Source organism: Drouetiella sp. (assembly GCF_059504425.1).
The window spans coordinates 57,672-169,898 of sequence record NZ_JCACIN010000088.1 but is presented as its reverse complement, the minus strand read 5'-3'; the positions used below and the strand labels follow the sequence as shown (position 1 = coordinate 169,898).

General features: G+C 50.6%; 95 protein-coding genes. 53 read left to right on the top strand and 42 right to left on the bottom strand.

All coding sequences use genetic code 11. From position 1 onward, the window contains the following. Nucleotides 1-128: 128 nt before the first annotated feature. On the bottom strand, nucleotides 129-833 hold the full coding sequence (locus AC5JMP_RS20610) for a 5'-methylthioadenosine/S-adenosylhomocysteine nucleosidase family protein (protein WP_495853360.1): 705 nt from the start codon (nucleotides 831-833) through the stop codon (nucleotides 129-131). 1,101 nt (nucleotides 834-1,934) lie between these two features. Here AC5JMP_RS20610 and AC5JMP_RS20605 point away from each other — a divergent pair. From AC5JMP_RS20605 to nblB, 8 genes are all read left to right on the top strand, one after another. Beyond that, on the top strand, nucleotides 1,935-2,294 hold the full coding sequence (locus AC5JMP_RS20605) for an SH3 domain-containing protein (RefSeq protein WP_495853359.1): 360 nt from the start codon (nucleotides 1,935-1,937) through the stop codon (nucleotides 2,292-2,294). Between the two features lie 125 nt (nucleotides 2,295-2,419). Beyond that, the gene (locus AC5JMP_RS20600; RefSeq protein WP_495853358.1) at nucleotides 2,420-3,049 is read left to right on the top strand and encodes a hypothetical protein; all 630 of its coding nucleotides are present in this window, start codon (nucleotides 2,420-2,422) and stop codon (nucleotides 3,047-3,049) included. A 240-nt stretch (nucleotides 3,050-3,289) separates the two neighbouring features. Then, on the top strand, nucleotides 3,290-5,068 hold the full coding sequence (locus tag AC5JMP_RS20595; RefSeq protein WP_495853357.1) for a mechanosensitive ion channel family protein: 1,779 nt from the start codon (nucleotides 3,290-3,292) through the stop codon (nucleotides 5,066-5,068). 103 nt (nucleotides 5,069-5,171) lie between these two features. Beyond that, a complete protein-coding gene (locus AC5JMP_RS20590; protein ID WP_495853356.1) occupies nucleotides 5,172-6,683 on the top strand; it encodes an alpha/beta hydrolase in 1,512 nt (503 codons plus the stop codon). 33 nt (nucleotides 6,684-6,716) lie between these two features. Then, on the top strand, nucleotides 6,717-8,486 hold the full coding sequence (locus AC5JMP_RS20585; RefSeq protein ID WP_495853355.1) for an amidase family protein: 1,770 nt from the start codon (nucleotides 6,717-6,719) through the stop codon (nucleotides 8,484-8,486). A gap of 84 nt (nucleotides 8,487-8,570) precedes the next feature. Continuing rightward, nucleotides 8,571-10,547, top strand: coding sequence for an alpha/beta hydrolase (locus AC5JMP_RS20580; RefSeq protein ID WP_495853354.1), 1,977 nt, complete (start codon nucleotides 8,571-8,573; stop codon nucleotides 10,545-10,547). A gap of 242 nt (nucleotides 10,548-10,789) precedes the next feature. Beyond that, nucleotides 10,790-11,254, top strand: a complete 465-nt coding sequence (locus tag AC5JMP_RS20575) for a CBS domain-containing protein (RefSeq protein WP_495853353.1) — start codon at nucleotides 10,790-10,792, stop codon at nucleotides 11,252-11,254. 75 nt (nucleotides 11,255-11,329) lie between these two features. Beyond that, a complete protein-coding gene (gene nblB, locus AC5JMP_RS20570) occupies nucleotides 11,330-11,992 on the top strand; it encodes a phycobilisome degradation protein NblB (RefSeq protein ID WP_495853352.1) in 663 nt (220 codons plus the stop codon). Nucleotides 11,993-12,344: 352 nt separating this feature from the next. Here nblB and glsA read toward each other — a convergent pair whose 3' ends face one another. The 4 genes from glsA to AC5JMP_RS20550 all read right to left on the bottom strand — a co-directional run bounded on the left by glsA (nucleotide 12,345) and on the right by AC5JMP_RS20550 (nucleotide 17,761). Beyond that, on the bottom strand, nucleotides 12,345-13,364 hold the full coding sequence (gene glsA / locus AC5JMP_RS20565) for a glutaminase A (RefSeq protein WP_495853351.1): 1,020 nt from the start codon (nucleotides 13,362-13,364) through the stop codon (nucleotides 12,345-12,347). A 241-nt stretch (nucleotides 13,365-13,605) separates the two neighbouring features. Continuing rightward, a complete protein-coding gene (locus tag AC5JMP_RS20560; protein WP_495853350.1) occupies nucleotides 13,606-15,540 on the bottom strand; it encodes a LysM peptidoglycan-binding domain-containing protein in 1,935 nt (644 codons plus the stop codon). Between the two features lie 971 nt (nucleotides 15,541-16,511). Next, nucleotides 16,512-16,979 carry a tRNA (cytidine(34)-2'-O)-methyltransferase gene (locus AC5JMP_RS20555; protein ID WP_495853369.1) on the bottom strand — a complete coding sequence of 156 codons (468 nt, stop codon included), beginning with the start codon at nucleotides 16,977-16,979 and terminating at the stop codon, nucleotides 16,512-16,514. 452 nt (nucleotides 16,980-17,431) lie between these two features. Next, nucleotides 17,432-17,761, bottom strand: a complete 330-nt coding sequence (locus AC5JMP_RS20550) for a DUF1830 domain-containing protein (RefSeq protein ID WP_495853349.1) — start codon at nucleotides 17,759-17,761, stop codon at nucleotides 17,432-17,434. Between the two features lie 370 nt (nucleotides 17,762-18,131). Here AC5JMP_RS20550 and AC5JMP_RS20545 point away from each other — a divergent pair, with 370 nt between their 5' ends. The 6 genes from AC5JMP_RS20545 (at nucleotide 18,132) to AC5JMP_RS20520 (ending at nucleotide 25,278) form a co-directional block, all read left to right on the top strand. Next, nucleotides 18,132-19,787: a photosystem II high light acclimation radical SAM protein gene (locus AC5JMP_RS20545; RefSeq protein WP_495853348.1), complete on the top strand. Its 1,656-nt coding sequence runs from the start codon at nucleotides 18,132-18,134 to the stop codon at nucleotides 19,785-19,787. Nucleotides 19,788-19,852: 65 nt separating this feature from the next. Beyond that, nucleotides 19,853-21,298: a DICT sensory domain-containing protein gene (locus AC5JMP_RS20540; RefSeq protein WP_495853347.1), complete on the top strand. Its 1,446-nt coding sequence runs from the start codon at nucleotides 19,853-19,855 to the stop codon at nucleotides 21,296-21,298. Beyond that, the gene (locus AC5JMP_RS20535; RefSeq protein WP_495853346.1) at nucleotides 21,288-21,917 is read left to right on the top strand and encodes a pentapeptide repeat-containing protein; all 630 of its coding nucleotides are present in this window, start codon (nucleotides 21,288-21,290) and stop codon (nucleotides 21,915-21,917) included. The genes AC5JMP_RS20540 and AC5JMP_RS20535 overlap by 11 nt, the downstream gene beginning before the upstream one ends. Nucleotides 21,918-22,067: 150 nt before the next feature. Then, the gene (locus AC5JMP_RS20530) at nucleotides 22,068-22,919 is read left to right on the top strand and encodes a heme-dependent oxidative N-demethylase family protein (RefSeq protein ID WP_495853345.1); all 852 of its coding nucleotides are present in this window, start codon (nucleotides 22,068-22,070) and stop codon (nucleotides 22,917-22,919) included. Between the two features lie 81 nt (nucleotides 22,920-23,000). Then, complete coding sequence (locus tag AC5JMP_RS20525) at nucleotides 23,001-23,744, top strand: cytochrome c biogenesis protein CcdA (RefSeq protein ID WP_495853368.1); 744 nt, start codon at nucleotides 23,001-23,003, stop codon at nucleotides 23,742-23,744. Between the two features lie 154 nt (nucleotides 23,745-23,898). Continuing rightward, nucleotides 23,899-25,278 carry a cytochrome c biogenesis protein gene (locus tag AC5JMP_RS20520; RefSeq protein ID WP_495853344.1) on the top strand — a complete coding sequence of 460 codons (1,380 nt, stop codon included), beginning with the start codon at nucleotides 23,899-23,901 and terminating at the stop codon, nucleotides 25,276-25,278. A gap of 122 nt (nucleotides 25,279-25,400) precedes the next feature. Here AC5JMP_RS20520 and AC5JMP_RS20515 read toward each other — a convergent pair whose 3' ends face one another. The 6 genes from AC5JMP_RS20515 to AC5JMP_RS20490 all read right to left on the bottom strand — a co-directional run bounded on the left by AC5JMP_RS20515 (nucleotide 25,401) and on the right by AC5JMP_RS20490 (nucleotide 27,700). Then, complete coding sequence (locus tag AC5JMP_RS20515) at nucleotides 25,401-25,832, bottom strand: cupin domain-containing protein (protein WP_495853343.1); 432 nt, start codon at nucleotides 25,830-25,832, stop codon at nucleotides 25,401-25,403. A 210-nt stretch (nucleotides 25,833-26,042) separates the two neighbouring features. After that, nucleotides 26,043-26,525 carry a hypothetical protein gene (locus AC5JMP_RS20510; RefSeq protein WP_495853342.1) on the bottom strand — a complete coding sequence of 161 codons (483 nt, stop codon included), beginning with the start codon at nucleotides 26,523-26,525 and terminating at the stop codon, nucleotides 26,043-26,045. 128 nt (nucleotides 26,526-26,653) lie between these two features. Beyond that, nucleotides 26,654-26,899 carry a type II toxin-antitoxin system HicA family toxin gene (locus AC5JMP_RS20505; RefSeq protein WP_495853341.1) on the bottom strand — a complete coding sequence of 82 codons (246 nt, stop codon included), beginning with the start codon at nucleotides 26,897-26,899 and terminating at the stop codon, nucleotides 26,654-26,656. After that, on the bottom strand, nucleotides 26,892-27,158 hold the full coding sequence (locus AC5JMP_RS20500) for a type II toxin-antitoxin system HicB family antitoxin (RefSeq protein ID WP_495853367.1): 267 nt from the start codon (nucleotides 27,156-27,158) through the stop codon (nucleotides 26,892-26,894). Before AC5JMP_RS20500 ends, AC5JMP_RS20505 begins: the two co-directional genes overlap by 8 nt. 74 nt (nucleotides 27,159-27,232) lie before the next feature. Continuing rightward, the gene (locus tag AC5JMP_RS20495; RefSeq protein WP_495853340.1) at nucleotides 27,233-27,445 is read right to left on the bottom strand and encodes a helix-turn-helix domain-containing protein; all 213 of its coding nucleotides are present in this window, start codon (nucleotides 27,443-27,445) and stop codon (nucleotides 27,233-27,235) included. Between the two features lie 36 nt (nucleotides 27,446-27,481). Next, nucleotides 27,482-27,700 carry a helix-turn-helix domain-containing protein gene (locus AC5JMP_RS20490; RefSeq protein ID WP_495853339.1) on the bottom strand — a complete coding sequence of 73 codons (219 nt, stop codon included), beginning with the start codon at nucleotides 27,698-27,700 and terminating at the stop codon, nucleotides 27,482-27,484. A 153-nt stretch (nucleotides 27,701-27,853) separates the two neighbouring features. Between AC5JMP_RS20490 and AC5JMP_RS20485 the strand changes: the two genes are divergently transcribed. After that, a complete protein-coding gene (locus AC5JMP_RS20485; protein ID WP_495853338.1) occupies nucleotides 27,854-28,105 on the top strand; it encodes a hypothetical protein in 252 nt (83 codons plus the stop codon). A gap of 61 nt (nucleotides 28,106-28,166) precedes the next feature. On the opposite strand, the gene AC5JMP_RS20480 is transcribed toward AC5JMP_RS20485, so the two are convergent. Further along, entirely contained in the window at nucleotides 28,167-29,069 is a 903-nt protein-coding gene (locus AC5JMP_RS20480; RefSeq protein WP_495853337.1) for a carbohydrate ABC transporter permease, read from the bottom strand. Nucleotides 29,070-29,121: 52 nt separating this feature from the next. Here AC5JMP_RS20480 and purN point away from each other — a divergent pair, with 52 nt between their 5' ends. Further along, nucleotides 29,122-29,814: a phosphoribosylglycinamide formyltransferase gene (gene purN, locus AC5JMP_RS20475; RefSeq protein WP_495853336.1), complete on the top strand. Its 693-nt coding sequence runs from the start codon at nucleotides 29,122-29,124 to the stop codon at nucleotides 29,812-29,814. Between the two features lie 223 nt (nucleotides 29,815-30,037). On the opposite strand, the gene AC5JMP_RS20470 is transcribed toward purN, so the two are convergent. Next, the gene (locus AC5JMP_RS20470; RefSeq protein WP_495853335.1) at nucleotides 30,038-30,361 is read right to left on the bottom strand and encodes a WGxxGxxG family protein; all 324 of its coding nucleotides are present in this window, start codon (nucleotides 30,359-30,361) and stop codon (nucleotides 30,038-30,040) included. Between the two features lie 639 nt (nucleotides 30,362-31,000). Here AC5JMP_RS20470 and AC5JMP_RS20465 point away from each other — a divergent pair. Beyond that, a complete protein-coding gene (locus tag AC5JMP_RS20465) occupies nucleotides 31,001-31,225 on the top strand; it encodes a Calvin cycle protein CP12 (protein ID WP_495853334.1) in 225 nt (74 codons plus the stop codon). Nucleotides 31,226-31,419: 194 nt separating this feature from the next. Further along, nucleotides 31,420-31,905 (top strand): tRNA (adenosine(37)-N6)-threonylcarbamoyltransferase complex ATPase subunit type 1 TsaE, encoded by a 486-nt coding sequence (tsaE, locus tag AC5JMP_RS20460; protein ID WP_495853366.1) that lies wholly within the window; start codon nucleotides 31,420-31,422, stop codon nucleotides 31,903-31,905. An 11-nt stretch (nucleotides 31,906-31,916) separates the two neighbouring features. Here tsaE and leuD read toward each other — a convergent pair whose 3' ends face one another. Continuing rightward, nucleotides 31,917-32,522, bottom strand: a complete 606-nt coding sequence (leuD, locus tag AC5JMP_RS20455) for a 3-isopropylmalate dehydratase small subunit (protein WP_495853333.1) — start codon at nucleotides 32,520-32,522, stop codon at nucleotides 31,917-31,919. A 48-nt stretch (nucleotides 32,523-32,570) separates the two neighbouring features. Next, a complete protein-coding gene (leuC, locus tag AC5JMP_RS20450) occupies nucleotides 32,571-33,974 on the bottom strand; it encodes a 3-isopropylmalate dehydratase large subunit (RefSeq protein WP_495853332.1) in 1,404 nt (467 codons plus the stop codon). 376 nt (nucleotides 33,975-34,350) lie between these two features. Between leuC and AC5JMP_RS20445 the strand changes: the two genes are divergently transcribed. From AC5JMP_RS20445 to nfi, 3 genes are all read left to right on the top strand, one after another. Continuing rightward, nucleotides 34,351-35,304 carry a UDP-glucuronic acid decarboxylase family protein gene (locus AC5JMP_RS20445; protein WP_495853331.1) on the top strand — a complete coding sequence of 318 codons (954 nt, stop codon included), beginning with the start codon at nucleotides 34,351-34,353 and terminating at the stop codon, nucleotides 35,302-35,304. Between the two features lie 248 nt (nucleotides 35,305-35,552). After that, nucleotides 35,553-36,944 carry a UDP-glucose dehydrogenase family protein gene (locus tag AC5JMP_RS20440; RefSeq protein ID WP_495853330.1) on the top strand — a complete coding sequence of 464 codons (1,392 nt, stop codon included), beginning with the start codon at nucleotides 35,553-35,555 and terminating at the stop codon, nucleotides 36,942-36,944. Nucleotides 36,945-37,183: 239 nt separating this feature from the next. Further along, nucleotides 37,184-37,909: a deoxyribonuclease V gene (gene nfi, locus AC5JMP_RS20435; RefSeq protein ID WP_495853329.1), complete on the top strand. Its 726-nt coding sequence runs from the start codon at nucleotides 37,184-37,186 to the stop codon at nucleotides 37,907-37,909. Between the two features lie 85 nt (nucleotides 37,910-37,994). Here nfi and AC5JMP_RS20430 read toward each other — a convergent pair whose 3' ends face one another. Further along, entirely contained in the window at nucleotides 37,995-38,336 is a 342-nt protein-coding gene (locus AC5JMP_RS20430) for a DUF760 domain-containing protein (protein ID WP_495853328.1), read from the bottom strand. A gap of 214 nt (nucleotides 38,337-38,550) precedes the next feature. Between AC5JMP_RS20430 and AC5JMP_RS20425 the strand changes: the two genes are divergently transcribed. The 3 genes from AC5JMP_RS20425 (at nucleotide 38,551) to AC5JMP_RS20415 (ending at nucleotide 40,124) form a co-directional block, all read left to right on the top strand. Continuing rightward, nucleotides 38,551-38,859 (top strand): hypothetical protein, encoded by a 309-nt coding sequence (locus AC5JMP_RS20425; RefSeq protein ID WP_495853327.1) that lies wholly within the window; start codon nucleotides 38,551-38,553, stop codon nucleotides 38,857-38,859. Nucleotides 38,860-38,965: 106 nt separating this feature from the next. Further along, the gene (locus AC5JMP_RS20420) at nucleotides 38,966-39,229 is read left to right on the top strand and encodes a DUF3146 family protein (RefSeq protein WP_495853326.1); all 264 of its coding nucleotides are present in this window, start codon (nucleotides 38,966-38,968) and stop codon (nucleotides 39,227-39,229) included. A gap of 571 nt (nucleotides 39,230-39,800) precedes the next feature. Next, nucleotides 39,801-40,124, top strand: a complete 324-nt coding sequence (locus AC5JMP_RS20415; protein ID WP_495853325.1) for a septal ring lytic transglycosylase RlpA family protein — start codon at nucleotides 39,801-39,803, stop codon at nucleotides 40,122-40,124. A gap of 421 nt (nucleotides 40,125-40,545) precedes the next feature. On the opposite strand, the gene AC5JMP_RS20410 is transcribed toward AC5JMP_RS20415, so the two are convergent. From AC5JMP_RS20410 to AC5JMP_RS20390, 5 genes are all read right to left on the bottom strand, one after another. Then, nucleotides 40,546-40,998, bottom strand: coding sequence for a pre-16S rRNA-processing nuclease YqgF (locus AC5JMP_RS20410; RefSeq protein ID WP_495853324.1), 453 nt, complete (start codon nucleotides 40,996-40,998; stop codon nucleotides 40,546-40,548). A gap of 159 nt (nucleotides 40,999-41,157) precedes the next feature. Then, on the bottom strand, nucleotides 41,158-42,471 hold the full coding sequence (locus AC5JMP_RS20405; protein ID WP_495853323.1) for an ABC transporter substrate-binding protein: 1,314 nt from the start codon (nucleotides 42,469-42,471) through the stop codon (nucleotides 41,158-41,160). A gap of 109 nt (nucleotides 42,472-42,580) precedes the next feature. Beyond that, nucleotides 42,581-43,552: a DnaJ C-terminal domain-containing protein gene (locus AC5JMP_RS20400; RefSeq protein WP_495853322.1), complete on the bottom strand. Its 972-nt coding sequence runs from the start codon at nucleotides 43,550-43,552 to the stop codon at nucleotides 42,581-42,583. Between the two features lie 328 nt (nucleotides 43,553-43,880). After that, nucleotides 43,881-44,390 (bottom strand): AAA family ATPase, encoded by a 510-nt coding sequence (locus tag AC5JMP_RS20395; RefSeq protein ID WP_495853321.1) that lies wholly within the window; start codon nucleotides 44,388-44,390, stop codon nucleotides 43,881-43,883. A 72-nt stretch (nucleotides 44,391-44,462) separates the two neighbouring features. Next, on the bottom strand, nucleotides 44,463-45,752 hold the full coding sequence (locus tag AC5JMP_RS20390; protein ID WP_495853320.1) for a glucose-1-phosphate adenylyltransferase: 1,290 nt from the start codon (nucleotides 45,750-45,752) through the stop codon (nucleotides 44,463-44,465). Between the two features lie 192 nt (nucleotides 45,753-45,944). Here AC5JMP_RS20390 and AC5JMP_RS20385 point away from each other — a divergent pair, with 192 nt between their 5' ends. Next, nucleotides 45,945-46,139, top strand: a complete 195-nt coding sequence (locus AC5JMP_RS20385; protein WP_495853319.1) for a hypothetical protein — start codon at nucleotides 45,945-45,947, stop codon at nucleotides 46,137-46,139. Between the two features lie 100 nt (nucleotides 46,140-46,239). Continuing rightward, a complete protein-coding gene (locus tag AC5JMP_RS20380) occupies nucleotides 46,240-46,755 on the top strand; it encodes a pentapeptide repeat-containing protein (RefSeq protein WP_495853318.1) in 516 nt (171 codons plus the stop codon). Between the two features lie 115 nt (nucleotides 46,756-46,870). Here AC5JMP_RS20380 and AC5JMP_RS20375 read toward each other — a convergent pair whose 3' ends face one another. The 4 genes from AC5JMP_RS20375 to AC5JMP_RS20360 form a co-directional block, all read right to left on the bottom strand. After that, complete coding sequence (locus tag AC5JMP_RS20375) at nucleotides 46,871-47,551, bottom strand: fasciclin domain-containing protein (RefSeq protein WP_495853317.1); 681 nt, start codon at nucleotides 47,549-47,551, stop codon at nucleotides 46,871-46,873. A gap of 479 nt (nucleotides 47,552-48,030) precedes the next feature. Next, nucleotides 48,031-51,963 (bottom strand): phytase, encoded by a 3,933-nt coding sequence (locus AC5JMP_RS20370; protein WP_495853316.1) that lies wholly within the window; start codon nucleotides 51,961-51,963, stop codon nucleotides 48,031-48,033. 139 nt (nucleotides 51,964-52,102) lie between these two features. Beyond that, complete coding sequence (locus tag AC5JMP_RS20365; RefSeq protein WP_495853315.1) at nucleotides 52,103-57,031, bottom strand: choice-of-anchor I family protein; 4,929 nt, start codon at nucleotides 57,029-57,031, stop codon at nucleotides 52,103-52,105. 725 nt (nucleotides 57,032-57,756) lie between these two features. Next, the gene (locus tag AC5JMP_RS20360) at nucleotides 57,757-59,451 is read right to left on the bottom strand and encodes a peptidoglycan DD-metalloendopeptidase family protein (protein ID WP_495853314.1); all 1,695 of its coding nucleotides are present in this window, start codon (nucleotides 59,449-59,451) and stop codon (nucleotides 57,757-57,759) included. A 180-nt stretch (nucleotides 59,452-59,631) separates the two neighbouring features. Between AC5JMP_RS20360 and AC5JMP_RS20355 the strand changes: the two genes are divergently transcribed. After that, complete coding sequence (locus tag AC5JMP_RS20355) at nucleotides 59,632-60,702, top strand: DUF389 domain-containing protein (RefSeq protein ID WP_495853313.1); 1,071 nt, start codon at nucleotides 59,632-59,634, stop codon at nucleotides 60,700-60,702. Nucleotides 60,703-60,817: 115 nt separating this feature from the next. Here AC5JMP_RS20355 and AC5JMP_RS20350 read toward each other — a convergent pair whose 3' ends face one another. Then, on the bottom strand, nucleotides 60,818-62,092 hold the full coding sequence (locus AC5JMP_RS20350; protein ID WP_495853312.1) for a glycoside hydrolase family 10-like protein: 1,275 nt from the start codon (nucleotides 62,090-62,092) through the stop codon (nucleotides 60,818-60,820). Nucleotides 62,093-62,281: 189 nt separating this feature from the next. Further along, complete coding sequence (locus AC5JMP_RS20345) at nucleotides 62,282-62,476, bottom strand: hypothetical protein (protein ID WP_495853311.1); 195 nt, start codon at nucleotides 62,474-62,476, stop codon at nucleotides 62,282-62,284. Between the two features lie 132 nt (nucleotides 62,477-62,608). On the opposite strand from AC5JMP_RS20345, the gene AC5JMP_RS20340 reads away from it, so the two are divergent. The 3 genes from AC5JMP_RS20340 (at nucleotide 62,609) to AC5JMP_RS20330 (ending at nucleotide 65,279) form a co-directional block, all read left to right on the top strand. Continuing rightward, complete coding sequence (locus tag AC5JMP_RS20340; RefSeq protein WP_495853310.1) at nucleotides 62,609-62,782, top strand: hypothetical protein; 174 nt, start codon at nucleotides 62,609-62,611, stop codon at nucleotides 62,780-62,782. Nucleotides 62,783-63,162: 380 nt separating this feature from the next. After that, on the top strand, nucleotides 63,163-63,732 hold the full coding sequence (locus tag AC5JMP_RS20335; protein ID WP_495853309.1) for a hypothetical protein: 570 nt from the start codon (nucleotides 63,163-63,165) through the stop codon (nucleotides 63,730-63,732). Between the two features lie 185 nt (nucleotides 63,733-63,917). Continuing rightward, a complete protein-coding gene (locus tag AC5JMP_RS20330) occupies nucleotides 63,918-65,279 on the top strand; it encodes a cytochrome P450 (RefSeq protein ID WP_495853308.1) in 1,362 nt (453 codons plus the stop codon). Between the two features lie 229 nt (nucleotides 65,280-65,508). Here AC5JMP_RS20330 and AC5JMP_RS20325 read toward each other — a convergent pair whose 3' ends face one another. The 4 genes from AC5JMP_RS20325 to AC5JMP_RS20310 all read right to left on the bottom strand — a co-directional run bounded on the left by AC5JMP_RS20325 (nucleotide 65,509) and on the right by AC5JMP_RS20310 (nucleotide 69,152). Continuing rightward, entirely contained in the window at nucleotides 65,509-67,263 is a 1,755-nt protein-coding gene (locus AC5JMP_RS20325; protein ID WP_495853307.1) for a transglutaminase-like domain-containing protein, read from the bottom strand. A 118-nt stretch (nucleotides 67,264-67,381) separates the two neighbouring features. Then, nucleotides 67,382-68,038: a class I SAM-dependent methyltransferase gene (locus AC5JMP_RS20320; protein WP_495853306.1), complete on the bottom strand. Its 657-nt coding sequence runs from the start codon at nucleotides 68,036-68,038 to the stop codon at nucleotides 67,382-67,384. A 208-nt stretch (nucleotides 68,039-68,246) separates the two neighbouring features. Beyond that, nucleotides 68,247-68,930: an HAS-barrel domain-containing protein gene (locus tag AC5JMP_RS20315; RefSeq protein ID WP_495853305.1), complete on the bottom strand. Its 684-nt coding sequence runs from the start codon at nucleotides 68,928-68,930 to the stop codon at nucleotides 68,247-68,249. A gap of 27 nt (nucleotides 68,931-68,957) precedes the next feature. After that, nucleotides 68,958-69,152 (bottom strand): NAD(P)H dehydrogenase subunit NdhS, encoded by a 195-nt coding sequence (locus AC5JMP_RS20310; RefSeq protein ID WP_495853365.1) that lies wholly within the window; start codon nucleotides 69,150-69,152, stop codon nucleotides 68,958-68,960. Between the two features lie 303 nt (nucleotides 69,153-69,455). On the opposite strand from AC5JMP_RS20310, the gene AC5JMP_RS20305 reads away from it, so the two are divergent. From AC5JMP_RS20305 to AC5JMP_RS20290, 4 genes are all read left to right on the top strand, one after another. Then, nucleotides 69,456-70,316 carry a M28 family peptidase gene (locus AC5JMP_RS20305; RefSeq protein WP_495853304.1) on the top strand — a complete coding sequence of 287 codons (861 nt, stop codon included), beginning with the start codon at nucleotides 69,456-69,458 and terminating at the stop codon, nucleotides 70,314-70,316. A gap of 1,043 nt (nucleotides 70,317-71,359) precedes the next feature. Beyond that, nucleotides 71,360-71,893, top strand: coding sequence for a GNAT family N-acetyltransferase (locus AC5JMP_RS20300; RefSeq protein WP_495853303.1), 534 nt, complete (start codon nucleotides 71,360-71,362; stop codon nucleotides 71,891-71,893). Between the two features lie 222 nt (nucleotides 71,894-72,115). Next, nucleotides 72,116-72,589: a GNAT family N-acetyltransferase gene (locus AC5JMP_RS20295; RefSeq protein ID WP_495853302.1), complete on the top strand. Its 474-nt coding sequence runs from the start codon at nucleotides 72,116-72,118 to the stop codon at nucleotides 72,587-72,589. A 54-nt stretch (nucleotides 72,590-72,643) separates the two neighbouring features. Then, on the top strand, nucleotides 72,644-73,123 hold the full coding sequence (locus AC5JMP_RS20290; RefSeq protein ID WP_495853301.1) for an AAC(3)-I family aminoglycoside N-acetyltransferase: 480 nt from the start codon (nucleotides 72,644-72,646) through the stop codon (nucleotides 73,121-73,123). Between the two features lie 271 nt (nucleotides 73,124-73,394). Here AC5JMP_RS20290 and AC5JMP_RS20285 read toward each other — a convergent pair whose 3' ends face one another. The 3 genes from AC5JMP_RS20285 to AC5JMP_RS20275 form a co-directional block, all read right to left on the bottom strand. Next, the gene (locus AC5JMP_RS20285; protein WP_495853300.1) at nucleotides 73,395-74,741 is read right to left on the bottom strand and encodes a TIGR03279 family radical SAM protein; all 1,347 of its coding nucleotides are present in this window, start codon (nucleotides 74,739-74,741) and stop codon (nucleotides 73,395-73,397) included. A gap of 273 nt (nucleotides 74,742-75,014) precedes the next feature. After that, entirely contained in the window at nucleotides 75,015-77,471 is a 2,457-nt protein-coding gene (locus AC5JMP_RS20280) for a DUF4347 domain-containing protein (protein WP_495853299.1), read from the bottom strand. 550 nt (nucleotides 77,472-78,021) lie between these two features. After that, a complete protein-coding gene (locus AC5JMP_RS20275) occupies nucleotides 78,022-78,576 on the bottom strand; it encodes a cysteine hydrolase family protein (RefSeq protein WP_495853298.1) in 555 nt (184 codons plus the stop codon). A 75-nt stretch (nucleotides 78,577-78,651) separates the two neighbouring features. Between AC5JMP_RS20275 and AC5JMP_RS20270 the strand changes: the two genes are divergently transcribed. After that, a complete protein-coding gene (locus tag AC5JMP_RS20270) occupies nucleotides 78,652-80,904 on the top strand; it encodes a DEAD/DEAH box helicase (protein ID WP_495853297.1) in 2,253 nt (750 codons plus the stop codon). A gap of 33 nt (nucleotides 80,905-80,937) precedes the next feature. On the opposite strand, the gene AC5JMP_RS20265 is transcribed toward AC5JMP_RS20270, so the two are convergent. From AC5JMP_RS20265 to AC5JMP_RS20255, 3 genes are all read right to left on the bottom strand, one after another. Further along, nucleotides 80,938-82,449 carry a GumC domain-containing protein gene (locus AC5JMP_RS20265; RefSeq protein ID WP_495853296.1) on the bottom strand — a complete coding sequence of 504 codons (1,512 nt, stop codon included), beginning with the start codon at nucleotides 82,447-82,449 and terminating at the stop codon, nucleotides 80,938-80,940. Between the two features lie 269 nt (nucleotides 82,450-82,718). Beyond that, the gene (locus tag AC5JMP_RS20260) at nucleotides 82,719-84,881 is read right to left on the bottom strand and encodes a GumC family protein (protein ID WP_495853295.1); all 2,163 of its coding nucleotides are present in this window, start codon (nucleotides 84,879-84,881) and stop codon (nucleotides 82,719-82,721) included. Between the two features lie 65 nt (nucleotides 84,882-84,946). Further along, nucleotides 84,947-86,380: a polysaccharide biosynthesis/export family protein gene (locus AC5JMP_RS20255; protein WP_495853294.1), complete on the bottom strand. Its 1,434-nt coding sequence runs from the start codon at nucleotides 86,378-86,380 to the stop codon at nucleotides 84,947-84,949. 625 nt (nucleotides 86,381-87,005) lie between these two features. On the opposite strand from AC5JMP_RS20255, the gene AC5JMP_RS20250 reads away from it, so the two are divergent. The 10 genes from AC5JMP_RS20250 (at nucleotide 87,006) to AC5JMP_RS20205 (ending at nucleotide 99,288) form a co-directional block, all read left to right on the top strand. Further along, nucleotides 87,006-88,328 carry an O-antigen ligase family protein gene (locus AC5JMP_RS20250; protein ID WP_495853293.1) on the top strand — a complete coding sequence of 441 codons (1,323 nt, stop codon included), beginning with the start codon at nucleotides 87,006-87,008 and terminating at the stop codon, nucleotides 88,326-88,328. 552 nt (nucleotides 88,329-88,880) lie between these two features. Beyond that, nucleotides 88,881-90,167, top strand: a complete 1,287-nt coding sequence (locus AC5JMP_RS20245; protein ID WP_495853292.1) for an ABC transporter ATP-binding protein — start codon at nucleotides 88,881-88,883, stop codon at nucleotides 90,165-90,167. A gap of 103 nt (nucleotides 90,168-90,270) precedes the next feature. Next, entirely contained in the window at nucleotides 90,271-91,155 is an 885-nt protein-coding gene (locus tag AC5JMP_RS20240) for a glycosyltransferase family 2 protein (RefSeq protein ID WP_495853291.1), read from the top strand. Between the two features lie 83 nt (nucleotides 91,156-91,238). Beyond that, nucleotides 91,239-92,165 carry a glycosyltransferase family 2 protein gene (locus AC5JMP_RS20235; RefSeq protein WP_495853290.1) on the top strand — a complete coding sequence of 309 codons (927 nt, stop codon included), beginning with the start codon at nucleotides 91,239-91,241 and terminating at the stop codon, nucleotides 92,163-92,165. A 74-nt stretch (nucleotides 92,166-92,239) separates the two neighbouring features. Beyond that, the gene (locus AC5JMP_RS20230; RefSeq protein WP_495853289.1) at nucleotides 92,240-93,472 is read left to right on the top strand and encodes a glycosyltransferase family 4 protein; all 1,233 of its coding nucleotides are present in this window, start codon (nucleotides 92,240-92,242) and stop codon (nucleotides 93,470-93,472) included. Between the two features lie 112 nt (nucleotides 93,473-93,584). Next, nucleotides 93,585-94,823 carry a glycosyltransferase family 4 protein gene (locus AC5JMP_RS20225; protein ID WP_495853288.1) on the top strand — a complete coding sequence of 413 codons (1,239 nt, stop codon included), beginning with the start codon at nucleotides 93,585-93,587 and terminating at the stop codon, nucleotides 94,821-94,823. 20 nt (nucleotides 94,824-94,843) lie between these two features. Beyond that, the gene (locus AC5JMP_RS20220) at nucleotides 94,844-96,007 is read left to right on the top strand and encodes a glycosyltransferase family 4 protein (protein WP_495853287.1); all 1,164 of its coding nucleotides are present in this window, start codon (nucleotides 94,844-94,846) and stop codon (nucleotides 96,005-96,007) included. 103 nt (nucleotides 96,008-96,110) lie between these two features. Beyond that, nucleotides 96,111-97,337, top strand: coding sequence for a glycosyltransferase family 4 protein (locus AC5JMP_RS20215; protein WP_495853286.1), 1,227 nt, complete (start codon nucleotides 96,111-96,113; stop codon nucleotides 97,335-97,337). Nucleotides 97,338-97,508: 171 nt separating this feature from the next. After that, the gene (locus AC5JMP_RS20210; protein ID WP_495853285.1) at nucleotides 97,509-98,423 is read left to right on the top strand and encodes a class I SAM-dependent methyltransferase; all 915 of its coding nucleotides are present in this window, start codon (nucleotides 97,509-97,511) and stop codon (nucleotides 98,421-98,423) included. A gap of 115 nt (nucleotides 98,424-98,538) precedes the next feature. Next, a complete protein-coding gene (locus tag AC5JMP_RS20205) occupies nucleotides 98,539-99,288 on the top strand; it encodes a cobalt-precorrin-6A reductase (protein ID WP_495853364.1) in 750 nt (249 codons plus the stop codon). Between the two features lies 1 nt (nucleotide 99,289). On the opposite strand, the gene cbiE is transcribed toward AC5JMP_RS20205, so the two are convergent. After that, a complete protein-coding gene (gene cbiE / locus AC5JMP_RS20200) occupies nucleotides 99,290-100,486 on the bottom strand; it encodes a precorrin-6y C5,15-methyltransferase (decarboxylating) subunit CbiE (RefSeq protein ID WP_495853363.1) in 1,197 nt (398 codons plus the stop codon). A 268-nt stretch (nucleotides 100,487-100,754) separates the two neighbouring features. Here cbiE and cobG point away from each other — a divergent pair, with 268 nt between their 5' ends. From cobG to AC5JMP_RS20175, 5 genes are all read left to right on the top strand, one after another. Next, a complete protein-coding gene (gene cobG / locus AC5JMP_RS20195; RefSeq protein ID WP_495853284.1) occupies nucleotides 100,755-102,347 on the top strand; it encodes a precorrin-3B synthase in 1,593 nt (530 codons plus the stop codon). A 44-nt stretch (nucleotides 102,348-102,391) separates the two neighbouring features. Next, the gene (locus tag AC5JMP_RS20190) at nucleotides 102,392-103,018 is read left to right on the top strand and encodes a precorrin-8X methylmutase (RefSeq protein ID WP_495853362.1); all 627 of its coding nucleotides are present in this window, start codon (nucleotides 102,392-102,394) and stop codon (nucleotides 103,016-103,018) included. Continuing rightward, on the top strand, nucleotides 103,018-103,719 hold the full coding sequence (locus AC5JMP_RS20185) for a precorrin-2 C(20)-methyltransferase (RefSeq protein ID WP_495853283.1): 702 nt from the start codon (nucleotides 103,018-103,020) through the stop codon (nucleotides 103,717-103,719). The genes AC5JMP_RS20190 and AC5JMP_RS20185 overlap by 1 nt, the downstream gene beginning before the upstream one ends. Next, nucleotides 103,716-105,512 (top strand): precorrin-3B C(17)-methyltransferase, encoded by a 1,797-nt coding sequence (gene cobJ, locus AC5JMP_RS20180; RefSeq protein WP_495853282.1) that lies wholly within the window; start codon nucleotides 103,716-103,718, stop codon nucleotides 105,510-105,512. The genes AC5JMP_RS20185 and cobJ overlap by 4 nt, the downstream gene beginning before the upstream one ends. A 107-nt stretch (nucleotides 105,513-105,619) precedes the next feature. Beyond that, nucleotides 105,620-106,345 carry a hypothetical protein gene (locus AC5JMP_RS20175; protein WP_495853281.1) on the top strand — a complete coding sequence of 242 codons (726 nt, stop codon included), beginning with the start codon at nucleotides 105,620-105,622 and terminating at the stop codon, nucleotides 106,343-106,345. A gap of 116 nt (nucleotides 106,346-106,461) precedes the next feature. Here the strand turns inward: AC5JMP_RS20175 and AC5JMP_RS20170 are convergent, their stop codons facing one another. Genes AC5JMP_RS20170 through AC5JMP_RS20160 form a run of 3 tightly spaced genes read right to left on the bottom strand, consistent with a single transcriptional unit; the run spans nucleotide 106,462 to nucleotide 107,790 of the window. Then, on the bottom strand, nucleotides 106,462-106,845 hold the full coding sequence (locus AC5JMP_RS20170; protein WP_495853280.1) for a nuclear transport factor 2 family protein: 384 nt from the start codon (nucleotides 106,843-106,845) through the stop codon (nucleotides 106,462-106,464). A gap of 43 nt (nucleotides 106,846-106,888) precedes the next feature. Next, on the bottom strand, nucleotides 106,889-107,389 hold the full coding sequence (locus AC5JMP_RS20165; RefSeq protein WP_495853279.1) for a hypothetical protein: 501 nt from the start codon (nucleotides 107,387-107,389) through the stop codon (nucleotides 106,889-106,891). Between the two features lie 35 nt (nucleotides 107,390-107,424). Then, nucleotides 107,425-107,790: a single-stranded DNA-binding protein gene (locus tag AC5JMP_RS20160; RefSeq protein WP_495853278.1), complete on the bottom strand. Its 366-nt coding sequence runs from the start codon at nucleotides 107,788-107,790 to the stop codon at nucleotides 107,425-107,427. Nucleotides 107,791-108,665: 875 nt separating this feature from the next. Here AC5JMP_RS20160 and AC5JMP_RS20155 point away from each other — a divergent pair. The 3 genes from AC5JMP_RS20155 (at nucleotide 108,666) to mreD (ending at nucleotide 111,202) form a co-directional block, all read left to right on the top strand. Next, nucleotides 108,666-109,673, top strand: coding sequence for a rod shape-determining protein (locus tag AC5JMP_RS20155; protein ID WP_495853277.1), 1,008 nt, complete (start codon nucleotides 108,666-108,668; stop codon nucleotides 109,671-109,673). A 108-nt stretch (nucleotides 109,674-109,781) separates the two neighbouring features. Next, on the top strand, nucleotides 109,782-110,636 hold the full coding sequence (gene mreC / locus AC5JMP_RS20150; protein ID WP_495853276.1) for a rod shape-determining protein MreC: 855 nt from the start codon (nucleotides 109,782-109,784) through the stop codon (nucleotides 110,634-110,636). After that, nucleotides 110,633-111,202, top strand: coding sequence for a rod shape-determining protein MreD (gene mreD / locus AC5JMP_RS20145; protein WP_495853275.1), 570 nt, complete (start codon nucleotides 110,633-110,635; stop codon nucleotides 111,200-111,202). The genes mreC and mreD overlap by 4 nt, the downstream gene beginning before the upstream one ends. Before the next feature lie 39 nt (nucleotides 111,203-111,241). Here mreD and AC5JMP_RS20140 read toward each other — a convergent pair whose 3' ends face one another. Next, on the bottom strand, nucleotides 111,242-112,069 hold the full coding sequence (locus AC5JMP_RS20140) for an HAD family hydrolase (RefSeq protein ID WP_495853274.1): 828 nt from the start codon (nucleotides 112,067-112,069) through the stop codon (nucleotides 111,242-111,244). Nucleotides 112,070-112,227: the final 158 nt, after the last annotated feature.

The following is a 112,227-nucleotide window of genomic DNA, read 5'->3' as shown; positions in this document are numbered from 1 at the left end:
CTCCACCCACCCAAACGGCTAACTCCTCCTAGCGTTTTTGAATTTGGAATTGCTGCTCTGTCTAGGAGGGACGCTCTATATCCCCTCTAGATAAAAACTTATCTCCAAAATCATTAGCGTCTGGTTATTTAAGGAAACAGAGTCGTTGTCACAGATTGCAAATGGCTTAACCCTCGCATCGCACCTTGAATTAGCCGAGTGGCAGCGATCGGCTTTTTGAGAAACTGTGCTGCTAGCGCCCAGGAGTCAAGCGAACCATCCGCTCGAAGAGCAGAATTTAAGTCAGGAATATCGTGATGATGGCTGTCACTCACGACCCGCAGCATTGCCACAGAAATACCTGCTTGGCGAAGAGACTCAATCACGATCGCCCCTTCCATATCAACGACATCTGCATGAAACTCTTGTCTTAGGCTGTGTTTTTCGGCGGCTGTACAGATGACGCGATCGGTTGTTAAAGCGGTGACTTGATTGATTGCCAGAATTTGTTCCAGACTGCGGGTTAGCTGCTCATCACAGAGATGTAGCGCATCCGATTTTTCCTGAAGACAGCTTTGGTAAAGAACAATATCTCCAACTTGATAGTGAGGGGATAAACTGCCACAAAGTCCCATGAGCAAAACCCGCGGCTGAGGAACATCGAACTGGTTTCGTTTGAGTTGTTCTAGCGATCGTCTCAAAGGCTGCCAACCTACTGACACCGGGAAAACAGGCGGCTTGTCGCCATTCAATCCTTGGCAAACGGCTTTATGCTCCGCGCCTTGAGGCACGATAATTGCATCAATCAGCGGGTTAGGCATAGTGGGCAAAAGTGCCGCATCGAAATCACGCATTGAGGCTGTTATTAACTCGAAAAACTATTAACTTGAAAAGCTATTAACTTGAAAAGTTATTAACTCGAAAAATTTGTTCGTACATTGTTTGGAATTGTATCAAGACGACGTCAGTTCTGCTTCGACTGTCTGAATTGACTGTTTCCCGATCTTGGCTAGACCCGTCAAAGTGTCAATTTATTTAGATTTCACTGAGATTGACAAAACTGGTGCAATTATTATTCAGGCTTTTTAGTCTTCAAAGCCGACTGATTTCAAGCTTTGGCTGTAGTCAGATGACTCGCTAACAGAGCAAATATTAAGCCATTCTGGAAAAGCATTGTAGCTCCTCTAAAAGGCTGATATGCTGCTCACCAGATTGACCTCAGAGCCTTCTAAACCATTGTTGAGTTCTTCTTGTGAACATCTGTTTTTTAATGTGGCTTTGGTCAGAAAATAGGAGATTCATAATCTTATGTGATGTTTTCTTCGGCATTTTTTAAGAATTTTCTGCGCTGCTGAGTGCAACAAACCCTGAGTAATCTGGCAGCCCCTGCCGCTGGAGTTCAAAAACGATCGCCTGTGCCCTACCGCTTTGCAGTGAAAGACACTCTGAGCATGTTGGGGGATTGGTAGCCTACTGTTTTGCCTGTCTACTAACAGTACACACTACTAACAGTACACACTACTAACAGTACACACTACTAACAGTACGCAAACCCACCGACCCATGGGTTGGGGGACGGCAACAGATCGGAGTTTTGGTGGGTGGTGTCCACCCTACAGAGCCATCTACCTCGTTTAAGTTACGCCTGTATTTACTGGAAATCTATTGGGAATATGAAAATTCAAACGGTTTTACTGTCTGCTGTCACCTCGTTTGCTGCCCTGGGTTTTGGGACTGTGGCTAAGGCCGACACGGTGCCTGCCCACTGCGACCTCTAAGGCCCCCGCGACGACTACGCCTACCTGTCGAGCAACTGTACCTTCTCTCAGCGGCAGGGGCATATCGGCATTCAGTTACAAACCAACGGCACGCGCTACGAGTTTGACCCGGCAGCCAACGCTGCTTCAGGCAACTTTAGGGATCAGCACGGTCAGGCAGTCTACCGCCAGAGCGGATTGGGCGACGCGGGCACCATTTTTGAATTTGTGGATGGCTCTCGCCTCTACGTTTACTGGGACAGCAGCACCTCCTATGGCACGGGGCCAGTGAGCCAAGGTCAGGGCGGTAGTCGCGTTGCCACGCTGGTTGCCCACGATCGCGGTTCTCAGATCAACCTGCGTAATGAAGCGACTAGCCGCTCTCGCGCCGTGGGCTACGGGCTGGCGGGCGACCAGGTCAACATTCTGGAGTGTGTACAAGACCGCGACACCGCTGGCAGCGACCTGAACTGGTGCAAGGTGCAGTTTTTAGGATCTGGGGCGATCGGTTGGGTGCGTAGCGACTTCATCATCTTCCCCACTGACGGTGCGCTGTAGTCGATCGAGCAGCTTCGATGGTTCGTAGGGTGGGCACCGCTTACTCATGATGCAGCTTACTCATGATGCAGCGGCTTGCCACCTTCACCCCTTATTCCGACATTCATTCCTTTGTGAGATTGACCATGAAACCTCAAGCTATTTTTCTGGCGACAGCTTTGCTTTTGGGCGCAACGGGGATTGGCCTGCCCGTTGCTGCTGCCCCTGCCCCAACGGCTCCGCTACTGCTGGCGCAGTCTAAAACGCCCCAGCGCACCTACATGACTCCCCAGCGCGACCCCAACCAAATTGCCGTAGACATCACCGATGGCGAATTTCGCGTCTACGGCATCATGCAGCGCAGCTATGGCAACTTCTATCTCCTGACTACCAGCGGCGTGCAGATCACCTACAACCGCGACACGGGCAACGTGCTGGTGGTCAATTCCGTCACGGGCACCGAGTTCTATAACTACACCTTCACCGAAGCAGGCAGAGCGGGAACCCCGGCGCGGAGTTCCAGTGCCCCCTCAGCAACGCCCCGCACCAACCTGTCGCAAATTGCCAACAACCAGATCGCTGCCTACATTACCGAGGGTGAGTTCGCCTTCGATGGCATGCTCTACCGCACCTCAGGCAATACCTTTGTGGGCGAAGATGGCCGTGTGCGGGTGATGTATGACCGGGGCGCTAGTCGCATTGTGATTATCAATGTGGTCACGGGCACAGAGTTCTACAACTATGTCTACAGCGCCACCAATGAAGGTGCGCTGTAGCGATCGCCCCTCTGAATGTAAAAAATTCCTTCCTCTCTAAGATCTTCCTCTCTGAGATCTTCCCATCTGAGAAGGGATACCGAGAGCGGGTCGGGTCGGGGCAACTCTGAAGCCTGCCTCGCTCTCCGCAAAGGGGATTTGCCTGACTCAGCTCTCAATGGCAAAGGAATTTTAGGAGGGAGATGCTTTTCAGCGCTCTCTTCAAACGACTTGACCGCGATCAAAACGCCTTTAAATCTGATGCCTACTCAGTTCAGACGATGCCTCACCATAGCACTAGCCTTTGCTATCGCCTTGGGCTGCAGTTTGGCGGTGAGCCAACCCAGTCAGGCTCAGTTTTCGCTGCCTGATGGTTTTGGTGTCAAAGGGTCAGTGGGGCCACCCCAAGGGGTCGTGCGCTACGGCAATCTGGAGGCGATCGCCGTCGAATCGCCCCTCAGCGCCACCACGCTGTTTACTATCGCCTCGCCCACGGTGTATGACCGATCGCCGGATGCGGTGGGCGATCGCCAGACCGTCGAACAGCGAGCCGAAGAGATTCAGGCCAAGCTGCTGCTGCTGCTAAAACGACCCATGAATGCTGAAACCTTGGTGTTTGAGGTGTCGCAGCTCAACAATGTCACCGTGGTGGATGTCCGGGATAACCAGTTTCCCCGCCCCTTGGTGCTGCTGTCGGTGACGGCGTTTGATGCCGACTTTAACGGCCAGCCCATTGACCAGCTAGCCGCTCAGTGGCGCAACATTCTAGAAGGCGAACTCCGCAATGGCTTAGCAAAACTGCCCGATGACCAGCGCCGGGTGAATCACATTTTGCTGGGGCTGCTGCTGCTGACCGTTGGGCTGGTGGCGCTCAAGTATGGGTTGTGGAGACGGCAAAAGCAACTGCGGCGGCAGAAGAAAGCGCTGCGGGCGGCGGTCTCTGAGGCAGCGGCACCCGCCGATCTGCCAAATGCACCCGTAGCCCAGGCACGTACTGCCTTTTTGCAGCGGCTTCCGCAGGTTTTTACCCTCGATCGCCAGCTTTCGGCGCTGGATTTTCTCCAGTGGCTTTTGTTTTGGCTGATGATTTCGGCCTGGTACATCGGCTTTGGCTGGGTCGCAGTCGTTTCGGCCTACCTGATTCGCAATCAGTTTAGTTATTTGAATGTGCCGCTGCGGCTGCTGCTGATCTGGTTTTTTGCTGGGCTGGCTATTCGCGTCAGCCGCCGCCTGATCGACATTGTTCTCAATCGGTGGAAACCCTTCGATCGCGTGGATTTTTTCGATTTTGGCGATGCCCAGCGCCGCCAGCTCCGTAGCTCGACGATCGCCGGGGCAGCCAAGGGACTGGTGACGATCGCGATCGCCCTCTCTAGCTTGCTCTCGGCGTTGGGAGCCTTGGGGCTACCCACGGCTTCTGTGGTGGCGATCGGCAGTTTGGCAGGTCTGGCCATTACCTTTGGCTCCCAAAACCTGATCAAAGACCTGGTGAATGGCTTCTTTATTTTGGCCGAAGATCAGTATGCGATCGGCGATGTCATTGACCTGGGAGCGGCCAAGGGGCTGGTGGAAAACCTCACCATGCGGGTCACACAGCTACGGAGCGGCAACGGCGAACTGGTGACGGTGCCCAATAGCAGCATCACCCAGGTCAAAAACCTGACCCGCAACTGGTCGCGAGTGGAATGGGCGATCGATGTTGCCTACCACACCGACCCTGACCAGGCGCTGGCGGTGCTTCGAGAGGTCGCCCAAACCCTCTACACCGATCCCAACTGGCGCGACAAAATATTGGCCGAGCCGACGGTGCTGGGCATCGACAATGTCTCCCACAGTGGACTGACCCTTACTACCTCGATTCAGACCAAGCCAGCAGAACAGTGGGCGGTGGGTCGGGAATTTCGGCTGCGGGTGCGGCGAGCCTTGGCAGAGCAAGACATCGAGATCGGCATTCCCCAAACCTACTCGCTGGGTTCGTCGGGGAAGTTGGGCGATCGCCCCGCACCTGAAGGAATTAACTCCGCGAACAAACCCTGCTAATGGCGCTAGCCCCAGTTCAAGCCCCAGTCCAAGCCATAAACCTGCGCCACCGTCAGATGTTCTCCTGCTCTCACTTTTTTCTACCCCTCCCTAAAACTCCACTATGACTCACCCCTTGACTCGGTTTATCGGACTTACTGCCCTGAGCGTTGCTGTCGCCACCGCCACGCCAGCTCTGGGCAGTGCCCCCACCAGCCCCGCCTGGGAACCCGCCGACTGCGGCACCTTTGGACTGATGCCCCTCGTATCAGCCCTGTCGGACTGCGGCTACGTGACGGTACCCGAACGCCACAGCCAGCCCGATGGGCCGACTATTCAGGTGGCGGTGGTCAGAACCCGTAGCATTGGTGACGCCCCCAGCCCAGACCCCTTGTTTATCGAGCAGGGCGGCCCCGGCGATACCACCATTGGCATCTTTGCCACCAAGGGGTTGCCCCTGCTGCCGATTTTGCCCAGGATTTTGCAAGGGCGGGACTTGGTGTTTGTCGAAGAGCGGGGGACTGAGCTGTCGCGCCCCTTCTTTGCCTGCCCTGAGCAAACCGACCACAACCTGGCTGTAGCCCGTGACGAAATCGCCCCGACCGATACCCAATGGATGGTGGCCTGTCGCGAACGCAGCCTGACGGAAGGCATTAACCCCAACGCCTTCAACACCATCGAAAATGCCGCCGATATCTATGCGGTGGCCGAAGCCCTGGGCTACGACCAGTTTAATTACTACGGGGTTTCCTACGGGACGCTGCTGGGACAGTACGTAATCGAACAAGCCGAATCGCACCAGGCGCAACTACGCAGTGTGATTCTAGATGGGGTGGTGACCACCGATGTTGACTTTAACCTAGCCAGTACTTACACCTTGAGCGGGGCACTGCGTAACCTGTTTGCCGCCTGCGCCGCCGATGCCCAGTGCAATGCAGCCTATCCCAACCTAGAAAGCACCTTCCTGGCGTTGCTCGATCGCCTGCACCAGAACCCCGTTCCCTTGACGCTGACCGCTCCCACCGCCGAGGTGGAAACCACGATTGATCGCGACGAATTTTTGTTGACCTTTGAGCCATACATTGCCAGGAGCGGCAACGCCCCCACGCTGCCCAAAAATATCTATCAAGCCGCAGCAGGCGACTTTAGCTGGCTGATGGAAGATCTGGTTGGCAGCCTGGAAGCATCAGGTGCAAAGGGCATGTATCACACCGTACTCTGCGCTCGGTCGAACTCAGTGCAGACGGAGGCTGCAACGCTGTTCCCTGCCCCCTATGAGCAGCTCATTCCAATAGGGCTGAGCGAGAGCGCCAGCGTCGATCGCTTCTGCGAGATTCTTCAGGTCGAGCCAGAGGCACCCTTTGCCTACGACAACACCAATATCCCCGTGCTGGTGCTGAACGGCAGCTACGACCCCGTCACCCCCCAAACCTATGGTGAGAAGGTGGCCAGAAATTTTGAAACGGCCTATGTGTACACCTTTCCGGGGGTTGGGCATGGGTCGTTCTTTGCCCCTGCCGATACGCCAGCAGGGCAATGTGTGGCGGCGATCGCCACCGATTTTCTCACCGATCCCCAGCAGACCCCCGATAGCCGTTGTCTGACCGAGGTGAAACCCATCTTTGTCTACGAGTAGACCCGTCTTACCCTTGACGTTCATCTAGCCCCTATGAAACTCCTTCGACGCATCTTACCGCTGGCTTTGGCGGCGATCGCCCTCACCCTAGCCACTCACGCCGCCGCCATCCCCCCGCCCCCCGAAGGCTCTGCCCGCGCCTACCCTACGGAGTTTCCTGTGTCAGAACCCGACTACACCAGCAAGCGCCTGCGCGACTTCAGCCCCTTTGAGCCAGCGCTGGCGAACCTCTCCGCTGAACGGCGCAGCGCATTAGATGCCCTGGTGCTGGAAGCGACGATTCCCCAATTGCAGCGGCTCATGGCCAGCGGCGACCTCACTGCCGAAGAACTGGTGGTCTACTACCTCGATCGCATCCAGCGCTACGACGTGAATCAGCTCAACTCGGTGATGGAGCTGAATCCAGACGCGCTAGACATTGCCCGCAACCTGGATGCTGAACGAGCCGAGGGCAACCTGTGGGGGGCGTTGCACGGCATCCCGGTGTTGGTCAAAGACAACATCACCACGGGCGACCAGATGCACACTACTGCCGGAGCCTACGCCCTGAAAGATTGGCGGGGCGATCGCGATGCCCAACTGGTCAAAAATCTGCGCAACGCTGGAGCCGTCATTCTCGGCAAGGCCAACCTGTCGGAATGGGCGAACTATGTAGACCCCGCCATGCCCAGCGGCTTTAGTGCATTGGGCGGCCAAACCCGCCATCCCTACGGCTCTTTTGACCCCCTCGGCTCTAGCTCCGGTTCGGCGGTGTCGGTGGCCGCAAACCTCGCTGCCGTCAGCGTCGGCAGCGAAACCCAGGGTTCCATCATCCGACCCGCCGCCACTAACGGCATCGCGGCTCTGAAACCCACCCACGGACTGGTCAGCGGCGACTACGTCATCCCCCTGGTGGACTGGATGGATGTGCCAGGGCCAATGGGTCGCACCGTTACAGATGTAGCCACTCTGCTCGGTGCCCTCACCCACACTGACGAAGGGGCAGAGGAAAATCCTGACCCTGCCGTGGCGGAGTTGCAAAGCGAAGACTTTACCCGGTTTCTCGACCTGGAGCGAGCCAAGCAGCGGCGGGTGGGCGTGGCCGTGATTCCGGAAAGGACGATCGCGCAGCTAGAAGCCTTTCTCGCCAACCCGCCCGATGACCTGTCAGCGGAAGTGCGGGCGGCCTTGCCCAATGCCATCAAACTATTGCAGGCGAACAATCAAGTGGCCAAAGCGGCGATCGCCGCCCTCACCCAGCAGGGCATTGCCGTCGTCGAGCTGGAGAACGACACCGTACCCCAAGCCCCGGATGCCAACGCCGCCCTGCCCCCCGGCTTCAAAGCCTCCCTCAATGCCTTTTTGCCCACCCTGCCCAACCCGCCCGTTACCGCCCTAATCGATGTGGTGTCCTTTAACTACGCCGATCCCGCCAACCGCATTCCCTACGGGCAAGACCATCTCTCCACCGCCCAGCGCAGCGATAGCCCCTCTGCCGCCTACACCAGCCTGCGCGAAACCCACCAAACCACCGCCCGCGCCGCCCTCGACCAGTTCTTTGCCGACACAGGCATTGACCTGCTGATCGCCAGCACCCAAGCCTACGCCGCCGCTGGCTACCCCGCCCTCACCGTCCCCATCGGCTACGCCGAGACGGGCGAACCTCTGGGCGCTTACCTAATTGGCAAAGCCCTCAGCGAACCCGATCTGCTGGCCGTGGGCTATGCGATCGAGCAAGCCACCCAAGTCCGCCAGCCCCCCGATCTGGACAAGACCCTAGCCACCTTCACCAACCTCCACCACGCCGTACCCAGCCCCCAATAACCCGCCCCCAATTCTAAAACTCAAAACTCCTCACCCCTCCCCACCCACCCCACCACCCCATCACCCCATCACCCCACCACCCCCATGAAACCCATCCACCGCACCCTCCCCCTCCTCACCCTCGCCGCCGCCCTCGCCACCCAGATCCCCGCGATCGCCCAAACCCCGCGCTACCCCCTTACCGTCATCCCCTGCCCCACGGTGCTGCCCCCTAACGAAGTGGAAGGCGAAACCATCACCTGCGGCTTGTTCACCGTGCCCGAAAACTACGCTGAACCCAACGGTCGCCAAATCGACCTCACCTACGCCGTGCTGCACAGCCGCAGCCTCTCCCCTGCCCCCGACCCGATCATGGATCTGCGCGGTGGGCCGGGAGGCAGCACCCTGGCATCGAGTGCGTTGGAAACGCGGGCGAAAATCTATGAACCCCAGCGCCAAACCCGCGACATCATTGTGCTGGATCAGCGGGGTACCCAATTCTCCAATCGGCTGGGCTGTGCCCCGGTGGTGCTGGTCACCACCAAGGTGCTTTTAGATCCCGATAGCCAGTACGCGGGCACTCTCGATCCGCTGCGAGAGCAAATGCGATCGCGATTTCCCAATGCCGAGGACGACGCACTTGAAGCCTATGCCGCCTTCGATCTCTGTGCCCGCATTTTAGAAAACCAGGGCAACGACCTCAGCAACTACAACACCCCCAATAGCGCCCAGGATGTGGTGAACCTGACCGCCGCCCTGGGCTACGGCCCGATCAACCTCTACGGCATTTCCTACGGCACCTACCTGGCCCAGCGGATTATGGCCAACCACCCCGATCGGGTGCGCAGCGCGGTACTCGACTCCACCGTGCCCGTGCAGGCCAACAAGTATGAAGCGATTGTCCGCGACATAGAGGTCAGCTTCCTCAACCTGGTGGAAGACTGCGAGGCCGATGCCGCCTGCGGTGCTGGTTACCCCAACCTCAGCGATCGCACCGTCGCTCTGCTCAACCAGCTAGACCAAGCTCCCCTCCCCCTGGCCGAACCCATCACCCCCCTGAGGCCACTAACCACCCCCATCGATCGCGTCTCCGCCGCCGAGTTTGTCACGCTGATTACACTGATGAACAACTACCCCGGCCAGATAGCCCCCTACATGCCGCTAATTGTCCAAGAGCTGGAGCAGGGCATCACCACCACCTTTGCCGGGGTGATTACCGGGGCGCTGTTCAGCACCGCAGCCAACCCACCAACCTTTGAAGCTTCGCCAGAGGCCTACCGCCTGCAAGCGCGCGATTTCGAGGCCAAGGCGGAGGATGTGTTGCGGGCTAGGGCAGCCGCCGCCGAAACCAGCCGCCCCGCCAGCCGCTGGGTACAGCAAATCCGAGCCGTTGCTGACACTCTGCCCGAATCAGAGGGGGTGCTGCTGTTGATCAACTTCTTTGGGGTGGGCTATACCGAGACGCCCCGCAACCGGGAGACCCTGCTTGCCTTTGTGGCAGAAGAATTGGAGGGCGACACCGCCGCCACCCTCACTGCCGCCGTCCAGGCCATGTCTGAGGTCGAAGTGCGCCACGTGTACGATGTGGTGTCGGCTCTCACCGACTCCTTCTCCCCGGTCGATGCCGACATCACTACGGGCATGTTTCGCAGTTTAGACTGCCGCGAACTGGTGCCCTTTAGCGACCCGGCCCAAACCCAAACCCACTACGAAACCATGCTGATGCCTCAGCTCGGTGCAGGTCGGGTAAATGCCGCCCAGCAAGCCTACAACCTCTGTTCCTTCTGGCCCGTAGAGGCGGCCCCGGCGGGTGAACACGCCCCGATCAACAGCAGCATCCCCACCCTGGTGCTGCAAGGCCGCTACGACGTGCAAACCAACACCGAAATGGGCGTCGGGGTGATGGAGGGGCTGCGCAACGGCACCTTTGTGGAGCTTTCCAGCACGGGTCACGGGGCGATCGTATCCTCCCAATGCGCCAAAGATATTGGCGTGGCGTTCGTGAACGATCCCGATCGCACCCTCGATACGAGCTGCACCGCCGACCTGTTCCCAGAGTTTGTGCTGCCCCCCACTGAGTAAATCGGTGGTGCGCCGCGTCACCCGTGGCGCACCCAACGTCTTGCCGACCCTAAACTTAGTGTTGATAGCTCGATCAGATGATCGAGTCATCCCAGAGATCATCGGCGTTTACCATAGGCAGGGTAAACGCCGATGATCTACCGCAGCAGGCAAACCGATCGCAACAAACATTAACCTCAGCTCGGTTGATCCCCTAACTCCCTAAAATGAAAGGAACCTGATCCCGAAACTAAGAATTCTTTATGTCCGTAACCGTTGCCGATATCATGACTGCCGATCCGATCGTCGTGCAGCCTGAAACGCCCCTTAGTCAAGCCATTCAAATCTTGGCAGAGCGCCGCATTAGCGGGTTGCCCGTTGTCGATCAAAGCGGCAAGCTGGTTGGAGTCATCTCCGAAACCGATTTGATGTGGCAAGAGACGGGCGTTAGATCACCCGCATTTATCACGATTCTGGATAGCGTGATTTTTCTAGAAAACCCTGCCAAACATGAAGAGGAGCTACATAAGGCATTGGGGCAGACCGTGGGCGAAGTCATGACCAAAAAAGGCATCATCACTATTGCCGCCGATCGCTCCCTTCAAGAAGCGGCTCAGTTAATGCGCGATCGCAATGTTCGTCGGCTTCCAGTTGTTGATGCGGCAGACCAGGTGGTGGGCATCGTGACGCGAGGAGACATCATTCGTCATATGGCAGCAAATCTGTAGGTCAATTCACCCTAAGCCCGCAAAGTCATAGCAGCTTAAAGTTTTTAATCCCTTTGAAAAATCGAGATTTATGATATGAGCGTTAATCCTGAGTCCGTGCAAGAGCTTTTGAGTTCAGAAGATTTTGGCAAACGGCTGAGCGGAGTCAATCAGCTCCGACAGCTTGACCCGGCGATCGCTTTCGAGATGATTCAGCAGTCTGTGAATGACGGCAACGTGCGGGTGCGCTATGCGGCAGTCAGCCAACTCTCCAGCCTAGGATTGCAAAACCCGACTCTGGCGCTAGAAATCTTGCGCCGCTGCTTGCTAGAAGACCCCGAAGCCGACGTGCAGGCAGCCGCCGCTGACTCAATCGGCGCACTCAAACTTACCGACGCCTATGAAGACTTAGAGCAGCTCTATCACAAAACTCCAGAATGGCTGGTGCAGTTCAGTATTATTGCGGCATTGGGCGAATTGGGCGATCGCCGCGCCTTTACTTTACTCAATAGCGCCCTCACCTCCAGCGTCGAGCTAGTACGGACGGCGGCGATCGGCTCTTTAGGAGAATTGGAGGACGATCGCGCAGTTCCCCTGCTGCTAGAGTTTGTTGCCGACCCTGATTGGCAGGTTCGCTACCGAGTCACGCAAGCCCTGAGCCACTTCAAGAGTCCTGAAATTCGCGCGGCACTGGAAACCCTGAGCCACGATGAAATGCCGCCCGTAGCCCAGGAAGCTAAGGCGTATCTAAATGTGTGAATAGCCTGACTTCACAAATACTTTCTACTTCTGAGCTAAAACGTAAAGCTTGAGTGAAGTGAACCTCTGAGGGCATAGCAATCTACGTGATTTCCGGGTAAATTAAGTGACATGGAACACAAACCCAAGCGGATTTACTGAAGTCAGAGGAGATTTTAAGCCATTGCGTTAGGGGCAGCGTTTCATATCTACAAGTTTTAGCGGGAGTCTTTCCCCTTCGAGCTTTGCAAAGCCCGAAGGGGAATTTTTTAGGGGAGATGATTTTTGAGAGGGAGCGCGGAACGCCCCACCCAAAATGTCCCCGTCCTAACCGCCTTGGCGGCTGCCACAAATCATCAATGCTCTAAAAAATTTAGCGAATGGAATGAGACAACCGCTGTAAGAACGTCCGACAGCCCATCGAAGAATCAAACAAATGCAGATCAAAATGTTCAGATAGATCCTCACACACCTTGACCCCCCGGACGCTGTTGCCGCGACTGTCCAAAAGCGGTGAGAAGATGGCGATACCGATCTGGTCAGGCACTACCACGATAATGCCGCCCGAAACGCCACTCTTGGCAGGCAGCCCGATCTTATAAGCCCACTCTCCCGCAAAATTGTACATGCCGCAGGTGTACATGACGCTGAGAATATCGCGAATGTAGTTAGGCGCAACAGCGCGATCTCCAGTGATGGGGTTCACGCCGCGATTGGCAAGCGTTGCCGCCATTACCGCCAGGTCGCGGCAGTTCACCATAATCGAGCATTGCTGAAAGTAAAGATCGAGCGCTTCCTCAATCCGGGCATCAATCATGCCGAAGTTGTACATCAGGTACGCCATGGCGCGGTTGCGATTACCTGTTGTTCTCTCGCTAGTGAAGGTTGAAATATCCACAAAAATATCGTGCCCGATGTAGCGCCGAAACATATCCAACATGCGGTTAAGGCGATCGGTTGGGCTAGTTCCTTTGATCAGGCTAGTGGTGGCGATCGCCCCTGCATTCACCATTGGGTTATAGGGACGCTTTGACTGCTCATCTAGGACAATGGAATTAAAGGCATCCCCGGTTGGCTCTACTCCGACACGGGTTAAAAAGTAATCGCGCCCATGGTCTTCTAACGCCAGCCCCTGCACAAATACCTTAGAAATGGACTGAATCGTAAAGAGCTGCTCGGCATCGCCCGTGGTAAAAACCTGTCCGTCCACAGTCGCCACACAAATGCTAAACCAGTCAGGGTTTGCTTTCGCCAACTCTGGAATGTAATCGGCAACTTTCCCGATCGTCAGAGATTGGTGCTGACGATGCAAATCTTCTAGATAGGCCTGAAATTCTGCTGCATCGTTCTCAAAAATGGAGTCGTGGATTGAAGGGGAATCTTGGGTCGCCATCCCGTTATTTTAGCGGCTCTGCTGCAACTGGCTACGATGAATCACAGCTAGGGTGAATATAGCCCGTTTTGCCACTTAGAGCGATCGCCCATCTTTAAGCCACAGCTACTCTCCAGCAGCTTACCCATAGCCCCATCCACATTTGGACTTTACCCAAAAAACAAAATTGGAGAGCGGCTGCCCTCCAACGCTAAAGACTCTCTAAGCCTTTAATCTCTCAAGACTTATAAGCTGGTATCTTCTACTGCACTGACTGCTGAGGCAGGTAGGCGATCGGATTGACCGCACCCGCATTTTTCGGATGCACCTCAAAATGCAGGTGAGGCCCTGTGCTGTATCCCGTACTGCCCATCTCGGCGATCTGCTCACCCTGCTGCACACGCTGACCCTCACGAACCATACTTCTGTTCAGGTGAGCATAGCGAGTAAAGCTACCATCTGGATGAACAACTTCCACCATATTGCCGTAGCCACCAGAGTTCCAGTCAGAATACTGCACTACACCACTGGCAGCAGCATAGATTGGAGTACCTGTATCGGCAGCGATGTCAATTCCCGCGTGCATTCTACCCCAACGCCAGCCGTAGCCAGAGGTGAGTAGACCTCGCGTTGGCCAGATGTAGCCGTTAGAACGCGATCCTTCAGGCAGAAAAGCTTCCGCACCAGGGAGAGGCGGTAGCTCTGGCGAAACGGTGCGACCTGTCACAGGTTGACGCAGCGGTGCATAGCTCTCTGAACTGATGGAAGCTGCTGCCACAAGGTCAGGCTCAGCGGCAGCCAAGGGAGCGACAGGTGATGGAACAGAGGAGGGTAAAGCAGCAGACTGCGGAGCAACCGTGTCGATAGACTCACTACGTGCTGTCACCATGACAGGCTGCTGCGCAGGTCTTGTAGCAATGCCACCTTGATGCTTTGCCCGCAAAGCTCTTACCTCTGCCAAGAGGTTCTCAACATACCGAGGAGCCGCCTGAATAGCATCCGGCGAACCCAAAACTTCGCGCTGCACTGCCGAACCAGGTTCAGCAGATTGGACGGCAGGAGTGGCAGCGCGAGGGGCGATCGCCACAGCCTGGGGTTTAACTGCAACTGGCTGAACAGGAGCTGTTGGCACATTAGGAAGCCGCAGAACTTGACCCACGAAAATTACATTCGGGTCAGACAAGCGGTTAGCATCGACCAAGGCAGACAGTGGCACATTGTGCGCCTTGGCAATTCGCGCCACAGTGTCGCCCAGACCTACCCGGTAGTCTTGCGTCTGTGGTGCAACCGCAACTTGCTGCACGGAGGGCTGAACGACAGAAGGTTGAGCTGTAGCAGACGGCACCTCAGCCGCATTTGCTGGTTGGATAGCATCGGAGGCGATCGACTGAGGAGCAGGCACGTTCAACGAGTCGCTCACTCGAATCCAGTCTGGATCAGACAAATTATTCGTCGCCGCCAAAATGCGCTCAGAAACACCGTGCGCTCTGGCAATTGCCGCGACAGTATCTCCAGGCTGAACCCGATACTCTTCAGTTTTTTCAGATACCTGGGAAGCCAATGCGATCGGAACTTCTACTTCGCTAGTCGCAGCCGCCGAACCTTTCACATCCTCAGACCGCAACTCCGCCAGACTATCTTTTAACTTGTCTCTCTGTTCTCGCAGACGAGTCAAAGCATCTGGTCTGACTGGCGCTTGGCTCAGATCAGCAGAAGCAACTAGCTCCGGTGAAGATGCTTTCAATGCTCCATCAGCACGATTCACAGGAATCTTAAGCACTTGCCCTGGCTTAAGTAGTGCATCAGCAGCTAAAAGATTGGTAGCGCTAATGTCTTGAACATTGACTCGATAGCTGCGGGCAATCTGAGAAAGCGTTTGCCCTTCTCGCACCACATGTTCAACAGTGACTGTTGAGGGAAGAACTACAATCGAACCTGGTTCAGAAACGGGCAGGGCTGCAATTTGCGAAAGCGATTGCGCTGTAACTTCCGTACCTTTGGGTTCGGCTGCATTTGCCCCATCATCTCGATGAGGCAGAACCAGACTAGATGCTCCCACTGATAGAGCTAGACCGAACATGGCAGCAGAGGTGCGTGCCCGACGGCTGACTCCCGCAGAAATCTGTTCGGGTTGCTCTGCCGTTTCACGGGGGGAGCAAGAAACAGGCTTGACCTTCCGCAGAAATTCTCGCTTCAAGAATGACCTCCTAATGAGCAGCGTTTAACTATTCCCAACCGATCTAATCTATGAATCTCTATGACGGGAATCACATAGAGCAGCGATCGAGATCACAGACGTTGCCGTATGACTAGGTAACATTACCTTTGCTCTTTTTGACTTAAACAAGCTTACACCAGTTAATGAAAAATTCAAGACTTGCTTATTTAGGCAGGTTGAATCTTTTAAAACATTGATCTGGGATTGCGCCTGAGCAGAACAGTAATCTGGGTTTATTAATCTTCAAGGGCACAGTGTACACCACTTAATTAATGTCCGGCATCTGATGATACCAACATGAATAGAGTTGAGAATCAGCGTATCAAGGCATTTTGCAACTGCTAATCCTGATTCCTAGAACCTTTAGCCGCAAGCAGTTCTAGCGGCTAAAAAGGGCTGATATTCAAGATTTCAGGGGGTGAAAAACCCGTCTGGAAGGCAATTTTTTATTTCCTATCAATCACGGCTTGATAGCCATAGAAGACGGTTGATTCTACGGTTGACGATGTTACTTAAGGCTGTATTGGCTACATAGAATTCAAGAATCCCGATCGCTGAGGAAGCCTTGAAGTAGAGCGGGATTACGCGCTAGTACCGCCCTTTCAGCGCCAGTGATTTCACGCAAGCTTCGATAGAAATTTCTTATGGTATTTCAGTAGATTTTGTAGTGCAGATGACTGAAGCGCTTTTACACCCCTACAACCGTCTAACTTAAATATCTTGTTTTAAAGAATTACCCAACAGTTTGTTCGGTCTTGATTGAGTAATTCTAGAAAGCATTCGCGAATGCATATATATAGATATAGAAGTCGGCAGATTTCTCCGAACAAAGTTTTAGTGATTAAAAATAAACTATTCGACTCAATTTCTTGTGGCTACAGCAGCGCGATCGCCTTTTACGGAAATCTAGAATTTTTTTTGAGATGATGATGCTCTGTGTTTTAGAAAACCTAGCTTAATTCTAGAAAACCCAGCTGACGACGCGCTTCAAATAAGCCGATCGCTACGCTAACCGAGAGATTGAGGCTGCGAACGCCCGTCTGAGCCATAGGAATCCGGACTACGGCATCGCAATCGGCTAAAACATCGGGTGGCAGCCCGGTCGTTTCACAACCAAACAGTAGCCAATCGGTATTTTGATAGTCAAACTTTGTATAGCTATATGTTCCTGAAGTGCTAAATCCAACTTGGCGACCTGCCTGCTGCTGCTGGTAAGCCTGAAAATCGGCTAGGGTCGGGTGATAGCGCAGATCGACATACTGCCAGTAGTCCAAACCCGCCCTTTTTAGATAGCGATCGCTAATCTCGAATCCTAGAGGCCCAACCAAATGGAGAGCGGTTCCTGTTGCAGCGCAGGTTCGGGCGATATTTCCTGTATTCGGAGGGATTTGAGGATTAACTAAAACAATCTGCGGCATAGGATAGGTCGATTTAATCTGATTATGAATAATAGACAAAATATTGACGCTGATTGGGTTTCAGACATCAATCTACAGAGTCTCTGGGTAATTATGCTTGAGAAAGCCGGATAAATTGAGGAGAAATTTGTCCGAGCTAGCGCTGAAACTTAGCTAATATGAAGTTTCCATGAAGGAATTGAGCGATCGCCTGATATTTTCTATTGAGCCACACTGATAGCTATCCTGACGCGTTAAAGATAGCTGTCGCCAGTTTACTCAAGACATTTAAGGTGGGGCGCGAAGCGCCCCACCTTAAATGTCCCCGTCCTAACCGCCAAGGCGGTTGCCATATTCCTAATACAATTCCCCCGTGCCTCTCATCAAAGCACAGGGGATATAGGGAATATATAGAGAGAGCCTCAAGTTTTTTTGACTAATAATTGTCTAGGGGTGCGTCTGCATGGCCGCGGCTAATCTGCTGTGGCTGTCAAAGATTCTGCGGTAGAAGCAACGCCATCGATCGCCAAATCCGCTTCCAGCTCTGTTTCGATCCGCAGACGATCGCAGGGAATGGTATCAGCCAAAATAGCGGTTGCCATCATGCCGCAGTGAATCTCTACCTGAGCCTGAGGCAACGCTTCAAAAACTAGGCGCTGACCTGGAAAAACCACCCGTTCAAAGTACCAGTTAGGAATATTGGTGATGCGAGCAATCTGAATCTTGCTAGTCGCATTGACATAGCAGCAAAGAACCAGGTCACTTGAAGAGTCGCTTGGCAGAGGATCAAAGACTTGGGACATAACGATGCAGGAGCCTTAGCTTTGTGAGCTTGTTATATCTAGACCCTAGCATTCCCCGATCCCCAGTAGTTGTAAAAGCGACTACCAACGTTCGGCTTCAATTTTGAACTCATCAGAGCAAAATGAATAGATTTTTACGTGCCGACTTCTCAATCTGTATTGCAATCCCTAGTTTGTGCAGCCCGCTAAAGAATCTTTCATGCAGGTCAAGAAACTCAGTGGTATCGTGAAGTTATATGAATCTAAATTTCATAATTCTCTAAATACACGGCAGTAGGTTTTCAAGTTCAACTAGCATCAAAATCTGGCTAACGGGCAGACCGCTGCGATCGTTAGCGCTCTCCAGCTTCTCTATCCACAAACTTGTCCTATGAGCTTGCAAGCCAATCAGAGTCAATTGAGTCGTCTATCCAGAATTGACCCACTGGAAAAAACCTCGCTGGGAAATGTCTCGTTGGGAAAGGCAGGCGATCGCATTCTCTACGTTCGCTTGCCTTGCAACCCCATTTTCCCGATCGGGGTCGTTTATTTGGCGGATCATGTCCACAAGCTATTTCCGGCGATTGAGCAGCAGATTCTCGATCTGGGCACAGTTCCGCCGTTAGATTTTAATGCGGCGCTCGATCGCTCCATCGATCAGTTTCGCCCGACGCTGCTAGTGTTTTCCTGGCGAGATATTCAAATTTATGCGCCTGTGGGTGGACGAGGCGGCAACCCGCTACAAAACGCCTTTGAGCTTTTCTATGCCCGCGATCCGCTGCTGAAGCTGCGCGGCGCACTGGGCGGCTTGCGGATGGCAATATCTTATTACGACGAGCTATGGCGAAATTTGGGCTTAATTCGTCGAGGTCTAAAGCGCGCCCGACGCTATCGTCCAGAGGCTCGACTCATTGTAGGCGGCGGCGCGGTTAGCGTCTTCTATGAGCAGATGGGTAAAATTTTACCCAAAGGATCGATCGTCTCAGTCGGCGAGGGCGAAACGCTGCTGGAGAAGCTGCTGCGCGGCGAGGATGTTTCGGGTGAGCGCTGCTATGTGGTAGGTGAAGATCAGCCCCGCGATCGCCTCATCCATGAGCAGCCCACGCCCCTAGAAAAATCGGCTTGCAACTATGACTACATTGCCCAAATCTGGTCAGATTTTGAGTATTACTTGCAGGGGGGTGACTTTTATATAGGGGTACAAACCAAGCGCGGCTGTCCCCACAACTGCTGCTACTGCGTCTACACGGTGGTAGAGGGCAAGCAAGTTCGCATTAATCCGGCAGAGGAAGTCGTTAAGGAGATGCAGCAGCTCTACGATCGCGGCATGAGAAACTTCTGGTTTACTGATGCTCAGTTCATCCCGGCACGGCGGTTCATGGAGGATGCGATCGAGCTGCTGAAGAAAATTCTAGAGACAGGCATGAATGATATCCACTGGGCGGCTTACATCCGGGCAGACAATCTGACTCCAGAGCTGTGCGACCTGATGGTGAAAACAGGCATGAACTACTTTGAGATCGGCATTACCAGCGGATCGCAGGAGCTGATTCGCAAGATGCGCATGGGCTACAACTTGCGAACCGTCTTGCAAAACTGTCGCGATTTGAAGGCGGCGGGATTCAACGATATAGTGTCTGTCAACTACTCGTTTAATGTCATCGACGAAACCTTTACTACCATTCGCCAGACGATCGCCTACCACCGAGAGCTAGAGAGGATTTTTGGAGCCGACAAGGTGGAACCCGCCATTTTCTTCATCGGCTTGCAGCCCCACACGCACTTAGAAGACTATGCGTTTGGCAAGAAAATCATTAAGCCGGGATACAATCCCATGAGCGTCATGCCCTGGACGGCGAAAAAGCTGCTGTGGAATCCGGAGCCGCTCGGCTCTTTCTTTGGCGAGGTTTGTCTGCAAGCCTGGGAGCAAAACCCCAACGATTTTGGGCGCGAGGTGATGCGAATCCTGGAGCAAAAACTGGGCGTAGCTCCGCTGGAAGAGGCTCTGAGTGCGCCCGTTTCACCTAAAGCCCTAGTTTCAGTCTAGAACCTGTTTTCGCTGTACCTGCTTTAACGAATCTCTTTTAATTCCCTTTTACTCCCTAACGTTCCATGCTAGAAGGCTCTATTCTCGACAAGCTGCGATCGGCCCACCTGACCCATCATCCTGATAAACCGCCTCTGAATTTTGGGGTGTATTACAAAAATACGCTGGTGGCTCTCTGTCATGCCCTGGAAGACGCGATTCTGGATGCAGACTATTCGCCGCTGATGATTACCGCCTTTCAGCGGGGCAAATGGTATCTAGAAGAAGCCGATCGCTATGGCGAAATTGCGGGGCGATCGCGTCAGATCGTGATTTTGGCGGCACCAGACGGCGGCTTTGGCGATCACCCGACCAGCCAGCGATCGAATGTGGCGTTGGTGAGTTTGGAAGAAGCTGATCCGGTGGCACAGGAATGGCACTTGGTCATCTTATCGCCCAACTACACGGCAATGGTGCTGTGTCAGGAGCTATCTGAAGCCGACTATGGAGTTGCGGGTTTTCCAACAGAAGATTTGGAGCGGAAATTTTACGGACTCTGGACGTTTGAACCTGCCCTAGTTTTAGAAACAGTTGAGCTGTTGGTGGAGCATGTAGGGCGCTACAATCCGGCTTTGCAGCAGCGCTTAAAAACTCAGGTCGAGGAGATGGCGCCTCTGGTTCAAGGCGCGTTTTGCAGTGTCCCGACCGTCGAACATATGGGAGACATCGTCTCTCGTGTGGTGGATTATTTGCAAACCCGTGAGACGACTTCGCCGCTGGCGCAGCTCTTGCCCACTTCCTCACTGGACAACAACCTGACCTCAAACGAACTGCAAGCTTTTCTGCGAGTAGCACAGCTCATCGATCAGACGGATATTAGCAACCCCATGGTGGCGGCAGAGGTGGCGGCATTGTCTGAGGCAATGGGGCAGTTGCTGGATTTACCTTCCTGGCAACTCCATCGGTTGCGGCTAGCAGGTTTGCTGCATCGTATCGCGCTCCTACAGTCCTACGATCGCGTTTTGAGTTCTGTCACTTCGGTCAGCGACTCGGCAGAATCGCCCGACCAAGCTCCCTACTGTCCTCTCGTTCCTGGCATTCAGGTTTTGCGTCGGATGCAGCGGCTGAGCGCGATCGCCACCATTCTCACCCACCAGTCGGAATGGTGGAACGGTGCGGGGCTGCCCGCCAGATTAGCCGGAGATGGCATCCCGATCGAGTCTCGAATTTTGGGGCTGGTGGCAGAATTTCAGCGGCGAGTGGTCGAGCATCGCGACCTGCCCCTAGAGGAAGCTTTGGTGGCAGCGCTGGCGGACTGCCAGGTGCAGCAGGGCGATCGCTGGGATCCCAAGCTAGTGGAGGCTCTGGGCTTGCTGGTAACAGCGCTTCAGCAGGGGTTAAGTTTGCCAGTTGCCATGCCCAAAATTGCTTCGGGTCTGTGGCTGCTGGATTCCTACTCTCAGGAAAATATCCAGATTGCGTATGGCGGCAATTCAATCACAAGCACAGTAGAGAAAACCCATGGACATTGAGGCAATTCGAGCGGGTAGACTCAAGCATCTAGCAGGAGCCAATCTGGAAGACGAAGATCTCTCGCAGTGCAATCTCAGCCGCGTCAATTTAGCGGGTGCCATGCTAAACGGCGCGATGTTGAATGGCGCAAATTTGAACGGTGCAAATTTGGATGGCTCCAGTCTGCTAGGCTGTCAGCTGCGGCAGGCTGACCTGCGCGCCAATTTCTTGGGAGCAACTCTGATGCAGGCAGATTTGCGGGAATCGGATCTGCGAGGCGCAAATTTGCGGGGGGCGAACTTGATGCAGTCTCGGCTGGCTCACACGACGCTGGCAGGGGCATTTTTGAGTGGTGCAAATTTGATGGGCGTAAACTTGCAGCGGGTGGATCTGCGGGGGGCTGATTTGCGGGGGGCAAATCTGAATGGCGCCAATTTGGCGGGGGCAAATCTGGCGCAAGCCGATCTCCAAGGGGCAATTTTGAGTGAAGCTAATTTAGAAGAGGCGGACTTGCGAGGAGCAAATCTAGCAGGGGCAAATCTGACGGGGGCAAATCTTTTGTGCGCTGAGCTAGAAGGGGCGATCGTCACTGGTGCAAACTGTGTCGGGGCTTGCCTAAAGGGGACGCTGCTGGAGTAGCTTTTCTTTAACCTGCTCGATCGAGGGATGAATTAGCTGACCTGACGCACCTATGAAGACAATGGGGAAATCGTGAGGGTTGATTCTGAAATAATCAGCTGTGAAGCAAGCAAGCTTATTTATCTTCCCTTTAGCGAAGGGCAATGGCGCTTGAGCCTGGGATTAAAAGTACTGCATTTAGAAGATTGGATACAAATTGATGAAGAGTTTGTACCCTATTTGCAGCGTAAGGCGGAGCTACGGACAGAATGCCCCAGTGACGTGTTTGCCAGTATCCCAGGAAGTGAGGCAGCCCAACAGGAGGTGCTGGATTTACTGCTGGAACATTTAACTCAGCATTTTCCAACCTACTTTCAGCGAGTAGCAGGAACCGTGATTAATCGACTGACCCAAGAAACCTGGCATCCGACAGATTTCGTCGGCGCACCTCTTGACTTGGCGGGGCGATTGGTGCAAGAAGATCTATGTCTAATGCTGTCCGGTGAGGACGGCTATATTTTAGGCGCAGCTTCCCTGAGTTTTCCATCCCACTGGCGACTCCATGACAAGTTGGGGCGATCGCTCACCCCTATTCATGAGCCAGTTCCTGGGTATTCCCCAAAACTACAGCATCCAGTCAGCGTTTATTTCGATCGCCTTCGACCTGAAAATCCCGGCTATCGGATGAATTGGAGTATCACTAACACTCCAGAATTGTTTTTAGGAAATCATATCCATCGAATCGACCCTGCTGGAGTGACAGCCGACACAGCCGGAGAGAATCTGTGGATTCGAGTAGAACGACAAACCCTGCGGCGACTTCCTAGAACTCAGGCAATCTTGTTTACAATTCGCACGTATGTTTATCCTCTATCGCTGCTCAAACAACACCCTACTGCCGCTGTGGGTCTGAATGCGACGCTCGACCAGATTCCTCCTAATATGCAGATTTATAAAAGCCTAGCGCCTATTCGAGATGTGCTGAAGGAGTATTTGGAAGGACTACAGGACAAGACCCATTGAAGGCATCAGTAGAGGGCGATCGACTGCAATAGAATAGAGGAGGGTATGTCTTGTACTCTCTTCTATTCTGTTCAAGGGATCATGCTCGAAGCCATTCAATTTCAACTCTACAAGCTGGGGCATTTTGCTGATGCGCTAGTCGCCACACAGCTTACCCATCTCACCCCTGCCAGTGTGGGCATTATCTTTTTGGCAGGGTTGCTGACCAGCCTTACCCCCTGTATGCTCTCCATGCTGCCGATCACGATCGGCTATATCGGCGGCTATGAGGCAAAAACTCGGCTCCAGGCAGCGGCGCAGTCCACCTGGTTTTCGCTAGGACTAGCGACAACTTTGGCGGCATTGGGAATTCTGGCAGCGATCGCAGGAAAAATCTACGGTCAGGTGGGCATTGGTTTGCCCATTGTGGTGAGTGCGATCGCCATCCTCATGGGGCTAAATCTCCTGGATGCCCTGCCCCTGAGACTGCCAAGCTGGGGCGGCATGGACTGGATCTCCAAAGATTTACCGGAGGGAGTGCGATCGTATTTGATTGGGCTAACGTTTGGTTTGGTTGCGTCGCCATGCAGCACGCCCGTTTTGGCAACGCTGCTGGCATGGACATCCACGACCCAAGATCCCATCCTGGGCGGAGTGCTGCTGATTTCCTACACGGCGGGCTATGTGGCTCCGCTGATCTTGGCAGGAACTTTTACCGCTTCCATTAAAAAATTGCTGGAGCTACGGCGCTGGTCTAGCTGGATCACCCCCGCTAGCGGTGCGCTGCTGGTGGGTTTCGGCGTGTTTACCCTGCTGATTCGCCTGTTTCCCTCTGGCGCTGTTTAGGTACGATAATTTCTAGACTATGGATGTAGATAGATGTAGATGTCGCCAGTTTGCTTAGGACATTTTGGGTGGGGCGCTGCGCGCCCCACCCAAAATGTCCCCGCCCTAACCGCCCTAGCGGTTGCTACAAAACCTGTACGAGTTGTCTGAATTCATGACCTTTAAGCCTGTCTCCGAGCCATCGTTTAGCCTCTCTCGATCGCTTCAGTACTACTTCAAACGAGAGCTAGTGCCCCTGCTGGCGGATTTGCGCCTAGCTATCTTTCTGCTGCTGGCGATCGCGGTTTTCAGCATCTCAGGCACGGTGATTGAACAAGGACAGACTCAGGAGTTTTATCAGACCAACTATCCCGAAAATCCGGCTCTGTTTGGATTCTTGACCTGGAAAGTAGTCCTGACCATTGGGCTAGATCATGTCTATCGCACCTGGTGGTTTTTGGCGATTCTGATCCTGTTTGGAGCAAGTCTCACGACCTGCACCTTTAAGCGACAGCTCACGGCTCTGCGCTGGTTTTCGCGCACCTGGAATTTCTACAGCCAGCCGCGTCAATTTCAAAAAATGGCGCTGAGCGCAGAATTGCCCCAAGGCTCGCTGGATGCTCTGATTCCTCTCTTGCAAAAGCGCCGCTACAGGATTTTCCAGGAAGGTGATAAGCTGTACGCCCACAAAGGTCTAGTGGGGCGAATTGGGCCGATCGTCGTTCATGCGGCAATGCTGATTACATTGGTGGGAGCGATCGTCGGCTCCATGACAGGCTTTTTTGCTCAGGAGATGGTTCCCAGCGGCGAAACCTTTCAGATTCGCAATATTTTCGATGCAGGGCCATTTGCCGCTTCGCAAATTCCCAAAGACTGGTCGGTGAAGGTGAATCGCTTCTGGATTGACTACACGCCTAAGGGTACGATCGATCAGTTCTATTCCGATCTGTCGGTGCTGGATCAGGCAGGGGAAGAGGTTGACCGCCAGACGATTCATGTCAACAAGCCGTTACGCCACAAGGGTGTGACGCTGTACCAAGCAGATTGGGCGATCGCTGCCGTTCGGTTTCGCATCAACAATAGCCCTACTCTAGAGCTGCCCATGGCGGAGCTGAAGACAGGCGGCGGTCGGCTCTGGGGCACCTGGGTACCCACCAAACCCGATCTGAGCGACGGCATTTCGGTGGTTGCCAAAGATCTGCAAGGGATTTTGCTGATCTACGACAAAGCGGGTAAGCTGGTTTCCACCGTGCGGCAGGGTATGTCTACCGAGGTAAATGGGGTGACGTTGGCGATCGCGGAAGTGGTCGGCAGTACGGGCTTGCAAATCAAAGCCGATCCCGGTATTCCGCTGGTCTATGGCGGCTTTGGGCTAATGATGCTGGGGGTGTTGATGAGCTATGTTTCCCACTCGCAGATTTGGGCATTGCAAACCTCGGAGGGCTTCTATATCGGCGGCAAAACCAATCGCGCCCAGGTCACTTTTGAGCGCGAAATGATTGCCCTGCTGGATCAATTTACAGATGCGCCGGGTGGTGTGCCAATAATTAACTGACGGGTGGATGGGTGAATGGGTGAATGGGTAGATGGGTGAATGGGTAGATGGGAAACTCTCATCCACTCATCCACTCATCCACTCATCTACTCGCCAACTCTTACTTGACTCATCACTATGCCTCAAGCGGTCTCATCGACTAGCGGATCGTAGGGCACCACGTTCTCCTGCTCATTCGCGTCATTTCGAGCCACGATCGCTTCCGCTGCTTCGGTGTCACTGAGGTTATGGGGCTGATGCGGTACGCCTGCCGGGATGAAGAGAAAATCCCCGGCGGTGTGGATGATCGATCGCCGTAGTCCTTTGCCGTAGCGCGTTTCTACCCGACCCTTGAGAATATAAATTGCTGTCTCATAGTCTCTATGAAAATGCGGTTCTGCCGAGGCTCCCGGCGGAATCACCACAAGATTCATCGAAATTCCAGTTGTGCCTGCCGTCGTGCCTGAGATGCCAAAGAAGTAGGGCAATTTCTGGCGCGTCATCACTTCTTGAGTCGGATGAACAGTCACAATTTCGCCATCTTGCGCTAGTTCGATATTTTCAACAACATCCATATATCACCGTACCGTTCTGATTAATAAACCCCCGATCGCATGCATGGCATCATAGCCAATCCGTTCCGCCCAAAATCTCTGCATCACTCAACTTTGGATAAAGCGTGAGTATTTTTGAACTTTCTACCAGTATATTTCCTTTATCTGCCCTAATGAAAAGCTATGTAGCTTCTCTTCTAACAGCTTCAGCTATACCTAAATGTGTTACGGCTACACAATAGAATGGCTCTGGGCGCGTGTTTTAATGAACGCAACGTCTTCTAAAAATTCTGTCCACCATGGCTCAGCAGCAATCTTAGGATAGTGCTGCTCAACAAAGGGAGTAACCACTGTGAAATAGCGGCTCATCAGCCGATCGAATGCTTCAGGGCTAATCTCGATCCCACTAAAAGATGCTCTGAAGTAATAGCCAATTCGGACTCCCTCAAACGGTTCTTCCTCTGGTTTAAGATAACGACCAAAGTCACACTCAGCCATATCGTGACCAAATCCAAATCGGTCACGAGTTCCCTTTGCGCAAACATCTAAATCATCTGGACTAACGAATTCTAAGAGGCTTCTGATATGTAATGATTTACCTTCCGCATCAACTTCAACATAACTGCTGCGCAAATTAGGCGAAGCAGGACTGATTGTAATAGCATCGACAATTGAATCGGGAATGGATGATATGAGCGGTTTCTGCGGCAGCACATTTCTGAAGGAACGTTTATTATGCCATTTGACAGTCAGCAGTATTTGAATTTAGCAAGTTGAGATTAGATAGGGCGATCGCCTTAACAAAAATAGATTCATTTGAGGCTCAGAAGATTTTACTAAATCTAACGGTTATTCAGCAAAAGCTCAATTTCTTCATCTGTAAAACCAAATTGCCTGAAAATTCTCAAGACATAAGCGGGTGACATTTCTCTTGCCCCCATGTCGATCGGGACAATCCATCTCTTCTCTTCAATCTGACGGCTATAGAGACTATGATCTCCCTTGCCTTGCCGATGAAACTGACATCCGCCCTGCTCCAAAATCCTAATCAATGCCTTGGGTTTAAGAGCAGGAATATTTTTAGGCATAAACCGCCCGAAACTCGTAGTTTTCTAAAGCTGGCTCTTTTGCTTCAAGGGTTAGGAACTCATGCAGTTCCTTAATGGAAACAAAAGCTTGATGAACGTTCTGCTCAGTCTCCACGATCGCTTGCCATGAGTCGATCGCTTCTTTAAGTTTTGCGATCGCCTGATCTTGACTATTTCCCTGTCCAACAATGCCATTTTCTAAGCAAAGGGCAACCCAGTAGACTGAACTTTGTCTCAGTACGACGGTGTAAAAGTCCATAAGTTTTGAACCTTTCATTTGAGAATATCTCAGTATAGCTTTTGAGTTTTGAAAGGAAGCCTCAGTTTCTCCCACTAATCCGGAATGTACTCAATCAAATCGGCGGGTGTACAGTTGAGCGCATCACACAACTTAGCCAACGTTGCGCCCCCAATTCCAGGCAATTCATCCGTATTTTTGAGTTTGGAAATACTCACGGGATGCATCCCAAGTTGTTGAGCCAGCGCTTGATTCGTGATCTTGCGATCTGCCATTACAACTCTCAAACGCCAACGAATCTTTCCCACTGCCCATCACATCTAGTTTACAAAAATCTTTTATCCTCAAGTTCCACTTTCAACTATGGACTCTCTGACTGCTTGCTCTAATTCTTCCCTAGTACATTGGTAGACTTCGAGCAATCGAAAAACTTGCCAGACTTCCATTTTTGGCGTGGTTCTTCCTTTTTCCCAATTACGGACTGAGGATTCGGAACACTTAAGCTCATAGGCAACATCTATTGTCCTAAGCCCTGTGCGTTCTCTTAACGCTTTCAAGTCCATATTTAACTGAACCTTTCAGTAAGTCTTGCCGCTAAGTCTTGCGTTAAGTATTGACAGCTTCAAGAGTTTGACGTTTAATCATATGGAAGGGTACTAGCATATTCTCCACAGAGACCCGCTAGCGCCTCAAAACCCTTGCGATTAGAACATATCATGCCACACAACACGAACCCTGACGGGTGCGGGTCAGATTTTGATGCGTTAGAACAGCTAGCCGATCGGATTGGCTACCGCGATCGCCTCAATCATTGGGCGGTGATTCGTCTGTTGCCTAATATGCAGCGAGTCGTCGTGGGGCGGTTTAGGAGTCGATCGGATGCCGATGGACATCAGCGATTTTTGCAGCAGCATGTTCCTGAAGGGGAATTTATTGTGCTGTTTGATAGTCAGCAGTATTTAGATTAAGCATGTAGATTCTATAAGATTGTTCGCTCATGCCCAGATTAGAAGCAAACCCTGCCATTCCTTATCGAGAAACCCGAAGCTGCACATAGACCAAAGCCAATGTCACCCCCAATAGCAGCGTCGTGGCGGCAGCGGCGTACCCCAAATCAAACTGCGCAAACGCTTGATTATAAATATAAAACACCAACAAATTCGTCGTATTCAACGGCCCGCCCCCTGTCATTACATAGGGCTGCTCAAAGCTCCGCAGCGTGAAAATAGTCGTTGTCACTGTTGCAAAAATCAGAGTCGATCGCAACCCCGGTAAAGTAATGTGCCAAAACTGCTGCCACTCATTCGCTCCATCCAGCTCCGCCGCCTCATAAAGATTTGCCGAAATCGCCTGTAGCCCCGCCAAAAACACCACCAGATTAAACCCAATCTGCTTCCAAAAACTCATCAAAATCAGCACAGGCATCGCCCAAGTTGGGCTACCCAACCAGGGAATCGACTCTAGCCCCAACCCATTCAGCAATCCATTTACGGGACCATCGGTTTGAAACAGCCATCGAAACCCCAGACCCGCCGCCACTAGGGAAGTAATTGAAGGAATAAAGTAGGCAGTCCGTAGCAAATCTCGAAAGCCGATCGCCCGATCCAGCAGTACCGCTAGACCCAACGGCACAATCAGACTCGGAATCACGGTCGCGATCGTGAAATATGCCGTATTTCCCAACACCTGCCAAAAATCTGGATCGACCAACAGCCGCCAGTAATTTCTCAGCCCCACCCCATGCACCCCTGCCCGCGTGAAGCTACCCGCCGTAAAGCTGAGGTACACCAAATAGGCGATCGGGTAGATCACAAAAATGCCCAGCAAAACCAGCGCCGGAGCCAGAAGCAGCCAAGCCTCTAGGGTTTCTTTTTGAAAGACCTCTCGCCGAATGGTTGCTTGAGGAGAGGAAGGAAGCGATCGCGGATTCATTATGGTAAGGTACTTAGCTGCAACCCGTAATTTCTTTCTCTCATGATCTCCGATGCCGTACCCGAAAGTCATGCCAGAAAATTATAAATCTGTCGATGCCAGCTTAGTTTCTCCAGATGTATTGCTTCAGGAGACTAACACTTCTCTTATGAAGCTTGGTATTTTAGCGTCCGGTAGCGGCAGCAATGTGGAGGCGATCGCCCAAGCCATTGCCCATCAACAGCTCAACGCCCAAATTCAGGTCTTGATCTACAATCAGCCCACCGCCAAAGTCGCCGATCGTGCCGATCGCCTAGAGATTCCCAAAGTGCTGCTCAATCACCGTGAGTATTCCAGCCGAGAAGCGCTCGATCAAGCCATCATTGAAACTATGCACCAGCATCAGGTGGAATGGGTGATCATGGCAGGCTGGATGCGCGTCGTTACTCAGGTGCTAATTGACGCATTCCCTCGACGTATCATCAACATTCATCCCAGCCTCCTCCCTAGCTTTCCGGGTGCCCATGCTATCGAACAGGCGATCGCTGCTCAAGTGAAAATTACAGGCTGCACGGTGCATTTTGTAGAACTCATCGTAGATAGTGGCCCAATTATCATGCAAGCTGCCGTACCTGTTTTACCCGACGATACGCCTGCCACACTACATCAACGAATTCAAGTACAAGAGCACAGAATTTTTCCCCAAGCAATTGCGATCGCGTCAGGCTTAATGGCTCCTCAATTAAATAATATGCCTACTCATTGAGAAACCCTAAATGACTCTTTAGAGAGATCATTTAGGGTTTCGTCATGGCTTTATTAGAGCGATTGCTTTCGCCTTAATTTTCACTTCGGTTATGTCTTGACGATCGCTAATTACAATTTCTGTCTTAACTTACAGCTCTAGAGAACTTGTAAATGCAGAGAGTCACTATAGAGATCATTCACTTGAACCTCTGCACCATCGGTTGCCCTATCATTTTGCTCTATTATCTATTGTAATCAGAGCGAGTTGTGGTAGAAGTTGACGGGTCAACGTATGTATCAGAGCGCCGTTGCTCTTGTGGTCTGCGCAAGCCCGCTAAGCCCGCTAGACCCAATAAACCTAGCCATCCCAAATCAAATCCATCATCTGAATCTGTTTCATCCGTCGCTACCCCAGAAGTACCGCTATCAGGAACCGTGGTGCCAGGGGCTATTGTTCCATCAGCAGGACTATTGGTTTGAGCGGAAACAGGCATTGCCAAACATAGACCAGCCATGCTCAAGGCAATTGCAAAAGCTTTTGTATTCAGGTTAGGACGATTCATCATATTGGTCATCTCCTTAAATCACAAGTGAGTTATAGAATTCAAACAATAAAGACAAAGCTTTTACTCAACTTCATCTTTTTAGAGTCGTCTATTTCTATATTCAAGAAGATATCTAAAGTTCAACTATTTTTCATCCAACTAAAGTTGGAAGTGTCAAGTAAACATTTGGAAAACAATAGCTCTAATTTGAAATGTTTACTATTCCTCAAGATTTAAGAGAACGAGATAGAGAGTTTTTAAACCCATAGGATTACTTAAAGAGATGCCTAATATCAAAAATCTTTCAAGAAGCTAGGGCTGTACTCCCCTGGTTAACTGACAAAACTCAAAGAAAAACTCAAACTGCCCTCTCCCCAACCCCTCTTCTGTTCTGGGAGAGATGTTTTCGAGGAGAACGTTATCCATAGTGAGCGCAGCTCTAGCATTATTGCTTTGCCACATAATATTCGAGCGAAAAGCTAAATCTTAAGAAATGAGGCTTAATTTGTTGTCAGCGCTGCTTTTCAGCCATCACTAGAGAGGTAAAGTAAGTGTAAGTGAATCACCCGACGGGGTGAACCAACGGCTTAATCGAGATGGGTTATCCTAGAATATAGAAATCCAAAGGATGAGTTAAGGTCAAATAAGGCAATAAAATCTATGAGCACAATTCAAGATCAAATTGAGCAAGAGCGGGCAGAGGCACGGGAAGTTTGCGAAATTAAGGGCGATGGCTCATCCGACTGTGCTGCTGCATGGGATGTCGTTGAGGAGCTTCAGGCTGAAGCTGCCCATCAGCGCGAGAAGGCACCCGAAAAGAACTCGCTGCAACAGTATTGCGACGACAACCCCGACGCTCTAGAGTGTCGCGTTTACGACAACTAGATTTTCTCTGAAGTCCCTACTGAAGCAATACTGAATAATCTAAGCTGACTCTATAAGAGGGCACTTGTAGGTTGAAAATTGCACGGTAGTCGATGAGAAAATTTTAGGAGGGTAGGGCGATCGTCCTATCCTCTTATTTTTGGACAGCATTTTCTCCCCAAATCTATGGGACTCGCCCCAGGACGATGCAAGACCTGAATATCACGTTACCTGATCCATCAGCTACTCATTCTCTGGGTCTAGCGTTAGGTCAGGGTCTGCCAGCAGGAAGTATTTTGCTTCTCAAAGGAGAGTTAGGCAGCGGCAAGACATCCTTGGTGCAGGGAATCGGTCAAGGTTTAGGCATCGCTGAGCTGATCAATAGCCCAACTTTTATTTTGCTAAACGAGTATTTGGAAGGACGTGTACCGCTCTATCATCTGGACTTGTATCGGCTTCAGCCTCAGGAGGTTGACGCGCTTTACTTGGAAACCTACTGGGATGGGCTAGAAGTGCCGCTAGGAATTGTGGCGATCGAATGGGCAGAGCGATTGCACACCCTGCCCGAAAGCCATCTTGAGGTTTGTCTACGTACGCCAGAAACAGGCGGACGGCAGGTTGAGATCCGACCGAAGGGCGATCGCGCTGCAGCGTGGCTAGCGGCTCTGACCCATCAGATCCAAGGCATTGCAGCAACGTAAGCCTACGTCACCTATACAGAAGCCGTCCGACCCCATGACACATAGGGCAAGCGATCGGCAGTTTGCCGTACCTGCTCTGCCTGTGCCACAAGTTGCCCGCACGCATCCCAGGTGCCGCCCAAGAACATATTTCTGGCTCCCTCACCCATGAAGACGGGGACTGCAATATGTCCGAAACGAACTTCCAATGCCTCCAAATCCAGCTTGATCGGATTTTGCGGAAATTCTGTTAACCAACTTTGCAGCCGCTCCACGTCAGCAGGGGCTGCCGTAACGCAGGGAATGCCCATTGCCACGCAGTTTCCAAAGAAAATCTCGGCAAAGCTTTCGCCGATCAACGCCTTAATGCCCCACTTGGCGATCGCTTGGGGCGCATGTTCTCGTGAAGACCCACAGCCGAAGTTGCGGTTGACGACTAGCAGCGTTGCCCCCTGATACTGAGGCTGATCAAAAGCGTGCTGACCCTGAACTTGGGTGCGATCGTCTGCAAACACCTGTGCGCCCAGCCCGTCAAACGTGACGCACCGCAGAAACCGCGCCGGGATAATCCGATCGGTATCAATATCGTTGCCCGTCAGCGGAATTCCCCGTCCGGCGATCGATTTAACTTGACTCATTGCCTGAAACTCCTGATTTTTTTAGAAGACCCGCCTGAGAACCTGCCTTTAGAGCAACTCCCGCACATCCGTGACAGTGCCCTGAACCGCCGCCGCCGTCACCATTGCCGGACTCATTAGCAACGTCCGACCAGACGAAGAACCCTGCCGTCCTTTGAAGTTGCGGTTGGAAGAAGAAGCGCTGATTTGCCGCCCTTGAAGCTTGTCGGGGTTCATCGCCAGACACATCGAGCAGCCCGCTTCCCGCCATTCAAACCCTGCTGCCTGAAAGATTTTGTCTAGTCCTTCAGCTTCAGCCTGCTGTTTCACGCGCTCAGAGCCAGGAACCACAAAGGCTTTTACGCCCGCGGCAACCTGCCGCCCCGCGGCAACCTTTGCCGCCTCCCGTAGATCGCTGATCCGCCCATTAGTGCAGCTGCCGATAAAGCACACGTCAATCTTGGTACCCGCGATCGCCTGACCCGGAGCCAAATCCATGTAGCGGTAAGCCTCTTCAGCCAGGACGCGATCGCCCTCTGGCATGGAGTCGGTTGTGGGCACCTGCTGGTTCACGCCAATCCCTTGACCCGGCGTAATACCCCAGGTAACGGTAGGCGAAATCTCTGCCGCATCGAAAACTACTCTGTCGTCATATTGGGCATCTGCGTCGCTGCGCAAATTCTGCCACCAAGCGATTGCCTTGTCCCAATCTGCGCCTTTCGGAGCAAAGTCTCGTCCTTTGAGGTACTCAAACGTCACGGCATCAGGGTTAACGTAGCCGCACCGCGCGCCCCCTTCGATCGCCATATTGCAGACGGTCATCCGTTCTTCCATGCTCATCTGCTCAAAGGTAGTGCCTGCAAACTCATAGGCATAGCCTACGCCGCCCGTTACGCCCAGCGTGCGAATCACATGCAGGATCACGTCTTTGGCGTAAACTCCCGGAGGCAGCGTCCCGTTCACCTCAATTTTGCGAACCTTCAGCTTTGAGAGCGCCAGGGTTTGGGAGGCGAGGATATCCCGTACTTGACTGGTGCCGATACCAAACGCGATCGCTCCAAAGGCACCATGGGTCGAGGTATGGCTATCTCCACAGGCGATCGTCATTCCCGGCTGCGTCAAGCCTTGCTCAGGCGCAATCACATGCACCACGCCCTGATTACCAGAGCCGATGTTATGAAACGTGATGCCGTTATCTTTGCAGTTTTTCTCGATCGCCTGCATCATTTCTTCGGCTAAAACATCCGCAAACGGACGCGCCTGGTTTTCAGTCGGCACAATGTGATCGGCGGTGGCAACAGTCCGCTCTGGAAACATCACCTTTAGCCCGCGATCGCGCAGCATGGCAAAAGCCTGAGGGCTGGTTACTTCGTGAATTAGATGAAGTCCAATAAAAAGCTGGGTCTGTCCCGAAGGCAGGGTGCCGACGGTATGCAAATCCCAAACTTTATCAAATAAGGTGCCTTGACTCATGGCTTATGACCCTCAAAAAATGCGGTTAAATTCAGCAGAATGTCTGTATCGTCCTCACTTCTACAGTAGAAAACGTGGTTGTGAATGTCCAATATATTTTTAGTGGGTGATTAATACTTTTTAAGTCTTAAAAGACGGGCATGGGGCGATTGCTGAGCTTATTCATCCATAAATTTTGCGTGAGGGGGGCAGCACATTTTCGGACGTTTAGGCATATTCACCGTAAAAATAGGCAAAAATGTATCATAGTGGAACCAAATCTAAAATTTCGCCAGCAGGTTTTATTTCATTTGTATAGAACTAAAAACTTGCCGGGAACTTTAAGTCTGGTTCTGCTGTAGCTCAAGCCTCTGTCAACCCCCTAAAGCAATAAAATATGCGCATTCTAGTCACAGGCGGTGCGGGATTCATCGGCTCCCATTTAATCGATCGCCTGATGGAGCAAGGCAATGACATCATCTGTTTGGACAATTTTTACACCGGACACAAGCGGAATATCCTCAAATGGATTGACAATCCCTACTTTGAGCTGATCCGTCACGATATCACCGAACCCATTCGCCTGGAAGTCGATCAAATCTATCACTTAGCCTGTCCGGCTTCCCCGGTTCACTATCAGTACAACCCGGTGAAAACCATCAAAACGAATGTGATGGGCACATTGAATATGCTGGGTTTGGCAAAACGAGTCAAAGCAAGATTTTTCTTAGCCTCCACTTCAGAAGTGTATGGCGATCCGGAAGTGCATCCCCAAACTGAAGACTACCGAGGTAGTGTGAATCCGATCGGCATTCGGAGCTGCTATGACGAAGGCAAGCGTGTGGCCGAAACCTTGGCGTTTGACTACCATCGCCAAAACGATGTTGATATTCGGGTGGTGCGGATTTTTAACACCTACGGCCCCCGGATGCTAGAAAATGATGGGCGCGTCGTTAGCAATTTTATTGTACAGGCGCTCCGAGGTCAGCCGCTGACGGTCTACGGCGATGGCTCCCAAACCCGCAGCTTTTGCTATGTGTCGGATCTAGTCGATGGGTTTATTCGCATGATGAATGGCGACTATATTGGTCCGGTCAATTTAGGAAACCCAGGCGAGTACACGATCCTCCAGCTTGCCCAAGCCGTGCAGCAGATGATCAATCCCGATGTCGCCATCAAGTTTGAGCCGCTGCCTCAAGATGATCCGCGTCGTCGCAAGCCAGATATCACCCGCGCGCAAACCCGTCTAGGATGGGAGCCAACTGTGCCGCTGCAATCGGGCTTGCAATTAACGATCGAGGATTTCCGCGATCGTCTAGAAGCGGCCCCTATCCCTGTGGCGGTGGGCTAGAAAATTTCAGAGGTAGAGCAACCGCCTTAGCGGTTAGGATGGGGACATTTTGGGTGGGGCGCGAAGCGCCCCACCCAAAATGTCCGAAGCAAACTGGCGAAAGCTATAACCAGGGTCTTGCTTTAGCGGCTGTTTAGTTATTGAAAGCTTTGCACAGCAGAAATTTCAATAACTAAATAGCTCTTCTGACCCAGAAGTGTCGAGTTCACCATAAGGTCTGTTGACTATTCGCGATCGAGGAGCAACCTATGCAGGTTTGTGTGATTGGTACGGGATACGTGGGCTTGGTTACGGGCGTTTGTTTGGCACACATTGGGCATCGCGTCATTTGTGTCGATAACAACGAGGCAAAAGTAGCGTTGATGCAGTCGGGGCAGTCGCCAATTTTTGAACCAGGATTGTCCGAGCTGATGCAGGATGCTATTCAATCCGGCAAGATTGAGTTTACCACTGACCTGAATGCAGGGGTCAGCCATGGCGAGGTGCTGTTTATCGCGGTAGGTACTCCGCCTTTACCCACAGGCGAAAGCGACACGCGCTATGTAGAAGCCGTAGCGCGCGGCATTGGCGCTCACCTGAACGGCGGCTACAAAGTAATTGTCAACAAATCTACTGTCCCGATCGGCTCTGGCGACTGGGTGCGGATGCTGGTGCTAGATGGTGTTGCAGAACGGCAGCAAACCTTGGTGTCTTCAGGCAATAGCCCGGTGGCAACGGAAGCAGCAGTCGATTTTGATGTCGTCAGCAACCCTGAGTTTCTACGCGAAGGGTGCGCCATTTTTGACACGCTGAACCCCGATCGCATTGTGCTAGGCAGCAACAGCCAGCGAGCGATCGGGATGATGCGAGAGCTATATGCGCCGATCGTTTCTCGTGAGTTTGCTGAGAATAAACTCTTGCCGACCGTGCCTGTAGTCGTTACTGACCTGAGTTCAGCAGAGATGGTTAAATACGCCTCTAACGCCTTCCTGGCAACCAAGATTAGCTTCATTAATGAGATTGCTAACATCTGCGATCGCGTTGGGGCAGATGTCACTCAGGTCGCCAAAGGCATTGGTCTAGATTCTCGCATTGGGGCTAAGTTTTTGCAGGCAGGCATCGGTTGGGGCGGCTCTTGCTTCCCTAAAGATGTGGCGGCACTCATCCACACGGCGGAAGACTATGGCTATGAAGCCCAGTTGCTCAAGTCTGCCGTCAGCGTTAACCAACGCCAGCGAATGATTGCAGTCGAGAAACTTCAGCAGGTGTTGAAGATTCTTAAAGGCAAAACGATCGGTCTGCTGGGGCTGACCTTCAAGCCCGACACAGACGACCTACGAGATGCTCCTTCACTAGATCTGATCGAGCAGCTACATCGTCTGGGGGCAAGAGTGAAGGCATACGATCCGCTAGTGGCTCAGAGCGGTATGCGACATGGTCTGTCCAACGTGCAGGTGGAGACCGATCCTGAGCGGTTAGCCGATGGCTGCGATGCGCTGGTTCTAGTGACAGATTGGAAGCAGTTTCTCACTCTAGACTACGAAAAGATGGCAAAGCTGATGAGTCAACCCCTCATGATCGACGGTCGCAATTTCCTGGATCAATCGGTTCTAGAAACGGCTGGATTCCGCTATTTAGGAGTTGGACGACAGGGCTATTGAACCGCTTGTATGGCAATCGCCTTGGCGGTTAGGACAGGGACATTTAGGGTGGGGCGCGCTCCACCTTAAATGTCCTAAGCAAACTGGCGACAGCCATGAATCAGATTGGGCAGAGACGCAGTCCCTGCCCAATCTGATTTCAAAATCCTAATCCGTAAGAGGTCAGCAATCCCTTAAGAAGGACTTAGATTTTTTGCGCATAACGTAATGTGGAAGAATCATTGCCTTCCGCCTTGAATATGCAAATTCCTCGATCTCACGACTGGAACCTGACTGCCGAAGCCGCGATCGCCCTTCAGCAGTCTTTGCGAACCCAAATCGTCACGACCGATCGACTTGGAAAAGTCCAAAAGGTTGCCGGGGTAGATGTCGCCTTTGAAGACGGGGGCGAGATTACTCGATCGGCAGTCGTGGTGCTGAGCTTTCCAGAACTGCAAGTGTTGGAACAGACGATCGCCCGTCGCCCGACAACGTTTCCCTACATTCCAGGGCTGCTGTCTTTCCGGGAAGTTCCAGCCGTTCTAGATGCCCTAGAGAACCTAAAGACTACACCCGATCTGCTGCTGTGCGACGGCATGGGAATCGCCCATCCGCGACGGTTTGGCATCGCTTGCCATATTGGCTGGCTAACGGATCTACCTGCGATCGGCGTGGGCAAGTCTCGGCTAGTGGGCAAGCATCCGGAGGTGCCCGATAAAAAATCTGCCTGGGTGCCATTACAGGACAAGGGCGAAACTATCGGTGCAGTTCTGCGTACCCGTGTCGGCACTCATCCGCTGTACATTTCCCCAGGGCATCGCGTTAGCCTAGAAACGGCGATCGCCTATGTTATGGGCTGTACTACTCGGTATCGCTTGCCAGAAACCACGCGTCACGCCGATAAGCTCTCCAAGCTCCCTGCCTCTCAGGTGGACAGCAAGTTAAAGATTGAACCAAATCCTCAACAGCTCTCTCTAGGGCTGTAGTTCAGGAGCGTTGGAGGATTGAACTCCTCCAACTAGACTCCTCCAACTAGCAAGCGCCATTGTGCGTACCCAAGCACTCTAGACTCTATTCTGGATCAGCAGCACCCATTTCTAGCGATCGCACTGACTGTTCAAAGCTCAAGCGCTGCTCAGCATTGCGTAAAAAGTAGCCGCTAATCATGGCCGAAGCCATCATCCGCCCCAAGTTCTCACGGCTGGTAGTAATGGTGACTCCGAACTGCTCAGAGGGCAATCCGCCTAACATACCAATAATATTTCGTTCAATCACCTGAAGCACCTCTACAGACTCAGGCTTAGAGAGCTGAGCCGCCGTTTCAGGACTCATAGACTGCACGTACTGCCACAGGGTATTGGGTGTGTCGCTGCCGCCAAAGAACCCAGAGATGCGATCGGTTGCGTCGTTCATAGATCGAAAACCTCATTAAGATAACGATGCTGAGTGCGAAATCCCACTTGGTTAAACGCACTATCCATTCGATTAAGCTCAATGTAACAATTCATTGAACCCGTCTGAAGTGAGCAGAACCGAACTTCAAGAGTCGGTTTAGCGCACTTCATCTAAAAACTGGGAATAATGGGCTTGAAAGGGTGTTGCCCAAACGCTTCTGTAGGAGATCGTTATGTTGAGCGATTCTAGTTCGCAAAATTCTGCTTTGCCCATTCCTATCTTTACGCAGAAAGCAGTGAAGCGGTGCCATATTATGCTGCCAGATACACCTGAGCCAACAAGCGCCATTTGCTACAACGGGCAGTATTACGCCTATGTCAAATTTTTTTCGACGGTAGAAGTAGCCCGTCACAAAGCTACTTTGATGGCTCAGCGCGGCAGCACGGTGCTATTAACACGCATTCCCAAGGGTCTAGTGCTATGGGTTCTAGAAACCGATGCTCAATCTGTCACAAAATTGCCGCCTTTGAAAAAACTCTAGATCAGCTCTAGGAAGTCAGCTTTTAGACTGAAGACAAGGAACTGAAAGCTACAGACCATAAACTACATATAAACTACGTAAAGTCGTCGTTTTTTGCCGAGAGTTTGTGAGTCCTAAGCGTTTGCCCCAAACCACTGCCCATGTGCGAGTTACCTACCAGTCTTGGCAGCAAGGCGCGATCGCTGGTGAGGTGAGAGCAGGCGCGTATGAATGGCAGTTTCAATGGCAGTTTCGCTACGGTCAGCTTTCTGTAGAACCTTCTTTGGGTCGAGCGTTGATTAAAGAGCCTTTGAGCCGCTTTTTAGAGCAAAGTGACTATCAGCTTGAGGCAGGTGGCGATTATTGCTTCACAATTCGGGCAGATATTTAGAGAAATAAGCGAGGAACAGGCAGAAAAGTATAGCTTTGTACTAAACAGCTCAATTTGGCGAAAAGAACGCAAATTAGCGAAATACTGAAGCCTTCCAACATACTCGATCAATCAGCCAAATGGCTGTGAATTTGACCCGATTAAGGAAAAATCTCAGCAGAGGATAAAGTTTTGGGAGCTACTTTCTCTAAACAGCGGAAAAAGCTCTAGCTTGAGCCAGTATTTGAGGTGAAGTCGCTTCGAGTTCAGTCCATCTTACGTTCAGTCCATCTTACGAAGTAAGACCGAACCTAGCGTCAACAAATCTAGCATCAATAGTTTCTGACACTTTTCGGCTAATTTAGTTTCCCATTTCCCTAGCCACAGCAATTTCAATCAGGGGTATTCGCTAGCAACGTTCATGACGAGGCTCGAAATTTCATGCTCAGTTGTGTCTAAGCAGCAATGGGAAGTCAAAGGGTTGCGCATCTACCACCGAAAACTGTTGAAATGCCCCCTGCTGTTTAGCTACTTCAAGCCTCAACTTATGAACATATCTTCATCAACCCTGAAATTTTCAGTGGCTCTTGCGATGGCTAGCCTAAGCATTGCTGAGCCTGCAAAAGCCCAAACGGAATGCGGTACGGCAGCTTATTACGATAGCGGTTCTGTAACCGCCAATGGCGAAGCGTTTGACCCAGGTGAGTTGGCTGCGGCTCATCCCTGGATACCGATGGGTTCCTGGGTGACTGTCGTCGATCAGGATAATGGTAGGGAAGTGAGTGTGCGAATCAACGATCGCGGCCCCTGGTCAGGAGGATTTATTGTGGATCTAACACCTGCTGCCATTAACGCGCTCGATCCTCATCAGACTTCTGATGTCCGCAATGTTTGCCTCTACTGGTCAGGGAGCTGAGATCGCTCTGGGTTTTAGATTGTATGGCGTTTGTGTGTTCACGCTTTGATAAGGCTGTATCCAATTTTTCCAGGGCATTTAGGGTGGCGCGGAGCGTACCACCTTAAATGTCACTGTCCTCACCCCAGTCGATCGCCAATTAGAGTTTTGTGGCGCGCGCCACAAAACCCTAAAAGCTGGATTCCAAAAGCGCGGAGCGCCTTTGGAATCTAGCTTTTAGGAAAAATAGGAAGACTTTGCGATCTACTGAACCCAGGTGAATGCAGCCATAGCACTCCGCATCTGTCATAGCACTCCGCATCTGTGATTAAGTCCAATTATGGTTTAGAAGTCGTGCAGAGTGTAGCTTCTAAATAATCATCATTGGGCTAATTTACAAGCTGGGCTAATTCACAAGCTGGGCTAATTCACAATCAGCCTGCTACTCGTACTGCATTTCGCGGGTGAGCTGTCCGAGATAGCGCTCGATTAGTAGAATTGCCACAATGTCGTCGATCGGGCGAGGTATTCCTCTCATTCCCTCTGGGATAAGGCGGGATAGACCTTTAGGAGGATACATCTGCCAGTAGCGATCGCGTGCCTCTAGTGTGCTGTGCCGCTCATCAACCAAAATAATGCGCGGCGGCTGAGGTAAATCACTGCTCAGCTTTTGCTTCCATTCTTTGGCGCTAGTTTGATCGCCAACAACGAGGGTAGAAATTGGAAATTTTTGACGCAGCGATTGAATCGTGGCGATCGCTTCATGAGCTGCAATAACTTCGTGGTAGTAAAGATTGCGATCAACTCCCATAACAGCCAATCCGCACTTTTGCCGACCTGGATCGAAGCCTAGAATCATAGGCTGCGTAGAAGTGTCGAAAAGTGAGAATGCCATGTAGGGAATAAATAGACTCTGACCTTAATGTACAAGAAATTTAATATGGCGATCGTATTTAAGCTCTGAGCCTATGTAATGGTTACATCTTGTCCATGACCGAACGCCACGGAACAAAGCCTCAGAAGACATGAAATCAGCAGTGCTCAAGATTCCTCATTACGGGCTTGGCTCAACCTGCCCAATGTCTCGAATCTTGCCCTGCATATCTACCGTCCAAACCTGATAAAGGCTGCTGACATCACCATTCTCATCTAGATCAACTTCGCCACTTGCTCCCTGATAGTTAATCTCTTTGCCCTCTCGTAAGCTCTGCAAAGCTTCGCAAATATCTGTTACTTCTACTCCTGGAGCATTTGCTACTTCCTGGAGCTTGTTGCTAATTGCTATTGCCTGATTCGATTTCGCTGCTTCTGCTGCCAGCATTAGTAGAGCTGCGGCATCCCAGGTTTGAGACGCATAAAGACCTGGAGGGGAATCCTGGCTCTGTTGCCAATTTTTCAGGAAACTGCTGTCTGAACCTCCTCTAGGGTGGGTCGCTATGCCGATCGCACCTTCAGGCAAAACCAGTTTGGTGCCAGTCAAGCTGAGGCTGGTGGGGTTACGAATGCGATCGCTCAATAGCAGCTGCACTCCTGTCACTAAACCTTGCGCTTCGGCAGATTGTAGTAGCAGGTTACCTGTGTCCGGATTCAGATCAGCTATCACTGCGTCAGGCGTTTCATCATTAGGACGGAAAGCTGAAAGGGCATCATTATCGAAACTAGCGCCCTGAGGGTCATAGCGTGTAGGGTTGGATTTATTGAGAACAGTGCCGCCTAATTTCTCAAACGCAGCAATGAAGGCTTTTTCAAACCGAATGCCGCCGCTGTTGTTGACTACGACAGTAGAAGCCGTTCTGAAGCCTCTATTTTTCGCTAGCTTAGCCAGGGCGATCGCCTGCTGGGTATCGGTCGGAACCGTTCTACTCCAAAGCCCTTGGAGGTCGCCTTTTTGCGATCGCTCTGTAAACGCTGAAGCCGTATTAGTAGAAGAGATTAGCGGAATCTTGTAGGGCACGAGCGTCTCCAGCACCGCCATTGTAGAGGCTTCAGTACCCAAAACACTAATTACAGCATCGACTTGGTCTTCGGTTGCCAGCTTTTTGATCAGCCCCGCTTCTGCCTTGGGGTTCAACGGGTCTTCCTCAACAACCAAGCTTACGGGAGCATTGTTGACTCCTCCACAGGCGTTAACCGTGCTAGCAATCAACGGCAGCACCTCTAAGCTAGACTGGCTCGCTGCTCCCAGAGCGCCCGTTGTGGGCACTAACACCCCCAGCTTTAGCCCTGGAGGAGGGTTAGTAATAGCTGGATTGGGTGAGGGCGATCGCTGACATGCTCCCAAACCGCCAAGCAGGGCGAGAACTGCTGTGAAGAACCCTAGCTTTGCTGCATGGGGAACGCTATTCTTAAAACTATTGCTTTTAGCCAAGCGTAAAACTGCTCCTTGCTATTCGAGCCAATGTTCTAGACGGCTCATGTTTTGAAAGGTTCGCGATTCCCTCAAAATGAGCGGTCAAGCCACTGTCTCTGAGGCGAGGCTATAGTTTGATTTGCTGCAAATGGCTACGAGGGTCTGAGCTACGGTTTGCCCGGATTTTTTCGTAGTATTCGCGCTCAAGCTCGCTAGGGTTGGCGGGAGGCACGATCGCCACTCGCACCAACTGATCGCCTCTGCCCTTGGAACTAACCCATCCTTTGCCCCGCAAGCGCAGGGTCTGCCCAGTGCGAATCCCAGCCGGGATATTCATCGTCACCGTACCATCAGGCGTTGGAACCTCAACAGATGCCCCTAAAACTGCCTCATCTGGGGCGATCGGCAATTCGCAAAGCAGATTGTCTCCGTCAATTTGAAAGAAGGCATGAGGCTGAACCTCTACCACTAGATACAGATCGCCCCGTTGTCCATAAGCATTGGGCTGTCCTTTGCCCTTCACTCGAACACGGCTTCCGGGTTTCGCGCCCGCCGGAATTTTGACGGTAATCGTCTCGCTCCCCAAATTCAACCGCTTTTGCACCCCACGAAACGCTTCAGACAGCGTCAGTGACAGGATAGACTCTAAATCCTGTCCAACTGCCGCAGGATCGCCAAAGCCACCCGCACCCCCGTAGCCCGCGCTGGAATTAGGACGGTAGCTGTAGCCGCGTGAACCTCCAGGAGTGGTGCTGTTAAAGCGACCTAGCAACTCATTGATAAATTCATCGAAGTTGCCGTATTGACTAAAGTCAAAGCCGCCAAAATCAGCGCTTCCGGGAGAGCCAGGTGGATAGCTGCCTGCCTGTTTCCAATACTGACCAAACTGGTCATATTTCTTGCGCTTGTCTGTATCTGACAAGACTTCGTAAGCTTCAGTGACTTCTTTAAACTTCGCCTCTGCCGACTTGTCATCCGGATTAACGTCGGGATGATATTTGCGCGCTAGCTTGCGGTACGCCTGCTTAATATCGTCCGCACTTGCCGCTTTAGTCACGCCCAAGGTGGCATAGTAGTCTTTGAAATCGGTCGCAGCCATCAACCTAAATTCCTATAACAGTTTGCATAGTCTTTGCCTCTACGCTACCAAGAGTTCCCTTAAGATGGGGTTCGGTTGAAGGCAAAGACATAGAGAAATTCCCGTACTCAGTCGCGTTTTGCTCGGCTATTTGTTTTTTGAAGAAGTGATACCAATTTAAGACCCAAACAGGGCAGATGATTTTCGAGAGCCGCGCTCCGCGCGGCTCTCGAAAATCATCTGCCCTGTTTGGGTCTTAAATTGGTATGACACTGTAGGCACTACCTCAAAAATAAGCAGCGGGTCTGGAAAGCAAAATATAAGATAGCGCAAATTGACCCAACATTGCCTAGATCTGGACGAGCTTAGACAACACCGTCAAACGATCGAATCCGTCGCTGAGGCTGGGAGGTGCGCCTCTCAACTGACGATCCATGCGTAGAATGACCGATTCTGGCACCTGGCGATCGCGCTGGCGATTGCGCCCTAGGCAGATGGGTAAAGGCGTATCAAGCCAGATGCCCGTAATCTGCCGAAAGCCGATCGCCCGCATTTGCGCGATCGCCTCTCGACGATTTTTGCGGCGGGCGTTGGTGGCATCGTAGATGGCTGTCGGGTGTCCTGCGGCATCTTCTCGGATCTGCCCTATTGCCTGCCGAAGCTGAACCTGGATCTCTTGCTGAATTAACGGCCAGGAGCCTTGAATGGCTTCATCACCAAACAGCTGGGCGCGGATGGCGTCCGTGGAAACCAGCGATCGCTCAGGGTGATCGTGCAGAAGTCTTTTCGCCAAAAATGACTTGCCGCTTCCTGGCAAGCCAATGAGAAAAAACAGATGGGGGACAGTAACTCTCTTCACGTGAGCAACCTTCGCTGGGCAAAAAGCAGAGGGTGCCTGAAGTTTGCGCCGATCTTGCTCAGTATCGCGTGCCTAAATCACCATGCCATCAGGGAGGATAGCGTTTTTCAGCGTTACCACAATGCCGCTGCGGATGTGAAAGCCTAGCTCTTCACGCTGGGCTTCCTCAACGTGGTCTTTGTTGATGATTTGCACATCTCGACCAATCCGAGCATTTTTGTCGATGATGGCGCGGCGGATGGTAGTGTTTTCCCCAATGCCAACCGGGATAGTACCCCGATCGAGGTCTGCCTGTCGTTCATGGACGGGCTGATAAAAGTCAGCGCCCATAATTAGCGTGTCCTGAATAGTGCAACCTGCGTCAATCCGCGTACGAATGCCCAACACAGAGTGATGAATCTGGCAGTTCTTGAGAATGCAGCCATCGCCAATCATGGCATCTGTCACCGTGCAGTTTTGCATCTTTGTCGGCGGCAGCGATCGTCCTCTGGTATAAATCGGCGCATTGTCGTCATAAAAGCTAAAAGCGGGCTGAGGCTGCTGAGTTAGCGCCAAATTTGCGTCGTAGAAAGCTTCGATCGTTCCAATGTCTTCCCAGTAGCCATCAAACAGAAATGCCTGAATGTTATGAGTTGCCGCCGCAGGAGGAATGATTTCTTTGCCGAAATCTGTTTGTTCAGGATATTGCTTCAGCAAATCTAGCAGCACTTCTGCCTTAAAGACATAAATGCCCATGGAGGCAATGTAGGGATTGAGCTGAGCCTGTTCAGGCGTAAGCCCTAGGTGAGTGGTATCTACCTGCATCAGTTTCAGAGCGTCGCCCTTGGGCTTCTCGCTGAAATCTACGATGCGCCCCGTATTATCCATCTTCATCAAACCGAAGTCTGAGGCTCGCTTGTCATCCATGGGCAACACAGAAATGGTGATATCTGCGTTGGTTTCACGGTGGCGATCGATAAATTGAGCGTAATCCATGCGATAGAGATGATCGCCTGACAAAATCAGATATTCTGTCGCTTTCCACTCTTGGAACAGCCACATATACTGACGAACAGCATCGGCAGTTCCCTGAAACCAGTTGGGGTTTTCGGGAGTCTGCTGAGCCGCCAATACTTCTACAAATCCTTCGCTAAATCCTGAAAAGCTGTAGGTACGCGTCAAATGGCGATTGAGCGAGGCAGAATTAAATTGGGTCAACACATAGATTTTGTAAATCTCTGAGTTGATACAGTTGCTCACTGGAATGTCGATTAACCGATACTTTCCTGCCAAAGGCACAGCAGGTTTTGCGCGCAGTTTGGTCAACGGGTACAGCCGAGTGCCAGCACCGCCGCCTAGAATAATGGCTAAGACTTTTTTCACAATGACCTCTTAACTGCTTCTTAACAACCAATCAACTCCCATACTCAGTGTCTGATTGTCGGTCGAAGTTTGCAATAGTCAGAAGGAAGAAGATTTACAACAGACCCTTGAGAGTGAAGTTGGGAATCAAGAGCGAAACAAGAGAACTCAGAATTTTAGACTTCTAATTTGGAGAAATAACCAGAGGGCAGCATGGAAGATCCTTCTCAGCTGAGTTCAGAAGAGCTGTACGAGTGGCAGCTGCGGATTGCGGAAGCCGATCGCTGCAATATCTGGTGCCACTGCCGGGAATGCGATCGCCAGTGGGTTGCATCTGCCCACGACCCTTGCTCATGCGGGAGTCGAAATGTGGAACATATCTCCTGCTGGCAGTTTCCAGACGACTAGCTTCAAGCGTCTTCAAGCACTTCTCAGGAAACCGATCGCCCGATCTTGTAGTCACTACCATAGGAGCAGGGCGTATTTCTAGAGTCCCTTAAACGACACAATGAACCTTCAAAAGGCGGCGATCGCGGTTGCCCTAGTTGCTGGAATTACGGCGGGTGGATTGTATGGAGTCGAGGTAGCTGCTCAGAGAAGCCGCATTCAAGGACTGATAGAGACTGGAAAATGCTTAGACTGCGATCTGAAAGGAGCAGATCTAGCGAGGCTAGATTTGAAAAAAGCAGATTTGTCTGGGGCAAACCTTGAAGGCGCAGATTTACAGGGAACGAATTTAGGCAGCGCCAATCTGCAGCGAACTAACCTACGCAATGCCAATCTTGAGGGCGCAGACCTAGGATGCAACGGGTTTAGCTTCAGCGTTCGGGCAGATGGCAACTCAAACTTTGGGTTTCAAATCGATCGCAGTCCCATCACGCCTTCGCCCAGTGCGCCTGTAGGAATGAACCTAAACACGACCGACAATGGAGCCACCGTCAGCCTCAATTTTGGTGGATGCCCTGACCTGACAGGCGCTACTCTGCAAGGCGCAAGAATGCCAGATGGTTCAGTTCACCCCTAGCGCCCATCCGCTCTAAGTACCAACCAGCGCGAGGGTTTTCAGAAAGCTGCTTTCCTAGAAAACCCTCACCCTTTAGCCCAGAACTTAGCGTAGAACCCAGCAACCTAGATGCGGTTTACTGAAGCTTGAGATCGGGAGGAAGCAGCACTTGGTCGATCGCGTGGATTACGCCATTGCGGGTCACAATGTCTGCCTGGGTGACATTTGCGCCAGAAACCGTGACTTTACCAGAGTTAGTGGCGATCGTCACATCTGATCCTTCTGCCGTGTTCACATCCCCTGCTTGGATCGCATCAGAGGTGAGGCTACCTTGCACCACGTGGTAGGTCAAAATCTGACGCAGAGCATTTCGGTTCTCAGGCAAGAGTAGCTGTCTCAGCGCCTCAGCAGGAATTGCCGCAAATGCCTCATTGGTGGGGGCAAATATCGTGACAGGTTCAGTTCCCTCGAAAGCCTGCTCTAGCCCTGCTGCCTTGATAGCAGTCTCTAGCGTACTGAAATCTGCACTGCCGCTGACAACCTGACCTAAGCTCTGGCTGCGTGTGTCGATCGATTGTGTTGTCCCTGCCTCAGGCACCCGAACGGCACCATCTCGCTCAGTTGCGTTGCTGGGTACATTGGAGCCGCCTGTGGACGATCCACCTGTCATCAATCCACCTGTAGGCGATCCGCTTGTGGTCGATCCACTTGTGGTCGATCCGCCCGCCAGAACTGGAGTAGCGGCGATCGCTCCAATAAATCCTAGGCTCATCAGACCTACTAGCACGCTGCTTGAAAACTTGCTTCTCTGAAGCATACTTAGCCTCCTTCAATATGTTAAGTAAGGTTCATCAATTTTTGTGAATCACCCAACTCACACCAGCATAGGGGGGTGAAAAAAGATTCCCTTCGACCAAGAGAGAGAGATTAATGCCCCAAAGATCAAGCTTTAGGAAGGGGCGAAGGCACAATGCGCAAAAAGCAGGAGCGTTGCTACAGAACGCTCCTGCTTTTCATAATTACGAGCTGCTGACCCAATTCAGCCGAGAGCTGACGCTACTCATTAGCTTCCACAACATCTGTCTACAGCACTCTTCTAATACCAATTTGAATTGGAATACCAATTTGAATTGGAACCACGACAGATCCCGGTACGGGCTTGGCATTGCCAAGCCCCTTCTGAGGTTCAATGTGCCCACAAATTCGTTTAAATCGGCATAGCAGACTTCTATCAGAGACTTCTAGCGGACAGAGTTTTGCAGGGTTGCACTGCGACCTCTTGCAATGCCCTGGTCATTAGGCGACAGCAGTAAACGCTGCACTCGTGAGGGTGCTAGCTTGAACATTGTTCAGGACTGCTAGAGCCTCAGTTCCGGCTTGGATGAGGGTGTTGCTGCCCTGTTGGGTAAGGATGAGCTGACCGAAGGTAAGACCTCCCGACAAGCCAATGCGATCGCCCTCACTCAGACTAAAATCTGCAACGATGTCTGTGCCGTCGCCCACCGCAAAGACAAACAGGTCGGCACCGTTGCGTCCTTGCAGGTAGTCGTTGCCTTGGTTTCCGCGCAGGGTATCGCTGCCGCTGCCGCCGTCTAGCCCGTCGCTGCCGCTGCCGCCGATCAGCAGGTCGTTGCCGCCGTAGCCGATCAACACATCGTCGCCATCGTTGCCGAGGAGGCGATCGTTGGCTTCCGTTCCTGCCAAGACATCGTTGCCAGAACCGCCGTGCTGGGTTGAGGTCTGGAGGGTGTTGGTGGTGTCGATCGTCAGTCCCAGAGGAGCGGCGATGTTTTCCCAGGGAACGTACTTGAAGTTGTTGCTGATGTTTTCATCCTCAACAATTCGGGCGGGGTCGTTGGAGCCGTCTTGGGTGACGAACAGACCGAAGGGGAAGTTGGAGCCGAGGGGGACGTTAATCACCTCTGCGCCGTCGGATTCTTGCACGCTGTCGATCGTACCGCTGCTGCCGACAGCAAACTGACCAATGTACTCGTTGCTGCCTTCGCGGCTGAAAACGGCAAAGGTGTTGTCACCCTGGCTAGAGGCGAGCAGATAGCCTGTGCCGTTGGCAGAATAGTAGATGGTTAGACCTTCGACATCGTTGGCAATGTATTGACCGCCCAGCGCTTTGACGGGTTCAATCAGCGTGCCTGTGTTGCTGCCCGTCGGCTCTGCCTGAAATTTCCAGATGCCCACGTCTTCCTGACCGATGTAGAGATAGCCTAGTTCGCGATCGGTAACCATGCCCTCGGTTTGGGCTTCTGTATCGGCAGGTGCGGAAGCCGGGACAGGAATGGTGAACTGGCGAACGCGGGTTGCGCCAATTTTGCCGTTCCCGGCATCAATCAGCTTGTATTGCGCCACGTCTCCGGTTTGGCGGCGGCTGGCAAAAACGTAGGCATCGCCTGTGACGGGGCTGTTGTAGGTCGCCAAGCCGTAGGCGCTGCGGGTCGAATCGGAATAAGGTGGGTCAAAGGGAGCCGCCTGGAACAGGGTGCCGATGCTGCTGTCGGTGATGTCTTCCAGGTATTTGCCGTTGACGGGGCTGGCGGTGACTTTGAAGATGACGAGCTTGTCGTTGTTGCGATCGCTGGCCACCGCGATATCGACGCTCTGTCCGCCCAGGTTGAAGCCATAGAGCAAATCGACGTTATTGTACCGAATATTGCCGGGGTTGACGGTCTGGAGGGTGTTGCCTGCCAAGTCGTGAACTTCAATACCGCCGTTTTTCAGGGTGGTTAGCACCAGGCTATCGTCGGCATTGGCGGTATTCAGGTAGATCGCGGGATCGTCGGAGTCGGCGCGCTGGCTAAAGGGCACGTTAGGATCGTTGAGACGCTCCGGGCTGGTTTCCACCGTGGGCGCAACGGTTGTCACCAGGTTGGCGCTCAGGGTAAGGATTTGCGTGAACTGCGTGCCGCTAAAGTTGTTGTCGCTCACCAAGACGATCGACTGGCGACCGTCGGCGAGTTTAGGCCCAAATTCGATGCCTTCAATGTTGTCCGTTCCGGTGGGCAGGTTCAGATCATCCAGGTTCAGCACCAGCCGTTTTTGGGCGGGCTGAAGGTTGGCCAACTGCTCGGCACTGAGGCTGCTGAGGGATTCGATCGCGCTGATGTCGGTCGCGCCTTGCAGGCTGATTTCGTAGATCTTGATGGTGTTGCCTGTGCCGGGAACGCCTGTGGAAAAGGAACGCTCGACCGATAAGAAAGTGCCGCGATCGTCGATCGCCAGTAAGTCCACCAGACCATTGGTATTGAAGGCGGTTTCTGGAATTGAGGCTTTTGCTACCGGGTCAACATTGTAGAGATATTCTTTCTCAGGTTGACCTGTGACGAGATTGTATTGAATGATCCGCGATGGCGAACCGCTGGTGACTGTGGCAATGGAGCCGTCCTGGAACAGGGCATTTTCCGTGGCCGTGTACAGGAATTTTTGATCCGGCGTGATCGTCAGGCTCTCGAATGCCAGGTTGTTGCGAATGCCAGCGGTCTGCGTATCGCCTGCATCAGTTCTGCCGTTGCCGTTCGTATCTTGCACCACGGGCAGGAACTTCTGGGGAACGAGGAGCGATCGCAGTTGTTGTCCGGTCATGGGATCAAATTCATTCACAAACGGATTGGTGATCCGTCCGGCGGCGATATTAGCTTCGCCCTCAGAAGAGATAAATACTGTCCCTTTTTGGGTCAACACAATGTCTTCTGGATCGAGCCGCAGTGGGGCAAAGGTTTTGCCTTCGCTGTCGCGCAGCAGGGTCACGCCTGTGAAGGTGGTGCTGGGTGCGCCGTTGGCATCTAGCTTGATCTCGACGGTGTAGAACCGGGGCGGCGTGTTGTCTGCCGGAGGCGGCGTAGTGCCGGAACCCGCAATGGTGCGATCGCCACGATCGTCAGCCACCACGTAGTAGCGATCATTGGCTGCGTCGTAGGTCAAGCCCGACAGACCGCCAATTTGAGTGGTGATGCCGTTCAAGGTTTGGGTGGTGTTGGTGGGAAAAATCTGCTGTCCAGCAAAGTCGGCGCTGACTACCGTTTTTCCGGGACGATCGGCACCCAACTGCAAATCCACCCACACCAACTTGTGATCGGAGCTGGGATAGCCACCCGGCAATGCAGGGTTAAAAACGCCCACAAGACGGAACAGCGGATCGGTATCGAGCGGCCAAAACACCTGCGAATCAGTGATTTCCAGGTCGTTGGAAGGGAGGACGTAATCCGCGCGCACATTTCCGGGGGTGGTGTCGGCAAAGTCGGCGGTGTCGAAGGCGGGGTTGCTCTTGTGGGTGAGGTTGGCTCCTTTCTGCAAATCCGACTGCTGAACTGCGCCTGCGCTGGTGGGAATGAAATTAGTGTTGATGTTGGGGTTTTGCAAAAGCTGCGAAATGGCTTTGCCGAAGCTGTCGCCATCCTGGGGGTCAGCATTCTGATCGCCCATGATCACGAAGCTAGAGCCAAATTGCAGTCCGCCGCTGCCGCCCTGATCATCATAGATGTAGTCGCCTTCGCCGGGGCTAACATAATCTGCCCAAAAGCGAATTTCATCCGCGTTGCGCTTGCCGTTGCGATCTTCGGCTCCGTCAAACACGGGCGGCGTGGGGTGGCTAACCAGCGCGTGAATCGTTTGCCCATTGACGACGATCGGTACATCCCAATGGCTCTTGGACGACAGGGGCAATGCCGCCTGCTCTTCGGCAGAATACCAGGGTGTGCCAGAACCGGGGAGGCTGACCGTCGGCAGCAGCGAACCGGGAATATCTTTCCAGAGAAAGTTTTGAAAGGTGCGAATGTTATCTGTGTCGATCGGGTATTTCGACAGCAGCAGCATCCCGAACTGTCCGGGGAAGTTGCCGAAGCCAAAGGCATCATCGCCATAGCCCGCTGCGCCGGGAGTGGTGACGGTGCGCCCGTCGTTGTTGAGGTCAAATCCGGAAGCAATTCCAGTGTTGGAGGGGGCAATGTAGGCGTAGGGGTAGTCCACTGGATTGGCACCGTTCTGACTCAGGGACAGATAGTTCTGCTGAAAGAGTTTGACGGGAGCCAGCGGATCGGCTGAGACGTAATCGAATTCATTGATCAGCAGCACATCGGGGCTAGTACGCTGAATAATTTCGGCAACGGCTTTAGCCTGAGCGTTGTTGGGGGTAGACAGATCTTGAACCAAAGCCCCTTCATTGTTGCGATTCAGCGAGGCATTGAATTGGGAAAACCGGATGGTCGTAGGTTCAGTCATGGTAGATCCTGGGGGTGAATCAAACAGGTGAATCAGGCGAGTAAATTCATAAACTAGAAACGCGATCGGGTGTAGCCAGTCAAAATAATCTCCTCAGCCCCTTTTGGAAGGAGCTGAGGAAAATGCAAAAGAGCAAGATTTAGCCGATCGCAAAGTTGTTGGCGGTCAGCGTATTAGCCTGTACTCCCGTGAGAATGGCGATCGTCTCACTACCTACCTGCAAGAGGGCATCATGGGCGCTTGTGCCTGTTCCCTGGGCGATGCTGAGCTGGCCAAAGCCCAGACCACCTGTGAGCTGAATGAGGTCTTGACCTGAGGTAAAGTCGGTAATCGTATCGGTACCTGTTCCGGTGCTGATCAGGAAGCGATCGCTTCCCCCATTGCCCGTCAGAATATCGTCACCTAGTCCACCCACGATCGTTTCTGCGGCATTTGTGCCCACTAGCATGTCATTGGCAGTCGCGCCCCGCAGCAGCGGAGTCAGCGTCAAACGAGAAACGATCGGATCATGGTCGCTATCTTGATCAGCAAACTCTGAGTTGATGTGAACCACATCGACTTCCGACTTAGGCACAAGGCTGCTGCTGACCAGAATGTGATCCAAGACCTGGGCGTTGCCCTCAAAGTTGTAGGTGTACTGCTCGCTGATCGGCAAGGTGTCAATCAAGGTAGACAGTGCGCCTCCTGCGGTCAACACCTGTATGGGGTTGGAGAACTGGAAGTCGTTGATGTCTCCCACCACCAGGACATTAGCGTTGGCATTGACTGCCAGCAGTTCATCCACAAAGCTGCGGACGATCGCCGCCTGTTCCAAACGCTGCGCTTCAGTCGTCAATGTGGGCGGCTGGAAGCGTCCAAACAGCGGCTGATCGCCTCCCTTAGAGTTAAAGTGGTTGGCGATGACGTAAACAGTGTTGCCGTTGAACAGGAACTCACCCACGAGCGGCTTGCGGCTGGTGTTGAAAGCAGGGTTGGTCGGGTCGATGCGACCGGGACTCGCCGACAGTTCGCCCTCTACTAGCGTGGTGTCTGTGGTCGAGCCACCGCCTGGGCGATCGACAAACTGCACTCTTGCTGGGTTAAACAGAAAGCCGACCCGAATGTTGCCACCGGGCTGTCCGCCGTCTTGTCCTTCCACAGGGTCAATGCTGCGGTACTCGTAAGCTGGGCCGCCTGCCGCTTTGATGGTGTGAATCAGCGTCTGGAAAGTCACGTCAGCATCGACTACGCCATCGTTGATTTCGCCGCCCGTGCTGTCCTGAATCTCCTCCAGCGAAATAATATCGGGAGACTGCAAGTTGTTGACAATGCGATCGGCTAGAGCCGCAAATTTGCCGCTGCCTAAGTCATCATCCACGTTGCTGGCGCTTTGACCGTTCACCTTGCTGATGTCTTCCAGCTTCGGATCAAGGTTTTCCACATTGAAGGTGGCGATCGTCAACTGATCGTTCCCTCCCACCAGAGCCGTGACTTCCTTTTGCAATCCGGCGGATGCTGCCTGAAGTGGTTCTGTATTCAGCAGTTTGAAGTTGCTGAAGCTGTAATCCAGGACTCCTACAGTCGGGCTAGTAAAGCGATCGCCCACGTTCACAAATGGAGGTCTGCTGACAATCACATCATCGACAATGATCCGTTCTGGATTGAAGTCTCCCGGCTGGATGTTGATGCCGCCTCTAGCGGTGCGAACGCCCGCATTTGCGCCATTGTCTGCCAGTACCGCAATTTCACCAAAGCCGTTGGTCGGGCTTACCGCCACAGCGTTGTTGATCTGTACCCGCATTCCTTCCAGACTTTCATAGAAGTCAATGCCGTCTTGAGCGGGGTCAAAGACGCTGCCTACGTTCTCGACATTGCCGTCGATCGCATCGTTATCAATGACCGTATTGGGTGGAACGCGACCGCCCGCACCAATGACGGTTGCTATAGGCAGCGAATTGTCGCTCGACAGCACGGTAAATTCGGCTCCCGTGACGGTGCCGTTGATCTGAGTAATGGATAAATCATTATTGCGACCGCTGGCGCGAAACTCATCGACGCGACCCGTCACCTTCAGCGAATCGCCGACTTTGGGCTTGCTGCCCGCAGAGCCTCTGAAAACAAAAATTGCTTCCGAAGTTGCGTCGCTGGCGTCAGGATTGGGGTCTTGCAGATAAAAGCCGTTGTTGGTGACTGCCGTGACAATGCCGCGCACATCCGTAACGGTTTTGCCTACGAGCGGCGAAACCTGGCTATTCCCCTGAATGTCGCTGATGCGGGTCGGAGGCACGAATTCAAAAACGGCAACCGTGCTGCTGACTTCGTTGGTGGTGATCAGCAATGGCTTGCCGTTGGGGCTTTTGTCTGCCGAAACAAAGGTCAACCCTTCTGGACTAACATCATCTGCCGTGCTGACATACTCCACAAAGACAGGCTGATTGGGGTTCGTGATTTCGTAAACCATCACGCCGCCCGTCCGCTCTAGCCCCACGAAGGCATAGGTGCGATCGTTGACCGTGCCCACCGTCACACCTTCCGCTTCCGGGCCTTTGTTATCGCTGCGCGTATCGAACGTGTCCGCAGCGCCGTTGGAGTTGAACAGGGTAGGCACTGCCGCCGCCGTGATCAGCTCTAGCTGGTTGCCGCTGTCAAACACCAAATTGCCCGCCGCGTCCCGAATGGAAAACGATCGCGCTCCAATTAGCTCAATCCGATCGAAGTCACCATCGCCGTCGGTATCGCCTGAGACATTGCTCACCGTCAGCCGCCCCAGCACGGCATTGTCTTTCAACGCGGCTGCATTGGGAAACGCCGTTGGGTCAAGCCTGTAGGCATTGCTACCCACGCGAATTTCGTCTAGGAATCCCGTGTAGTCTCGCGCATCCCCTTCGTTGGCCAACACCAGATAGGTCTGTCCGTTGAAGCTGTAGCTGGCGATCGCATCCGGCTGATACAGCCCAAACACAGGCTGAGGCTGGATATTGATCGCGCCCGTACCCCCGGCACCATCGCGATCGCTGGCATCTAGCCCGTTGCTCTGGTTGAACTCAATAATGCCTAGTTTCACAGGCGTGTTGGAGAGTCCGGTAATCGAGCCATCGCCGGACACGACACCCCCCGCCAAGCCAAAATCATTGTCGTTGACGATAGCGATCGTGTTGGCATCGATCAGCGCTAAACCTTCCAGCTTTTCGACTCCGGTGTAGCCGATCGCCGCCGCGTTCGTCACCAGCCGCTTGTTCACCGGATTGAGATCCGCGCTGTCTAGCTCGGCAACCGTGAGCTGCTCGATCGTTTTGCCTGCGGGAATCTTCGTCAGATTGGCAGCGCTGTTGATATTGGTCGCGCCCTTCAGGTCGATTTCGTAGATCAGCTTGTTGGAGCTGGTCGTACTGCGATCGTCCCGTTCTACCACCAAAAACTTGCCGTTGCCTAGAGAAACCGCATCGCCGATCTTGTCGGTCTTGGCGGTGCCGCTGGCGCTGATGTCGTCCTGCACGTAGAGATATTCGCCCGTCACCTGTTTCGTGACAATATCGAATTCTAGAATGCGGGTGTTCCGCGAGGCGCGAGAGGCCGTGTCTGCCGCCGAGTCAGGATTGTCGATCGCGCTTTGAATAAAGGCGTAGAGCTTATTTCCTTCTAGGGCAACCGCCTCAAATCCGCGATTCGATCGCCGCTGAGCATAGACCGCAGGCAGGGCTGGAGTGCCAAACTCGCCGCCATCTGTGGGCGCACCTTCAGGAATGAAGCGATCGATCAGCTTGCCAGCCTGATCAAAGTGGTAGATGGCGGGGCGGTACTCATCGACTAGCCAGAAGGTGCCGTCTGCTGCCACGACAATGCCTTCCGTATCGGCTCCGAGGGAGTCATTCGACAGGATGTTGCCGAACAAATCAACGCCCACCTCATCGGTGTATGCCGTTCCGGCTGCACCATTTTGCAGGTTGGGTAGACCCGTGATTGGCGTACCGTCGGCTTGGCTGAGCTTAATCTGCTCGGTAAGGCTGATTTTTCCGGTGCTGCGATCTAGCTCAAACCGAATGATTTGCGGCTGAAAGTCGGGCAGGGCAAACGGACGCTCTAGCCCAGGATTGCTGGCGTTGAGTTCGGTTGGCTCACCGTTGGGACCGCGATCGGTCGTGGTGATGAACTTGAGGCTGCCATTTGCCGCAGTGCCCTCAAAAAACAGACCGGAGAAGCCACCCAGCAGAATCTCTTGTCCTGCTGTAATTTGGCTGGGATCGCTAGGATTAACCGTCGCGGTGGTGCCCAAGGGGGGGCGATCGCCAAATTCATAGGTCGTAACGGTGGGCAAGCCTTTGCTGAAGTCCTTCAGACCCAGCGGCAGAATGCTGGTCACTTTAGCCGTGGCAATGTCGATCAGGGCGATCGCATTGCTCTCTTGCAGCGTCACCCACGCCGTTTTACCGTCTGCCGAAACCGTGATGTACTCCGGCTCAAAATCCTGCGCCACGGTGGCGTTGGGCGATGTGATCCGCACACCTCTGCCCTGGAGATCGGCTTTCTGAGCGTTGAAGCTTTCAAAGCTAGCTGTTGCGACCGTTGGTGCAGGGGCGCTAAACAGGTCAATAATGCTGACTGAACCGACTGGATCGATCGAGTTGGGCTGACCGTAGCTGCTGGGTTCGCCCTCGTTTGCCACCAAGATCTTCTTGCCGTCTGGTGTAAACGTCACCATGTCGGGCACGGCTCCCACGGCGATCGCGCCCTGCACTACCCCTTGAGCGTTCAATAACACTACTTTGCCGGGGCTAGTTCGTACAGTAGCTTCCACCGCCACTGCCACCAAGCCATTGCTCACGGCAACGCTGTTGGCAGCACCCCCATAGCTGGAAAGATCGATCGTTTGCACCAAGACAGGACTGCTCGGATTGCTTAAATCTAGAACCTGAACACTCGTTTGCCCAGAGACGGCAAATAGACGCTTGCTGTCGGAATCGTAAGCAGAAATTTCTGCGCCTGTGCCCAAAAATCCGCTAACTTTCCGGAGGCTGCTGGCGCTATCCAGAACAGAGGATAAAGCGCTGAAGTTTTGATTATTCGGATCGGTAAGACTAAATGCTGACATAAAAGCTGTTTTGTGCAATATTGCTGAATAAGTCTTCTGAGCGCTGTAATCAGCACTCGTCACAGTCCAGTTCCCACTCAGTACCGCAAGGCGATCGCGCTTAGACAGCACCTGCCCTACAGATGCACACTGAAAACGCCGCAGTACGCTAGCAACTCACCCAGTCTCATTGCTCAACTGAGTCAGCTCCTTGTCCGCCCAACGTTTATAAAGTCCTGATTCACTACATATGCGATCGCACCGTACCATCTGGACTCCAACAGCGTTAAGTCTGCTGCAACACATTGACTGTTAAGACTGTGTGAAGTGATACAGCTTTTCGCAGAATATCTGCCTTTGGGAGTACAAGGGCGATCGGTCTTGGGCTACTTGCAAAAATATTTGTTGATTACTGCTAATAAGATATGGCTGTCGCCAGTCTGCTGAGGATCGTGGATTCAATCACCTGTACAACCGCTCTGCTCTAGGGGCTTAGCATTGCTAAGCCCCTACTCCAAGAATTACATCTTGTTAAATCATGTTCTACCAATTTAAACAAATTTGTGGGCACATCGAACCTCAGAAGGGGCTTGGCAATGCCAAGCCCGTACCGGGATCTGTCGTGGTTCCAACTCAAATTGGTATTCTTTAGAACATTTAGGGTGGGGCGCAAAGTGCCCCACCCTAAATGTCCCCACCCTAACCACCTTGGTAGTTGCTACACAAGTTTTTCAGTTGCAAAGCTTTTAAACAAAGCTAAGAAAGTCTTCTGGGTTCTGAGCTTCGCCATTGACTAGCACCTCAAAATGAAGATGATTCCCAGTTGAGTTTCCCGTCGTGCCGACATAGCCGATCACGGTATTAGAATCAACGCGATCGCCCTGCTTCACCCCAATGCTAGACAGGTGGGCATATCGAGTCTGTATTCCTTCTCCATGGTCAATTTCAATCAAATTGCCGAAACCGCCATTCCATCCGGTTTCGGCAAGCGTCACTACGCCTTTGCGGGCGGCTTCAATCGGCGGTTTCTCGTCGCCTGTCCCCAAGTCAATGCCACGATGAAATCCAGATACCGTAGCCGTACCGTTCCAGTAGCTGCGTTGCCCGTAGGAACTGGTAGCCGGATAGCCCTTCAGCGGGCTGTCCCATAGTAAAGATGAATCAGGTGAAGGTGAACTAGGTGAGGGGGAAGGTTTTGGGGGAGTGGGCACAGCTTGGGGCGACTTTTCCCAGGTTAGATCAAAGTTGGCTGCATCGCGCTTTTCAAAGTAGTTGAACGTCAGATCATACTGTCCGGTGGGTAGTTTGTAGGCAATGTCCTGGTAGGTGCTAGAACCCTTCACCCACTGGTTTTTGGGCGTGATGGCATAGGTTTTGCCGCTATCCTTGCGATGGGCAAGAATCTGGAACCCATCATCGCCCTTGACGCGAAAGGTGTAGGAGCTGCCGTCAAAATTCGCGATCGTCGTTGCCTGAAGCGCAAAAGTATCATGGGGCAAACGATAGCCGTCATTGACATAGGTATCTGTACCCCAGTCAAAACTGATTCCTGGCTTGCCGTCGCTGCGAATCTGGGAGCCTAAATTGATTACACCGATCGCCCTTTTGTTCCGCAATCCATCTGCCGCAAAGTCGATCGCCGGACTGCTGCTTTGGCTATCATCCCAGCTAAACAGCGTGGCTTTCCATTGAGAAGCATTCACCTGATCTTGAAAAGGAATGACAGACTGAATCTCAAACGCGATCGCCCTAGGTGTGCCCTTGTCATAATGCTCAATCGCGATCGCTGCTTGCTTGCCCTCTGAGTAAAAATAGCCAGAGTGGGGCGTATAGCCTTGATCAGTCCACTGATCAACGACCGTTTGTTTGCCTACTTTGACTCGTACCCCATCCTCTGCGGTAATTTTGACGTGATATAGCCCTGGCGCCAGCGATCGCTCAGTGGTGTAGCGTGCTGAAAAATTCGCTGCATTAGGCAAGTTTGCTGTGGCGCTAGAAAAACTGAGGCTGCTATTTCCTAGATACTCCGTTTGAATGGGCTTGCCCGAAAGGGATGTATTGCCATAGTATTTTGCCTGAAATTGCCCTAGAGACTCAGCGGCAGCCTTGAGGCTGTAGGTTTGATTAGCGCGATCGCCAGAGAAAACGCGAAGCTGATAGGTGCCTGGATTGAGAGCAGAGGCGATCGACCTAACCCGCTTGCCTTTGGGAGTAGAAGCCGCCACTCGTTCGCTGGCGCTAAACTTGCCGTTGCGATCGCGGTCTTGTAGCAATTCTACATCTGCTTTTAGGCTGCCGAGAGAAGCATTAAAACTGCTGCGATTTCTCAGCTTGAAGGTGTAGTAGTCATGGCGATCGCGTCCTCCCAAAGCGTCTTTGCAGGTTTGTCCTAGAGTGAGCGATCGGGCGGTGCTGGGGGAGTTATCGCGAAAATCTGGCATGACAAATGAGCGCCGTATGCGATCGTAGGGTTAGCCTAGTGATATCGAGATCGACGCAGCCTCAGAATTCTGAGTTCCTCTAACGCATTACTCTAATGTCTAGTAATCTTCAAGGCTAGGCGCATTAGCATATGTATCCGTACAAAATTGTTGGCAAATAATGATCAAGGCTTGGATTGAATGAGTAGGATAGGGCAGCGATCGATTCGAGTACAGCAACGGTTTCATAACTTCGTTCAACATCAGATTCAGCCTCTCCACATAGAGGTCGTTCGAGCTGAGCTACTGTTAGAATCTCATCTCGATGTAGCCTATCTAGCGCTGATCATCAGTTCTTGCACCATTGCCACCCTAGGTCTACTTGCTAACAGTGTGGCAGTCATTATTGGTGCCATGATTATTGCGCCCTTGATGCAGCCCATTCGGGGCTTAGCCTTCGCCGCGATGGAAGGTGAGGTGACACTTTTTCGTAAAGCCTTGATTTCAATCGCAGTCGGAACAGCTTTAGCCATTGGCATATCTTGGAGCCTCGGTCATCTGACGGGTATTCCGGCGTTTGGAAGTGAAATTCTGGCTCGCTCTAAACCCAATTTACTCGATTTGGGCATTGCGGTAGCCGCAGGAGGCATCAGTGGCTATGCCAAAGTCCAGCCCAAAATATCGGGCAGTCTAGCAGGAACCGCAATTGCAGTGGCGCTCATGCCTCCCATTTGTGTGGTGGGACTGGGCTTGTCGCACGGTGATTGGCTACTGAGCTGGGGAGCGACATTGCTTTATCTCACCAATCTATTGGGCATCACCCTATCCTGCATGATTATCTTTTTCATCGTGGGATATGCAGCCTCTCCCAGAGCTAAAACAGCCCTGCTTTGGGGAGCTTTTCTGACCGTAGTGCTGGTGATTCCCCTAGGTTTAAGCTTTATTGAGCTGGTGAGGCAAGCGCAGCTAGAAACAAGCCTCAAACGAGCCTTGTTGAATCGCACAATTACATTTCAGCGGGTTGATCTCGTTCAAATTAAAACCAATTGGCTGGCGAACCCCCCAGAAATAAATCTGACTGTTCGTGCCCAAGAATCTATTACACCTAGACAGGTGAGCTTGCTGGAGGATTTTATCAAGCGGGAAATGGGGCAACCCTTCAATCTCATATTTGCCGTCAGTCAAGTGGAAGAGGTGAGACGAGAAGCCCCCCCGATAAGGTTGCCCAAGTTGCCAGAGGACAAGTTGCCAGAGGACAAGTTGCCGGAATAACCGCCAAATCTGAAGCACGATCGCTGCTGATCGCTATTAAACCTCTTGCCAATCAGGTTTAGTGGGGGCGCAGCCCTCACTAAATCTAATCCCAAAACTTTAATTTGCAAGAGGTCTATTGAATGCTGGATTGAACTGCCGATCGCAGTGCCGGGTAGGGAAACAGGGTTTGAAAGCCAGCCTGACGATCGCTCACCGCCTCCGGCGCATAGTCCCAAAGGCTTTCGTAATAGAAGAAAGAAACGCCTAGGTTTTGCTGTTGAGCTGCCCGCACCTGAGACTGAATTTGCCGCATGGGAACGGGGCTATTTCTCAGCCCGGTTAAGATGCCAATCCCTGTCGGAATTTTCTTCTGGGCTTCCAGCACTTCGGGCAGCGCAAGCTGCTCTAGAAAACTCTGCAAATTGGGGCGATAAACCTGAATCACTAGCTCATCCACAATATTTTGACGTATCCAGGCAAGCCAATCTTGCAGGTGCAGCCGATAGGCAAAGTCGTAGTAGTTGGGCGAGACCGAGAAAATCGCGCTGGGCTTTTGGGCTTTCACCGCCTGATTCAGCTTGACCATAAATGCCGTGATTTTGTCAGCCCGCCAGCGCACCCATGCCGGGTCGGTAGAATTGGCTGGAGGATCTTTTTTCGTCTCTTTTTTGTAGAGGGCGATCGTGTAGTCATCGTAGCCAAACTCGTTGGGTAGGCTCATATGATCATCAAACTGGATGCCGTCTGCACTGTACTGCGTGACGACTTCTACCACCAGGTTGGTAATAAACTGCTGCACCTCTGGGTGAAACGGATTGAGCCACATGACCTCTCCAGCAGCGCTGATAGAAATTTGACTACCATCCCGCTTCTGCGTCAGCCAGCCCGGATGATTTAGCGCCAGTTCCGACGTGGGAGGAGCCATAAACCCAAACTCAAACCAAGGCATCACCAGCAAGCCCTGACGATGCCCCTGCGCGATCAGCTCAGCGAGAATGTCTTGCCCCTCCAAACCTTTGAAGACGAAGGGCTGAATTTCTGCTTGTTGGGCAGTAGCGCTGGGATACAAAGCATAGCCAGAATTCCAGACCACCGGATAGATGGTGTTGAAATTGAGCCGCTTGAGCTGACTCACCGCATCCTGCATCTTTTGCCGATCGCGCAAAATAGCGGTATCGTTGCTCGTCATCCAAACGCCGCGAATCTCCTGACGAGGAAGCTGAGCGATTGCTGGACTTAGCCCTCTAATCAGCCAGACTCCTGCAAATGACAGCAAGAATAGCAGCAGCAGAGATCGGCTTGCTGTTTTGGAAAAACGGCTGAGCCTGGACTCTAATCTAGACGATCGCCCCCCAGACCACCCTACCAAAGAAAGGAAGCGACCTTTCATCAGCTTAAACACAGTCATCAGCTTGAACAATGAACCACTACCCCCAACACATCTCCACCTGAAAGCTCGATCGCTTAAAACTCTGACGAATGAGAATTCTAGCCGCCCAAAATTTAGCTCAGCTACAATTTTGACTAGCCACTTAGTCTACAGACTTTTCTGAATTACCGATCGTTCCACCGGAAAATTGTCTGAAATTAGGCAGAATCACTGAAACGGTGTTGCCCGATCGCTCGGCGGATCAAACATAACTTCGTAGGTGCGATCGGGGTTGAGCCTTCGTATCACCTGGGCATAGCCCTCGGCATCCGAGAAGCTGTGAAATCGAGCCACATCAACACGCTGCATTTTGGGCAGCAGCAAAACGACGACCCAAGGCTGAAGGCGCTGGTCATAGGGCATAATAAATTTGTCTCCAATGCAAGTTGGAACCAGAGCCAGTGCAGAACTTTCCAGGGGACGCACTGGCTACAGGTTGTTTTTCATTAAATCACAGAAATCTATTTTTCTACCATTGAATCAAAATGACCCAAGATGACCCAAAATGATTCAAATCAGGATGTTCAGCGCTTAAGCATTCCCTTGACACCGGAAGAGAGGGAATCCCTTAGAAAACTGGCGCAGATCGAGGAACGATCGGAAGGAAAAACGGCTCAACGCTTGATTCGGGAAGCCTTAGATCGGGCAAGAGCAGAGGGCAAAATTTAGTCATTTAGTTTTAGTCGTCATGGAGCATGCTACAAGAACAGGCTTAGCAATTTGTTGATTGGCTTGACGCAAAGTTTTAGAAAAACCTGCTCCAACCCAAAGGTGAATTTAGTTTCAGAAATTGCCTAACGTAAATCAGCTTGACAAAATATCAAATTTGATATTCAATATTTGATATTCAATTACTTATTTACGATAAATATAAAAGTCTCACACTCCATCCATCCTGTCAATCTCCGAGTAACTTTTTTTGATATGGCTGTCGCCAGTTTGCTTAGGACATTTAGGGTGGGGCGCGAAGCGCCCCACCCTAAATGTCCCCTTCCTAACCGCCTTGGCGGTTGCCATACCTCAGAATTAACTTTTTCCCGCTGCTCACCATGCGCTACGACTTCACCCGCACAGGCATTCGCCATCTAGGAGACTTCATCCGCGAAATCATGGATGATGCGGGTATATCTATGCCCAAACTGGTGGAGCAGTGCGATCGCGTCGGCTACACGACCAACGTGCCCAAGATCCAGCGCTTGCGAGATGGCGTAGGCTTAGAGCCAACCGTGGGATTGCTCTGGGCAATCGCCCGTCTCGAAATGATTCATCACCCTGACGGCAAACCCTACACGCTAGAAGATTTTTTGCGGATTGCCTGTGAGCAGCAAAATCCCTACGAGGAGATGCGGCGCACGGCAGAGGCAGCCGGGAGCTATGCCGCCTTTTCAGAGGCGATCGTCTTCCTCAAGCAGCAGATGCGCAACACCAGCCTAGAAGCCTTTGCTCGCGCCTGCAAGCTTCCCCTCAGCGATATGCGCGGCATTTTGCAGGGGCGAGTGCCCACCTTTGCCGAACTCAGCAAAATTAGTGCTTACCTGTTTGCCGACAAAGATCCAACACCCTTGCTGAAGCTCTACGGCATCGATCAGGATATGCCGATTCGATCGCAGCAGGAATAGGCGATCGTTTCAGTCATTACATCAGTCATTACAAGCGAATCGACGATAACAGAATCCGCTGAGGAAATAATATAGAATCCAATTGGTCAAGCAATCGCGCACGGATTTACCAGACTTGTTATTAAAAGCAATACTGTTATTAAAAGCAATACTGCCGCCGTTACCTCATTCCTTCAGGTGCCTTTATGACTGCTCAAGCCCCTCAGTCTTCGCGATCGCTCAAATCTCCTGAAGAAATACCGGGTTCCTATGGGTTGCCCCTCATCGGTGAAACCATCGAGCTATTTCGTGACGAAGAGCTATTCTACTGGCGACACTTCCACAAGTATGGCTCCATCTTTAAGACAAGGGCAATGGGCAAGAACTTTGCATTTTTAATTGGGCCAGAAGCAAACCGCTTGGTGATGATGGAGCAAGCCGACCATGTTTCGACCACGCTGGGCTGGGAATTTCTCAGACCCGTCTTTGGCAATGGGCTGCTGTTTATGGAAGGAGAAAAACATCGCGCGACCCGTCGCCTTATGTATCCTGCCTTTCATGGTCGCGCCATTGCCAGCTATTTCGACACCATTCAAAGCGTAGCGCAAGATTTTGTCCAAGACTGGGCAACAAGAGAAACCGTTAATTTATTAACTGAATTTCGTCGGCTTACGCTCGTGATTGCCTGTCGGCTGTTTATTGGCACCCAAACGGCAAGTGAAGTAGGACAGACTAGCCAGTGGTTTTCGCAGCTTGTGAAGGGAGGGCTATCGATTTTACGTCTGGATATTCCCTGGACACCCTATGGTCGATCGCAGCATGCCCGTCAAAAGCTGACTGAGTTTATGCGCTCTGTAATTGCCGAGCGCCAGCGCCAAGGTAATCTACAAGAGTCACGCGATGTATTGGGGCTTTTGCTGGCAGCCGTAGATGAGGATGGAAATCACCTGAGTGAATCTGAAGTGATTGACCATGCGCTGTTTATGCTGGTAGCCGGACATGAAACGACCTCGAACCTGCTGAGCTGGCTAGTGTATGAACTGGGTGCTCATCCTGAGTGGCAATCGCGTCTCCGTTCAGAACAGGATGCCATCTTGAAAGATGCACCGCTCGACATGACTCACCTGAAGCAACTCTCTCACCTCACGAACGTACTAAAGGAAGGAGAGCGCCTATACCCTCCTGTGTATGGGATGCCTCGCGGAGTCGTGAAAGATATTGAATATGCAGGCTACCGAATTCCGGCAGGCTGGTATGTGGATGTGTCGCCCATGCTTACCCACCGCCTGCCAGAGCTGTACGCCGAACCCGATCGCTTTGATCCCGATCGCTTTGCCCCGCCCCGTGAAGAAGACAAACAGCATCCGTTTGCGTTGGTGGGCTTTGGCAGCGGCCCCCACGGCTGTCTAGGATTTGAGTTTGCTCAGATGGAGATGCGAGTCATTCTCTTGACGCTGCTCCGCCAATATAGCTGGACAGTTACACCCGAACGGGAGTCGATCGCCCCCATGCGCCAGCCCTCGAAGCTGATGAAAAATCTGCAAGCCCGCTTTACCTTGGTCAACTAGCGGTCTGGCAAACTGGCAGCCCAGCAAACTAGCAGCCTACGCAATGGGCAACTTTCCCAATCGCCCTCACCGTTCGGCTGAGCGCTCTTCGGCTTGAGCACTCAGGTCGAAAGCTCAAGTCGAAGCCATAAATCCCTTTTCCAGAGCAGGAGAGACTTTGAAATCTAGCTTTTAGAGTTTTGTGTTGCGCGGAGCGCGACACAAAACTCTAATTTACGATCTACTGAGGTTAGCTAGGAGGCGGCAGCTCTTCCAAGATCGTGAAACGGATGTGATTAATCGACAGATCTCCCAGGGAAATATCGTCCGGCTTATCGGCAGCCGTCATCTTCTCAAAGGAAATACCTTTGCCAATCTCGGCATGGAACCAGGGCAGCCCCATGAAAAACCGCGTCGGATAAGGTCCACCCTCCGCCACGTCATCTACATTAGACTCCATGGGCAGCCAGCCAAATCCCGGCACAAAAAACTCGATCCAGACGTGATTATAGTCTGGCTGAAGCGGCACCCCCCGCTGATCTGGGTCGGCAGGGCACTTGTATCGTCCCACCGTGCGGCAGGCGATGCCGTTAAGCCTTGCCAACGCCAGCAAAATGCCTACATACTCGCCGCAGGAACCCACGCCGCGCTCCAGCGCTACATCCGGCGTATCAATATAGGGCTTCATGCCGTAGGACATCCGATCGTACACATAGTTGCGAATGCTGAGCACCTTGCGCAACAGATTCGTCTCAGTGCCGATCGCCTCCCGTGCCGATCGCCGGATCACAGGCGTATCCATCGACAAGGCATCGTTATCTACCAGATAGCGCTCCTGAAACTCCTGCGGCAAGGGCGGCAATTTTTCCACCTGTCGAGGCGTCATATGATACTTAATACCGCGCACTTCTAAGAGCGCCTTCCAGCCAAACAAGCCGCCGCCCTGACCGCTAACCTTATCGATTTGGAAAACCGCGACCCGCTGACCTTCCTGAATTTCTTCCGTAAAAGGCAGCCCGACTGGCTCCACAGATAGCACCTTCTGGCGTGGCGTTTCCGCTGGAAGGGCAATCTTCCACTCTAGACCCGTAATCGTCGGCGAATCCTCTAGCGGCGCGATTTCCTCCACATAGGACATTTCGATCAGATAACCGTTTGAGAGGGCATAGTGCCGATCGGCGTAGTAGTGAAAATGCACCGGATGGATAAAAGTGCGGTGCCGCGAGGTCAGCTCCCGCGAGTTGTCCAAATCATTGGGATTATCCCGAATGTAATATTCTTCCTCGGCATAGGCGGCGTATAGAATTCGATCGCCTTCCCCAGCTTGCCCTTTACCAGCCTGCTCCTTACCAGTCTGCAAGGTGGGATGGAAAGCGATCGCCATGGGGCAGTCGTAAGGAGTCAGTACGCTAAACTGCACCTCTCCCGTCGCCCGATCCATGCAGTAGACCGATCGCTCCATATCGTCACAAACCCAAAGCTCCTCTTCATTCACCGTCAGGTTTTCAATCCCCACACCAGGAGCCGAAAACTGGGTGATGCGCCTGCCCGTAGTGCGATCGAAGACCAAAATGTAGCCCGCCTTCTGGCTCGTGACGTAGACCGTAGATTGCCACACGGCTACGCTATCCACTTCATAGGGCAACGCAACAAACAGTCGAGGCGTAAAGTCTGTCGCCAAGCACCACAAAATCTGATTTTCTTTGACAAACCAGATCTGCTCTCCCCATAGGGCTAAGCCTCTAGCATCCACAAATGCCTGGACATCGTGAGGGTTAAGCACCATCGTGTTGTCGGTTACGCTGTCAATTTGCAGCAGGTGTCCCCGAACAGCGTCAAGCGCCAGCAGCCGCTTGCCATCAGAAGCCAAACCTCGCAGTGCGTAAGCACCGATCGGACGAATAGTGCGGCGTTGCGGATCAAAAGATCTGCGCAAAGAGTCAGGCTGCAAAGGCTTAGGCGCTGTGACAATCTGTTGCTCAGTAGGACTGGATTCCAGCGGCATATGGGGCAGGAAAATTAGAATAGATTTCTTATCATCCTACACAAATGGAGCGATCGCTTATGTCACTAGAGAGACTTTTACGCAGAGAGACTTTTACGCCGCAAAGCGGACTGTAAAGCTAGAGTTCATCTCCGCTACGCTGGGCAATGACCGCATAAAACGGATCGCCGCCGCCTACGCCCAACATTTGCAGGAAGCTCGGAACCGTGCTGGGACGGGCAACCACTTCAGGAGCGCTAAACCCAGGAACTGCCATAAAGTAACTCTTGACTAGCTCAATGCGATCGCCCTCTGAACCATCTCGCCATGCCTGAATCGCCTTTTGGTAAAACATTCGGTTAGAAAAGCTGATAATGGCTATGCCCTTGGGTTTGAGAACGCGATAGATCTCGGCAAAGACGGCTTCCGGTCGCTGGAGATACTGAACCGAAACGGTGTTCAGCACAGCATCAAAAGACTGATCCGGCAGAGGAAAAAGCTGATTTTGATTCAAATTCTGGACAAAATAATGGCTGAAGCGAGGGTTACGCGCCAGCTCCTCCGGGTTCAGACCATGCCCCTCGACCTGTTCAAACTCCATTTCTGTGGGCAGATGAGACACCCAGCTACTCATCATGTCAAAAATTCGCGTATTGGGCTTGAGGCGCTCTCGATACAGGTCAGTGAGCTGCTGAATGAAGCTCTCGTCAACATGGGTGACAAAGCGAGGAGCGTCGTAGAACAAACGATCGTCACTTTCGTCAAGCTTGGTGCGTTGAGTGGGTTGAAGCAGCATGGCAGGGCTTGAAATATTGCTTTACCCCTACCAGTGTATATAGCAACCGCCTTGGCGGTTAGGACGGGGACATTTAGGGTGGGGCACTTCTCGCCCCACCCTAAATGTCCTAAGCCAACTGGCGACAGCTACATAAGACATGGGGTTATTTTTTGAAAGGAGCGCCCCGCGCTCCTTTCAAAAAATAACCCCACACTTAAAACACTACTCAGATATGAATCTGGTTCAAGATAATTCGCAGCCGATCAAAATCTTCTTTGAGCAGAATGCTAAGGGATCGCCCTACTCCTACTAACCAGGCGCGATCGGCTTTGCGGAGCCGATAAATTTCCCGCACGGCGGCAGCAACCAGAGCATCTACAGGCGCATTGCCCACCTGGAGCAGCGTCCGCAAAAAGTCGAGCTGTTCGCTGAAACCTACTACCTCGTCAGGTTCACAGTAGTATACCGCCTGATGAATCTGGGGTGGACGGGGCGGCAAATGCTGGAAAATTGTCGTGTTCGGCACATGGCTTTTACCGTTTCCTTTGCCGTTAGGATTATCCTGTGGCGGCTGGAATCCGACGATCGCCGCCCGAAATTCGGTTCGCAGCATAGCAAAAATCTGGGGCTGCTGCTCACGCAACTCCTGAAGCGATAGACCTAACGCCCTGGCTCGATGCACGGAGTCGATCGGGCTAGTCGTAGCATGATAGACCACCGCGTAAATCTGATTGTCCGACTCCTCATCTCTCGCCTTCACCCAGCTTCCGAAAGGCGGCATCACGGCAAAGCTCAGGTCTTCTGGCTCCAAGCACTGCGCCAAGAATTCCGTCGTTGCAGTTTCAATTACTTCTGCAAAGTAGCCAGCTTGACGATTCTGAGTATTAAACTGCGGCAGCGGTAAGCGCATAGTTTCGCCTTAAATCGAATATGCTGACTATTTCTTGCCGCGTCCTGCCGTAGCATCCACTAGCTCTAGTTCTGCTGGGCGGAAGGTGATTAGCTTATCCCAGTTACCGCCCTCAAACAGCACAGCAACCTTGCCGCTACTCACCCGCTGCACTAAGCCTTGGTATCCATAGTAAATGTCGTTGATGTTCGTCACACGGACGGCTGAACCGGGAAAAATCATGGCTGTCTCATCCATTCAGCAAAAGTGTCTACACACAGATTAGCACTAACGCATTGCTGTATGGCGCTACGTCATTGAGTTAGGACGAGTTATTTTTTGAGAGCTGCGCTCCGCACAATCTCAAAATAACTTATTGGATATAAGCGCATAGCGCTATGTCACTCAACCTACCGAAGATATCTGCACTACAGCCAAGATTCTAGAGAAAAAGAGTAAGCTTGCTGAATTCGGATAAGATCATTCCTCAATGATTCATTGCATCCTGGATTCATTGCACCCTGCAACAACACCCGATTTCCCAACTTGACTCCCCCACTTCTCGATCTCCAGCAAAATCTGTTAACCCATCTTCGGCAAGTTGCTCGCGATCGCGATCCTTTTCTATCGACGGTAGGACACTTTTATGTGCAGCACTACATTCGTCAGCAGTTTGCCCAATGGGGAGAAGTAACCGATCGCGCCTTTGAGTATCGAGGCAGAACCTATCATAATTGGGAACTCAATTTACCCGCTCAGGCAAACCACAAGAGCAAGCCACCGATTCTGATTGGCGCTCACTACGACGCAGTTCCGGGTTCAGTCGGAGCGGACGATAACGCCACAGGTATAGCGGTATTGCTGGAGTTGGCGCGATCGCTTGCCTCCCATCCTATTCGGTATCCCGTCCGGTTAGTTGCATTCGATCTAGAAGAAATTGGACTGGTGGGCAGCAGTCGCTATGCCGAGAATCTACGTCAGCAAAACCAGTCGCTGAGGCTGATGATCTCGCTGGAAATGCTGGGATATTGCGATCGCGCCCCCGCCTCCCAAAAGTATCCTCCCGGATTGCAAAATTTCTACCCCGATCAAGGTAACTTTATTGCGCTCATTGGCAATCTCCGCACCATTCCTGACCTAATTCACTTCAAACGCAAAATGCTTGGGGCGGCTCAGGTGCCCTGCGAGTGGCTCCCGGCAGGAATGCGCGGCATGATCGTCCCAGATACACGCCGCAGCGATCATGCTCCCTTCTGGGATGCAGGCTATCCTGCCCTCATGGTGACAGACACCGCCAACCTGCGAAACCCTCATTATCATAAAAGCAGCGATCGTCTAGAAACCCTCGATTTAGATTTTCTAACGGGCGTATGTCAAGGCTTAATCGAGGGCGTGCGATCGCTTTAACGCTGGAGCGATTGTTTAAAGCTACTTGATGATACACTGCGATCGAGTAAACGCATGGTCAATGTCCGTATCGCTCGCCCTTAGTTGCCTGATGTTATGTTGCCTGATGTTGCCTGATGATGTTAGTGAGCGATGGCGTAACTGTTTGCCATTTATCTGGGCTGCTGACTTGTGCATTTAGAACAGCGTTCTCGCATTGATTGGCGTGTTCAAGGGGGACTGAGTTTCTTGCAATTATTCAGTAGCCGAAAACTCTCTTCGGGCGACGCGAATGGTTTGATTGTGGCGCTTCATTGCATAGGAGGTTATTTTTTGTGGTGAAACGTCAAGATAACGATGCGGAATGGCATTTAAACGATGCTCGCACAAGGAAGTGGATAGTTCAGTGCGTCAAATGTCAAACCATTGCATATCGTGCTGATGCTCCTGAACAATTTTTTGGTCGTTACCACTTGATCAAGCACTTCAAGCCAATGATGCTTGACAGTACAGGAACTTGTGAAGACTGTAGGGCGGACGCTAATTTCTAATGGCGTGTAGCGCGTACATGAATTAGAGCAGATCAACTCGTGGAGAGGATTTCGGGTAGTTCCTACCTCTTAAGAACTACCGATTTTCAGATGAAGCGATCGTAGTTCGAGGTGGACGAAATCGCCCTGATGATATTCAACGTGGCATCGGAACCCATTCAAGTAGCGTGACGGGAATTTCAGTAGAATGTGGGGAAGGGATATCTGTTCAGAAATTGTCTGTACCGAGTCCACATCAGCAGATTGGTGTTACGACAGTTCGAGAAGTTTGGGAAGCAAGAAGTGACGTGGTAGTTCAGGGTCAAAATTGAACACATAACCCTAACTACAAGCTAATTGGAGCGGTCTGAATAAATTTGATTGTGGGAAAAGTTAATAGCAACTGCTCAATAGGAACGCTCTACGGCTTCGATTACAGGTTGTGACAGTGCTTTGAAAACCTGAGTAGGCATTCGGTACTATCTTATCTTGATTGAAAATCTCTGTGACGCATCGAAATTGGCGTTCTAAGTTATGAAAGTTCGAGCTGAAAAACCGGAAGATTTAGAAGCGATTCGCAGAGTCAATGTTGCGGCATTTGAACGAGAAGGTGAGGCAGATTTAGTCGATCGCCTACGAGGTGCTGCTTCTACGTTTTCATTTGTTGCGGTTGAATCAGAGCAAATTGTTGGACACATTTTCTTTAGTCCAGTTTCGATTGTGCAAAGCGGACGCTCCGCGAACGTAGGGGAATGTGCTGGTGATTTGCGCGTTCTTGGATTAGCGCCAGTGGCAGTGTCACCTGAGTATCAGCGACAAGGAATCGGATCATTGCTGATTCAGTTTGGTTTAAAAGAGTGTACTCGGTTGGGTTTCAAAGCGGTTGTCGTGCTGGGTTCTCCAGCATACTATCCACGATTCGGATTTATTCCAGCCAAGGAGAAGGGATTGAGATGTGAATACCCAGTACCAGATGAAGCATTTATGGTATTGGAGCTAGAAAGTGGCGCATTGGAGGGATGTGCTGGATTGGTAAAATATCGGTCAGAGTTTAACCAACTTGAGTAGCGATCGCCCTAGAATAATTCTGCTGGAGCAGACTGAGCCTCAGTGCTGTTGCAAAAAATGCTGTTGCAAAAAACGCTGTTGCAAAAGTTATTACAGCCGCTCAACAGCCCCCTTCGATCGCGTCGTTTAGTCACAGGAAAACAGGTTGAAGCTTGCCCGTTGATGTTCAAAATAGTTGGGTTAAATGCTTGTCAGCTCATAATTTAGTTCATTTAGCTCATAATGACGAGTAGAGTGATTTATAGACTAGCCAAGCTTGGAGACGAAGACCAAATCAGTGGTTGTATGTGGGCTGCTGCGGATCTATGGGAACTCACAGACGGAACACCAGCAAGTGTGGTCGAGTGGCTACAAATCTGTGATCCACAAGAATTAAGAGGCAGAATCTTGAGTGGTGAGAAAACGCGAGTTGCGACATGGAATGAGATCGTTGTTGGCTTTATTGCATTTAAGAGAGGAAATCATTTGTCCTTGTTGTTTGTCCGAAAAGAGTTTTCTGGGCAAGGAATCGGTAGGGAACTCTTCACTCAATGCGCTCATGATTTGGATGAAGTGACCGTTAATGCGGCTGAAGCAGCAGTAGGCTTTTATCAAAAAGTGGGGTTCATGCAAAGTGGCGATCAATTCTTCAAAAATGGGGTGTGGGGGATACCCATGAAGCGGGTAAAGCCCACAACAAAAAAAATCCTTACCTAAATACCACTACCCTTACCCCGCCCTTTTCGTGTCGCTTCAATGAATAGGTGAAAAATGTCATCCTCCGAGCCAATCAGCATTCGCCAGCTTTTCGCCAACGACTTGGCACTCATGGAGAGCTTACTGGATACCTTCGGTGAGGCTTTCAACGAAGTTGATACCTACAGCTCATCTCGCCCAAGCCATGCCTATCTCAAGCGGTTGCTAAGCAGCAATTATTTCATCGCGCTTGCAGCGTTGAAAAATGGAGCAGTAGTCGGAGGTATCGCCGCTTATGAACTCCAGAAATTCGAGCAAGAGCGTAGTGAAATTTATATTTACGATCTGGCGGTTGCAGCAGCGCATCGACGCGAAGGTATTGCCACTGCCCTAATCCAAGAATTAAAGAAGATCGCTGTGGCGCGAGCAGCCTACGTTGTTTTCGTACAGGCGGATATCGGAGATGACCCTGCGATTGCACTCTACACGAAGCTTGGAGTACGCGAAGATGTGCTTCATTTCGACATTGCTGTTGCGGTCAGCGATGATCAGTAGATCGCAAACAATGCTCACGCTAGAAATGCACCTGTCTGATCCTCCTAAATCCCCGCGCGATCGCGCCGCTACGCTAGAAAAAAGGGGACTTTGATACCAATTTAAGACCCAAACAGGGCAGATGATTTTCGAGAGCCGCGCGGAGCGCGGCTCTCGAAAATCATCTGCCGCCTCATCAATTTAAATTGATATGAGTTCTGAATCCCCCTTTTTTAAGGGGGTTGGGGAGACCGAGTGTAAGCTTTGCGATCGCCCATGCGCAAACAAACGCTCACAGATGAGTAGGCTCCCCTACGCAAGCCTCTAGTAGCTCCTCAATGGTGCCAACCCGCCGAATGGGAATTTCTCCAAGCTGACCTGAGACTTCAGCGATCGTCATGTCATCTAGAAAGCGATCGTCGTCATGCTTAAGCATCAGCGAGGGGAGGAGGATGCCGTCGCCCAAGTCCTGATCCTTCAACACTCGCACCAAGTCTTGTCCCGTGAGCAAGCCCGTCACCGTAATTTCCTGTCCCCAGTATTCGCTGTTGAGGGCGACTTTGTTAATTTGTAACCCTTGCACCTGATTAAGGCGACCGGCGATCGGCTGAAAAGCCTGCTCCACGGCATTGCCCAGCACCCAGGTGAATTTGCGCGGGGGAGAGATTTTGGCAGGCAGTTGCCGAGCCGCTTTGTGAAACTGCTTAATGAATTGCCGAATTGAGCCGACTCCATTGCCCAACTGCGGGTAGTCTTCATAGTGTGATTCTGAGGGCAAATCCTGCCGTCCGATTAGAAACCACTCATCGGCTAGCCAAGCGAACGTGCTGCCTAGCTCCTGCTGAAATTGAGCCTGAAGCTTTTGCACGAGGGCGATCGTTTCCTGGGCTTTGGCGGTTGTCACCGGAATCAGCTCGTCCTCCATAGGGCGAAAGCGCGTTAGCCCCACAGGTACCACAGCCGCCGAAATCACAGCCGGAATCTCGCCTTGGTGAAACCTTGCCAAATCTCGTAGGGTTTGCTCCAGATGCTCCCCGTCATTGATGCCAGGACAGACTACAACCTGGGCATGAATCTGCAAGTCGTGATTCTGAAACCACTGCAACTGATCGAGCAGCAACCCTGCACGCGGATTTTTGAGTAATCGAGAACGCACTTCGGGTTCGGTGGCGTGAACTGAGACATAGAGCGGAGAGAGGCGCATCTGAGCAATCCGATCCCACTCGCGCTGAGTCAGGTTAGTCAGCGTCAGATAGCTGCCGTAGAGAAAGCTGAGGCGATAGTCATCGTCTTTAAGGTAGAGGGTTTGCCGCATTCCGGGCGGCTGCTGATCGATAAAGCAGAAGGGGCAGCGGTTGTTGCACTGAATTAGGCTGTCAAACAACGCCGACTCAAACTCCAGCCCCAAGTCTTCGTCATAGTCTTTTTCAATCTCAACCTGGTGAGATTTGCCGCTGGTGTCTAAGACCTCCAATTCCAACACTTCATCGGCGCAGAAAAACTGATAGTCGATCAGGTCGCGAGGAGCTTGTCCGTTAATGGAGACTAGGCGATCGCCCACCTCAAAGCCAATTTCAGCCGCGATCGAGTCGGGCAAAATGCGGGTAATTAAAGCAGGTTGAATGGTAGAGGTGCTCATAGCAGAGAGATTGAGAAGCAGGGAGATTGAGAATTAGGGGGAGCGGACGGACAAGCTGCCCTACGAGAGCCTAAAAATTGCGCTCTAGAAATTCACTCTAGAAATTGCAGCGCCCTTTCTCCAGTTTTTCTCTCTCCATTCTATGAGACGGTAGTCCTCAAGATGTAATGATTTTTTATGGGGGAGCAAAGCCCACCCCATAAAAAATGGCGTTGCTGATTTTATAGCCGGATTAAGCAATGCCTAAAAAATCATTACATGAATACCAGTACCCTATGAGACTAGGAAAGCATTAGCCGTGAGATTGGAAACGGCATTGAGCGTAACAAGCGACTGAAACCCGCCAGTCGTGTTGCCATTAAAGTCTACCCGGACAGTGGTATTAGCGCCCACCGCCGTCAATCTCACATATCTTCTAAAGCGATCGGTTGAGCTATAGCCCGCTCTAGAGAAAACGCGGCTCAGGTCAATCAGATCGATCGCGCTACGCCGAGTCACCTGAAAGTCGGTGATGACATCCACACCCCTCTGAGAGGAACTGTAGATGAATCGATCGCGACCTTCACCTCCCGTCATCACATCAGCACCGCCACCGCCAATCAGCCGATCGTCTCCTGAGCCACCGATGAGACGATCGGCTTGAGTATTGCTTTCTAGGCGATCGTTCCCCTGACCGCCTTCTAGAGTATCGCTGCCTCCGCCACCATACAGTGCGTCGTTGCCGCGATTACCAGACACCACATCTTGCTTGCGGTTGCCCCCTAAGCGATCGCGCCCCAATCCGCCGCTGAGGGTGTCGTTTCCACCGTTTCCTCTCAAAATATCGTTATCCTGGCGACCTCGGAGCGTATCGTTACCGATATTGCCGTCGATTCGGTCTTCGTTCCGTCCGCCATCTAGCGTATCAAAGCCTCTTCCGCCCTTCAGCGTATCGTTGCCGCGTCCGCCTTCTACCAGATCTCGACCGTCGCCGCCGTCTAAATTATCGTTACCCAAGCCGCCCAGGAGCTGATCGTTGCCGCGTCCACCCAGACCGCGATCGTTTCCTTGCTGACCGTTGAGCGCATCTCTGCCGCCGTTGCCAAACATGCGATCGTTGCCGCGCCCCGCATCCAGGCGATCGTTGCAACCTCTTCCTTGGAGCAGGTCATTTCCCGCAAAGCCAATCAGCGTATCGCTGTTAAGCGTCCCCCTAATCTGGTTAGTGGTGGAATTGCCCTTAATGTTTCGTCCAGGCAGACAGCCATCGTCTAGGTCGCCAGGTGTACCTGGATCAACCACTGGCGGCGGAATAATGATGTCAGGGGGGACAAAATCACGAACGATTAGGTTGCGCACTTCGTGAATATTGGTGGCAGCGCCTGTAGAACCTGCGAACCCAATTTTAAAGGAGGAAGGTAAAGCGCCGTTGATTGGCGTGACATCCAGATTATTAATCACCACTTCGCCCTGATCGGCAAAGTCGTTATCTGAGTTCAAGTCTACCCGTACCGTCAAAATGCCCGTGGGCGAGAGGTCAATGCGGGTACGGCGTTGAGCAGCGTCGCGGGTCGTTGCCGTAGGATTATCAACTCCAATATCTAGAGTAGAGGTGCCACCCAAAAAGGCATATTGGGAGGCAGCGCTGCCCCGAACAGCGATCGAGTCGCGTACGGGAGTGGCAACGCCTGCTGGGGTTGGGCGTTGTAAACTCGTGTCTTCAATCGAAGTAGAGTAGTTACCAAACTCGTCATAGCCCACACCCAGATAGCCGCCCACGATGCCAGGAATGCCCTGCACTTGTTTCTGGGCATACCCTAGGGAGCCGCCAAAAGCTCCCGCTGTCGAAATGGGGGTGGCATTAGTGCTGCCATCTACCAGAAAGAAGCTGATGCCGTCGCCATTGCTGCCGTTAAAGGAAGTGCCGCCATAGGCATAGGAGTCGAAAGTGATGGTCAGTCCATCCGCCTGACTCAAGGGGCGATCGTAGATGGCAAAAGTCGCCTGGTCATTGGCAACGCCCGTAAGACGCAAGGCTCCGTTTCCTGGCGTGTCGATCGCTGTTCCAGCTCCGGGCAGGCCGTTCTGTGAGGGGGCGACTGTGGCTCTAGCAGTCAGAAAAGGATTGGCAGAAACGGTGCCTGTTCCAATACCAAACTGCCAAGGTCTCTCGGTGACATCAGCTTCTCGGAAGGTTTCGCTGAGCAGCACGGCCAGAACGCCGGGATAGGTTGCTAAGGTTTGGGACTGGAAGGCAAGCGGTGAGACTCTTCTAGGGTTCGCCGTGCTGCTGGTGCCGCTCGTAATATGCTCCAACTGCCAGTTGCCGCCCTGCGCTGAGCTTCCGGTCAACGTGGTTGAGGCTGCGACATTAACTCCCGTAAGCTGGCTCATGTGCTGAACAAATGCTCGTCCTGCTTCTCCGGCAGCAACCTCACAGCCGTAGAGCAAAATCTCTGCATTGGTCGCTAGCGCCTTTGCCCAATTTCTAATTTGCTGCGTATACTGCTTGAGCGTCTGAGTATTTAAGACGATCGCCCCCAGGTGAATCTCACCCGATCGTCCGTGCGAGACGATATGCAAGCTGTTGAGGTTAGTGCGTTTAGCGATAGCCTGAGTCAGTTGTTCTACGCCGTCAGCCGCGTCTAAGACAATAACTTCGGCTCCGGGCTGAATCCCCTGAATCAGACTTTCGTAATGGTCAACCGTTGAGTCAACAACGACCAAAGCGGACGATTTTAAAAAGTTCATGGAGAATGTCATTTGCTAATTTCTAAGGGGTAGTTGCGGGGGCAATCAACAGGTAGGACAAGAGATGGCGGATGAGCGATCGCTCTCTACCCAGGCTCGTGCTTTCTACCAAAACCTTGCAATGGCTCTCGCAATGGCTACTTTGCAATGGCTACATTGTTTAATAGCTGAGTATGCTCATCCATGGCAAGAGCTAAGGTAGCAAAAGTTTCTAAGGATTACATATCATGTTCGGGTCAATTTGTAGCACTCTGTTGCGTAAGACCCTTTCCCCAGAGCCTCGTTGTGTGAACCTGAGATGCACCCCGGCAAATATACTGCCGTTCAGTCAAACCCTATGTATCAATCTTGAGTAGTCCTCAAAATGTAATGATTTTTATGGGGCGAACGAAGCCTACCCCATAAAAAATCATTACATGAATATCAGCACCCACTCTTTTTCACACAGTTGACTCTTTTTCACATAGTTGTAAGCGAAAAGGCTCCCCTCGAAAATACGTCGCTAGAAGCATTTCCAAGAGTTTCTAACTCACAGTTTTCAAGAAGCTTACTAAGCAACACTCAAACTGTCAATCCAGTCAGAAGTAGACATGACCTTGCTAAAGAAAGACTGCTGGCTGACTAGAGTCGATCGATGAAGCTCTTCAGCAGTAGCACTACCTGCCTCATTCTCAAAGGCTAGCGTTCCGGTGGAATCAGAGAGAAACTCTACTGAAAACCCCAGATGAGCCGCCTGTCTGGCCGTTGTATCGCAGCACATCTGAGTCATGTATCCGGCAATCACAACAGTATCGATCGCCTGTTCTCTAAGCCAAGATTCTAACTCTGTTCCGGTAAAGCTTCCGGGCAAGGTTTTCTCAATCAGCAAATTGTGAGGCTGTTTGGCAATTTCAGGATAAAGCTCCCAGGCTGGGCTGCTTTTATTAAAAATAGGGGAGGTTGGCTCTGATTCCGTATGTTGCACGACGATAATAGGAATATCTTGATTTGAAGCCATTTGCATCGCCGATAGAATATTCTTTAAGCTGTCGGGCGGATAAGTCACTGGCAATTGACCCGTAAAATACTCATTTTGAACATCAATAACTAGCAAGGCGCGCTTCATAGATCTCTCCTGTAGGCTGATTAGCTGTTGTCTCCATTCATACCATTGATCTTAAAAAAGCTATACAAAGCTACAATGGCAAACTCATATTCCTCCGAATCTACAAGTCGTGACTCTTCTGGCTTTCACCGACTGCATGAACAGGTGCAGCGATGGATTTGGGAAAAGCAATGGACAGAGTTACGCGATATTCAGGAACAGGCGATCGCCCCTATTCTCTCTGCCAATACTGACCTGATCATTGCTGCCGCGACCGCCGGAGGTAAAACAGAGGCGGCGTTTCTGCCTATTTTCTCCAAGCTGATGAGCAGCAGAGAAACCGGAGATATTAAGCGTGGGGAGGGAATACAGGTTCTCTACATTAGTCCGCTTAAAGCGTTAATTAACGATCAGTATCGTCGGCTATCTGAGCTAGGAGAGCGTCTAGAAATTCCTGTGCATCCCTGGCATGGCGACATTAGCTCTAGCCGCAAACAGCGAGTGCTACGCAATCCAGACGGCGTGCTGCTAATCACGCCAGAGGCGTTAGAAGCTATGTTTGTTCTACGAGGGCATGAGCTAACCGCCATCTTTGCCACACTTCAGTATGTGGTGGTGGATGAACTGCACTCCTTTATCGGGATTGAGCGAGGACAGCAATTGCGATCGCTCCTTCACCGTCTAGAGCTGGCTATTCACCGCCGCATTCCTCGCATTGGACTCAGCGCTACGCTGGGCGAAATGAATCTGGCAAAAGAGTATTTGAGAGCTGGAGAAGTAGATGCTGTTACCCTAATTGAATCTTCAGAGGCAGGACAAGAAATTAAGCTGCAAATTCGCGGATACCGAAAAATTGCGCCAGTTTTTCTAGAGGATGAATCTGATCAGGAGTCTGAGGAGAGTAATTCCAGAGATGAAATTGATATCGCCAATCATCTGTTCAAGGTGCTGCGGGGGGATAAAAATCTCATTTTCATCAACCGTCGCCAGGATGTAGAGAAGTACGCTGATTTACTCAGCCGTCTCTGCGAAATTCATCATGTCCCCAATGAGTTCATGCCCCATCACGGCAGCCTGTCAAAAGAGCTGCGAGAGGCGGCAGAGGATGCGCTCAAAGAAGACAATCGCCCTGCTAATGTTGTTTGTACCTCGACCCTAGAGCTGGGTATCGATATTGGAGCCGTTACCTCGATCGCCCAAATTGGCGCACCCTATTCGGTATCTAGCACCCGGCAGAGGTTAGGGCGATCGGGACGGCGATCGGGCGATCCGGCTATTCTGCGGATCTACATTACCGAGCCAGAAATTACGCCTCACACCCATCCTGAGAAGGCGCTACATCCTGCTTTAGTGCAGGCGATCGCCATGACTCATCTGCTGCTGCAAGGCTGGTATGAGCCGCCTAGAGTCGGAAAACTACACCTCTCGACTTTGGTTCAACAGCTCCTGTCGCTGATCGCTGAGCGGGGTGGAATTCGCCCCGATCGCGCCTGGACAGAGCTTTGTGAAGCGGGCGCATTCTCTGAAGTTGATAAAACCACCTATGTTCAGGTGTTGCGCTGCTTGGGAGAACAGGATTTGATTCAGCAAACTCAGGAGGGTCTGCTGCTGCTGGGGCTAACGGGCGAACGATTGGTGAACCACTACAGCTTCTACACTGCCTTCAAAACGCCCGAAGAGTATCGCGTTACCACAGTCGGTAAAACTCTAGGAACGCTGCCGATCGACTATCCTATTCTGGAAGACAGCTACCTGATTTTTGCTGGGAGCCGATGGCAGGTTTTATCCGTCGATCGCATCCATCGTGTCATTGATGTCATTCGGGCTGCGGCAGGGCGCGTTCCCTACTTTGGCGGTGAGCCGGGATTGGTTCATGATCGCATTCGCCAAGAGATGTTCAAAATCTACACCACAGAAGATACGCCGATCTTTTTGGATGCAACAGCAAGAGATCTATTACAAGAAGCGAGGGCGAACTTCCTGATGTATGGATTAGATCATTCTCCAGTGATGGAATATGGACATCAAACTTTGCTGTTTCCCTGGGCGGGCAGTCTAGTCATGAATACGCTATTCATTCAGTTCTTGACCGATAAGCTGGAGGTTGATCAAGGAGCGATCGCCCTCACCATAAATGACATTACCCCGGCTCAACTGCTGCGATACCTCAAAAAGCTATCGAAGGCAGACTCGCCTGATCCTGCTATTCTCTCTACTGCTGTCCGCAACAAAATTATTGAAAAACACGATTTATTTTTGAGCGAAGAGCTGCTTTGTAAGAATTACGCTACAAGCTTTTTGGATGTCGAAAGAGCATGGCAGGTCATTCGTCAAATTATCAAAAGATAGTTCAAAACAGTATCTTTAAGAACTAATCTTCTATTAATTTCCGCTAATTTTCTGCAATGAGCCATTGCCCCAAATTGATGACCGATTATTATCATTATCAATTGAACAAAGTACCTTGACTTTTGGAAGTTCTAGCGCCAAGGGCTGAGAGTCTTGAGCCATTAGACTTTGATAATCAGATTGAAAAACAGGCAGCGGTGAGCCAAGCAGCTCTTGCGATCGCACTCTATTTTTCCTAACATCTTTTCCAGATGTCATAACCCATACAACCACAATAAAACAAAGCGCTAGACTCAAGCTCAAGTCTCGTTGAGCAACAGATAAAGTCAACCCGTTTGCGATTGGCTTAATGTGAGGTGGAGCTATCACTTGCCAGACAGACTGAACGAAGGTTTGTAGCTCTGCCTGTTTTGTTAGAGACAAATTCAGTTTATTAGTCGCAAGCTGCAACTCTAACTGTAGCTGATCATATTGCCGTGCTAGACCTGCCCATTGCCTGATTCTGTCACCTAATAAAGCCTTAGTTTGAACGATCGCTTCATAGCTGATTTCCAGCATCCGCACTTGATTTTCAGCAACCTTCAGCTCTATTAACATTTTGAGCTGATGTGCTTCTTGAGAGTTCTCTGGTTTGGAATCAGTGTTGAGCTGAGAAAGGCGATCGATCAAGGGTTTCTGAACAGTTCGAGATAGCTGCTCAGACAGCCGCTGATAGTGTTGCTCTAACAGCTGCTGTTTTACACGGTTTGACTCAAGATTAGATTCAGGATGACTACGTTCTAGAGTGAGCTGAATTGCAGTTTCTTGAAACTGGCTCAGCAATTCTTGATAGTCTAAACTCTGCTGACTTAACAACTGGCTTTCAAGGCGTTGATATTCAAAGATCTGGTTCTTAAATTGATTTAAAGATTCGGCGGATCTCTGCTGCAAAACTGCGTAAGCCGTTCGCGCTTCAAGCAGTTGACTTTGTAATTCCTGCTGTTGTTGAGTCAGGGCATTACTTTGCTCTGCTAATTGCCGTCCTAACTGAGCTGGATTGGCTGAGTGATGCTGCTGAAACTGCCGCAATTTTTCTTGAGTTCGTGCAACTTCTTGCTGTAGCTCTGGCACTCTTTTCTCAATAAATTGCAGTGCTGAATAGTTATTTGCTGGAGACTCTTGACTGTATTTCAGGTATGCCTGAGAAAGCCGTTCTAGAACCGCTTGAGTTCTCCGAGGATCTGTATCCTGATAACTAATTTCTAAGGTTCTAGAACCTTCAGGATGAATAATTTTCAGATTACGGCTGAGGCGATCGTAGTTAAAGTCAGGATACTGGTTTTGTAGCTCTGCAATTACTGGAGAGAGAAGCTTTGGACTCCATAGAATTCTAGCTTGAGTTGCATAATCAATGTTAGGTGTAGGCGTTTTCACCTGAGCCACTGAATTTTCACGAGAAGTATTTCCCTCTTTAGGTTCTAGAGAAAGCTGTAAGTCACCCTCATATTGAGTTGAGTAAGGCTCCACTGGAACGAGGTGAGAACCTGCAACGGCAGCGATTGCCACACTCGCCAATACTCCAGTTCTTCGGTTAAAAACATTTGAGAGTATCTGACATTTTTTAGGCTCAGGTTTTCCAAGCTCCACTTTTCTAGGTTCAACAATTCTAAGCTCAGAGGCTCTAAACTCAGAGGTTCTAGAAGCTGCTAACATCGATTGCGGTATATCATCAACTGTAGGAGAGACAATGGACTTGTTCATGATCAATCAGAGGCCAGAGCAGAACGGGTTATTGCTGAGTGAGATTATCGAGCGCGATCGCTGAAGATCCTCTTCTAAGATTGACTTAGGGAACGAGCGCGATAATAACCCTCTGGCATATTTGCGGTTTCTTTGGCAGCGTTGGCTACCACACCTAAAACAGCGGTAGAGGAAATCTTTAGCTCCTCCAAGGTTTGTGCAAGAGCCGATCGCTTGCTTTTTCCCATTCTGGCAACCAGCACCAAACCGTCTGTTTGGGAAGCAATCAGACCGCTATCTGCCAGGCCCAAGAGAGGAGGGGTGTCATAAATCACGAGATCAAACACCGTTTGAAAGTGTTCCATCATCGCTCGCATTTTCTCAGAAGTGAGAAGCTCTAGCGGGTCACCAACGGTTTGTCCAGCCGTCAGCACCATCAGATTGTCTCTGACAGCAGATGGCTGGATGGCGTTACTCAAACTGACGTTAGCAGAAAAGATGTCGCTTAACCCTTGCGTGTTGGGCAAATTCAGGAGCTGATGAACTTGAGGATGACGTAGGTCTGCATCCACCAAAAGCACCCGCTTGCCCATAGCTGCAACTGCCTGAGCCAAGTTAACGGCGATCGTCGTTTTTCCATCTCCCGGCTGTGGTGAACTGATCGCTAGGGAGCGAGCGGGCGGGTCAAAGCTAGGCAACAAACGAATATTTTTGTAGATAGAGTAAAACGACTCAATGAAGGCAGCGTTTTTAGCTTTGTCAAGCGGAACTGCACCCAAGAGCGGTAGCCCAGTCGATCGCTTAGTCTCATCTGGAGTTTGGAGAATATCCTGAGAAACTTCTACCAGGAAACCCACCCCTATTCCCAGTAGAATTCCGAGGACGGCAATCAAACCCAGCAGAGCTGCACTGTTGACTGCACCTACTTTCTCCAGGTTGCCATCCTCGTCTCGAATGAGCTGTGGAGGTGTAATTAACTCCCAAGGCACTTCCTGCTGGGCAGCGTCAATTTGTAAAGCTTCCTGGCGGCTAGAAAATTTGTTTAAGCTCTCTGTTGCTAGCTCTAGCTCCCGTTGCAGATCAGCATACTGTCGAGCTACAGCAGGAATGAGCTGAATTTCTTGATTGACTTCAGCTTCAGATTGAGTGATGGCGCGATCGCGCGCTTCGGCAACCGTAATAGAATCAGCCGCTTTGCTCACAACTCGTGCAGCCTCTATATCCATCAGACTCTGTAAATTTTGCTGCTTCTCTAGCAAAGCCTGCATGGCTGGGTTATCAGGCTGTAAACGACCTGACTCAGTGGCAATCTCGCCCGCAATTTCCTGATACTGATTGAGCAACGATTGGTAGTAAGGAGCCTCCCCTAACACAGAGGTAAGATTGTTGGACTGAAGCTGTTGTGAAAGCGTTTCAGTTCTTGCTTGAGCTTCTGCAAGATCCGTTTGACTATCAGACGACTGCTGACCTAAATTACTAGCTTGCTGACTGAGCTGTTGCGCCTCTAGTTCTGGGTCAACAATCGAATTGCGTTCCCGTAGATCTTGAATTTGACCCTGGAGCGAGTTCACCTGCTGTTGAAGTTGAGGGAGCTGACTGTCAATGAACTTGATCCCTTGTCGAATAGTAGATTGACGATCTTTCAAGCTGTATTGAAGGTAGGCTTGAGAGATTTTATCTAAGACATATTGAACTTTCCTAGGATCAGAATCTTGATAAGATACATCAATAATTTTAGTGCCCTGCTCCTTTAGATCGAGAGTCAGTGAAGTAATCCGAGAAAGCTCTAAGTTAAGCAGCAGCTTTTCATAGGTAATGTCTGGATAGCGGGTTTGCAATTCCTTAACAATCCCATTCATTAGCCTAGGGCTTTGCAGAATCCGAATTTGAGTACCGTAATCCAGACTAGAACGGCTCGGATCGAAGGGCGGTAGGCTGTTTTCTACACCTTGAGCCTGAGCTGAAGAGCGAGCCTGCTGCTGGTCTGCATTAACGGGTTCTACTAAAAGCTGAAACCTACCTGCATATTTAGCAGGTGTTACGCTTTTGATAGAAAAGAGCAGCCCTCCACCTGCTACTACTGTGCCAATCATCACCGCAGCGATTAACTTTGCTCTGCGGCGAAAAACCGCTCCGACCCAGCCTAAATCCCACTGCTCTTCTTGAGGAGTGGGGGTTGCAGAACTCTGAAACAACTGCATCAAACGATTTTCACTAGACTCGGAAGATGGAGATAGGGAAGGTTGCTTACTATTCATGTCATTACCTTAAAATGTTTCTAGTGAAGGTTGATGCTAATGACAGGTGTGATTCGATCATCAGTTCAATTTCCAAAAATTCGCAGAAGATTGAGGACAGGGATAAAGGTTGAGACGACACCACCAACGGGTCCTAGAAAGTTATCTAAACCATCCCTAAAGGCGGCACCCCCTGAGCGACGTACGACAATAATGTCGTTGTTTTGCAGAGCCGGATTGGTACCATCATTCACGCCTTGAGCCAGATCGATCGGCACTTCCCGCTTGGTGACAGTACCGTCTGGATTGAGGCGAATTAGGTCTACTGAGCTGCGACGGGCACGTTGGTTATCGAATCCACCTGCTGCCAGCAATGCCTGATTGAGAGGAGTATTGGGTGGAACTTGAACGGTTCCGGGCTGCTCTACCTCACCGACAATATTGACCTGAATGGTGTTGGGAGCAAAGCTGGCGGCAGCAATTTCAGCCGATTGCTCTGGAGTCAGATCAGTAGCAGTGGGAATAGAGATCGTGTCGCCAGCTTTCAAGATGGTATCTTGGCTGGCGTCTCCCTCCTGAATCAACTTTAACAAGTCAACATCAACGGTTTGCACCATACCTGAGCGAGTAGTACGCCGAATTTGAATGCGACGAATATCGGCTAAGGGCTTAATACCTCCCGCGAGCTGAATCGCCTTAGTCACGGTTGGAAATGAATCACTGTCTTGAGGACTATTGAACTGATCGGTAGTTCCTGGTACGCCAGCAGCTCCAGTTCGGGTATTGCTGTTCACAGTGTAGGAACCGGGTCGAAAGACTTCACCCACAACAGCAATATTGATAGGTTGAGGCTTTGCTGCAAAGTTAGAATCTGCGAGTTGAATGGCCTCTGCCAAACTAATCGTTGTTGCAGTTGGGATCATTATGGTGTCGCCGTCTCGCAGGGTTAGATCTTGTTGGCGATCGCCATTTTGCAAAAACCTCCATAGATCAACTGTGATGATCTGATCGGCTCTCCCGCGCTGAAGCCGACGAACTTGAATTTGCCTGACATCAGCCGATTGGGTTGTACCACCCGCAAGCTGTAGTGCCGCAATCAGGGTAGGAAATTGGCTACTGCCTTGTCCCTGCTGAGTTAGCGTTATTGGGTAAGACCCTGGGTTAGTTACTTCTCCAGCTAGATTAATTGTCAGAGGACGAGGAGCCAGTAGCGTTACGGTTGTGAAAGGACGTTTATAAAAGCGGAAATACTGTTCTGAGAGCAGGTTGCCCACTTGCGCAAGACTTAGCCCCTGGACTGAAACGCTGCCAACAAGCGGCAGGTTGAGGGTGCCATCCACTAGGACTTGATATCTACCGTTCTCTCCGCTGTACTCTGGAGCATCGAAGATATCGATTTGAACTTGGTCACCCGCTCCCAAGGTATAAGTCTCATCAATTAGTAAGCTAGGGCTGGAAGGCAAAACTGGGCTAACTTCCCGTGGTTCAACGCCATAGCCTGGAAAAGCTGTTGTAGTCAAGATTATTAGGGCAACACCCGTTACAGATAGGGGCCGTCTTAAGTAGGCTGGAATCACAGAATGTACTCCGTACAGTAGATTTTTCGCAAAAATTGGGATGTATTCTGCCATCGTTTACGACCAGGATTCAGCACTTTCAAGACAAGAAGGCAGACTATCCTGTCCAACGTTTACAGATTTAGTCATTCATAACCGGAAATATCCGGAAGCTTTACAAAATTCCTATACGATGATGGGTTTTCACTCTGCTGCTTCACCGAGGTGTTTTCTGAGAATCAATGCAGCCGTTGCGTTTTGCACTTGATTCATCTCACGCTCAATTTGCCAAAGATCCACACAGTATGGACAATCTCAGTCAAATTATTAACTTACTTGAAGAAGCTATAAAGATGACACACCAACTTCCGGGAAATTCCTGAATGTCAGAGTGAGTAGAGGAATACAGCGTTAAGTTATGTACGAATCAGCAAGGCTATGAGCTGTGAATATACTGCTGGGGCGATCGTCTCTATATAAATTTCACAAAGCTGATTCGATAAGATCGCAGAGATCTGAAGTAACTGACACTTCTGTCAAGAGCATCAGGGTTTCAATTGGGTTTTGATGTTGTCACGTTCTTCACTCTATGAAGCAAATTATCCTAAATCCAGGAATATTTCTCACGGTTGCTGCCAGTGCTGTCGTGTACTTTTTACTGGCAATCAATCTTAGCAAGAGTCGAAGAGTTAGAGCTTTTCTACATATTTCTTTTACGGCTATTACACTAATTGCCATTCCAGGCACAGACATATTTCCAATTAATCGGCTGCATCCAAAATGGCTGATTTTTCCTTCTCTGAATACGATGATTTTGCTGGCTATTTATGCCTCTGTTGCAATAATCGTAAACTCACGATTTAAGCACTTATTAGGCGAGTTCTTATCTCTATTAAGTAAGGATATATTTCTGGGCTTTTTGATGGTGTTTCTGCTGTTTTCCGGATCATGGTCTGCGGTTCCCGAAATATCTTTTAGATACAGTGTTGGCTTGGTTTTTGCCAGTGCTTTAGCTGCACACATCGGCAGAACTTATAGCTGGAAGCAATTGTCTGTATTTTTAAGATTTGGTAATGCCTTTGTTGCTTTTTTCGGTCTTCTGTTCTCAATTTTTATTCCATCAATAGGTGTAAACGAAAAAGGCTGGAAAGGATTATTGATTCATCCTAATATTCTTGCAGCATTTCTTGCCTTGACGATCGCCATCTGGTTTCTAGACGCAATTCAAAATCCTAGAGATAGAAAGCTCTCAATTCCGATCATTCTTGGACTCTTCTTCGTGTTAATTAAAACAAATTCGACAGGCGGTCTTCTAGTAACGGCTATTTTACTCTCCCTAGTTTCCGTTATGTCGTTTTTCAAGAAGTTCTTTAAGAGTGTGCCGTTTAGACCAGCTTTCGCTGGCTTTGTTGTATTCATAGTTGCAAGCTTGATCATTTCTCTACTGGCGTTTGAAAATATTGAGACAGTTTTTGCTGCTTTTGGTAAAGATTTAACCTTCACGGGTCGAGCAGATTTTTGGGCACAGATCATAGGCTATGTTCAAGAGAAGCCACTTTTGGGCTATGGTCATCGAGGATTTTGGCTAGAACCAGGAGGTCCTGCGTCTTTTGTAAGAACTAACTCTGGATTCAGACCTGTAGAGGCTCATAACGGTTTTCTGGAATTGACCTTAGATTTAGGCATCACAGGTCTGATTCTTTTCCTACTATCGTTTGGGAGAAGCACTTATTTAGCCTTTCGTTTTGCCCTGCAAAGCAGCTCACTTGATGGCTTGATACCGCTCCTCATCATGATATTTCTAATGAGTTCAAACACCGTAGAAAGTCGATTGCTTACCGTTGACTACATTTGGTTTTACTATATTTTGTCGGCCGCAAAGTTAAATACTAATTCACTTCATACCAGCTGATTCAATGTCTAATTGGTTACTGCTTAACTTACAGGTTGAACTATGTCTAAGTATTTTCAAAAAGTTTGGTTCATCTTAGGAAGTCTAAGAGCAAAACTTCCTCTTTTGCTGATATTTCTGATTGTTTCCTCGATCACAGAAACTGTTGGAATTGGATTACTAGCTCCATTCTTTGCGATCGTGCAAAATCCTAAATTAATTCAGCAGGTACCTATCTTAAAACAGATAGCGATCCTATTCAATATCACGTCTAACGAGACGTTTATTGCTCTCCTCTGTATTCTTATCATTACTGTTTTTATTGTTAAATCAGTTCTCTATTTTCTTTCAAAGTACTACATTTTAAAGTTTAGCCATTCTCATCGGGGAGTTGTTATTGAAACCCTAAATCGAGCCTATCTTTACGGTGAATATAACTATATCGCTGGAAAGAACTCGTCGGACTTAACTAAAAACATCCTGATTGAGACTCAAAATTTTTGTTACAAGGTGTTGTTAGCGCTTTTATATGGCATTTCCAACTTCCTGATTCTTATTTTTCTATTTGTTCTCATGGCTGCCACCAATTTATTTTTACTGGTGACGACTCTAGCGGCTCTACTGCCTATTTTCTTGCTAATTTACAGCATGAAGAATAGGTTGAAAACTTGGGGTAAAGTTGCATCAGAATCTCAACAAAAAATCATTCAAACGCTGAATCACGGCTTAGGGGGCTTGAAGGAAACTCGCATAATTGGCTGTGAGCCTTATTTTGAGACCAAAATGGAGGGTTTCACGCACCAACATGCTCAAGCAGAATCCTTGTCTGCCAGTTTCGAGATGTTGCCCCGAATTTTGATTGAATCGGTTTTGGTGATCTTTATTGTCTCGCTAATTGCCATCTCGCAACTGATCTTTGCCCGCAGCACAGATTCGCTCATTTCTAGCCTCAGCGTATTTGCTGTCGCTTCCATTCGCTTACTGCCTGCGGCCAGCCAAGTCATGGGAACGTTAGGGAGCATTCAAGGCACTCGGCATTCGGTAGATATTTTGTATGCAGATCTAAGAGAAGCAGAGCAACAATACGCCGCCTATAGCAACACAGCTCCAGGTATGACAGATAAGAAACTCTCTTCGGCTACCGAGGCTTCGCTCCCGATGCGCTTTATGAAAGAAGTTCAGCTTGCAGATGTAGTTTACGGCTACTCTAAAACGCTGGCTCCGGCTATTAACGGCGTGTCTCTCAAGATTCGTAAGGGAGAATCAATCGCTTTTATTGGAAAGTCAGGGGCGGGGAAGACAACGCTGGTTGACATTATCTTGGGACTTCTGACGCCTCAAAAGGGAGACATTACGGTAGATGGGGTTTCAATCTACAAGAACCTGCGCGCTTGGCAAAATATGTTGGGATACATTCCCCAATCTATCTTTTTACTAGATGACACTGTAGAACGAAACATTGCGTTTGGTGTTCCAGATCATTTGATTAATCACTCTAGACTGCAAGAGGCAATTGTCGCTGCTCAACTGGAAGAGTTAGTATTTCAACTTCCTAACGGTGTGCAAACCCAAGTGGGAGAGCGTGGAGTCAGACTATCAGGAGGACAGCGTCAGCGAATTGGCATTGCTCGTGCCCTATATCACGAGCGAGAAATTTTAGTCTTAGATGAAGCAACCTCTGCACTAGATAACGAGACAGAACAGCGGGTGAGTGAGGCTATTAGAGCACTTGCTGGAAAGAAAACGGTGATTATCATTGCCCATCGTCTCTCGACAGTAGAACATTGCGATCGCGTTTATCTGCTGGAGCAAGGACGGATTGTTAAATCAGGTAGCTATGCCGAAGTCGTAAAAGCCTAATCAAAATAGCAGATTAATCCCAATTAACATCACCCATTCATTCAATACCCACTCATTCAATACCCACTCGTTTAGCGTCCATCAATTTAGAGGGATTGTAATCATGACTAAAGTTTATATTCTTCTGCCTGTTCACAATCGCCGCGAAATCACCTTGGCTTTTATCAAGTTTTTGAAGGCGCAAACCTATTCTAACTATCAGCTTATTCTGATTGATGATGGTTCAACAGATGGCACAGCAGAAGCTGCCGTTAGGTTGCTTCCCTCTGTTATTGTGATCAGAGGTCAAGGGGATTGGTGGTGGGCTGGGGGATTGCAGCAGGGAATTAATTGGATTAAATCAAGTCTTGAAATTGATCAGGATGACATAGTCCTGATGATGAATGATGATGTTCATTTCGAGGAAGATTTTATTGAAAAAGGGGTGAGAAAATTAACTTCAAGTAATGGTCATTTGCTGAAGGCAGAAGGCTATAGTCTTCAGACCCAAAATTTGGTATCTCGAGGAGTTAGGGCAGACCTTTGGTCTCTAAAATTTAGAGAAGCAGACACAGACGAAGAAGTTAACTGCCTTGACACAAGAGGGCTATTTATGAAAGTTTCGACGCTCTTGAAAATTGGAGACTTCTATCCTAAATTTCTTCCTCACTATCTTTCTGATTATGAGTTCACAATTCGAGCCTATAAAAAGGGACTAAGACTCTTCACTGATCCTGATGTGAGGCTATGGATTAATGAGCAAACAACAGGTCCTAGTCATTTTAAGGAACTTGATTTCCTTCTTTTCTTCAGAAGATATTTTTCAAAACGATCGGTGGTCAATCCTCTTTACTACAGCAGTTTTGCAATTCTTTCCTGCCCCAAGATTGCACTACCCTTCATTTTGCTGAAAATCTGGTGGGGCGGAATTACTACAGTGATTAAAAGAGCTGTATATATTCTTTACTGGAGCATGATCAAAAAGGTTAAGCATGGGGGACAGACTTAAGAATTTAGCCTAAAAGTTTTTGATGATCTTTATCTGAGTTTTTGGTTAGTTATTCGTGAGCAGCAGTAAGTGAATTTTTAATTATGTCTTCAGCCAATCTAAAAACCCCAGTTGTATTCATAGTCTTTAAACGAGCCGATACGACTGCAAGAGTATTTGAAGCCATTCGACAGGTTAAGCCTTCTCGCCTCTTAGTGGTTGCTGATGGCCCTCGGAGCGATCGCCCTGGTGAGGCTGAACAATGTGCTGCGACCCGCGCTATTATTGACCAAGTTGACTGGGACTGTGAAGTCGTCAAGAACTACTCTGAGGTCAATTTAGGCTGTGCCAAACGTGTTTCCAGCGGATTAGATTGGGCATTTAGTCTTGTAGAAGAAGCTATTATTCTTGAAGATGATTGTGTGCCTCATCTTACATTTTTTAACTTTTGCGAAGAGCTATTAGCCCGTTATCGAGATGACAACAGAATTATGTCTATTTCTGGGCAAAACGTCCAGCTTGGGCAGAAAACAACAGATGACAGCTACTACTTCTCTCGGTATAACCACTGCTGGGGCTGGGCAAGCTGGAGACGGGCGTGGCAATACTACGACCTTGAGATGAAAAATTGGCTAGACGTTCGCGCAAAGCATATTTTAAAGGATATTTTTGAGGACGATCGCGCTGCAAAATACTGGACTAAAATCTTTCAAGATACCTATGACAAGAAACATAGAACCTGGGATTATCAATGGACGCTTTCTTGCTGGTTACAAGGCGGAGTTAGTATTATCTCAAGCGTCAATATGATCTCTAATATTGGCTTTAGCCTAGATGCTACAAATACACAGACAACTGAAGCCAATAACCCCTATGCTGCCATGCCAGCAGAACCCCTAGAAATTCCTCTAAAGCACCCCCATTACATCATTAGAAACGCACGAGCAGATGCCATCACTCAAAATCAATTTTATGACACTACGTTGCCTGTCCGCATCAGAAGAAAAATTAAAAAAATGATTAATCTCTAATTAACTTTTGATTGAAGATCGAATTGAAACCTGAATCAAAGGTTAGACCCTTTCAAATAAACCTTAAGGTATAAATGAAGATTTTACATATTTCTACATCTGATTTGGATGGCGGTGCGGCTCGTGCAGCCCATCGGCTCCATCGGGCGTTAATTAATAGCAACGTTGATTCTCAAATGCTGGTACGGGCAAAATTAAGCCGCGACAAAACAGTCATTGCCCATAAACCTCTGATTGCTCAGCTTGGCTCCAAGCTGGATGAGCAAGTCTTACGTTTTTACCCCAAATCCTCTTCCGAAAATTTTTCGGCTCAGTGGTTTCCCGATTCTATTGTTTCTCAAGTTAAGCAAATTAATCCAGACATTGTTCATCTCCACTGGACTCGCAATGGCTTTTTGCAGATTGAATCTCTCCCAAAGTTTCAGAAACCCATAGTCTGGACATTGCATGACATGTGGGAGTTTACCGGAGGATGCCACTATACCCAAGAATGCGATCGCTACACCAAAAACTGTGGAGCTTGTCCGCAGCTTGACAGCCTCAAAGCTAATGATCTTTCTCGTCAGATTTGGCAGCGTAAAGCCAAAGCTTGGCGTAATCTCAACCTAACGCTCGTCACGCCCAGTCGATGGTTAGCAAAATGCGCCAGCAGTAGCCCGCTATTTGAGCAGTATCGGGTTGAGGTGATTCCCAATAGCGTAGATACACAGATCTACAAACCTATTAGTAAGGCAATGGCTCGTGAGGCGCTAAACCTACCTCAAGATAGGCAGTTGGTTTTGTTTGGAGCCGGAAGCACAACTGCCGATCCTCGCAAGGGCTTCCAGTTTCTGCTCTTGGCACTGCAACGTCTTGATGTACAACGATGGGGCAATCAGTTGGAACTTGCCATTCTTGGAGAATCTGCATCTGGTACGGCTTTACCTTTAGCCTTTGATTCGCATTATTTGGGTCGCCTAGGGGATGATATTTCTCTGGCATTAGTCTATGCCGCTGCTGATCTATTCGTTGCTCCTTCTATGCAAGATAACTTACCCAATACCGTAGTTGAAGCGCTGGCTTGCGGTACTCCTTGTCTCGCATTTGATATTGGCGGTATGCCCGACATGATCGATCATCAGCAGAACGGATATTTAGCCCAAAAATTTAATGTTGAGGACTTAGCAAGGGGCATGGAATGGATTTTAGAAGATCAGGAGAGACATGCTCAACTCTCTAGAAAAGCTCGTCAAAAAGCCACAGAAACATTTAGTCAAGAGCAGCAGGCTAGTCGTTTTGTGGATCTCTACAAAGCATTGGTTAGTTAGAGAATAACTAAAGTATTTTAATAGGCATCGCTCCAATGCGCAAAAGTTTAGCTCCTTAAGGATTTGTAAAAATTGACCTATGAAGACTAATTGTGAGGTTGTTCAATCCTCATTGCAAGCTAGTGAAAACAAGCTCGATCGCAAAATTATGCTGTTTGATCTGAAGTTTGCAGGTCATCATGCTAACTACATTCGCCATCTTGTTCGATACTGGGGAGATAATCGGATTCCAGGGCGGCTTGACATCGTTGTGTCGCCTCATTTCATTCAACGACATCAAGACGTTGTTGTGCTTGTAGAACAGTATCCACAATCTACTATCAACTTTATTCCCATTTCCACGCAAGAATCATTAAATATTGAAGCTGATAAAACTGCTTTTGAACGAGCTGTTCGCAACCTTAGAGAGTGGCGTTTACTCTGCAAATACGCTGCTTCTCTAAATGCTGACCAGTGTATGATCATGTATCTTGATACCTGTGAGTTGCCGCTAACGCTGGGTCTTAAACCTCCTTGCCCTATTTCAGGCATATACTTTCGCCCTACGTTTCACTATTCCACTTTTTCTAGCTACCGTTTTTCGATAAAAGAGAAACTACAACAATTTCGAGAACGGCTTTTTCTACATCGCACTCTCCAAAATCCTAAGCTTCATACTCTCTTTTGCTTAGATCCACTGGTTGATCAGACTATAAAACAGATTTATCCAGAGGCTAGAGCTATACCATTAGCTGATCCAGTAGAAATTCCTGACCTTAGTTCATTACAGCCTCAAACCTTACAAGAAAAACACAAAATTCACCCTGATAGAACGGTATTTTTGCTGTTTGGGTTTATAGATGAGCGAAAAGGAATCTACCAGCTTTTAGAGGCTCTAAGGAGTTTACCTTCGGAGGTTTGCCAACAGCTTTGTATTTTAGTCGTAGGGCAGGCTAATCCCAGTGAAAAGGCTGCTATTTGCACACAGATTGACTTGCTTTGTCAAACTCAGCCAGTACAAATCATCCCTCACTTCAAGTTTGTTAGTGAGGAAGAAGTGCGCACCTACTTTCAATTAACAGATATGGTGCTAGCGCTGTATCAACGCCATGTGGGCATGAGCGGTATTCTGCTTTTAGCAGCAGCAGCGGGAAAGCCTGTAATTAGCACAAACTACGGGTTGATGGGCGAACTTGTAAAGCGCTACCAACTGGGGCTAACAGTAGATTCTACAAAAACGGAAGCGATCGCTCAGGGACTCCTTCAATGCTTGAATTCGAAAGAAATGCTTTATAACCCAGAAAAAATGAAGCAATTTGCTGAAGAAAACGATTCTAAACGCTTTGCAGAAACGGTATTTCAGAACCTCTAACTTCAGTCAGGTCTTCTAATATGACAGCCGATGGGAAAAAAAATGAGAATCTCCGAATTGCGTGGTTGATGCCTTCAGCAGAGGCAGGCGCGCATTGGCAGCCAATCTGGAGTGATTTTCTCAAAATATTTCAAAATACAGTATTCTATACCACTCGCGTATGGGCAGAATTCGATCGCGAAGCCTCTTATGCTAGTGCAGTCTTTCAAGTGGGTGATTTCAACTCTATTTTGGTTGATAAGAAGGGAACAGGTTATCAACATGGGTTCTTGAGCTTACCTTTTAATATTATTTTATATCTTGCTCAATTTAGACCCCATGCAATCATTGCTAATGCTTTTTCAATGTGGTCGTTACTGGCAATTATTCTTAAACCTCTGTTTAACTGGAAAGTCATAATTCTCTATGAAGGTAGTACGCCTAGCTCAGACTTTCGAGATTCCAAAATCCGCTCTCTCACCCGGCAATTTATCTCCAATCACTCAGACACATTTATTGCTAATACAAAATCTGCAAAAGAGTATTTAAGTCAGTTTCTTAAGGTTGAGGAAGAAAAGATTATTCTTGGACCTTATCTTCTACCTGATAGACAAGCAATGACTCAAAAACATCAGGAACTTGATTTTGATTTTTCGAGTTTGAAGCACCCTATTTTTCTATTTATTGGTCAAATAATTAATAGAAAAGGCGTATACGAACTGTTGGAAGCTTGTTCAATTCTTAAGGAGAAAGGGTGCTCTGACTATACGCTCTTGATGATCGGCGAAGGATCAGAACGCGATCGCCTCGAAGCACTAACTTGCGCCAAACATCTTACAGAACAGGTCGTTTGGTTAGGACGAAAAAACTATGATCAGTTAGGCACCTATTTTCAAAAGTCCGATGTTTTTGTCTTTCCAACTTTTGAAGATACATGGGGCATGGTGTCGTTAGAGGCAATGGTTTTTGAAAAACCTATTCTCTGCTCCAAATATGCAGGCACTTCAGAATTAATGGTTGAAGGAGTCAATGGATATCTTATTGATCCGAAGGCACCTGAGGAAATTGCTGAAAAAATGCGTCTTTTCATCACTGATAAAAACTTAATTGACGAAATGGGAAAAAAATCTAAAGAAATCATTGATGGATATACGATAGATTCTGCCATGCAGACCTTCATCAAAGCGATCGCAAGAACAACATAGATTCTTTTCTATATCTTGATCTACTCCATCTACCGCAGAAATATTATCGAAGCCACAGTTTTAATCAGATAACAGCAATCAATTCACCCATCGTTAAAACATCATGAAACTCTTGCTCTCTGCCTACGCCTGTGAACCTAACCGAGGTTCTGAAGAAGGTGTAGGCTGGAACGTCGTCATGCAGGCTGCGAAACATCACGAAGTATGGGTGCTAACTCGATCGTTTTATCGATCGGCGGTTGAAGCTGAATTAAATCGTCAACAGCTTTCTAATCTTCACTTCATCTATTTCGATCCATTCAACTGGACAGCAGACTGGCGAGATACTCAAGGAGCTGTGCAATTTCATTACTATCTCTGGCAAATTCAGGCTTATTTTATCGGGCGATCGCTTCAAAAAGAGATCAAGTTCGACGTAATTCGTCATGTAACTTACGTCAAATACTGGTCTCCAAGCTTCCTTTCGTTGCTTTCAGTTCCATTTATTTGGGGGCCTGTGGGGGGAGGAGAATCCGCACCAAAACCTTTTTGGAAAGATTTTAGCCTCTATGGTCAAACCTACGAAACTTTACGAACTTGGGCACAAAGAATAGGTGAACTTGACCCGTTTACCCGGATGACAGCCCGTCGAAGTCTACTAGCTCAGGCTACCACGGACGATACAGCAAAGCGTTTAGCTTATCTGGGTGCGCAAAATATTCACCTCTGTTCTGAATCAGGTCTATCTAAAGATGAAATAGAGCGCTTAGCTCAACAACCTCTTCCCCCTAGTGCTCCTATTCGCTTTATTAGTATGGGCAGATTGCTGCATTGGAAAGCCTATCATTTATCAATCATGGCTTTTCATACTGCCAACATACCAGACGCTGAATATTGGCTGTTAGGCAATGGCTCGGAACGGAAGCGACTCGAAGCCCTTTGTGAAAAGCTAAATATTAGTTCTCAAGTTAAATTTTTTGGCAGATTACCCCGTGAAGAAACTCTAGCTCGGTTAGCACAATGTCATGTCCTTGTTCATCCCAGTTTGCATGACTCTGGAGGGTGGACTTGTCTGGAAGGAATGGCTGCTGGAAGACCTGTAATATGTCTAAATCTAGGCGGGCCTGCTATGCAGGTCACTCATGAGACTGGTATCAAGGTTCCTGCTCACAATCCAGAGCAAACTATTCAAGATCTTGCTAATGCTATGAACCGTTTAGCCCAAGATGCAGAGCTTCGTCTTCGACTTGGACAAGCAGGTCAACAGCGGGTTAAAGATGAATTTAGCTGGGATGCCATTGGTCAAGCATTTGATGAGACTTATAAACAGATAGCTAAGTTAGCAAGTTAATCTCTCTAAGCAATTTTTGCAGTTCAAGATTTTCGATCGCACAGGGCTATACCTCAAATCTAATGACGTCGATCTACCGCAAATCTATACAGCTTCTACGGGTTCCAGGCTTATGCTCCATATGCATAAGCCAATACATAACTATTCAGAAAGACAAAGGAGAAAATAATAGTGGATTCTACGAAAAATTTTCAAGAAAAAAGCTATGAGCAACATGCTGGACATTTTCAAGAATATAGCCAAGAGGGTGAGAAGGCAGCACATGCAAAGACCTGGTTTGCCAAAGATACCGTCGATGCGTGGCGACATCAGCGAATGTACCAAACCATTGACCCAATTTTGACAACAGAGCCAAGGGCTAAGTGGCTAACTGTAGGCGATGGCAGATATGGTAATGATGCTAAATATATTTTAGATAAAGGCTGTGATGCTCTAGCATCTGATATATCAGATACTTTGCTAAAAGAAGCAAAAGAAGCTGGGTATATTTCTGAATACAAGCAGGAAAATGCTGAAGCTTTATCGTTTAATGAATCTGACTTTGACTATGCTTTTTGTAAAGAGGCTTATCATCATTTTCCCAGACCCGCACTTGCGCTTTACGAGATGCTGAGAGTGGCGAGCAAAGGAGTTGTATTAATTGAGCCAAATGATTTCTATGTGAACAGTAAAATCTCTGAAATTCTCTTCAGAAACTTAAGGATTTCAATCAAATGGCTGCTTCGGAGAAAAGAAAATAAACATGATTTTGAAGAATCTGGTAACTATGTATACAGTATTTCAAGAAGAGAAATAGAAAAAATTGCTCTAGGCTTAAATTACAGAGTGGTGGCCTTCAAAGGAATTCATGATATGTATTTTGAAGGCGTTGAGTATGAAAAGCTTTTAGATAATGGTCCTCTACAAAAAAAAGTAAGAAAAGCAATTAAATTCAAAGATTTGCTTTGTAGGCTCGGCTTCACAGATTATGGATTAATCACGGCTATTATTTTTAAACAAGAACCGTCCCAAGTGCTAATCCAGCGTTTGACTCAAGAGGGGTACGAAATTATCAATCTCCCAGATAATCCATATATTTCTGCTTGATTGGTAAATAGGCTTAATTTACTTAGGTTCATTCAAATTTCGGCGTTGCAGAATGGATGTACAAATTCATACATCCATTCTGCAACGCCTGCCTTCTTCCAAAATCTCTATCGAAATGGCAAAAGTCCTGATTTTAGGAGGTACAGGTGACGCAATTGAGCTAGCTGCCCAAGCCTCAAAAATTCCTGAAATTGAGGTGATTACGTCTTTAGCAGGGCGAACTCTCCATCCGATCGCCCCTCCAGGAGATTATCGTGTTGGCGGGTTTGGTGGGTCTGCTGGATTGGCGACCTACCTACAGGATCAATCTATTGATCTCTTGATTGATGCCACTCACCCCTTTGCAGCGCACATCTCCTGGAACGCTGAAGCCGCAGCAAGTGAAGTTGGTATTCCGTATCTAATGCTGGTACGTCCGATTTGGGAAAAGATGGAAGGCGATCGCTGGATTGAGGTCGAGAGTGTGGAAGCGGCGGCTGAGGCAATTCCCGCAGAGGCAAGGCGAGTATTCTTGACGATCGGAAGACAGCAGCTTGCGCCGTTTTCACAGTTCAACCCGCAGCTCAATATTTGGTTTTTGATGCGATCGATTGATCCGCCTGAGCCTCCCATTCCCCAGGGCAAAATACTGCTCGATCGCGGGCCTTTTCACTTGGAGCAGGAAAGAGAATTGTTGCAGGAGTATGCCATTGATGCCATCGTCAGCAAGAACAGTGGCGGTGATGCCACATATGCCAAAGTCAGGGCTGCCCGTGAGCTAGAAATCCCGATCGTCATGGTGCAGCGTCCCGCCATGCCCCCAGGAGAGCAGGTTTCAAATGTAGCGGCTGCCCTAGCATGGATTGAACAAGTGGTGGTCTCGTAAATCAAGAGGGTTTCATCACAGTCCACTGGGTGACTGTTGCCAGCGATCGCCAGCCCAAAAACTTGCCGACTGGCTCTGCTCGCTGAATGCCGATGCGGATGAATTCTCCACCCTGCTTTTCATGCCATTCAAACAGAGTTCGTTCTCCTTCTAGCGTCACGACATTGGCAACCAATCGCCCACCCGGTTTTAGAGCGTTCCAACAGGTTTCTAGCAGTCCTGGATGGGTGATGCCGCCGCCGATGAAGATGGCATCGGGAATAGGCAGGTTCTGAAGAGCATTCGGGGCGGTTCCTTCAACAATTTGCAGGTTAGGTGTGCCCAGTGCTGCTGCATTGTCGGCAATGTACTGCGTCCGGGATTTCTCGATGGCAATCGCCCGACAGCGGGGATGGCTACGCATCCATTCAATGGCGATCGAGCCGCAGCCTGCGCCCACATCCCACATTAGCTCTCCTGGCAGAGGAGCCAAGGCTGACAAGGTGACGGCACGAACTTCGCGTTTGGTGATCTGCCCGTCGTGGTGATACGCTGCATCGGGAAGTCCTGGAAGACGCGATAGTGCGCTATCGGAGATACACTCCACGGCGATCGTATTGAGGTCAGCTAGATTGCTTTCTGTCCAAGTGGCGGCAATACCCGTGATCTGTCGCTCATGCGCTCCGCCTAGGCGTTCCAATACAGTGGTACGACTGTCGCCGAAGCCTCGTTGAGTGAGAAATTCTGCGACGATCGCCGGAGTATGTTTGCCTTCACTCAAAATCAGGAGTTTTGCCTGGGGATAGAGGTAGGTCGATAGCAGCGCCAACGGACGGCTGCACAGGCTCAGGGTTTCTATTTCAGAGCGCGACCAGCCCAAGCGGGCACAGGCAAGGCTGAAGGCGGAAGGAGCGGGAATGATTGTGATTTCAGCGATCGGCACTTGCCGGGTCAATGTCACGCCAATGCCATAGCACATCGGATCGCCACTTGCCAAAACGCAGACGGGCTGACCGCGTTGCCGCACAATTTCATCCACAGAGCGGCTAATCGGAACTGCCCAAATCAGGCGATGCCGATCGTCGTCGGGCAGCATTGCCAGATGGCGATCGCCTCCCACTAGAATCTCAGCGCCATCCACGAGCGATCGAGCGATCGGGCTTAATCCAGGCAGCCCATCTTCGCCAATGCCCACGATCGATAGCCATTTCTGAGCCATACCATTATCTAAGCCCATCTCTAAGCTCATGTTTAAGAAAAACTCGCCGTCTAGCATTTTCACTACCTGACCATGCTAAGTTAGTCAAGCTTGGGGTTGGGAAAGTCCGGTGCGATTCCGGTACTGTGCCGCAACTGTAATGGGCTACTCATGAGCGAAGTCATGGGCTAAGCTCCAGTCAGAATGCCGACTCTGGTGGTGTCGTAAGGATGCCGCCACATATGCTGATTTTCTACCTATTTCCCTGCGTCGCACGGGGAAGGAGTTGATGTTGACTGAAACTGCTTGTCCTGGCTTATTTTACGCCACGCCTTCTCAAGACGGAGTCTTGTCTCGCATTCGTATTCCGGGCGGTATTCTGGCGGCGCGGCACTGCGAAGCGATCGCATCTTTAGCCAGTCGCTACGGCGCTGTTCAAATTACCAATCGGGCTAATCTACAAATTCGATCGGCTGAGGCTTTGTCGAGAGACACATTGGCGCATCTTCAGGAAGCAGGTTTAGCTGCTGCCCAAGAGACTGATCACTTGCGCAATATCATGGCTAGCCCAACGGCAGGAATTGATGCTCAAGCGCTGATCGATACTCGCCCTTGGGTCGCGCAGTGGGATCGTTATTTGAGCTTTCATCCTGAGCTGGCTGGGCTTTCAGCGAAGTTTAGCGTCTGCTTTGATGGCGGTGAAGCGGTTTCGGTGCGCGATCGCCCCAATGATATTAGCTTGGTGGCGGTGAAGCGGGATGAGGCAGTCTATTTTCGGCTGCACTTGAGCTTGGGCGATCGAGGAGAGCCGCCTCAGGATGTCGGGATTTTGCTAGAGCCAGAGGAGAGTTTATCTGCGCTGGCGACATTATCGGCTTTGTACCTGGATTACACGGTGCGGCAGGCTCCTCAACGCGATCCCGATCTCCATAGGCGCAGTCTCAAACCTCGCTTTAGAGAATTTCTGAGAAACTGGGGCATTACGGCCGTACTTCAGGCGTTGGAAAAACAAGTAGTCAATTATTCAAGCCCTTCGGCTCCACGTCCAAATCCCTTCAGAGTTGATAGATTTGGGGAGCTTGATAGCCTTCGTTCAGCTAAACATCTGGGTACCCATTCTCAACAGCAGCCGGGGCTTTTCTACAGGGGCATTGCGCTTCCTCTGGGGAGACTAGAAGCTGATCAACTCCAGGGATTGAGCGTTCTGGCAGCTCAGTACGGCGATGGCACCCTGCGACTTACGCCCTGGCAAAATCTGCTGATTCCCAATATTCCTGAATCGCAGATTGGGGCAGTGCAGGAAAGTCTGGAGGCTTTGGGATTATCTGGAGCGGCAACTCATCCTTGGGGAGCGATCGTTGCCTGTGTAGGCAGCAGGGGCTGTAAATTTTCGGCGACTGATACCCAAAGCCATGCCTTAGCGCTGGCAGAATACTTAGAGCGACGGGTAAAGCTCGATCGTTCCTTTAATGTTCACTTCAGCGGCTGTGAAAAATCTTGCGCTCAGCATCACGCGGCTGATGTGACGTTGGTGGGAGTGGCAGGTGCGATCGAAGCTTATGTCCTGTATGTTGGGAGTCGGAATTTAACATTGGGACGAGAACTCTATCGAGAATGCTCTCTTGAACAGTTGTTTCATTTAATTGAACGAATGCTGAGACTTTATCAGGATCGGCGGGTTGATGCTACGGAGACTTTTGTGGAATTTGTCGATCGATATAGCATTAATCAACTTAAGCAATTGCTGGGAGACAGCCAACAGCCTTGGGGGTCTCCCCCAAACCCCCGGCAGGGGACGGGTGCGTCCCCCACACCCCCTCCACACGAGAGGCTGGATGAGTTGGAGAGGTCGCGTTGCATCGGTGGGAGGATAGGGCGTTAATGTCTGAGCCTACGATGCCTGAGTTTACAATGCCTGAGCCTACGATGCTTGACTATATTCGGGATGGGAGCGAGATTTACCGTCGTTCTTTTTCGATCATTCGATCGGAGGTGAATTTGGCGGCGCTGCCGTCTGATTTGGAGTCTGTGGTGGTGCGGTTGATTCATGCTTGTGGCATGACGGATATTGTGGATGATTTAGCTTATTCGCCGGGTGCGGGTGCGATCGGTCGGTCGGCTCTGGCGGAGGGGGCGATGGTTTTGTGTGATGCGCAGATGGTTGCAAATGGAGTGACCCGTAAGCGGTTGCCTGCCAATAACGCGGTAATTTGTACGCTGAATGAGGCGGAGGTTCCGGCGATCGCTCAAAAAATTCAGAACACGCGATCGGCGGCGGCACTAGAGCTATGGCGAGGGCAGTTGGCAGGGGCGGTGGTGGCGATCGGCAATGCTCCAACGGCTCTGTTTCGGCTGCTGGAATTGCTGGATGAAGGGGTGCCTAAACCTGCGCTGATCCTGGGATTTCCGGTGGGATTTGTGGGTGCGGCGGAGTCTAAGGCGGCTCTGGCAGAGAATAGCCGGGGCGTCCCTTTTCTAACGATTCATGGGCGGCGGGGCGGTAGCGCCATGGCGGCAGCGGCTGTGAACGCTTTGGCAATGGAGGAAGAATAATGTTGCAGGGTCGCCTTTATGGAATTGGGGTAGGGCCGGGAGATCCGGAGCTTTTGACTCTCAAAGCGTTGCGAATCCTACAGTCTGTTCCTGTGGTTGCGTATCAATCTGCTGAGGATCGAGACAGCGTAGCGCGATCGATCGTGGCATCCTATCTACCAGGTCATCAGACTGAGGTGCGGTTTCACTTTCCGCGTGCCGATGATCCTCAGGCAGCACAGCCGTTGTATGCTCAAGCGATCGCTCCCATTGCTGAACATCTGTCTGCTGGGCGAGATGTGGCGGTGCTATGTGAGGGCGATCCGCTATTCTATGGATCGTTTATGTATTTGTTCACTCGATTGTCTGCAAAATTTCAAACTGAGGTGGTTCCAGGTGTCTCTTCTCCGATGGCCTGTGCTTCTGCTTTAGGAGTGCCTTTGAGTTACAGAAATGATATCTTTAGCGTACTTTCAGCTGCGCTGCCTACAGATGTTTTGGCAACGCAGCTGTTGAACGCGGATGCGGTCGCCATTATTAAGCTGCGACGACATTTTGAGAAGGTGCGATCGGTTCTCCAACAGCTTAGTCTGGTATCTCGCGCTCAGTATATTGAGCGGGCAACCATGAGTGACCAACAGATTGTGCCGATTGAGCAGGTTGATGCCAGTAACGTACCCTACTTCTCTATGATTTTGGTGCCGAGTAAAGCGCACTTATGACCGACTTAGCTATGACCGATCTACAGAGAAAAAAGGTTGCGATCGTCGTCTTGGGGCAAAACAGCGTATCCCTGGCACGTCAATTAATGCAGGTTCTCCCAGGGTCTCAACTCTACGGTCTGTCTACCCGTACGACTGAAGTAGATGTCAGCTTTAGTGATTTTGGCGAAACCCTGCGGGAATTATTTGCTGAAGGTAAGGCAATTATCGGCGTATGCGCTGCCGGAATTTTGATTCGGACGCTTGCCCCATTGCTGAGTGATAAACGCGCTGAGCCTCCCGTGCTGGCGATCGCAGAAGATGGCAGCGCAGTGGTTCCCCTGTTGGGCGGGCTGAACGGCGCGAACGATCTGGCTCGGCAAGTCGCTGCGGCACTGGGCATTAGCCCTGCTATCACCACCACAGGCGATCTGCGGTTCCGTGCCGCTCTTCTGTCTCCCCCTACTGGATATCGGTTAGCCAACTCTGACGATCAGACAAAGACTTTTCTCGCAGATCTGCTGGCGGGTGAGTCTGTAAAAATTGAAGGCTCTGCGCCTTGGCTCAGTCTTGACCGACTGCCTATCTCTGACGGTGCGGCACGAACAATTCAAGTGACTGAACGATCGATCCCCCCCACGCCCGATCGCCTGGTCTATCACCCGGCAACGATCGCGATCGCCCTCAGCCTTCTTGAAGCAGATCCACAAGAAATCGTTTTGTCCATACAGCAACAGTTGGCAGCAGAAGATCTAGCTCTTGCCTCGATCGCGGGCGTTTTTGCGGAAGTTGCTGAAGCCAATCATCCGGCAGTTCAAGCGATCGCCCAAGCTTTCAACGTTCCCGCTCGATTCTTTACGCCGACTCATCTCGCAGCAGCGCTTGCTCAGCATCAAAATTCGCATCAAAATTCTAAGTACAACTCTGCGGCAGCGATCGCCTTGACGGCAGTTGGTGCGGCTGGGACATTGCTGGCTTGCGATAGACATTCTGCGATCGCCGTTGCGCCTCAACCCCTTAATCCTGATGCCATCGGACAGCCCCAGGGAAAACTCACCATTATTGGCACAGGTCCTGGAGGCGAACAGTGGATGTCTCCAGAGGTCAAAGCAATTCTCGAATCGGCAACAGACCTGGTGGGCTACAGTACCTATCTGAATCTGATTGGCGATTTGGGCAAGGGCAGGCGGCATGAGTCTGATAATCGGGAAGAACTGGCACGAGCCAGAATGGCGCTCGATTTGGCGACAGAGGGGCGATCGGTCGTCATCGTTTCTTCGGGAGATCCCGGTATTTACGCGATGGCATCGGCAGTATTTGAAGTTATCGATCGCGAGGCAAATCCCAACTGGAACAGCATTGCGCTCCATGTGGCTCCCGGCATTTCGGCGATGCAGGCAGCAGCAGCAGCGATCGGCGCTCCCTTGGGGCACGACTTTTGCGCCATTTCCCTGTCGGATATTCTCAAGCCTTGGTCAATTATTGCCCAACGGATTGAGGCTGCGGCGGCGGCAGATTTTGCCATCGCCTTCTACAATCCGGTCTCCAAGCAGCGCACCTGGCAGTTGGCAGAAGCTCAGCAGATTTTGCTAAGGTGGCGATCGCCCCAAACGCCTGTCATCTTGGCGCGTAACCTTGGTCGTCCTGGTCAGAGCGTTCAAGTCATTTTCCTCGATCAACTCACCCCTGCCCATGCCGATATGCGAACGGTAATTCTCATCGGCTCTAGCCAAACCCGCATTGTCGATCGCAGTTCTGGCGGCACTTGGGTCTATACCCCCCGAAACTATGAATCTGTTGTTAAGATTCTCTAGACTCAGGAATGAGCGATCGACCCCGGCTTCGGGTTCTCTAGTAACAAGGCACATCTCCCTTGCCTGGGCGACCCTTAACCTTCTGGCAAGCAACTCCCACAAGATTTATGGCTTCGGGTTTGAAACCATCCACATTGGAACTACTGAAGCGCTTCAATCGAGCCTTCCCTCAATTCTATGAGCAATTTGTGAGCAGCGAGATTCAGCTACAGAACCTGAGGCTTGCCTATCAGCTCTACAAAAGTCGTCAAGCCGTGATTGAACTTGCCTCTGAGGGCACCAAAAGCGCGCTCCATTTTGCCTATCGCAATCAATCTTTTTTGCTCAGCGATATTTTTGGAGTCTTAGCAGCCTATGGTCTGACTATTCACAGCCTCAGCCTCTACGGGCAGATTTATCCGCCCATGCTGGTTTTTGTCAAGCTTGTCGTTTCTAGAGGCGGCAAAGCTCTAACAGACAAAACGGCTGAAAACGTTTGCCGAGCTGTACGAGAGGCGCTAGCCGGACGCTTTGAAGTCGAAGAAATGCTGGCAGTCGAGTTCAACCTAGATGCAGGCTTAGAGCAAGTAGAAACTGAATTTTATGTCGATCCTGTGTTTCACCTGCCCGCCCTGCTGATTGAAGCAGACAACCAGCCTGGATTGTTCTACAAAGTGATGTATGCCATTTGGCAGGAAGACTTGCTGGTCGTCAATGCCAATCTGCTGGTCTGGCGAGGACGAACTCGGCTGATTTTGTATTTGCTAGGCCCCAACGAAAGCTTGATTCCAGAATATCTGGGACAAAAAATTGCGGAAGGCATGAGGCAAAGACTTCTAGGTCGAAGGTTTTAGCGATCGCCCTCACAAATCTATCTAACGATCTCAAACTCGACGACAGAGGCTGGCGAGGCAAAGACTGACTGAAAGAGAATACTTAAACGCCAGCCTCTGTTCACCAGAGCGCGTAGTTAGGCACCAGAACCGGACAATGGAATTGCATAGACTTCCATGGCTTGAATCAAGCCATGTTCAAGGGTGAAACGGTGACTAACATGCTCATCGGCAAGTACGGCTCCGGTCAGATCGCGCACGACCTGATGCACCTCAACCAAGACTTGCCCAGCATCCTCTAGGTGAAAGGCGATCGGCTCAACGTGAGGGTTAATCTCGCTCCATTGCTCCGTCCAGTAAGCGCGGACTTCTTCAGACCCACGGACAAAACCGCCTTTGAACGCTTTCGGCCAAGCTACATTGGGAGTCATGAGGGCAAGAGCAGCGTCAATATCGCGCGCGTTGAAAGCCGCGTACGCTGCGCGTAGCAACTTGATTTCGGGTGCAGATTGATTTGCCATAAGAGGTAGATGAAAGGGATAGGACTGTGCTTAACACAAAACCTTAGTGAGGCAGACTAGAGAAAATTTGATCGATAATCTGCTGAGTTTTAGCATCTAGCTTTATCCAGTCAACGTCTCCGCTCTCGTCAATTAAACTCGTATCTACCTCTACCTTGAGATTGACATCCATCGCATTCAGCACTGGGCTGTAGTTACGAAAGCAAATCTGGTAGCAGAGCTGCCAAATATCTACCGTGATTTGGCGATCGCCCTGCTGCAAGCAAAGCAAATATCCAGGGTGCGAACTCGGCAACTGCGCCAAAGCTGCTTCAATGTCATCGACTTGCTCAGGCAGGGCGGTTGCAAGCTGGTCTTGAAGCTGAGTGACGATCGCTTGGGTCGCTTCTGGCACATCTTCTGCCCAGACCGCCACCTCATGATAGGTTCCCTTCCAGGCAGACTGCTCCAACCGCTTGCCGATATTGTCAACTACTCGGATGAAGATAGGCTGCATCAGCAAGTCCGCCTGCTGCCATGCCAAGGTCGTTGCAAATTTAGGCATAGGTTACGCTCAGGCTTCCTTTAATACAGCTTCCTCTAATACATATCGTCACTCTCACCGCCACCCTGTCCGCCTTCATTGTCTCGCTTAGAACCTAAAAGCTCAAGGCGATCGACTCGAATCACGGGCTTAGAGCGAGCCATCCCTGTGCCCCGATCTTGCCAATGCTCCAATTTCAGCGCACCCGTTACGCCAATTAGGCTGCCTTTACGCACATAATTAGCCGCGACTTCTGCCGTTTTACCCCAGATCTCTAGGCTAAACCAGTCTGGCTCTTCACTGTTCTTTCGGCGGCGATCGACTGCCAGCGTCAGATTGCAAACAACACTACCCGACTCAAAATACCTAACTTCTGGATCGCGTCCTGCACGACCCACCAGTGTGACCAAATTTAAGCTCATTATTTCCTCCAACGTTTTAGCTACAGCTCACCGAGATTGAAGACTTGAATATTGTAATAACAGTACAATTGTATTCACACTTTAATCTTAGCTATTCTAGCGAACTCTGGGCAAATCTTTGACGGCAGCAGACAATTATAATCTGGCAGCTTGAGTTTTACCATTTAGGCTCCCAGCATAAAAATGTCTCTCGACGTCTCTATATGAATTAACTCTATATGAACTGACATAGTGCAAAGGCTGACATAGTGTAAGTGTAAAGGCTGACATATATAATGTCTCTGTATGAAAATGATCGGAAATTTGATCATTTCGCTAAGCGTTTTGCTGATAGTCCACAGATAAACTGCAAACAGCCTATCCTTCGTCATGTCGCTACAAATTAGAGGATTTATAAACCTTCTAACAAGATTTTTAGACTAGCTATCATCAGCATCCAAAAATTCTCTTAGAGTTTAAGACCTGATAGCCTATATTATTTTGAAGCTATACAGCTTGCGCGTCCCACAGGGCAGTTGCAGGGGTTTCAGCATGACTCAAGTCAAAATTTGTCGATTGCACCTTCGTATTCTGCGAAGTTTTACACTTGCTGCTACGATGAGTTGAACTGCGTGGAGTAATTTATCTAAAGCAGTGATTGAGACAGGGCGATCGGATCGCATCAGGGCACCTGGATAATACTTAAGATGGCTAAGCAGAAACCAGGTAAAAAAAGCAGTTGAGTCGCTTTTCTGACTTCGGCTAGACTCTATGTTGAAAACGTAATAGAATTCTTGGGTGTAATTCGCCATCGTGTGGTTCGTAAATTAAAGCATTGATTTTGGGGGCTTAGAAAGCTAGTGGGTTTCCGTAATCGCTTTTCACTCTCGCGTGACATGGGTATCGATCTGGGTACTGCCAACACGCTGGTCTATGTATCCGGTAGGGGCATTGTGCTTCAAGAGCCTTCTGTGGTTGCCATGGATCAGGAAAATAAGGTGCCCCTGGCCGTTGGGGAAGATGCCAAAAAAATGCTGGGACGTACCCCCGGTAATGTGGTTGCCCTGCGACCTCTACGAGATGGCGTAATTGCTGATTTTGATACGGCTGAGCTAATGCTGAAGCATTTCATCCGACGGGTGAATGAAGGCAGAACGCTGGTTTCCCCTCGAATTGTCATCGGCATTCCCAGTGGCGTAACTGGCGTTGAGCGACGGGCGGTCATGGAAGCAGCCTCGCAAGCTGGAGCGCGGGACGTTTACTTGATCGATGAACCTGTAGCAGCAGCAATTGGCGCAGGCTTGCCTGTTGCCGAACCCACTGGAAACATGATTATCGACATCGGCGGCGGCACGACAGAAGTGGCTGTTTTGAGCTTGCAGGGCACGGTGCTGAGTGAATCGGTCAGAGTGGCAGGAGATGAGCTGAGTGAGGCAATTCTCAACTACATGAAGAAGGTGCACAACCTGGTCATTGGGGAGCGCACGGCTGAAGAAATCAAGATCATGATCGGCTCTGCCTACCCGATGGATGACGATAGTGAGCTGGTCATGGATGTTCGGGGTCTGCATCTGCTGTCAGGTTTGCCCCGCACAGTGATGGTGAAAGGTCCTGAAATTCGGGAGGCAATGGCTGAGCCTTTAACGGTAATCATTGAAGCAGTTAAGCGCACTCTAGAGAGAACTCCGCCAGAGCTGGCTGCCGATATTATCGATCGCGGCATTATGCTAGCGGGTGGTGGTGCCTTGCTCAAGGGCTTAGATACTCTGATTAGCCATGAGACGGGCATTGTCGTCCATGTGGCGGCTGATCCCCTGAGCTGTGTGGTGCTGGGAACTGGAAGGGTTTTAGAGAACTTCAAGCAGCTTGAGCGTGTCTTCAGCGGTCGTTCTCGAAACTTCTAGGCAATGCTCTTTGAATTAATCCTTTCTAAGCAGGATGTTTTTGAGTAAGGTGCTTCTGAGCAGGGTGCTTTCTGGACTAAGGATCGTAGGCGAGAAACCGTAGGCTAAATGTATACGCTGCGTCGTTGGTGGGATCGAAATGGAATTCGGCTGGGGCTAGTTGTCGCAGTGGTTATTTGTTCTTGGGCAGTTCGTCAAACTCAAGGTGCAGCGATCTTTGAGCTTTATCAGTTGTTGGCTCGTCCTTTCACTGGCTTGCCCACATCCGCCGAGCAGACGATCGATCCACGCACCCTAGAGCTAGAGCAGCGCATTGCAGAACTGCAAAGCCAAAACCAGCAGCTTCAGGAGCTAGTGGGTTATACCGCGAAACAGCCCAGCAACGGTATAGCAGCTCCCGTGATTGGTCGCAGTCCAGATCATTGGTGGCAGCAGACAATTTTAGGACGGGGTAAGAAAGATGGTATTCAGGTGGGATCGATCGCCACTAGCGGTGGCATTGTCGGTCGCATCACTGAAGTCACTGATCATAGCAGTCGAGTTTTGCTGATTAGCGATCCCACGAGTCAAGTCGGTGTAACCATTACGCGATCGCGCTACATGGGCTACGTGCGGGGACAAGGGGCCAATCGAGTGATCATGGAGTTTTTTGACAAGGTTCCTGATGTCCGACCGGGTGATGTAGTGACAACCTCCTCCATCAGCCGACGGTTTCCACCTGGACTGCCAATAGGCACCGTGGAATCTGTTAATCTCAACAAAAGTCCAGCTCCAGAGGCAGTCATTGAGCTATCGGCTCCCATCAGCCATCTAGAGTGGGTGATGGTTTATTCCACGCCTCAAGCAGCGGCTGATCCCAGCAATCTGAGTGCAGAAGATGATTTGCAAGATACCAATGCTTTATCTGAGCCGTCAGTGCCCCAGAGCGACGACTCGAATCAGCCCAGGGGTAATGGCTTTTGATCGATCTTCATGCCTTACATCCTACGACTCGACGGCTGCTAGATTGTTGTGTGACGGCTGCTTCAGTGCTGTTTTGTCTGCTCCTATTGCCCACGCGGCTTCCGGGTATGGAGTTACTGTCCTCCAATCCTAACTGGCTACTCATTTGGGTGGTGGCTTGGAGTGTCAAACGCACGCTGTTTCAAGGAGCGCTTGCGGGTCTGGCTCTGGGGCTGATTCAAGACGGCATGACTTCACCCAACCCAACTCATGCCTTTAGTCTGGCGATCGTCGGTCTTCTGACTGCCCGTATCCAAAAGCCGCGCTATGTGAAAGAAGATTTTATTTCGATCGCTCTGATTGTCTTTGGGATGGCGGTTTTGGCAGAAACAATCATTGCCATTCAGTTCAGCTTAGGCACTCTAGGAGCAGAGTCCGGAGATGGTCAGCGTACGCTATCCGAGATCTGGATCTACCATCAGCAAATCGCCCTCAGCTCTGCGATTCTCAGCAGCCTTTGGGCACCTGTGGTCTATTATCCGCTTAACCATTGGTGGGAGCGGATTCAAATATCTGAACAGACTTAAGAACTGGCGGTAACATGAGCAGTCGCCGCTAGACCGCGCTCATTCAATACGTTTGAAGGAGTCTGACATCTGGTGAATGGGCATTTGGCTGACCAGGTAGTGAGAAGCCGACAGCAGATCGGCATGGATGCGAGTAGGCTCAAACCGCTGTAGATAGGCTTGACTACGAATCCCGCAGGTGAGGGCGATCGTGGGTATTCCCATCGTCTGACCTGCCAAAATATCGGCTTCTGTATCGCCGATCATCCAGGCAGAAATAGGGGAAGTGTGAGGACAAGCTGCGATCGCATTTGCCAAAAGCTGCGTTTTTTGCTCTGCTAGGTTTGTATAGGCGGCGTTTTGATCATGCGTGCCCCAAATTTGGTTAAATAGATGCTCTATGCCATAGCTGCGGAGAATTTGGGTTGCCTGTTCTTGACAGCGAAGTGTCACCAGCACTAAACGAACGCCTTGAGCATGGAGAAGAGCCAGCGCCCACTTGACGCCTTGCTGAAGCTGATCCTGATGCAGCAGACCCGGCTGATTAACAATCTCGCTAACTTGCCGCAAAAACGCATCTATTTGATCACCCTGCAACCCCGATCGCATGGCGATTTCTCGGTCGGGCATCCGCTCCTGCTTCATGCTCCAAAACTGCTCTTTGGTCAAATAATTGAGATGAAGAGTTTTCTGAGTTCCAGCGTCTTGCCTGTAGTGCGCCTCGATGGTCGTCAGACTCGACTGGTAGGTGTGGTAATAGCGATCGGACACATCTACAATGGGACCATCAAAATCACAGAAAACCGTCAGATTCTCAAAAAATTGAGCGTCAAGCGAATAAGGATACATGTAGCGTAAGTTGTGCTCGAAGGCGGCAAGCTGTGCCATAAATCTTTTGTGTAGACTCGAAAACTCAGAGTTGTGCGAAATATTTCTTCACGTTAACAGCTGATTTCATAAGTCGTCAACAAGTTCTGAGTTTATAAGATTAGAAAATATTATGATACGAATATTGATTTCAGAGCGACTGGTGTTTCTACTTCAAT

Excerpts from the sequence above, each read along its gene's own strand:
- AC5JMP_RS20610 (WP_495853360.1), bottom strand. The coding sequence starts at position 833 with ATGCGTGATTTCGATGCGGCACTTTTGCCCACTATGCCTAACCCGCTG.
- AC5JMP_RS20600 (WP_495853358.1), top strand. The coding sequence starts at position 2,420 with ATGAAACCTCAAGCTATTTTTCTGGCGACAGCTTTGCTTTTGGGCGCA.
- AC5JMP_RS20595 (WP_495853357.1), top strand. The coding sequence starts at position 3,290 with ATGCCTACTCAGTTCAGACGATGCCTCACCATAGCACTAGCCTTTGCT.
- AC5JMP_RS20590 (WP_495853356.1), top strand. The coding sequence starts at position 5,172 with ATGACTCACCCCTTGACTCGGTTTATCGGACTTACTGCCCTGAGCGTT.
- AC5JMP_RS20585 (WP_495853355.1), top strand. The coding sequence starts at position 6,717 with ATGAAACTCCTTCGACGCATCTTACCGCTGGCTTTGGCGGCGATCGCC.
- AC5JMP_RS20580 (WP_495853354.1), top strand. The coding sequence starts at position 8,571 with ATGAAACCCATCCACCGCACCCTCCCCCTCCTCACCCTCGCCGCCGCC.
- AC5JMP_RS20575 (WP_495853353.1), top strand. The coding sequence starts at position 10,790 with ATGTCCGTAACCGTTGCCGATATCATGACTGCCGATCCGATCGTCGTG.
- nblB (WP_495853352.1), top strand. The coding sequence starts at position 11,330 with ATGAGCGTTAATCCTGAGTCCGTGCAAGAGCTTTTGAGTTCAGAAGAT.
- glsA (WP_495853351.1), bottom strand. The coding sequence starts at position 13,364 with ATGGCGACCCAAGATTCCCCTTCAATCCACGACTCCATTTTTGAGAAC.
- AC5JMP_RS20555 (WP_495853369.1), bottom strand. The coding sequence starts at position 16,979 with ATGCCGCAGATTGTTTTAGTTAATCCTCAAATCCCTCCGAATACAGGA.
- AC5JMP_RS20550 (WP_495853349.1), bottom strand. The coding sequence starts at position 17,761 with ATGTCCCAAGTCTTTGATCCTCTGCCAAGCGACTCTTCAAGTGACCTG.
- AC5JMP_RS20545 (WP_495853348.1), top strand. The coding sequence starts at position 18,132 with ATGAGCTTGCAAGCCAATCAGAGTCAATTGAGTCGTCTATCCAGAATT.
- AC5JMP_RS20540 (WP_495853347.1), top strand. The coding sequence starts at position 19,853 with ATGCTAGAAGGCTCTATTCTCGACAAGCTGCGATCGGCCCACCTGACC.
- AC5JMP_RS20535 (WP_495853346.1), top strand. The coding sequence starts at position 21,288 with ATGGACATTGAGGCAATTCGAGCGGGTAGACTCAAGCATCTAGCAGGA.
- AC5JMP_RS20525 (WP_495853368.1), top strand. The coding sequence starts at position 23,001 with ATGCTCGAAGCCATTCAATTTCAACTCTACAAGCTGGGGCATTTTGCT.
- AC5JMP_RS20520 (WP_495853344.1), top strand. The coding sequence starts at position 23,899 with ATGACCTTTAAGCCTGTCTCCGAGCCATCGTTTAGCCTCTCTCGATCG.
- AC5JMP_RS20515 (WP_495853343.1), bottom strand. The coding sequence starts at position 25,832 with ATGGATGTTGTTGAAAATATCGAACTAGCGCAAGATGGCGAAATTGTG.
- AC5JMP_RS20505 (WP_495853341.1), bottom strand. The coding sequence starts at position 26,899 with ATGCCTAAAAATATTCCTGCTCTTAAACCCAAGGCATTGATTAGGATT.
- AC5JMP_RS20500 (WP_495853367.1), bottom strand. The coding sequence starts at position 27,158 with ATGGACTTTTACACCGTCGTACTGAGACAAAGTTCAGTCTACTGGGTT.
- AC5JMP_RS20490 (WP_495853339.1), bottom strand. The coding sequence starts at position 27,700 with ATGGACTTGAAAGCGTTAAGAGAACGCACAGGGCTTAGGACAATAGAT.
- AC5JMP_RS20485 (WP_495853338.1), top strand. The coding sequence starts at position 27,854 with ATGCCACACAACACGAACCCTGACGGGTGCGGGTCAGATTTTGATGCG.
- AC5JMP_RS20480 (WP_495853337.1), bottom strand. The coding sequence starts at position 29,069 with ATGAATCCGCGATCGCTTCCTTCCTCTCCTCAAGCAACCATTCGGCGA.
- purN (WP_495853336.1), top strand. The coding sequence starts at position 29,122 with ATGCCGTACCCGAAAGTCATGCCAGAAAATTATAAATCTGTCGATGCC.
- AC5JMP_RS20470 (WP_495853335.1), bottom strand. The coding sequence starts at position 30,361 with ATGATGAATCGTCCTAACCTGAATACAAAAGCTTTTGCAATTGCCTTG.
- AC5JMP_RS20465 (WP_495853334.1), top strand. The coding sequence starts at position 31,001 with ATGAGCACAATTCAAGATCAAATTGAGCAAGAGCGGGCAGAGGCACGG.
- leuD (WP_495853333.1), bottom strand. The coding sequence starts at position 32,522 with ATGAGTCAAGTTAAATCGATCGCCGGACGGGGAATTCCGCTGACGGGC.
- leuC (WP_495853332.1), bottom strand. The coding sequence starts at position 33,974 with ATGAGTCAAGGCACCTTATTTGATAAAGTTTGGGATTTGCATACCGTC.
- AC5JMP_RS20445 (WP_495853331.1), top strand. The coding sequence starts at position 34,351 with ATGCGCATTCTAGTCACAGGCGGTGCGGGATTCATCGGCTCCCATTTA.
- AC5JMP_RS20440 (WP_495853330.1), top strand. The coding sequence starts at position 35,553 with ATGCAGGTTTGTGTGATTGGTACGGGATACGTGGGCTTGGTTACGGGC.
- nfi (WP_495853329.1), top strand. The coding sequence starts at position 37,184 with ATGCAAATTCCTCGATCTCACGACTGGAACCTGACTGCCGAAGCCGCG.
- AC5JMP_RS20430 (WP_495853328.1), bottom strand. The coding sequence starts at position 38,336 with ATGAACGACGCAACCGATCGCATCTCTGGGTTCTTTGGCGGCAGCGAC.
- AC5JMP_RS20425 (WP_495853327.1), top strand. The coding sequence starts at position 38,551 with ATGTTGAGCGATTCTAGTTCGCAAAATTCTGCTTTGCCCATTCCTATC.
- AC5JMP_RS20415 (WP_495853325.1), top strand. The coding sequence starts at position 39,801 with ATGGCTAGCCTAAGCATTGCTGAGCCTGCAAAAGCCCAAACGGAATGC.
- AC5JMP_RS20410 (WP_495853324.1), bottom strand. The coding sequence starts at position 40,998 with ATGGCATTCTCACTTTTCGACACTTCTACGCAGCCTATGATTCTAGGC.
- AC5JMP_RS20400 (WP_495853322.1), bottom strand. The coding sequence starts at position 43,552 with ATGGCTGCGACCGATTTCAAAGACTACTATGCCACCTTGGGCGTGACT.
- AC5JMP_RS20385 (WP_495853319.1), top strand. The coding sequence starts at position 45,945 with ATGGAAGATCCTTCTCAGCTGAGTTCAGAAGAGCTGTACGAGTGGCAG.
- AC5JMP_RS20380 (WP_495853318.1), top strand. The coding sequence starts at position 46,240 with ATGAACCTTCAAAAGGCGGCGATCGCGGTTGCCCTAGTTGCTGGAATT.
- AC5JMP_RS20375 (WP_495853317.1), bottom strand. The coding sequence starts at position 47,551 with ATGCTTCAGAGAAGCAAGTTTTCAAGCAGCGTGCTAGTAGGTCTGATG.
- AC5JMP_RS20370 (WP_495853316.1), bottom strand. The coding sequence starts at position 51,963 with ATGACTGAACCTACGACCATCCGGTTTTCCCAATTCAATGCCTCGCTG.
- AC5JMP_RS20365 (WP_495853315.1), bottom strand. The coding sequence starts at position 57,031 with ATGTCAGCATTTAGTCTTACCGATCCGAATAATCAAAACTTCAGCGCT.
- AC5JMP_RS20360 (WP_495853314.1), bottom strand. The coding sequence starts at position 59,451 with ATGCCAGATTTTCGCGATAACTCCCCCAGCACCGCCCGATCGCTCACT.
- AC5JMP_RS20355 (WP_495853313.1), top strand. The coding sequence starts at position 59,632 with ATGAGTAGGATAGGGCAGCGATCGATTCGAGTACAGCAACGGTTTCAT.
- AC5JMP_RS20350 (WP_495853312.1), bottom strand. The coding sequence starts at position 62,092 with ATGACTGTGTTTAAGCTGATGAAAGGTCGCTTCCTTTCTTTGGTAGGG.
- AC5JMP_RS20345 (WP_495853311.1), bottom strand. The coding sequence starts at position 62,476 with ATGCCCTATGACCAGCGCCTTCAGCCTTGGGTCGTCGTTTTGCTGCTG.
- AC5JMP_RS20340 (WP_495853310.1), top strand. The coding sequence starts at position 62,609 with ATGACCCAAAATGATTCAAATCAGGATGTTCAGCGCTTAAGCATTCCC.
- AC5JMP_RS20335 (WP_495853309.1), top strand. The coding sequence starts at position 63,163 with ATGCGCTACGACTTCACCCGCACAGGCATTCGCCATCTAGGAGACTTC.
- AC5JMP_RS20330 (WP_495853308.1), top strand. The coding sequence starts at position 63,918 with ATGACTGCTCAAGCCCCTCAGTCTTCGCGATCGCTCAAATCTCCTGAA.
- AC5JMP_RS20325 (WP_495853307.1), bottom strand. The coding sequence starts at position 67,263 with ATGCCGCTGGAATCCAGTCCTACTGAGCAACAGATTGTCACAGCGCCT.
- AC5JMP_RS20320 (WP_495853306.1), bottom strand. The coding sequence starts at position 68,038 with ATGCTGCTTCAACCCACTCAACGCACCAAGCTTGACGAAAGTGACGAT.
- AC5JMP_RS20315 (WP_495853305.1), bottom strand. The coding sequence starts at position 68,930 with ATGCGCTTACCGCTGCCGCAGTTTAATACTCAGAATCGTCAAGCTGGC.
- AC5JMP_RS20310 (WP_495853365.1), bottom strand. The coding sequence starts at position 69,152 with ATGATTTTTCCCGGTTCAGCCGTCCGTGTGACGAACATCAACGACATT.
- AC5JMP_RS20300 (WP_495853303.1), top strand. The coding sequence starts at position 71,360 with ATGAAAGTTCGAGCTGAAAAACCGGAAGATTTAGAAGCGATTCGCAGA.
- AC5JMP_RS20295 (WP_495853302.1), top strand. The coding sequence starts at position 72,116 with ATGACGAGTAGAGTGATTTATAGACTAGCCAAGCTTGGAGACGAAGAC.
- AC5JMP_RS20290 (WP_495853301.1), top strand. The coding sequence starts at position 72,644 with ATGTCATCCTCCGAGCCAATCAGCATTCGCCAGCTTTTCGCCAACGAC.
- AC5JMP_RS20285 (WP_495853300.1), bottom strand. The coding sequence starts at position 74,741 with ATGAGCACCTCTACCATTCAACCTGCTTTAATTACCCGCATTTTGCCC.
- AC5JMP_RS20280 (WP_495853299.1), bottom strand. The coding sequence starts at position 77,471 with ATGAACTTTTTAAAATCGTCCGCTTTGGTCGTTGTTGACTCAACGGTT.
- AC5JMP_RS20275 (WP_495853298.1), bottom strand. The coding sequence starts at position 78,576 with ATGAAGCGCGCCTTGCTAGTTATTGATGTTCAAAATGAGTATTTTACG.
- AC5JMP_RS20270 (WP_495853297.1), top strand. The coding sequence starts at position 78,652 with ATGGCAAACTCATATTCCTCCGAATCTACAAGTCGTGACTCTTCTGGC.
- AC5JMP_RS20260 (WP_495853295.1), bottom strand. The coding sequence starts at position 84,881 with ATGAATAGTAAGCAACCTTCCCTATCTCCATCTTCCGAGTCTAGTGAA.
- AC5JMP_RS20250 (WP_495853293.1), top strand. The coding sequence starts at position 87,006 with ATGAAGCAAATTATCCTAAATCCAGGAATATTTCTCACGGTTGCTGCC.
- AC5JMP_RS20245 (WP_495853292.1), top strand. The coding sequence starts at position 88,881 with ATGGCTGCCACCAATTTATTTTTACTGGTGACGACTCTAGCGGCTCTA.
- AC5JMP_RS20240 (WP_495853291.1), top strand. The coding sequence starts at position 90,271 with ATGACTAAAGTTTATATTCTTCTGCCTGTTCACAATCGCCGCGAAATC.
- AC5JMP_RS20235 (WP_495853290.1), top strand. The coding sequence starts at position 91,239 with ATGTCTTCAGCCAATCTAAAAACCCCAGTTGTATTCATAGTCTTTAAA.
- AC5JMP_RS20230 (WP_495853289.1), top strand. The coding sequence starts at position 92,240 with ATGAAGATTTTACATATTTCTACATCTGATTTGGATGGCGGTGCGGCT.
- AC5JMP_RS20220 (WP_495853287.1), top strand. The coding sequence starts at position 94,844 with ATGACAGCCGATGGGAAAAAAAATGAGAATCTCCGAATTGCGTGGTTG.
- AC5JMP_RS20215 (WP_495853286.1), top strand. The coding sequence starts at position 96,111 with ATGAAACTCTTGCTCTCTGCCTACGCCTGTGAACCTAACCGAGGTTCT.
- AC5JMP_RS20205 (WP_495853364.1), top strand. The coding sequence starts at position 98,539 with ATGGCAAAAGTCCTGATTTTAGGAGGTACAGGTGACGCAATTGAGCTA.
- cbiE (WP_495853363.1), bottom strand. The coding sequence starts at position 100,486 with ATGGCTCAGAAATGGCTATCGATCGTGGGCATTGGCGAAGATGGGCTG.
- cobG (WP_495853284.1), top strand. The coding sequence starts at position 100,755 with ATGTTGACTGAAACTGCTTGTCCTGGCTTATTTTACGCCACGCCTTCT.
- AC5JMP_RS20190 (WP_495853362.1), top strand. The coding sequence starts at position 102,392 with ATGCTTGACTATATTCGGGATGGGAGCGAGATTTACCGTCGTTCTTTT.
- AC5JMP_RS20185 (WP_495853283.1), top strand. The coding sequence starts at position 103,018 with ATGTTGCAGGGTCGCCTTTATGGAATTGGGGTAGGGCCGGGAGATCCG.
- cobJ (WP_495853282.1), top strand. The coding sequence starts at position 103,716 with ATGACCGACTTAGCTATGACCGATCTACAGAGAAAAAAGGTTGCGATC.
- AC5JMP_RS20175 (WP_495853281.1), top strand. The coding sequence starts at position 105,620 with ATGGCTTCGGGTTTGAAACCATCCACATTGGAACTACTGAAGCGCTTC.
- AC5JMP_RS20170 (WP_495853280.1), bottom strand. The coding sequence starts at position 106,845 with ATGGCAAATCAATCTGCACCCGAAATCAAGTTGCTACGCGCAGCGTAC.
- AC5JMP_RS20165 (WP_495853279.1), bottom strand. The coding sequence starts at position 107,389 with ATGCCTAAATTTGCAACGACCTTGGCATGGCAGCAGGCGGACTTGCTG.
- AC5JMP_RS20160 (WP_495853278.1), bottom strand. The coding sequence starts at position 107,790 with ATGAGCTTAAATTTGGTCACACTGGTGGGTCGTGCAGGACGCGATCCA.
- AC5JMP_RS20155 (WP_495853277.1), top strand. The coding sequence starts at position 108,666 with ATGGGTATCGATCTGGGTACTGCCAACACGCTGGTCTATGTATCCGGT.
- mreC (WP_495853276.1), top strand. The coding sequence starts at position 109,782 with ATGTATACGCTGCGTCGTTGGTGGGATCGAAATGGAATTCGGCTGGGG.
- AC5JMP_RS20140 (WP_495853274.1), bottom strand. The coding sequence starts at position 112,069 with ATGGCACAGCTTGCCGCCTTCGAGCACAACTTACGCTACATGTATCCT.